Consider the following 81382-nt stretch of genomic DNA (forward strand, 5'->3'; position numbering starts at 1 on the left):
AACGTTCGCCAGCACGGCAAAAACAGCCAACGCCACCCCGGCAGCGGCCTAATAAAATGATCAGGAACAGTGTCCAGGACGCACGGGTCACCCCAGGGCGCAGCATCCTATTTTGCGACCTATCTCCTCTTAATCGTTCCTGCCTCGGTCTCAGCGGCCCCCGTCAGAAGATGACGAGCAGGATGCCGACCACGAGGCAGACGCCCAGAAGGTAGAGCGTGTTGCGCGCGGTCGAGCCGAACACCGGTTGCCGCTGCCGCCGCGCGAGAAGTGCCACCGGAACCGCCGCCGCCACCAGCACGATCAGCAGTCCGACCGCTCCGACGATGGTGGCGAAGACCTCTTCACCATCGTTCGAATTGGGATCGCCCGGCCACCAGCCGTTGGCGTCGCCGATCGCCTGGAGCCCCAGGCCGAGAACAAGCACCGGCCAGAAGGCGATGGCGACCGCGATCAGGTCGATCAGGATGACCCCGGTGATGAATAGTCGACGGCTGCGTGTCGCTTGGCTGTCGGCGATCACCAGCTCTGGTCCCGGGGCACGATGACGGCGTTGCTCTGCATGGGCCCAGCTTAGGATTGCCCACCTAGGGGACTGTCGAGTACGTCTGGTCGGCACGAACGCCAGCGCGGCGGCGATCGTGCCGGGGGTCAGGTGGGCTGGGCCATTGGGCTCGGCTGCGGGGTCAGCGGGCCGGGAGGGCCGCCTTGAGGCCGTGCACGGTGACGGCGCCGGCGACGGCCGGGGTGATCGGGGTGGAGGTCACCTCGCCGGTGGCCGGATCCGGCGAGAGGCCGAGCACGGTGCCGAGCACGGAGATCGCGGCGGCGGCGGACCAGGCCTGCGGGCGGCAGGCGGCCGGGTAGGCGCCCGCCGCGGTGACGACGGATGCGGCGTCGCCGGAGTGCAGCTCGGGCATCCGGTAGTCGAAGGATTCGGCGGCCGCGAGCAGGCCGGCGATCAGGGTGCCCGCCTCGGCGCCGAAGCCGTCGCGGCCGAGGCCGTGGATGGCGATGGCGGTGTCGTGGGTCCAGACCGAGCCGCCGTGGTAGCTCACCGGCCAGTAGCCGGCCGAGTCGGTGGACATGGTGCGGAGGCCAAATCCGGAGTTGAGCTCGGGGGAGACCAGCCGGGCGGCGACGAGGGCGGACTCCTCGGCGGAGAGCAGGCCGGTGCCGAGCAGGTGACCGATATTGCTGGTCACGGTGTCCACCGGGCGCTTGAACGCATCCAGCGCCACGGCCGGGTACCGGCCCTCGGCGGAGTCGATCCAGAACGAGGCGCGGAACCGGGTCTTGAGCTCCTCGGCCCAGGCACGCCAGGTGTCGCCGCCGGGCCGGCCGAAGGCGTCGAGCAGGTCGGCGCCACCGATCGCGGCCTGATAGGCGTAAGCCTGCACCTCGCAGAGGGCGATGGGCCCGTCGGCGAGGCTGCCGTCCCGCCACTGGATCGAGTCGCCGGAGTCCTTCCAGCCCTGGTTGGCCAGACCGTGGCCGGTGCTGTCGACGTACTCGAGAAAACCGTCGCCGTCGCTGTCCCCGAAGTCACGCATCCAGGCCAGCGCCGCCTCGAGGTGCGGCAACAGGGCCTCGACTTCGGCGTCGGGCATGCCCCAGCGTCGAGCGTCGGCCAGCAGGCAGATCCACAGCGGAGTGGCGTCGACGGTGCCGTAGTACAGCGGCGGCAGGGAGACGTCTTCGCCGGGGATGGTGAATGCGGCCGGCCGCAGCTCGTGCATGATCTTGCCGGGCTGTTCCGCGGTCTCGGCGTTGTTCTCGGTGCCCTGCAGTTCGGCGAGCAGCCGCAGCGTGGACGCCGCAAGCTCGGTGCCCACCGGCAGCAGGAACCGGGCCGCCCAGAGGGAGTCCCGGCCGAAGAGGGTGAAGAACCAGGGGGCTCCGGCGGCCAGAAAAGGCTCGTCCGGCCGGGCCGTCGTCGCCATCCGCAGCCCGGACAGGTCTTCGAGCGCCTTCTGCACCCAGTGGCCGAGGCGGGCGTCACCGGACTGCACGGTCACGCCGGCCCACTCGGGCAGCCCCGAGGCGGCCTGCACCACGGTGGCCGAGTGCTCGATGTCCACGGTCCACTGCACGGTGACGCTGCCGCGGGCGGGCACGGCCACCGACCAGTCGCCGACGACGTCGGTGACGGCGGTACTGAGCACGCCGTCACCGCTGAGACGCACGAGCGCCGACACTGTGGGCGTGGCCAGACGGATGCCGGTGCCGGTGTCCCGCCCGTCGACGACCGGGGTGTCGGGCAGCCCGGCCGGCCCGAAGACGGCTCGTTCGGCGGCCCCGGCCAGACCGGCCTTGACGATCTGCATGTCGGCGAAGTCGGGTGCCAGGCGCACGGACACCTGTGTCTCGATCGGGTGCGCCAGCCCGGAGACGATGGTGATGCTCTCGGTCAGCTGCCCGGCGGTGACCGTGCGGGTGACCTCCAGCCGCAGCCGGGGGTCGGCGGTGCGGTCGTCGAGGTGACGCAGCAGTGAGCTGAACGTCATCTCGCCGGCGCCCCGTGCGGCCGAGCCGATCGGTTCACCCGCGGCGCCCCCGACCAGCAGGCTCCAGCCGGAGAGGACCCGGGTGTCGGCGTGGTACAGGCCGTGGATCGGCAGGCTCGTGCGCCCGTCGGACCCGGACCACGCCTGGGTGGGGGCCGCCAGAACGATGGCGGAATCATGAAGCAGCGGCTGAACGGGGTGGGAAAGCATGAGGAAGGAACGACTCCAGAGGTGTTGGGTGCGGGACTGAAAAACAGGCGTGTATAAAAGGAGCGGTTACTCCTTGACGGCGCCATCGGTGGTGTTCATGATGCGTTTCTGGAAGATGAAGAACATCACCGCGACCGGGATGGTCATGATCGCCGCGGCGGCGAGCTTGAGCGGGTACTGGGTGCCCTGGCTCAGCTGCCCGGAGGCCAGCGACGCGACACCCTTGGTGAGTGTGGTCAGCTCGGCCGACTGGGTGGCCACGATGAAGTGCGACAGCTCGTTCCAGGAACCCTGGAACGACAGGATGATGATGGTCACCAGCGCCGGCCGGGCCATCGGCAGCACGATCGACCAGAACACCCGGAAGGTGCCGGCCCCGTCGATGCGGGCCTGCTCCTCGACGCTGGCGGGGATCGACTCGAAGAAGTTCTTCATGATGAACACGCCGGCGGCGTCGGTGAGGAGCGGCACGATCATGGCCACGTAGGTGTCGTAGATGCCCAGCTGGTTGATCACCAGGAACTTGGGGATCAGCAGCACCACCCCGGGCACGCTCATCACGGCGATCAGCAGCGCGAAGATCACGTTGCGGCCGCGGAAGTGCAGCCGGGCCAGGGCGTAGCCGGCCAGAGAGTTGAAGAACACCCGGCCGAGGGTGACGAAGATCGTCACGATCGCGGAGTTCTGGAACCAGACCGGGAAGTCCGAGTTGAGGAACAACCTCTCGTACGCGGCCGTGGACCAGGTTTGCGGAATCAGCGACATCGGATTGCTGGCGGCATCGCCATCCGTTTTGAAGGAGGTGGCGACCTGAACCAGGAACGGGGCGATGTAGATGATCGCGAGCACGATCAGGATCGCGTAGAGCAGCGACCGGCCGGCGATCGCCCGGGTGGGCAGTTGCTCCCGGCTGAGGTTGCGCAGCCGCTGGGAGGGGGTGCGGGGGCGCACGCGGGATCTCACGGTGGTGCTCATTTGGTACCTCCGGAGGTGGGGGTCTGCAGGTACGGGCGCATCCGTCGCACGGAGACCTTGCGTTCGGCCAGCAGAGCGCGCTGGAACAGGGTGAAGACCACGATGATCACGAACAGGATGAACGCGATCGCGGCGCCCTGCCCCCAGGCCTGGTTGGTGAAGGCCGTTTGATAGGAGAGATAGGCCGGGGTGAGCGTGGTCTTGCCCGGCCCGCCCTGGGTGCCGGTGTAGATCTGGTCGAAGACCTGCCAGGCCCCGATCAGGCCCAGGGTGAGCACGGTGAACAGGGTCGGTCGCAGCTGGGGAAGGGTGACCCGCCAAAACCGTTGCCAGCCGTTCGCGCCGTCCATCATGGCGGCCTCGACGACATCGCCGCTGAGGTTCTGCAGCGCGGCGATGAACAGCAGCATGAACGTGCCGCTGGTGGTGAACACGGCCATCAGGATGAAGGCGCTCATGGCAACGGATGGGCCGGCGAGCCATTCCCAGAAGGAGATGCCGAGGAACGAGTTGCCGGTGAGGGCCGCCGGGCCGGTCGTGACGCCGAACACGCCGAGGATGTTGTGCAGCACGCCGCTGGGGTCGTTGAACCAGTTCGGCCCGTTCACGCCGACGAAGGCGAGCAGCTTGTTGACGGCGCCGGTGGCGCTGAACAGGAACAGCCACAGCACCGTGATCGCGACCGAGCTGGTGACCGACGGAAAGTAGAACGCGGTGCGGAAGAAGCCGCGGCCGCGCAGGATCTGCCGGTTCACCAGCACCGCCAGGAACAGCGACAGCATGGTCTGGATCGGCACCACCAGCAGGACGTACCAGGCGTTGTTGCGGAGCGCCGTGCCGAAGTCCTGTTCGGCCAGGCCGCCGCCGCCGACCAGGGCGGAGTAGTTGTCGAGGCCCACAAACGACACGGTGCCGGCGAAGGGGCTGCCGCGGCCGTTCCAGTCGGAGAAGCTGACCCAGAGGGCCATCAGCACCGGGATGACGAGGAACATGCCGAGCAGGATGATCATCGGGGCGGTGAAGAGCCACCCCGAGGCGGCCTCGCCGCCCCGGATTCCGGAGCGGCGAGACGTGCGTGCGGGCGTCGACATGGGGGACTACTTCAGCAGAGCTTCGAGGTTCTGCTGCGTGGAGTCGAGGATGACTTGGGCGTCCCCGGTCTTGAGCGACTCGAGCTGTGCGTTCAGGTCGCTCACGACATCCGCGGCTCCCTGCACGTTGGGCACGCCCTTGGCGTAGTCCGCTCCGTTGAGGAAGGCCACCAGGGTGGGGTTGGCGCTCTTCCACTCTTCGGCGGCGGACTGGATCGAGGGCATCGGGCCGAACTCCTCGGAGAAGGTCAGCTGCGCGTCCTTGCTGGTGAGCTGTTCAACGAGCTCGAGCGCGGCGGCCTGGTTGGGGCTGTCGGCGGCGATGCCCCAGCAGTTGGTGAACTGCAGGGTGCCCTTGCCCTCGGGGCCTTCCGGCAACTCGGCGACCGTGTACTTGACGTCGGGGAAGTCGTTCTTCATGGCGCCGGTGATCCAGTTGCCTTCGATGGTCATTGCGGAGAGCTGCTTGCCCAACGCCTCGCCGCCCCAGCCGGCACCGATCTCGCTGGCGTAGCTCATGGATCCGTCGTTGAGCAGGGTCTGCGCGTACTCGAGGCCCGCAACGTTTTCGGCGCTGTTCGCGGTGGCCTCGGTGCTGTCTTCGTTCATCAGGCTGCCGCCGGCCTGGGCCATGAATGCGCCCAGTCGGGCGTATTCACCGCCGAGGGCGAGCCCGACGTGGTCGGGCGTGGTGAGGGTCTTGCTCACTGTCGCGAGCTCGTCCCAGGTGGTGGGGATGTCGGCATCCGTGAGCCCGGCCGCAGCCCACAGATCGGTGTTGATGATCAGCTGCAGGGTGGAGAAGTCCTTCGGGGCACAGTAGAACTCGCCGTCGTAGGTGAAGGAGTTGACCAGGCTCGGGTAGAAGTCGTCCTTGTTGGCCAGCTCGTCGCCGTAGGCGAGCAGGGAACCGTTCGACGCGTAGCCGGCGAGGGCATCCGTGGAGAGGTAGAAGACGTCGGCGGGCTTCTGCGCGGCGAAGCCCTGGGCGAGCTGCTGGTTGAGGTCGCTGGCGACGCTGACCTCGGCGTCGGTGCCGGACTCCTCGGACCAGGCGGCGACGGCGGCGTTGACGGAGGCGGTCTCGGCGTCGCCGCTGGAGCCGATGAGGATGTTCAGGCCCTGGGAGGAGTCGCTGGTGAGTTCGCCGCCGTCGGCTGCGGTGTCGCCGCCGAAGCCGGATCCGGAACCACACGCGCTGAGGGTGAGGGCGCCGGCCACGGTGAGGCCTGCGCCGATCAGCCAGCGGGAGTTGCGTCGTTGCATCTTGGTGCTCCTTCTGTCGCGCTCCAGTGCGCGTTCTTGTGTGTAGTGGTCACAGTAGCGGAATCTATTTGATCGATCAAATGTTTTCTTGGATCGATCAAAAACTGGGGGTTTTGTGGTCCTAAACGCGGTATTCTGTGGGGGATCGGTGTTGGATCGATCCATTCGCGGGCGGGTGCCTGCGTGGGGGAGGAGCGGCTATGGCTGCATTGCCGACGGTGACGGATGTCGCCCTGGCGGCCGGCGTCTCCCGCCAGACCGTCTCGAACGTGATGAACTCGCCCGGCATCGTGCGCGCCGACACCCGGGAGCGGGTCGAGGCCGCCATCGCCCAGCTGGGCTACCGCCCGCACGCCTCGGCGCGCCGGTTGCGCACCCGGCGCAGCTCCACCATCGGCATCCGGTTGGACCCGATGATCGACGGCATCTCCGGGTCGGTGCTGGACCGGTTTCTGCACGCCCTCACCGAGCAGGCCGACAAGCGAGGCCTGCGGGTGCTGCTGTTCACCGCCACCAGCCCCGAAGACGAGATCACACAGCTGCAGCGCCTGAACGACGGCGCCGACGTGGACGGGTTCGTGCTCACCTCCACCTTCGCCGGCGACCCCCGCACGAAGTGGCTGATCGAGAACGGGATCTCCTTCGTGACGTTCGGGCGGCCGTGGGGGAGCAATGACATGGACGACCCGCAGCATCTGTGGGTGGATGTGGACGGCTGGGCCGGGCTGCACCAGGCCACCCTGGCGGCGCAGGAGGCCGGCGCGCGGCGCATCGGCTACATCGGGTGGCCCAGCCCGTCGGGCACCGGCGAGGACCGCCGGCGGGGCTGGCGTGATGCGATGCTCGAGCGGGGTGACGTGTCGGAGGAGGACCTGGCCGCGCTCGAGGTGGTCACGGTCGACGGGGTCGCCGAGGGCACCGCGGCGATGCAACAGCTGCGCCGCCGCGCCGGCACCCTGGACGCGGTGCTCTGCGCGAGCGACTCGCTGGCGCTGGGCGCCATGATCGCCAACCCCTCGCGGATGCCGGTAACCGGCTACGACAACACGCCCATCGCCGCCGCGATCGGGCTCTCCAGCGTCGACCAGTCGGTGGAAGAGGTGGCCGCCGGGGTGCTCGACCTGCTCACGGGCGAGTTCAACGGCCGCGTGCACGACGCACCGGAATCGGTGGAGCCCCGGCACCGGATGGTCACGCCCCGGCTGGTGGTGCGCGAGTTCGCCGCCATCCCGATGGACGAGTCGGCGCCGGCCTGAGCGTGCGGGCGGGATCGTGGTCAGGGGCGGATGCCTAGAGCACGCGCTGGTCGTGGCCGAGCTGGGCGCGCAGCCCTGACTGGATCGTGAGGCAGCAGGGCGGCATGTGGCCCACCACAAGCGCCAGGTTGCGCACGAGGGTGTCGACTTCGTCGACCACCAGCCGGGGCGAGGTGCCCCGCCGGGGCGTGACGCTTATGTGCAACACCGCCTGGTGGCTCACCGTGAACGCTCCGACACTGCTGGCCACAAGATCGGGCCGCTTGTCGAGCGAGTTCTTCAGGGCGTCGGCTGCGAACGAGGTGTCGAGAATGACCTGATCTGCTCCGGTGCCGGCGGCTTGTTTGGTGCTGAGCGCTCGGTAAACCTCCCGGCTGCCGCTGCCGCCGCCGCCAACGCTGGCGATGATCAGGATCATGGCGATGGCGAGGAGGAGAAGCACCGCGAGGGCGGCGAGCATCCACCAGCTGAAGCCGGTGCCGGCTACCTGGCTGGCCTTCAGTTCATCGGTGACGACCTGACGGCCCTGCCGGCCGGCCTGCGCCCACCGGTCGGCCCACCAGGGCCAGAACCGCGGCGCGGATGCGGCGGCTCCGGCAGCGAGCAGGAGGAGGCCGACAAGGAAAATGAACGTGCGATTGAGCGCCCTGTTGGTGTTGTTCATGAGCCCACCGCGCCGGTCGGCTTGATGCGCACGGCCGGTTGCAGCCTGGGCGTGAGCTTGTACGAGGCGATCTCGTCGTCGACCGCGGCTCGAACCGCGCTTTCGTCGATCGGGATGCCCGAGGTGGGCGTGACATCGATGCTGGCCCGGCGATGGGACACGGCCACCACGGCCTGGCCGCGGGGCACCCGGGCAACGGTTTCGACGCGGTGGGCGATGCTCGACGCGAGAACCCCGTTGTCCACGAGCACCGCGAAGTTGTCGTGGAGCATCTGGTGCCGGGCCGTGCGGCCCGGCAGGATCGCGTGCAGCATCAGCAGCAGCCCGATCAGGGCCACCGCGATGCCGCCGGCGGTGATCGCGTCCTGCGGTTGCAGCGTCGGCAGGGCCGCCAGCCACGCCAGTGCGGCGTCGGGGGTGACGAGCAACGGTGGTTGTTCGAGCATCCGCAGCACCAGTTCGAGGCCGGCGTAGACGCAGGCCAGGATGACCAGGCTCGCGAGCACGATGGCGGCCACCGTGCGCGGCGAATGGGTTTCTCGGCGCACGATGCGGGCGTACGGTGCGCCCATCAGCGCACCCTCACATCGTCGCCGATGCGCGCACCGCTCACGCGCACGTCGACCTGGCCGACCTGGTAGCCCGTGAGGCGGGTGGTGCCGGCCCGGATCTGCGCCTGCGCATCCCGCACCCGGTGCAGCACGCTGTCGCCGGCGTCACCGGGTGTGACGGTGTCGAGGTCGGGCACGCTGATCGGGGCGACGACGCTGACGCCGAGCCGGCCACGGTCATCCTGGAGTGTCACGGTCACCTGGGCGGGTGGTACGCCGAGAGCTTCGGCAGACACGGCCCGGGCCACGGTGTTCAACGCCCGCTGCCGAACTGTTATGCGGCCCGGGAAGGTGGCGGGGCCGGCGACGGGAACAGGCGCGCGGCCGGCGCCGGTAGCCTCGGCAGGCATCAGGAGGTTCGTTTTCCGCTCAGTGCGTTGGCGAGGCCACGCAGGTCGAGCTTGCCCTCGATGATGCGGCCCAGGAGCAGCCCCACGGCCATGAACGCGGCCACGAGCAGGAAGCCCCAGAAGCCGAAGATCAGGGCCGCGAACGCGAGAACTGCCCCGACGGCGATGCCGGTGACGGTGGCGCTCATGAGACCCGCGGTTCTTCCGGTTGGCCCTGGTCTTCCGTGGGCAGGTGCACGTCGGTGACCAGGATGTTCACCTCGACGACCTCGAGGCCGACCAACCGGGTGATCGCGGTGGTGACCTGGGAGCGCACGGCGTCAGAGACCTCCTGGATCGGCGCGGGGTACTCCACGACGATGGTGACGTCGACGGCGGCCTGGGTCTCGCCGACCTCGACCTTGACGCCCTGGGTCATGTCATCCTGGCCGACCGCGCCGCGGATGGCGCCGAGCGCACGGGCACCACCGCCGCCGAGCGCGAAGACGCCAGGAACCTCGCGGGCGGCGATGCCGGCGACCTTGGAGACGACGCCGTCGGCGATCGTGGTCTTGCCGTGCACCTCACCGGCGTGGTGGTCGGAGACGAGCTTGGCGGCGCCGTCGACGCGGGCGCCGGGGATGCTGGACGTGGGGTGGATGTCTTCGTGGGCCATGGGATGCCTCCACAACAGTGTGTAGATTCCGGCCGAGCGGGTTCGTTCTGCCGGGGCGAAAGCCGCCGTACCCATGAGATGCCCAAAAACTGTATTTCGTCATGGGCTTGACCTTTTTTCCCCACGGGCTGTCGGATTCGGCCGAGCCACTGGTCGAGCGCTGCACCCGCATAACGCCGCTGGCACGACCTCAGGGCAGTCGCGGCGGCTCAGGTGTCGGTCGTCGGCACCGGCTTTCGCTCCATCTGGCGCCAGGCACCACCGGTGAGCGGGCTCAGCGTGACGAGAGTATAGGCGACGGCGATGATGCCGAAGGATGCCGCGAGGCCGATGGTGTCGGCGGCGATACCGCCGAGCAGGGCGCCGAACGGCACGCCCGCCCAGGCGCCGGCGTTGATCATGCCGAACACCCGGCCGCGCATGTGCGGGGGAACGCGTTCGAGCTCCACCGTGCCCAGGATCGGGTTGATCGCCCCGGCAGCCAGGCCGGACAGCGCGGTCATGGCGACGAGCACGGGCAGGGGAGCGCCCAGGGCGAAGGCGGCGCTCGAGGGCCCGCCGGCCAGGGCAAAGCACGCCGCAAACGTCAGCCGGCGGGGAACGCGGTGGGCGACGAAGCCGAAGGCGACGTTGCCGACCAGGGCGCATCCGCCCATGACCGCGACCAGCAGACCCAGCACGGCCGCGCCGCCCAGACGATCGTTCGCGTAGAGGGGCAGCAGAGTTGCACCGCGGGCCGCGTCGAACAGGTTCGTGATGAGAACCAGGCCCACAATCAGCCGCATCAGCGGGTCGTGGATGACAAACCGGAAGCCCTCGGCGAGGTCGGCCCAGTAGCTGGTTCGGGGCGAGTCGGAGCGGTCGGCGGCCGCGGGCTGGAGGGAGTCGGCGGGCAGAACGGCCACGAACGCCCAGGTGAGCAGTGCCGAGACCGCGAAGGTGGCGGCGTTGACGAACAGGGCTGCCATCGGCCCCACCAGCGCGACGAGCAGTCCGGCGATGGACGCGCCGATCAGCCTCGCGAAGCGCTCCGATCCGTCGAGCAGGCCGACGCTCTGCTCGAGGCGTACTCCTGCCCGAACGGTGAGGCTCGGCAACATCACCCGCCGGGCGGTCTGCCCGGGGGTGTCCAGCAGGCCGCCGGCGAACACCAAGAGAAGGAGTGCCCAGAACGGCAGGCCGACGGTGAGGGCGAGCACCGGAATGGTCAGCACGGTCGCTCCGCTGACCAGGTCGGCGACGATGGCCGCGCGGCGGTGGCCGACCCTGTCGACCACGACCCCGCCGAGCGCGCCGCCGATCACCACCGGCGCGGTGGCGAAGAACGCGGCAACGCCCACCTCGACCCCGGAGCCGCCGAGGCCGAGCACGTAAAAGGGGATGGCGAACGCGGTCACCACGTTGCCCGTCTGGGAGATGGCGTGCGCGGAGAGCAACGCGGTGAGGGAACCGGTGGCGCGGCGGTCGCGCGGGCGCGCCTCCGTGGTGGGTGTGGTCATCGGTGGGCCGGTCAGGGGCGGCGGTAGGCCTGGTAGACCAGCACCACGGGTTCGGCGCCGTCGCTGCCGGCGGGGTCGTGGCCGGCCCCGGTCTCGACCCAGCGGTCGACGAGCGCCTCGAGCTCGGCACGCATGGCGGTGAGCTCCTCCACGGTCAGGCGCAGGCTGCGGTCACCGCTGGCGGCAGCGCCGACCCACTCGCGGGGCAGGGTCGGGGTCGCGTCGATGTAGGCGGTGTACCGGGCGGCGTAGGCCTGGGCGATCGACTTCTGCAGACTCGCCGACGCGGCGAGCTGGTCGGGATCGTCGAGCAGGTCGGCGGGCTCCCAGCTGGTGAGCGCGGTGGTGGCCTGCCACCAGTGTTCGCGCTGGTCACTGCTCTGCGCCTCCGCGGGTTCGATCAACGCGATGGAGGCCAGCTTGCCCAGGTGGTAGCTGATGGTGCCGGGGGCCTCGTCCACGATGTCGCCGAGCTGCGCCGCGGTCTGTGGTCCGAGTTCGCGCAGCAGACCCAGCAGTCGCAGGCGGGTCGGATGCGCGAGCACCCGCATCGAGGCGGCCGACGTGAGCGTGGTTCGGCGGGTATCGCGGGGAGTCATGCCCTCGAGATTATAAGGACAACGACCATTGCGCAACACTCGTTGTGCAGTTTCGGCAGGGCGAGAGGTATCGGTGGAAGCGCTGCGGTGCCGGACGCGCATCCCGAACTCTGCGGGTCGTGCGCCGTTATGCGGGTGGCACGCCACCCGCATAACGGCGTCTGACCCGCATGCCTCGGCTGGCGCAGAACCCTAGCGTGGCCGCGGGGGAGTCACGCCCAAACGGACAGCCGGGGGCGTCTTTTCGCCGCTGAAGGCCGGCCGGACCTGTGGAGAGAGCTGAGGATAACTCTTGACGCGACAGAACTTAACCGGTTTAGTTGACGAATGACGTACAACGATGTTCGATCAAGCTCCTGTTCATCCGCTCACTCACGGCCGGGCCGTTTCGCCCTGGCCGCAACCCTGTCGGTCGCCCTCGTCGGCAGCGGCGCCCTGGCCGCCATGCCCGCGTCGGCGGCTACCGCCACCACTGGCACCACCACAAAAAGCACCCCGGCGGCCCTCCCGGCCGCCGAAGCATCCGCCCCGCTCACCAACCTCAGCCACCTCAACCTCCTGCTCGCCGAGGTGCCCCTGCCGGCGATCGCCGGGCACACCACCTACCAGGCCGCGGAGAATCCGGTGGTGGAGGCCCCCTGGACCTATGCCGACAAGAACGACGACGGCAGTTACAGCCCGATCGGCGGCGGTGACCTCGACCCGGCCACCGGCTACTACAGTCAGGGCGCGTTCAACGCTGACGACACCTCCCGCGCCGCCGTGGTGTACCTGCGGCACTGGCAACAGACCGGCGACACGACGAGCCGGGACCACGCCTTCCAGACCCTGCGCTCACTCACCTACCTGCAGACCACCGAGGGCCCCAACGCCGGCAACTTGGTGCTCTGGCAGCAGGTCGACGGCACCCTGAACCCCAGCGCCGAGCCCGTTGAACTGCCCGACCCGAGCGACTCGGACGAGTCCTACTGGCTCGCCCGCACCGTGTGGGCTCTCGGCGAGGGCTACGCCGCGTTCGCCGATGAAGACCCGGAGTTCGCCGCGTTCCTCGAGGAGCGCCTCAACCTCAGCCTGGCCGCCGTGAACCGCGGGTCGCTCGGCGACTACCCGAGCTTCGACGTCGCCGACGGCGACCCCGTGCCGGCCTGGCTGATCGCCGACGGCGCGGATGCGTCGGCCGAGGCCGTGCTCGGCCTCGCCGCCTACCTGCAGGCCGAACCCGCCGGCCCCACCGTGGCCGTGGCCGAAACCGCGCTCAGCCAGCTGAGCGAGGGCATCGCGGCGATGTCGACGGATGAGGGCGCCAGCGGCGACTGGCCGTTCGGCGCGATCATGCCGTGGACGAAGTCGCCCAGCCTGTGGCACGCCTGGGGCGGGCTGGCCCCAGCGGCCGTGGCGACGGCATCCGGGGTGCTCGACGACCCGACCCTGCTCGCGGCCGCGGTGCAGGACACCGCACAGTTCACCCCGCAGCTGCTCGCCGCGGGCGGACCTGACAATGCCTGGTCGCCGACCCCCGGCGAGGCGCAGATCGCCTACGGCGTCGATTCCCGGCTGCAGAGTCTGGTGGCCACCGCCGAGGCCGCCGATGCCCCCGGGCTGCTGAACCTCGCCGCGATCACCGCCGGCTGGTACTTCGGCGCGAACCCCAGCGGCCTGCCGGCGTACGACCCGGCCACGGGCACCGCTCTCGACGGCATCGAGCCGGACGGCCGGGTGAACCCCAACTCCGGCGCCGAGTCGACCATCCACGCGCTGTTCTCGATGCTCACCCTGGACGCCAACCCCGAGCTCAAGGCCGCGGCCCTGGGCGTCACCGCCACGGTGGCCACCCACGGGCTCAGCGTGGTCGAGGCCGAGTCCGGGACGATCACCGGCGGCACCGTGACCACGCCGGCCTCGGCCTGGACCGGCGAGGCCAACTGGTCCGGCGGCGCCTACGTGGACCTGGCGGCGGGCGGTACCCTGCGCATCACCGTCCCCACCGACGACCAGGCGCGCCGGGTGCACCCGATCGTGAACCAGGTCGTCGACCCCGCTGGGACGACCACGTGGACCGTCGGTAGCAAGCGGCCGGGCAAGGGCAAGGCCCCGCTCTTGGGCAGCACAGCCAACGGCGGCGCCGGCGAGCAAGGCGTCACCGAGGCGCCCGGCCAGCTACTGCCGCTGCCACTGGCCAACACCCTGCCGGGAAAGGCCAGCGAGGTCGTCGGCACGACGGATGCTGCGGCGCAGCTTGACGCGCTGCTGATCCAGCCGCTGATCTCCACGGTCGCGGTGACCGGGCCGGACGGCGACTCGACGCTGTTCGTGAGCGCCGACGTGGCTGACACGAAGCGCCGCATCGACGTGCCGCGCGGGCAGCAGCTGGTGCAGCAGGCCTTCCACGCCACCGGCCAGCCGATCGCCGACGCGCACAAGGGCAAGGGCGACAAGCGCGGCGGCACAGTGTTCATCGCCGCCGGCGGGTTCACCCAGGTGTGGTTCGAAGCCCGATGACCCGCGAATTCGACCCGACGGATGCCGCGGAGCGCCACGGCGGATGCCGCCCACGTGCGCCGACCCACGGTATTCGGAGTTCCGCCTCCGTAGTATCGTCGGAACAATGACAAACATTGCGGAGCCTGATGCAGGCACCCCACAGGACGACCACCGGTTTTTTGGTCAGCCTCGGGCGCTGGCCAGCATTTTCGGTGTCGAGATGTGGGAACGCTTCTCGTTCTACGGGATGCAGGGCATCCTGCTGCTCTACTTGTACTACTCGGCGGCAGAGGGCGGCCTCGATATCCCGCAGGCCACGGCCGCGGGCATCGTCGGGGCGTACGGCGGAGCGGTTTATCTCTCCACCATTCTGGGCGCCTGGATCGCCGACCGGCTGGTCGGCTCCGAACGGGTGCTCTACGTCAGCGCGGTCGTCATCATGGTCGGGCACATCGCTCTGGCCCTGATCCCGGGCGTCGCCGGAGTCATTGTCGGCCTGATCCTGATCGCGCTCGGCAGCGGTGGTCTCAAGGCCAACGCGACCTCCGTGGTCGGCACGCTGTACCGCAAGGACGATCCCCGCCGCGACGCCGGTTTCTCCCTGTTCTACCTCGGCATCAACCTGGGCGCGTTCTTCGGCCCGATCCTCACCGGACTGCTGCAGTCAACCATCGGCTTCCACTACGGATTCGGTCTGGCCGCCGTGGGAATGGCGATCGGTCTGACCCAGTACTCGTTCGGGCGCAAGCGCCTGCCCGACTCCTCCCGCGAGGTGCCCGACCCGCTGCCGCGCAGCAAGTACCTGCCGTACGCGATGATCGCGGCCGCGTTCATCGTGCTCATCGTGGTGCTGGTGCTCATGGGGATCATCACCGCCTCGAACCTGGTGACCATCGTCATCGGCGTGACGATCGTCGCATCCGTGTCGTACTTCGTCGTGATTCTCACCAACCGGAACATCACCACGGTGGAACGGAAGCGCGTGTACGCGTTCATCCCGCTGTTCGTGGCGAGTGTGGCGTTCTGGTCGCTCTACCAGCAGCAGTTCACCGTCGTGACGCTCTACTCGGACCTGCGGCTGGACCGCGTGTTCTTCGGCTGGGAGATGCCGGTGTCGTGGGTGCAGTCGATCAACCCGGTCTTCATCATCGTGCTGTCGGGTGTGTTCGCCGCGCTGTGGACCAAGTGGGGCTCGAAGCAGCCGTCCACGCCGGTCAAATTCGCCTTCGGTACCGCGATCATGGGCGTGGGGTTCCTCTTCTTCCTGCCGTTCGCCGGGGGCGCGGCCAACTCGACCCCGTTGCTGGCAATGGTCGGCATCCTGCTGGTCTTCACCGTCGCTGAACTGCTGCTCTCACCCGTCGGGCTGTCCGTTTCCACCAAGCTCGCGCCCGAACTGTTCAAGACCCAGATGGTCGCCCTGTTCTTCCTGTCGGTCGCCCTCGGCACCGCCATCTCCGGTCTGCTGGCCGAATGGTATGCGGTGGCCCCCGAACACCTGTACTTCGGGGTGCTCGGTGGCATCGCCATCGTGCTGGGGATTATCCTGGCGCTGTTCGCCCGGCCGATCCTGCGGCTGATGGGCGGGGTGCGCTAACCTCGCGCACTCCGGCTGAGACTCGACGCTAGTCGGACAGGGTTCGCTGGGCCCACTCGGCCAGGAGGTCGAACACGGGCGTGGCGAACACCGCGACGGCAAGCAGGTTCAGAAATACTGTTGCCCAGAAGGCCGACCGGAAGCTCGCCTTCTGGGTCTTGTGCCGCAGCGTCTGCTGGGCGACGATGGCGCCCGGCCAGCCGCCGACGACGCCGAGCAGGAGCAGCGTCTTCTCCGACACCCTCCAGCGTCCCTGAGTGGCCGCCGATTTGTCGACCGCGTAAACGCCGAAGCAGATGATGCTGGCTGCGAGGTAGACACCGGCCACCCAGACGGGGACCGGCCAGAGCGTGTTTACGACGAGGTAGCCGGCCACGAAGAACAGGATCGGGAGGTACCGTGCGGCGCGGGATGTGCGCCGGGCGGGGGTGCGACGCGACGAGGACGGCATCCGTTGCCCGGCCGGGCGCACCCTGGCGGACTGCTCAGTTCGGGAACCCATGGCTCGAGCGTAACGGGCGCCGAGCCACCCTGGCTCCGCTCAGCGGTTCACGGTGCGGCGGGCGGATCCGAAGCCACGATCAGTGAGCTCGGTTCGGGCAGGGCGGACATGCCCTCTGGCGTGTCAGCGGAGCGCACGAGCGCTTCGATCCAGCGGGGATTGAGCGTCGGCTTCAGTCGATCGGTGAACCTGTAGAGGATCGGAATATGGGGGTGGATCCAGATCGAACCTCGACCGCCGTCACCATCTCTGTCCTGTCGCCAGGAGAACTGGAAACTCTCGTTCGAGTGCAGCTTCACCGCGAAGGCAACCTGAAGATGGGCGAGCATCCGGTCGTTGAAGTCGATTCGGAGGCTGGAGTCGTAGACCAGATGTCCCATCAGATGACCTCACTCACGGTGTGCTTGGCGAGATCCTATGCCTGGCAGGCCGGGATCGCTGGGGGGTTGCGCACCGGGGGTAGCGTGCCGGTCGGCCCTTGCCGTTTGGTGATGTCTGGGTGTCAATTGGATGCAGCGGTGCGGAAAAGTTGGGACGACGACGTCGGGAGTTGCTCATGTCGGGAAAGCAGGATGCGTCGAAGGGGACGGGCCGGGGCGGCGCGGAACAACGCAAGGCCGCGACGTCGTCGGGCCCGCCGGCAGATCGGCCGGAGAAGATCCGCAACGTCGCCCTGGTCGGTCGGTCCGGCGCCGGTAAGACCCTGCTCGCCGAAGCGCTGCTCGCGGCCACCGGTGCCCTCACCCGGATGGGCACGATCGAGGGCGGCAGCACGGTGAGCGACTCGGACCCGTCCGAGATCCACCAGCAACGATCCGTGGCGCTGTCGGTGCTGCCGCTGACGGTCGGCGAGGTGAAGGTGAACCTGCTCGACACCCCGGGCTACGCCGATTTTGTCGGCGACCTGCGTGCCGGGCTGCGGGCAGCGGATGCGGCGCTGTTCGTGGTCTCGGCCGTTGACGGTGTCGACGCGGCCACCACCGCTCTCTGGGCGGAGTGCGAGCGCATCGGGATGCCGCGGGCGGTGGTGATCAACCGGATCGATCATCCGCGGGCAGCGTACGAGGAGGTGCTGGCGGCGTGCCAGGAGAACTTCGGCGCCGTGTTGCCGCTGGCCGTGCCGATCCGCACCGACGGGAGCATCACCGGGCTGCTGGGGTTGCTCTCCGGCACGGTCTCGGACTCCGGCGCGGGCACCGCCGGGCCCACCCAACGGCCGGCCACCGAGGCCGAACGCGCCGATGCGGAGCAGGCCCGGGCCACCCTGATCGAGGGGATCATCGCCGAGAGCGAAGACGAAACCCTGATGGACCGGTATCTCGGTGGCGCCCAGATCGACCTGGACACCCTCACCGGCGACCTGGAGATCGCCGTGGTGCGCGGCAGCTTCTATCCGGTGCTGGCGACCTCCGCCGAGACCGGGGTGGGTATGACGGAACTGCTGGAGTTGCTGACCGGCGCGTTCCCGTCGCCGATGGAACGGGCGCTGCCGTCGGTGACGTATCTGGACGGTCGACCCGTGGGGCCGCTGACCTGCGATCCGGACGGGCCGTTGGTGGGCGAGGTCGTGCGCACCACCATCGACTCGTTCCTGGGCCGGGTCTGCCTGGTCCGCATCTTCTCCGGCACACTGCGGGAGGACACCATCGTGCACATCGGCGGCCACGGCCTCACCGACCGGGGCCATCAGGACCACGACAGCGACGAACGGGTCACCCACCTGCAGTCCCCGCTGGGCGCCATCCTGCGACCGGTGCCGTATTGCGTGGCGGGAGACATCTGCGCGCTGACCCGGCTGACCGACGCGGAGACCGGGGACACCGTGTCCGACCGGGAGGCGCCGTTGCTGGTCGAGGCGTGGGAGATGCCGGAGCCGCTGATGCCGGTGGCGGTGCACGGCGCGGCGCGCAGCGATGACGATGCGCTGGCCAAGAACCTCGGCAAGATCGTGGCCGTCGACCCGACCCTGCGGGTGGAGCGCAACGCCGAGACCCACCAGCTGGTGCTGTGGTGCATGGGCGAGGCGCACGCCGAGGTCGTGCTGGACCGGCTTCGCAGCCAGGGCGTGAAGCTGGAGACCGTCGACGTGATCACGCCGCTGCGGGAGACCTTCGCCACGCCGGCCGGCGCCCGGGGGAGGTACGTGAAGCAGTCCGGCGGCCACGGCCAATACGCCATCTGCGAGATCGAGGTCGAACCACGGGAGCGCGGGGCGGGGTTCGAGTTCGTGAACAAGATCGTCGGCGGGGTGGTCCCCGGGCACTACATCGGGTCGGTTGAGAAGGGCGTTCGCGCGCAGATGGAGAAGGGCGTCTCGGCCGGATTCCCCGTTGTGGACATCCGGGTGACGCTGGTGGGCGGCAAGACGCACAGCGTCGATTCGTCGGATGCGGCGTTCCAGGCCGCCGGGGCGCTGGCGCTGCGGGAGGCCGCCGCGGCGGCCCGGATCCAGCTGCTCGAACCGGTCTCGGCGGTCACGATCAGCGTGCCCGACGCCTCTGTGGGTGCGGTGATGACCGACCTGTCCACCCGCCGCGGCCACATGACCGGCACCACCTCGGTGGGTGATGAGCGCACCGAGATCAGCGCCGAGATCCCGGATGCCGAGCTGCTGCGGTACGCCATCGAGCTCCGGGCCTTGACGGCGGGGAGCGGTCTCTTCAGCCGCAGCTACCTGAGGCACGACCCGGTGCCGCACAATGTGGTGACGGCGACTGTGAGCGCGTGACCGAACGAACGGAGCGATCGACAATGACGCCAGTGACCTGCGATATCACCGTCTCCACCGACGGCTATGCGGCCGGCCCGAACCAGAGCCTGGAGAATCCGCTCGGTGAAGGGGGAATGCGGCTGCACCGCTGGGCGCTTGAGCAGCCCGCCGAGAACGCCGCCCAAATGGCGGCCATCCTGGAGGCGGGTGCCTACATCATGGGCCGTAACATGTTCGGTCCCGGCCGCGGGGAGTGGGACGACGAGTGGACGGGCTGGTGGGGCGACGAGCCGCCGTACCACGCGCCGGTGTTCGTGTTGACGCACTATCCGCGGGCACCGCTGATCATGGCGGGAGGCACGACGTTCACGTTTGTCACCGACGGCATCGAATCGGCGCTGGAGCAGGCGCGTGCCGCCGCGGGGGAGTTGAGCGTGGCCATCGCCGGCGGCGCGTCCACCGTGCGGCAGTACCTCGCGGCCGGGTTGATCGACGAATTGCGGCTGCACATCGCGCAGGTGGTGCAGGGCACCGGCGAGCCCTTGCTGGAGGGACTAGACGACGTGAGGTTGGAACAGGTGAGTTCGGTGGAGAACGAGCTGGTCACCCACGTCGTCTACAGGGTGGTGCACTGAGTCGTGCAACGCCGTGGCGCGCTCGACCCGTCCGTTGGTTGAGCCTGTCGAACCCGGCGACCAGTCCCGCTCGAGCCGCACTCACTCAGCGAGGCACCGGCGCCGAGCTGTGCGGGCTGTCGTACTCGCCCAGGGCGTAGCGCAGCTGTTGGTTGAGGTCGTTGAGCGCCTGGCGCACGTTGTACCGAGGGTCGGCGCCCTCGCTCAGCGGCGCGGCGATGCCGTCGCTTGCGAGACGGTGCAGAAGGGTCTGCACCGAATGATCGTCGAGGCCGGCCATCCAGACCAGCCCTTCGAGGTTGGCCAGCACGCCGACGAGAGCGGCAGCATCGCGCTTACTGAGGGGGTGAGGGCAGTTGGTGTCATCCACACGGGCAGTTTCATCCGCAATCGTGATGAGTGCAATACCCGTCCTCCCATATGTGGGCGGATGCGTGTGCGCTGTGCGGGGTGGGCGCCGCTATGCGGGTGGCGCGCCACCCGCGTAACGGCGCCTGACCCGCCTACCTCGACGAGCACAGCGACGGCACCCCGACGGCACCGCGGGCCGGCACGGGGTGCGCTACCGTCGAGGTGACTCAACTTTGATCGCCCCCGAGGAGTTGCCATGACAGACACCACCGCACCGTCCGGCGCCGGTCCCGAGCAGGACGACACCGTGCGGCAGGGCAGCCCGGCCGCCGGCAGCCTGGCGGCCGCCATCGCGCTGGCTCGGGCAGCGCACGCCGGGCAGGTCGACAAGCTCGGGGTGGCCTACATCGAGCATCCACTGGGCGTGATGAGCCTGGTCAGCACCGTGCCCGAGAAGACCGTGGCAGTGCTGCACGACGTGGGGGAGGACACCCCCATCACGCTCGACGACCTGCGCGCGCAGGGCTTTGACGAGTCCGTTGTGCGGGCGGTGGATGCGCTGTCTAAACGACCCGGTGAACCGCTCGCCGAGTCGATGGCCCGGGTCGCCGCCGACCCGCTGGCGCTGGTCGTGAAGCACGCCGACCTCGCCCACAACGCGAACCCGGTCCGCCAGGCCGCGCTGCCGCCGGAGATGAGCCGGCGGCTCACGGCCAAGTACACGGAGTCGGCCCGGCTGCTCGGCACCACGCTCGCAGCGGTGCTCGACAGGGGATGACGGCTGCGCTCAGGTAGCGCCCGCGCGGGTCGGCTCCGCGACTACCGGCGCTTGGCGAGCAGGGCACCGAGGCCGGTCACCGCGGCGACGGCGACGGAACCGAGCGTGAGGACCAGGGTGGGATTGCGCTTGTAGGCGTCGGAGAGCTTCTCGAACGTGTCGGTCGCGAACTCCCGTGCCGAGGCGATGGCTGCGGTGGTGTCGATGTCGCGCAGGGCCGCGGTGGCGGTGGCGACGGTGTCGTCGACGGCGTGGCGGGCCTGGTCGGCGAGCTCGCCGGCCTTGGTGACGGTGTCCTCAACGAGGTCGTGGGCCTGCTGTGCGGTGTTGTCGGTCATGAGATTCCTTTCGAAGGGGGTGCTGGCTTAGCGGTGAACGGCCTTGGTGATCTTCTTCGTGTTGCGGCGGGCGAGCTTCTTCGTGCCGGCGCGGGCCTTCTTCACGGTCGGGTCGTTCCACGCCTTCTTGGCGTTGCGGCGGATCTGCTTGTACCGGCCTCGGCCGGCCTTGGCGCCGATGAGGTAGAAGGCGAAGGCGACGGCGGCGGCGAGGAGGAGACGAAGTGCGGTCATGGTGACCTGCTTTCTGGTTGAGGACTGAGGCGATGCGTCCGAACCCGGGCCGGGTACGGCATGCTGGCCGGCCACGGTGCCGAGCGGATGACTCGCCCTACCTATGAGTGGCGTGAAACCGGCAATTCGTCACGGAATCCACCGTTTTCGGCGGCCGGCGGAGCAGAATGGCAGCATCCGACGAAGGGAGCCGCTGTGGCCTCGACATCCGCTTCCGCCTGGACGGACGCATCCAGCAACCTGCTCAAGGTCACCCGCGGGTTCGTCCTCGGCGCCGTCGATCCCGGCTCAACGCCCGGCTTCAGCGGCAACAAGACGGATGCCCAGGCCGCCGGCGCCGCCGCCGCTGAGGCGCTCTCGCACCAGCAGGAGATGCTCTTCGCCAACAGCCGGGAGGGCGACCCGCGCAAGATCCTGCTCATCCTGCAGGGGATGGACACCTCCGGTAAGGGTGGCATCGTGCGCCACGTGGTGGGCGCCGTCGACCCCCAGGGCGTCAGCCACGTGGCGTTCAAGGCGCCCACCCCGGCCGAGCTGCGGCACGACTTTCTCTGGCGCATCCGTCGAGAACTGCCGACCGCCGGCATGATCGGTGTCTTCGACCGGTCGCACTACGAAGACGTGTTGATCGGCCGGGTCAGGCAGCTCGCGCCGCCCGAGGAGATCGAGGAACGCTACGACCTGATCAACGCCTTCGAGCAGGAGCTCGTCGACGATGACACCACCGTGATCAAGGTGATGCTGCACATCAGCGCCGGCGAGCAGAAGAAGCGCCTGCTCGAGCGGCTCGACCGACCCGACAAATACTGGAAATTCAACCCGGGTGACATCGACGAGCGCATGCTCTGGCCCGGCTACCAAGTGGCGTACCAGACCGCGCTCGAGCGCACCTCCACGGCGTTCGCGCCCTGGTACGTCGTGCCCGCCGACCGCAAATGGTTCGCCCGCCTCGCGGTGCGGGAGCTTCTGCTCAAGGCGTTGAACGACATGGTGCTCACCTGGCCGCCCGCCGACTTCGACGTGGCCGCCGAGCGGGCCAGGCTGGCCGCGTCCTGAGGGGTGGGTCCATGGTGGTGTTGAGCGCGGGCATCCTGCTCTATCGGTTCACGGATGCGGCGGAGCCCGAGGTGTGGATCGCGCACATGGGCGGCCCGTTCTGGGCGCGGAAGGATGCCGCGGCCTGGTCGATCCCCAAGGGGGAGTACGGGCTGGGGGAGGACCCGTTCGCGGCGGCGCGGCGGGAGTTCGAGGAGGAGATCGGGGTGCCGGCGCCGGCGGCGGAGTATGTCGAGCTGGGCGAGTTCCGGCAGCCGTCGGGCAAGGTGGTGACGGTGTTCGCGGCGGAAGCCGACCTCGCGGTCGACACCGTGGTGAGCAACACGTTTAAGCTGGAGTGGCCGAAGGGGTCCGGCCGGTTGCGGTCGTTTCCCGAGGTGGATGATGCCCGGTGGGTGGGGCTGGAGCAGGCTCGGGTGCAGCTGGTGCGCGGGCAGGTACCGGTACTGGATGCCCTGGTGGAGGTGCTGAGGGGTCGGGGGCGGCTGGCTCGGTAGCGGTTCGGCCCGTGGGCCTGGTGTCGGCTCGGCCGCAGGAGGGGTGGTTCGGGTGCCGGATGCCTGCTCCGGGGTGCTGCGCGGGCACGGCGCCGTTATGCGGGTGGCGTGCCACCCGCATAACGGCGCCTACCCCGCATAACGCGAATTCCGGTCGGTGGGGCGCGGAGCATCAGGGACCGTGGGGGTTGAGCGGGCCACCAGCCGGGGCCGCCGGGCGGCGACCTCCGCGCGGTCATACCGCAATTCTCTCCCGCCGATCGAGCCATCCGCGGCCACCCTCGCGGCCACCCTCGGGGGCACCAGCGGGGGCGGATCGGGTGCCGGTCGCCCGCAACCGGACCAACTGTTGCCCGTGCGGACAATTGTGCCCGGCGCACCGGGCGCGATTGTCCGGATCGGCAACAGTTGCCGAACATTGGGCAGCGGGGGGGGGGGGGATTGCCCGGCGTCAGCGGAAGCGGTCGTCGTCGAACGGCTGCACGCCATCCGCCAGGCTCCACGCCGCGGCGAACGGCATCAGGGTCTCGATCCGGACCACCCGCACCCCCTCGGCGGTGGGCAGCAACACCCGGATGCCGGGGTGGTGGTCGAAGAGCACCTGGCGGTCCCGCCCGCACGGGCCGACCACGCCGCGACCGTGATTGCCCACGGCAACGATCGTCGTGATTTCCCGCGCACCACCGGCGCGGGCGGTGCCCAGGGCGACGAGCTCGGCGCACGGACCGCCGGTGAAGTGGAACAGGTTCACGCCGGCGAACATGCGGCCGTCGGCGGCCCGGACGGCCGCGCCCATGGTGTGGGCGCCGTCCTCGTCGGGGCCGGCATCCGTGTTGGCGTCGATGGTCGCACGAGCGAGCTCGATGAGTTCGCGGTCATCCGCTGACGGGGTTTCGAGTTCGGGGGTTGCAGGCATGGGCTCATCCTACGGAGGGACGGGTCCGGCCGCCGGTGGAGGAGCGGCCGGCGTGGCCTTCGGGGCGTTAGGCGGGTCAGGCGCCGTTATGCGGGTGGCGCGCCACCCGCATAACGGCGCCTTGCCCGCATACCTCGGCGGCCACGCCCGGGCCGAGGCTTTGTGGCTGCGCGCTGGCTCAGGTGGCGTCGGGCGTGAGCCGCGCGGCATCCTGGAGCAGGGCCCGGAACGCGTCCAGCTCGAGGGCGTCGGTCGACGCGAATGTGATCGCGGCGGAGCTGACCTTGACCTTGCCGAGCCGGCCCTTGTACTGCTGCACGAGGGAACCGTTCTCGTCGGCCGCATTCACGTACACGCTGAGGTGGTTCTTCTGCCTGGCCAGGCCCACCACGAACCACTCCACGGTGGGCTTGCCCGGCCGGGCGATCACGGTGTGGCCGTAGCCGATGATCTGCTGCTCGGTGCCGCCCCAGAAGATGCCCTCCCACAGTTCGCGGGTGACCCCGGCGAGGACCTCGGAGGTGATGGCGTCGAGGGCCCGCATCGAGTCGGCAAAGGGGCCGTCCAGGGTCGCGAGGAACTCGTCGACGTCTCGACCGGTTAGCTCCATGGTGGTCTCCTTCATTGTGGCGAGCGGTGCTGTCTCGATCGTACGGGCGGCGCTGTCGCCGCGTCAGCGTGCACCGCGGCGCCTTCGCGAGTGTGGCACCGATCCGCGGATGCGGGGCCGGGCATCCGACGGATGCGGCAACTCCGCGCAGCTCCCACAAACCCCGGCCGAGCTCCCACATCCACTTGACGCGTCCAACCGCGGCAACCCCCTTGAAGGGGCACAGCCACGCGGATACGGTTCCAGCGTGCACATCTCACGAAGGAGGCCCCATGCCCGCCACCGCCCAGCCCTCCAGCGGCGATAACCCTGACGACGGTGCCGGTGCCGTCAAGATTTGTGACGGCCGCGGCATGGTCGAGATCCATCGGATGTTCCGGGCCGGTTTCGGTGAGGCCCCGGCGCTGGTCGGTGGGGTCCCCGACAGCGACGCCGAGCAGGCCGACCTCGTCGGCGACTACCTTGCGATGCTCTCCACCGGGCTGCACGCGCACCACGAAGGTGAAGACACCATGCTGTGGGGCCGGCTGGAGAGCCGGGCTCCCTCCTGCGCGGCCCACGTGACGCGCATGAAGGAGCAGCACGCGCTGATGCTCGTGCACCTCAACGAGCTCGATGCGGCCCTGCCGGCCTGGCGGGCGAGCGGCCGGGCGGCGGATGCTGCATCCGTGGCCACCGCCCTGGCCGGCATCAACGCGGCGCTCGCCGTGCACCTGCCCGACGAGGAGACCCACATCGTGCCCGTGATGGAGACCGTCATCACGCCGAGGGAGATCGACGCGCTCTCCGAACACGGTCGGAAGGCCACCCCCAAGGGCAAGATGTTCGTTCAGCTCGGCACGATTCTCGCCGCGCAACCGGACGGTGGCGACGACTGGCAACACGAGCACCTGCCCGCTCCCGTGCGGCTGCTCTGGCGGCTCGTGGGCAGATCACGGTACGAGCGGTACCGGGCGGCGCTGGTCAAGTAGGCACCGCCGGGCGCCACCGCCCCGCCACCAGAGGTGCGCTGGTGGCATAACTCCTGCTAATCGGGCTTGTGGCGGGCCTCCGCCCCCGGAATCCCCGGCATCCGCTGCCGCCAGACCAAAAATTGCAGGAGTTATGCATCCGGTGCGGCGGGGACCGCGGAGCTGGGATGGCGGGTGGTTTTGGGTGTCGGTGCATGCTGCTAAACAAGAGGGGTGAGTTCATCGGAGGCGTCACCGTCGTTCAGCGTGTTCAGCCACCTGAACACGCAGAACACCGTGCTCTACCGCCAGGCCCTCACCGTCTTCGTGGCCGCCAAGGAGCGCTTCCAGGTGCACCTCCGGCCCGACGACGTGCTCGCCGAGATCCGCCGCAACGCCGGGACGCACGCGGATGCGACCGTCGACAGCCCCCTCACCGTCGAGAGCCTCACCGGAGTGCTCGACGCGCTCGTCGCCTGGGGCAACCTGCTCGCCTCTCCCGACACCGGCCGGGTGGTGCAGGTGGAGGATTTCTACCGCAAACGGCACCTGTTCCAGCTCAGCCAGGCCGGCGAAGCGGCCGAACGGGCTCTGGAACGCTTCGACGAGACCCTCGGTCGGCGCGGGGCCCTGCAGGCCGTGGCGCTCGAGGACATCACCGTCACTCTTCGGCAGTTCCTCAGCCTCATCCACGCCGACCCGCTCGACCTCGGCATGCTGCACCAGAGCCTCACCGCCCTCACCGCCCGGTTCACCGAACTCGCCGACAATGCCAGCGCGTTCATGGCCTCCCTGCAGCGCACCATCGACCTCACCGACACCGACGAAGACGCTTTCGTGGCCTACAAGTCACGCCTGGTCGACTACCTCGAACGGTTCATCCAGGACCTCACCGTGCGCGGCCCGCAGATCGCCACACTGTTGGTGGATGCCGACGACGAGCGGGTGCAGCACGCCCTGCACGCCCTCGCCGCCCGCGATGCCGACGCCGAGGCCCCCGACCCCGACGACCCCGACGCCCGCGCCGAAACCGTCCGGCACCTGTTCGGCTGGACCAACCGGTGGGCGGGGTTGCGGTCCTGGTTCCTCTCGGAGAACGGCCGGGACAGCCAGGCCAAGCTGCTGCGGATGTCGGCGCTGGCCGCGATCCCCACCCTGCTCGATGCGGTGCGGGCCGTCAACGCCCGGCGCTCCGGCCGCAGCGACCGTGCCACCGACTACCTGCGGCTTGCCCAGTGGTTTCAGGAGGCCCCCTCCGACGACGACAGGCATCGGCTGGCCCGCGCCGCGTTCGGTCTGTACTCCGCGCGGCACCTCACCGTTGACCCGGAAACCTACGCCGGCTGGAGCGAGGATCCGGCCCTGATCGGCGCGCCCTGGGCCGACGCCCCACCGGTCGAGATCTCTCCGCAGCTGCGCCGCACCGGCAGCTACGAACGCAAGGGCCGGCCCAACCAGGTGATCGACCGCACCGCCGCCCGGGCGATGCTCGCCCTGCAGGTGCGGCAGCAGGCCGCGCAGATCGCCGCGGCCCGCCGCCGGCTCGCCACCGACGGCGAGGTTCAGCTGAGCGCCCTCGCGGGCCTGGACAGCACCGCGTTCGGGTTGTTCCTCACCCTGCTGGGCGACGCGCTGGTGGCCCGCCGGCCCGACGGCGGCGCGATTCACACCGCCTCCACCGACGGCACTATGCGCATCGAGATGACCCCGCTGCCCGACGCGGAGTTCGTGGCGTTGCAGACCGAACGCGGCACCCTGTGGGGACCCAACCACCTGGTGCGCATCAGCGACCTCACCGCCGCCGACGCCCGGACCGGGGGAGAGCCCTCGTGAGTGTCTCCGCCGTCGACGACAAGCAGCGGGCCGCGCGGATGCTGCTACGCCAGCCGCTGATCCGGTCCACCGACGAAGACCGCTACCGGCTCGTGCGCCGCCACGCCCCGGACCTGGCCGAGTGGTTCGAGATCAATACCGGCTGGGCCGTGCACGTGGACAGTGAGGTGGTGCGGTTGGACCGCGAGCCGGCCACGGTGGGCGACCCCACGCATCCGTTCGCCGCGAAACGTGGCGCCCTGCCCTTCTCGCGTCGACGCTACGTGCTGCTGATGCTCAGCCTGTCGGTGCTCGAACGCAGCGACAGCCAGATCGCGCTGGGCCGGCTCGCCGAGCTGGTGATCGGTGCCGCCACCGCGCCCGAGCTCGCGGCCGCGGGATTCGGTTTCGATCTGGGCGGCCGCGAAGAGCGCAGCGACCTCGTCGCCGCCGTGCAGCTGCTGCTCGAATGGGGTGTGCTCACCCGGGTGGCCGGCGACGAAGCCGGCTTCGTGCAGAAGACCGGTGACGCCCTCTACGACGTGTCCCGGCGGGTGCTCTCACAGCTGCTCGTCACCCGGCGCGGACCGTCCACCATCGCCGCCGACACCCTCGACCAGCGCCTGGCCGCGATGCGCGACCGCGGCACCGCGCCCACCGTGGAACTGCGCAACCTGCGCCTGCGACACACCCTCACCCGTCGGCTGCTCGACGACCCGGTGCTCTACCTCGACGAACTCGACGACGACGAGACCGGCTACCTGCGCACCCAGCGCGCCGCGCTCTGCCGCCGCATCACCGAGCTCACCGGGCTGGTCGCCGAGATCCGCCGGGAGGGCATCGCCATGGTCGACCTCGACGACGACCTCAGCGACGTGCGGATGCCCGAAAAGGGCACCGACGGGCACGTCACCCTGCTGCTGGCCGAGTTCCTGGCCCGGTCCGGGGCGCCGACGTCCGACGTCGAGGCCCTCGTGGTGCACCTGCGGACGATCGCCCCGGACTACGCCAAGTACTGGCGCGCGGCCGCGCTGGACGCGTCCGCCGCGGCGGACCTCGTGCAGAGCGCACTCGACCGTCTCGCCGCCCTGCGCCTCATCGAGCGGGACGGCGACACCGTGCGGGTGCGACCCGCGCTGGCCCGCTTCGCCCTCGCCGAACCCACCATCCTCGGAGGACCCCGATCGTGACCCTCGACAGCATCAGCACGACGGATGAACCGCGTCTGGCCGCATTCGGCAGCACCGCCCTGCCGGTGCCCACGAGCCTGCGCTGGCAGCCGCTGCGGTTGGGCCTGGTCGACCTCTTCTACTACGACAATGAGGAGTTCGCGTTCGTCGACGGCCGGCTGCTGCTGCGCGGCAACAACGGCGCCGGCAAGTCCAAGGTGCTGGCCCTCACCCTGCCGTTCCTGCTCGACGGCGACCTGTCGCCGCAACGGGTGGAACCCGACGGCGACCGGCAGAAGCGCATGGACTGGAACCTGCTGCTCGGCGACGAACACCCCAACAACGAACGGCTCGGTTACAGCTGGCTCGAGTTCGGCCGGGTCGACGAGGCCGGGCGGGCCCACTTCGTCACCATCGGTGCCGGCCTCAAGGCCGTCCGCAGCCGCGGCATCACCAAGCACTGGTTCTTCACCACCACGCAACGCATCGGCGACACCCTGGCCCTCGTCGACGGCAACCGGCTCGCGCTGGGCCGCGACCGGCTGGCCCAGGCGCTCGATGACACCGGGCACGTGTACGACACCAAGGGCGCCTACCGGCAGGCCGTGGATGCCAGCCTGTTCGGTCTGGGCGAGCGGCGCTACGCCGAGCTGATCGAACTGCTGCTGCAGATTCGGGCCCCGCAGCTGTCGAAGAAGCCCAGCGAAGCCGCCCTGTCGGAGGCGCTCACCCGCGCTCTGACCCCGGTGAGTGACCAGGTGATCAAGTCGGTGGCCGACGGGCTGCGGTCCCTGGACGAGGAACGCGACGAGGTGGAGCAGCTCGCCGGGGCGCAGAAAGCGGTGCTCGGCTTCCTCGAGCACTACCGCGGCTACTCCCGGGTGATGCTCAAGAGGCAGGCCGAGGGGCCGCGCCGCGAACAGTCCGAGCACGACAAGGTGGGCCGGGCGATCATCGAGACCACCGCTGAACTGGAGCGACTGCAGCAGGCCCTCACCGAACTTGCCGAGACCATCGCCGCCCGCCGCGCCGAACAGACCGCACTCGAGGCCGAACGCGAGGCTCTGCGCGACAGCGCACACGCCGAGAGTGAGCGGATGCTCGAACTCGCCGACGACACCGTGCGCACCGCCGTCGAACGGGCCGAGTCCGCCGCGCAGGGCTTCGCCCGGGCCGCGGCCGCCCTGGAGTACAGCCGCGCCGAGACCGTCGGTGACCGGGCCCTGGCCGGCACGGCCCAGGCCCGGGTGCACGATGCCCTGGCGCGAGCGACGGAGGCCGCCAGGGACGCCGGCGTCGCCCAGGATCATGCCGTGCTCGCGGGCGACGACTCCGCCTCGACCGACGCTGAAATCGGGCAGGCCCTCAGCCACGATCGCCGCAGCACGGCCGACCGCATCGCCCGCAGCCGTGACGCCCTGGCCCGAATCACGGCACTGATCGTGGACCTCGACCGGGCCGAGGCCACGCTGGCCGACACCATGCAGCGGGAGGCCGAGACCGAGACCCGGCTCGCCGAGTCCGTCGACGAGCAAACCCGCGCGGATGCCGCGGTCGAGACCGAGATCGACCGGTACCACTCCGAGGTGGAGATCGTGCTCGCCGGGCTCACCGAACTGGCCGTGTCCGACACGTCTTTCGCCGCATTCACCGACTGGACCCGCCTGCGCCGGGGCGAGAACCCGGCCACCAGTGCCCTGCGCGCCGACGCGCAGCGCGTGCAGGCCGACCTGCATGGCCAGCGGGCCGCCGTCACCCGGCAGCAGGACGATCTCGTGATGGCCAGCACGGCTCTCGACGCCGAGATCAGTGCCCTCGACCAGGGCGAGTCCGTGCAACCGTACCTGCCGCACACCCGCGTCGCGGCCCCCGCCGACGCGGTGCCGCTCTGGCGGGCCGTGAGTTTCCGCGAGCACCTCGATGCCGCCCAGCGCGCCGGCCTCGAAGCGGCTCTCGAGGGCAGCGGACTGCTCACCGCGCTCGTGCTGCCCGGCGGTGACCTGCGCCGACCCGACACCGGGCAGCTGGTGCTCCGCCCGACGGATGCGGCCGGCCTCGCCCCTACACTGGCCTCGGTGTTGCGCGCCGAACCACCGGCCGGCTCGGCGGTGTCCGCTGCCGCGATCGACGCGGTGCTCGCCGGCATCGCCCTCAGGGAGTCCGGCCCGGCCGACGACGGCCCTTCGGAGGGTGCCGGCCCGGCAGTGTGGGTGAGCCTCACCGGCCGGTACCGGCTCGGCTCCGCGCACGGCGCCTGGCACAGCGACGCCGCCCGGTTTGTGGGCGAGAGCGCCCGGGCGGCGGCCCGCGAACGTCGCCTGGCCGACGCACGCGCCGAACTCGCCGCAATCCGGCAGCAGCAGGCGCAGCTTGCCGCCGACCTGGAAGCTCTCGCCGACCGGCAGCGGGTGGTGCACCGCGAAGAGACGATCGTGCCGCACCCGGTGGCCCTCGAGGGCGCCGACCGTGACGCCGTCCGGGCCGCCGACAAGGTCGCCCAGAGCGAGCGGGAGCTCGCCGACGCCCGGGCGCGCAGCACCGTCGCCCGTGAGCGGGGCGCGGCGGCCGCATCCGTTCTGGCCGCGGATGCCGCCGCGCTGCACCTGCCGACCGACACCGCGGCGATCCGCGGCTTCGGTGTGGCCGTAACCGATTACGAACAGTGCGCGCGCTCGCTGTGGAGCGAGGTGGAAGCCCGGCTGCACGCGATGCGGGCACTCTCCCGCAGCGAGCGGCGCCTGGCCGAAGCGACCCAGGAACACGAACGGCTCAACGTGGAGCATGACGCGGCCGCCGCCGAGCGCACCCGTAGCCGCAGCTACGCCGACTCGCTGCGCGAGCAACTGGGCGCGGGGGTGCAGGAATACCGTGCCAGGGTCGCCCAGGTGACCGACCGGCTGAAGCGGCTCACCGGCGAACTGGGCCGGTTCTCGCGTCAGGAAAAGGCCGACGGCGAGCACCGAGCGGGGCTCGAGGAACGCCTGCGCGCCAGCCGCGCCGAGCAGGAACGTGCCCATGCCGCTCGGGTGCTGGCCGTCGACGCGCTGCGCCGCACGACCGCGTTGGGCCTGGCCCGGGTGGCCGACCTGCAGATCGACGTGCCCGACGAGGCCGAGGAATGGTCGGTGACCCGGGGGGTGCAGTTCGCCCGCGCCGTCGGCGCTGCCCTGCCCGACCTCGACGCGTCCGATGACCGCTACAACCGGCTGCTCTCGCAGGTGCACACCGAGTTCACCGACCTGCAGCGCTCGCTCGGCCGGCACGGGCACGAGCCCGCCTATATCCCCAACGACGACGGCGTGCGGGTCACCGTCACCTTCCGCGGCCGAGAGATGCTGCTGGTGGAACTCGCCGACCAGTTGGGCGAGCAGATCGAGCAGCACCTGAAGCTGCTCAGCACCAAGGAGCGGGAGATCATCCAGTCGCACCTGGTGACCGAGGTGGGCGCGCAGCTGTCGGAGCTGATCGGTGACGCCGACCGGCAGATCGTGCAGCTCAATCAGGAGCTGCGCAGCCGGCCGACCACCACCGGCATGGTGCTGCGGGTGTTGTGGAAGCCCAAGCCCGACGGCCCGGCCGGGCTGGCGGCGGCGCGGGCACTGCTGGCGACCACCGCGGACATCTGGAACGAGGCCGACCGCACGGCTCTGGGCGCATTCCTGCAGGCCCGCATCGCCGAGGTGCGTGACGCCGACGAGGCCGGCAACTGGTACGACCATCTCGGTGAGGCGCTGGACTACCGCCGTTGGCACCGGTTCTCGGTGGAGCGGCAACAGAACGGGGTGTGGAAGAGTGCGACCGGTCCGGCCTCCGGCGGCGAGCGGGTGCTCGCGGCGAGCATCCCGCTGTTCGCGGCGGCGTCCTCGCATTACCGCACCGCCGCGAACAAACACGCGCCGCGGATGATCATGCTCGACGAGGCCTTCGCCGGCGTCGACGACAACTCCCGGGCCAGCTGCCTGGGCCTGCTCGCCGAGTTCGACCTCGACGTGGTGATGACCAGCGAACGCGAGTGGGGCTGCTACGCGGAGGTGCCCGGGCTGGCGATCGCCCAGCTGACCCGGTTCGAGGGCGCCGACGCGGTGTACGTGCAACGCTGGCGCTGGGACGGCAGGCACCGCACCGAGGTCACCGACCCGGCGCCGACCGGTGCGGGCGGCGACGGTCTGGACAGCCTGTTTTGACGCCCGAACCCGAGCAGGTCCAGCGCATCCGTCGGCTGCTCGACACCCCGGATACCGCCTGGTTGCTGGCGCGGCTGCGTTCCCGACTCGAGCAGAAGGGGACCCTGGTGGGCACGGTGTCGAAGCAAGAGGCCAGCACGGCGGAGCGGGTGGCGGTGGCGCGGCTGCTCGGGCGGAGCGTGCGCAGCGGGTCGTCGGCATCCGTGCCCCTGGACGTGCTCGACGCCCGGATGCGCCAGGACGCCTGGCCGGACGGACTGGCGTCGGCCGTGATCGCCCTCACCGGGCCCGTCGTGGGGCCCGAGGTGCGCCGGGCCAACCGGGACAGCTGGCACGGGGTGGCCGCGACGTTGCGCGGCATCGCCGAGAACCGGATCGACCTGTCACCGTGGGTGGAGAACACCCTGCGGGTCGGCGCTCTCAAACGGGCGACCGCGACGCCGGAGGGGGCCACCGCGTTGGCGCTGCAGCTGACCCTCGTCGCCGGGGCGTCGCCGGTGCAGGGCGAGGTTCTCGGCGTGCTCGCGTCGAGATTGTTCGATGACGCGCACGCGCTCGACCCGAAGACCCCGCTCGGTTCCCTCGCCGTGGGACTGGCCGCGGCGATCGCCGGTGTGCCCGCCGGGACGGGTGCCCGCTGGCGCCGGGAAGCCTGGCAGGGCTGCGGGGTCGTTGTGGACGAGCTGTCGTCCACCGTGCTGGTGCTTGGGCTGCCCGGCGGTGCGACCTCACCGACCGCTCGGGCCCTGGCGGCTCTGGCGTCGGCCGGTCAGCCGGCGGTGCTGACCTATCGTCAGCTGGCCACGGATGACGTTGGCGCGGTTCCGCCGGTGGTGTTCGTCTGCGAGAACCCGGCCGTGATCGCCGCGGCCGCGGACCGTTTCGGAGTGGGGGCTCGCTCCGGCGGTGTGGATGCGGCTGCGGGTGAGGGTGCGGGTGAGCCGGCCTCGGTCGGGTCGGCTCTCGGCGCCCCGATCGTGTGCGTGAATGGTCAGCCGGGTGCGGCGGTCATCCGTTTGCTCACCGAACTTGTCGCCGGGGGCGCAATCCTGCGCTATCACGGCGACTTCGATGGAGGCGGTCTCAGCATCGCCCGCACCCTGTCACGCAGTGTGCCGTGGACGCCGTGGCGCTTCGGCGAGGACGATTACCGGGCCGCGTGCGCGGCGAACCGGTCAACCTCGAGCTTCGCCGGCGCGATTGGGGAGACCCCGTGGGATGCGCCGCTCGCGGGCGCGATGGAGGAGCTGCGCCAGCGGGTCGAAGAGGAGTCGGTGCTGGCAGCGCTGCTCAGCGACCTCGGCCGGCACGGGCGCCCCTGAGCCCGGCTGCATGGTCCACCGAGCCCGGCTGCATGGTCCACCGAGCCCGGCTGGTTGGGCATAACTCCTGCTCGACGTGCTCGGCGCTGCGGGCCGACTCCGGAATTCCGGGCATTCGGCGGTGCCGGCGGAAATCGTGCAGGAGTTATGCACGACGCCGGAGTCCGGCTGACCGGCCGGATGGGGCGGCGCAGGGGTGGTTACCGGCCCGCCAGCACCGGGAACAGCATTCCAGGCAGGTACGGCCAGAACAGTGTGAGGGCCAGAATGACCGGGACCAGGATGATCACCAGGACGCCCAGCGCGAAGGAGTAGCTGAGGACCACGGCCATCAGCTGCAATCCGACAAAAGCGACGGGCTCATCACGCACGTCGTGCACGTCGTCGAAGATCGTCAGCCCGTCCGCCTCCGGCGCGTTCCGCTCTGCGGTGTTGTGCTCTGTCGTGTCCATCTGTACCCCCGGGGGAAGACTACCGGTGCGTGGAGTGGTGCGGACGTTTCTACAGGTGACCCGGGGCCAGGGGATGCGCCGCGGGTTGCGGCTTTCGGGTGGCGTTGTCGGCTACCGCTCCAGGCGGCAACGAAGGTCAGCCGGCCACGGTCGCGGCCGGGTGCGATGTTGCGTTTACGGTACCCCCGGCCGGGGTGAGGTGCAACGGCGCGCGATGCGCCGGGCGGATGGGTGCGCCAGGTGGGGGCGGATGGGCCGAGTGGTGATCCGGGGGGTGGGGCTGGGGGCGTGCGGGTGAGCCGGCGAGATGCGGTATGCGGGTCAGGCGCCGCTATGCGGGTAGCGCGCCACCCGCATAGCGGCGCGTTGCCCGCGCACCTGGCCGCCGGCGGCCGGCTGGCGCGCGTTGCTGGGCGCGTTGCCCGCACACCTCGGCCACCGCATCCTGCCCGCGCACCTCGGCCGACCGCATCCTGCCCGGCAGGCGTAGCGGGCGCCCGCGGCGCAGGCGTAGCGTGGATCGGGAGGCCTGGCGCGGCGCTAGCCGGGCCGAAGCGTGGGCGCGGCGCGGCGTGGGCGCAGCGGGACGGTGGGATGAAACAGAGCCGCCTCGGGCCGGGCGCGGTTGGTGCCGCTCGGGCACCTCTCGCGGGGGCCGGCGCTCGAGGAGGAACTGAGATGGCCGTCAGGGAGGCCTTCACCGCCGAGGAATGGCAGGCCGTGGGGGCCGCGCCGTTTCTCGTGGGACTGTACATGGTGGGGGCGTCGCCCCGGGGGCCGATGGTGGTCGTGACGGAGATGCTGGCCGCGGAGAAGGCCGTGACGCTCGAGGCGCACCACCCGGACGCGCTGCCCATCGTCAAGGAAATCGACGCAGACCTGGTGGCCGAGGTACTCACCCGCGACCTCGGCGTGATCGACGGCGCTGCCGATGACCAGGCCCGGGTGCTGGGCGAGCTGGCCCGGGCACTGGCCCTGGTCGAGGCGCAGGCACCGACGATGGACTCGGCCTTCCGGGCCTGGCTGTTCCGGGTGGCCGAACACGTGGCGCGCACCGCCAGGGAAGGTACCCCGCCGGGTGCCGGGGGCAGGCGGATAAGCGGCGAAGTAGCCGCGGCGTTGGACACGCTGGCGGGGATGCTCGGGGTGCCTCGACGGTGACGCCATCCGCATGATGCCCCGCGTGCTGCCCGAACGCCGGCCGGGCCTGGAGGCTAGACGGTGCCGAGCTCGGTGAGCTTGGCGCGCACGTCGGCGTCGCTGGGCTCGACCATGTGGGTGTCGTCGGAGAACACGATCACGGGGATCTGGGTGCGGCCGCTGATTGCCTTGGCCCGGTCGGCGCCGTCGGCCACGGCCTCAAGGTCGACGTAGTCGTAGGCCACACCGAGGCCGTCGAGCAGCTTCTTCGAGCGACGGCAGTCGCGGCACCACTCGGCGCCGAACATGGTGATGGTGGCGGCGGCGGATGCGGTGGGTGCGGTCATCCGTCGAGTTTAGGCGGGTGTCGGCTGAGCGGATGCCGGGTGCCGGGGTCGCCGAGGCGCCCGCAGGAGTCACCGTGCGAAATAATACGCTGATCAGAGCGAAACTGTGGTTGACTCAGCTTAGGTTCCACCCAAAGGAGTACCCCATGAATCGCCCGAGCGCCGCCGTGATCGGTCTGGTCGTCAGTGCCGCGCTTTGTGTCGGGTTCACCGGGTACCTGATTCATGTGGGCCTCCGACCGGATGCGCTGAGCGGTTTCGCTACGCCGGCCGAGATCTACCTGGGTGGCGGCGGACTGCTTGCCGGCGTGTTGGGTCTGGCGGTGTTCCTCGGCCTGGTACTGCGGCCCGCTGAGCCGATGCGCGACCGGATGCCGGCCGACGACGAGACACCGCCCGCCTAGCCCGGGCCGACGACGAGACACCGCGCGCCGCGCTGGGCCGCGCCGGCCCCGGCGACCCGGCGACCGTTCAGAGTGTGGTCAGGGCGCCGTCGGTGCGGGCGCTGCGGTGAGGTCCGGTTCGTCCGCTGCGGCGGCATCCGCGGACCGGGGGCGTACCCGGGTGGCCAGCACCGGTGCGAAGAACACCACGAGCAGGCCGGCCAGCGGCACGAGGAGCAGCCCGTAGCGCAACTGGGAGAGGTCGGCGATGGCGCCGATGATGGGCGGCGAGAACAGGAAACCCAGGCGCAGCAGCCAGGAGACGATGGTGAGTCCGGTGCCGGCGCGGAAGCCGGGCAGCTCGTCCGCGGCGTGCATCGCGGCCGGGATCAGCGTGGCGACGCCGAAGCCGGCCAGGCCGAAGCCCACGACGGTGCCCGGGATCGACGGAAACGCGAGCGCCGTGCCCATGCCCAGGAACACGATCGCGCCGCCGGTGCGGGCCACGGCACGCTGGCCGAACCTGTCGACGAGGCCGTCGCCGAGCAGCCGGCCGATGAACTGCATGCCCTGCAGAGCGATGAAGCCGAGCCCGGCCACCAGCGCGGATGCGCCGAGAGCGTCGGAGAGATAGATGGCCGACCAGGACGCGCCGGCGTCCTCGACAACGGCGCCGGAGGCGGCGATCACCACGAGCGCGCCGAGCACCAGCCACTTGCCCCAGCGGCCGGCGGAGCGGGTGGGCGTGTCGGCGTGCGGTTCCGGGGCGGTGGCTTCGGGTTCGAGGGGCTCGGGGCCGGCGAGGAGGAACCGGTAGCTGTACAGCGCGAACAGGCTGAAGGTGACGGCGGACACGATGAGGTGCTGGCCGCGCGGAATGTCGAGCTGGGCGGCGGCGGCGCCGAGGAGGCCACCGGTGACCGCGCCGATGCTCCACACGGCGTGGAAGGAGTTGAGGATGGAGCGTTTGTAGAGCCGCTGCACGCGCAGGCCGTGCGAGTTCTGGGCCACGTCGGTGATGGAGTCCATGGCTCCGGCCAGGAAGATTCCGGCGGCCAGGGCAGCCCAGCTGGGGGCGATTCCGGCCAGGATCAGGCCCACCGCGGTGAGCATCGTCGAGACCACGGCGACCCGCGACGACCGGAACCGGCGGATCAGCATGCCCGCGGCGAGCCCGGCGATGAGGGCACCGAGCGGGAACGCCGCGACGGCGAAACCGAATTCGGCGTTGCTGAGTCCGAGCTCTGACTTGATCGCGGGATACCGGGGGATCAGGTTGGCGAACAGGGCGCCGTTCGTGAAGAACAGCATGGCGACGGCGAAGCGAGCGCGGCGCACGGCCACGTCGGGGCGGGCAGCGGTGCGTTCTGCGGAGCGGGCGGGAGGCGTCATTGCGTCAGCGGACTTTCTGGTGGTGGTGAGTGGTCGTGCGGTCCCGTTGGTGAGCGCGAGGCACGGGTTTCAAGCTTGGCACGGATGCCGGTGGCGCCGCACCCGGGCGAGTGTGGCGGCAGGTGTTGTGCTTCGGGGCAGGTGTTGGTCACGGCGGCACAGGTTGGAGCACGTGCCGCGAGAACAAAGGTGTGCCGCGAGGATCAAGGTGTGCCGCGAGGGTGGCCAGCGGCGCCGCCGGGAAGACCCGGCTCAGTCGAGGGGCAGCTCGAAGATGGTTTCCAGGCCGTCCTCGTCGTCCCATTGCTCGCCCACCTCGACGAAGCCGAACTGGGCGATGAGGGCCCGAGACGGCAGGTTGTCGGGACTGATAGTGGCCCGGACCACCGTGACGGCCGGCTCGATGCGGGCGCGTTCCAGCAGCGCGGTGAGTGCGGCGCGGGCGTAGCCCTGCCGCCGGTATGCGGCATCCACGGCGTAGCCCACCTCGACCATGCCGGTGTCGTCCGGCGGGCCGTGGTAGCCGGATTGACCGACGGCGAGCCGCCGGGTGGGGTCGTAGATGACTCGGGTGATCCAGCTGGCGTCGCCCGGCGCTGCGGCGAGCTGCCGGCTGCGGTACCGCCAGGTGTTGGCGCTGGCCGCCTGCACGAAGAAGGGACTCAGCTCCACTGCTGCCTGCTCGTTGGCCAGGTCGAGGTCCTCCTCGGCGAGGGCATCGATGGTGACCTGGCTCAACTGCACGAGGTGCACGGTGGGCGCCACGGTGGATGGCCACGGGTCGTCGAGCGAGGAGGTAGAGATCATGGGTCCTTCGAGGCCGTGCCGGGTGGGACTGCTGGTGGACGGGCCACCTGGAGGTTCGGGTGGCGAACGCGGTATCGACGGCGGCCGTGGCCACTCCGAGCACGCGCACCTGAGGCTACCGCTCAGCGCCGGGGTTTCTCGAGGACTTTCCCGGAGTTCGCTCAAGCGTGCACCGACATCGGCCCCGTGGACGCCTCCGGCCACCCGGACCCACGAAGAGGCGCAACTGTGCAGGCGCATCTGCTTACGCGGCGATTCCCGCGGCACAACCGGCACCCGTCCAGGTGCCCCGGTCGGGCCTTCCCCGAAACGGACCGGCTGCCTATGCTGGCACCGTCGGGGGACCGGCCGCCGGCGACGGTGGCTGCCGCTGGTATCGGGAGGAGCGACCATGATGAGCGAGAAACCGCCTCTTCCGCTGGGCCCGGCGGTGCGGGGCCTGGCCGCCTGCGTGGCGCGCACCGGTCTGCTGCTCGTGCAGCGACGCATCCACTTGCCGCGGGGCAACACCGGCAAGCGCCTGTCGTTCGCCGACGGTAGCCGCGCTGTGGTCTACCGCGAAACCGTGGTGGACCGCCCGGCCGCCCACACCCCGACGGTGTTGGTGGTGGGGTTTCGCCTGCGGCTGCTGCGCGGCCGGGCGCACCGCTGGTTTCGGGTGCAGAGCATCATGAACACCCCGCTGTTCGTCGGCTTTCCCGGCTACGTGTCGAAGCTGTGGCTGAGCCACGACATCAACGGGTTGTACCGGGGCATCTACGAGTGGGACGGCCCGGAGCTCGCCGAAACCTACGCCCGCACCCTGTGGCGGGTGCTCGCGCTGGGCAGCGAACCCGGATCGATCCACTACGCGGTGCTGCCCGGGGTGCACCGGGACGAGTTCCTGCGTGATCCGTACCGGTATTCGGCCGAGGCGGTCGGCGTTGCGGGGGACTGGTGGCGTCCGGCCGAGCCGATGTCGGCCAAGCGCCGGGTGCGCGAACCCGCATGACCGATTTCGACACCGATCTTCTGATTGTGGGTGCCGGCACCACCGGCCTCACCCTGGCGCTGCAGGCCGTCGACCACGGCGCCCGGGTGCGCATCGTCGAACGCCGGCCGGAGGCGTTCCGGCCGTCACGGGCGATGGTGATGCATCCGCGCACCCTCGAACTCTTACGTCCGCTGGGGGTGACGGATGCGCTGCTCGCGCTCGGCGACTCCGCACCGTCGGTGCGGCTGCACCTGCCCTCGCGGGTGGTGTCGGTGTCGATCGAGAAGCTTGATCTTCCGGGCACCGCGTTCCCGCACCCGCTGCTGGTGCGGCAGTCCGACGTGGAGGCCGTGCTGGCCGCCGCGCTCGCCGAACGCGGCGTGCTGGTGCAGCGCGGTGCGGAGGTGGTGCGGCTGGCGCGGCTGCGTCAGGGCGGTGCCCGGGCCGTGCTGCGCACCGCGGACGACGAGCCGGACGAGGACGTGCTGTGCCGCTACCTGGCCGGCTGTGACGGGCCGGCGAGCCTGGTGCGCCGGTCGGTCGGCGGATTCCTCGGCGGCGATTACGACCAGGAGGTGGTGCTCGCGGACGTGGAACTGGGCCCCGCAGGCGCCGGATCGCGGGCGGTGGCGCCGGTGATGCTCGAGACCGGGGTCGCGCATGTGGTCGTCGGGCGGCAGGGGCTGGTATTCCTGTTCAACATCGGTGAACGGGCCACCTGGCGGATGCTCGCCACCCGACGGGCCGGCGACGACCGGCAGCCGTTCGGCCAGCCGGGTCCGCCCGTGCCGCAGGAGCAACTGCAGCGGCTGGTCGACGAGGCCGGGCTGCCCGCGCAGATCACCGAGGTGGCCTGGTCTGCCCAGGTGCGGCTGCAACACCGGATCGCCAGCCGGTTCAGCCGGGGTCCGCTGTTCGTGGCCGGCGATGCCGCCCACGTGCACTCCCCGGCGGGCGCGCAGGGCATGAATGCCGGCATCCACGACGCCGTCAACCTCGGCTGGAAGCTGGCGTTCGCCGCCGCGGCCGGCCGGCGGCTGCCCGAGACGGCGGCCGCCCCGGGTGACACGCGGTCGGCCGGTTCCCTGGCCGCCCGGCCCGGTTCGGCGCTACTGGACTCGTACGCGCTGGAGCGTCGCCCGGCCGACCGGGCCGTGCTGCGGCTGACGCACGCCATGTATTGGGCCGAGGCGAGTCTGCATCCGTTGGCCCAGCTCGGCCGGGCGGTGCTGGTGCCCGTGGCCGGGCCGCTGCTGCCCTGGCTCACCCGGCAACGCCGGCTGACCGCGGTGGGCATCCGCACCCTCTCGCAGTTCCGGTTGCGGTACCGGAACAGTCCGCTGTCGATGGACGTGCGCGCATCACTCACCCCGGTGCGCGGCGGGCTGGCCCGGCGGGTGCTGCGGCCGGGCTCGCGGGTGGCCGACACCCTGGTGCGCTGCGAGGGCCGCCGGGTGCGCCTGCACGCGTTGCTCGCGCGGCCGGGGGTGCACATCCTGATGCAGGCAGACGCGCGACCGGTGCCCGAGCGGATGCTGGGCCCGCTGGTGCACAGTTACCGGCTCGACGACAGGCCAGGCACCGGCATGCTCGTCGTGCGGCCGGACGGCTACGTCGGGCTGCGGGCCCCGGTGCTCGACGAACCGCACCTTGCCGCGTGGCTGCGCCTGGTGGGGCTGCCCGTCCGGTGAGTGGCGGGTCTAGCTACGCACCGGTGCCTCGCAGAGTTCCAGCCTGAAGATCGGATGGTCGACCAGATCCGGTAGCTCGGCCAGGAACGGCCGGGCCCGACGGCCGAGTTTCTCGAGGTAGTCGGCGGCGACCTGGTCGTGTTCGAGGCCCCGCAGCTCGGTGGCCCGATACGGGTGACGGCGCCACCGGATGCGCAGCTCGCAGCGGCCGGCGACCCGGAGGTTGCGCACCCACTGGGTCTCGCCGCGGCCGGCGATGACATACCGGTCGCCCTCGAACCGGAACGGTGCCACCGGGGTGCTGATCTCCCGGCCACTGATGCGACCACGCACGATGAGGGTGGGGGTGCCGCAGGCCCGGGCGACCGGGTTGACGACGTGCCGCATGAAACGGCTGGGCGGCAGATAGCCGCGGCGACGGGTGGGCGTGCTGCTCAAGGTGGGCCTCCTTCAGTGTCCTCGGTGAGGGGCGCATCCGCCTCATGCCCGCCACGGTACTGCCGCCGCCGGGACCGGGGAAGGTGCCCGTGCGGTCCGCCCGCACCCCCAGCGAAACCACCCGATCGGGGGTATAACTCCTGCAGAGCTGTGTCCGCGGACGGGCCGCCCGCTGAAAACCGGGGCACCACCGGCCGGCCGGAAGAAATAGCAGGAGTTGTGCATCCCGCGGCTGATCGGGGGACTGTTTTCTGGCCGGGCAGGTCCTACGGTGAGGTATGGACTGGGTGGGCGACGTGGGGCGCGGCGAGTGGCTGCGCGAGCGGCTGGACGTGCGGTGGCGAAACATGCACTCCGCGGTGCCGCACGGTTTCGAAGCGTACGCGCGGGTGTTCCACCCCGTCACGATCGACCGGCCCGCCGGCACCGGCACCTGGGCGGGCTCCAACCGGGGGTTCGCGTCCGGTATCGACTACCGGAGCGTGCCGTGGGCGCGGGTGGCCGAGGTCGGGGGCACCACCATGCATCCGCTGGCGCAGTTCGGCCGGCTGAACCGCGGGGTGCCCAACGAGTACAACGAACTGGTGGATGCCGACGGCTGGCGATACTCCGAACCCGCCGTTGGCACCCTCGACGTGGCCGCACTCGCCGCCGTGGCCGCGCACCTGGCCGCTCACACCGGCACCCCGGATGCCCGAATCGCGGCCGTGTGGGAGGGCTGGGGTGGACTCGTCAGCGGTACCGGGGTCTCCGTGATCATGGTGAGCGACGATGAGGCGGCCGACCGCGCATCCGATCGAGCATCCGATCATGCATCCGATCGTGAGACTGAGGCCGGCGAGGCGAGGCTTCGGCAGGCGGCGCTCGCCGCGATGGTCGAGACCGACGATGCGAGGGGCCCCGGCCTGTTGCCCGCCGATGTGTCGTCCGGTGCTCGGCTGCGACTGCCCGGGCGGGACTATGTCTTGTTCGACGCGGGCGTCCGCCGGTTCGTCGACCCGGCCTGGCTGACGGATGCGCCGTGGACCGATTCGACGTGGCCGCAGTCGCCGAACCTGATCTGGCCGGACGACCATGCCTGGGTGCTGGTGAGCGAGATCGACTTCGACTCCACGGTGATCGCCGGTTCTCGGGCGCTCGTGGACGCGCTGGTCGCCGATCCCACGATCGAGGTCCTGGAGCTGCGGGAGGGCGCCGACCTCACCTCCGAGGGTGACACGGTCAACCGTCCGCCGCACTGACCGCAGCGCCGACCGCCGGCGGTTGACGGAGCCCGGCGGTCAGGGGTGCGCGGCGGCGAGGGGGCGGGTGGGGCCGATGTCAGGGTCGTTCTCGCCCGGCCCCGGCACGATGGCGATGTCGGCCAACGGCACCACCACGCCGGCGGCGGTGACGAACGCGACCGAGGTGGGCTCGCCGGTGTCGGCGTGCTGGTAGAGCCGGCTGGGGCCGTGTCCGGACGGCCGGTAGTCGTCACCCCACTGGGCGAGAGCGCCGAGCACCGGGAGCAGCGCGTCGCCGGCGGCGGTGAGGTGGTAATCGAAACGTTCACGGGCGCCCGGCTCGCGGTAGCCGCGGCGTTCGAATACCCCGGCGGCCACGAGCGAGCACAGCCGGGAGGTGAGGATGTCGGTGGGGATGCCGAGCACCCGTCGGAAGTCGCTGAACCGGGTGTGTCCGCGGAAACCCTCCCGCACGATCAGGATCGTCCACCGGTCGCCGAGCACCTGCATAGCGCGCGCGATGGAGCAACGCAGGTCGTCGCCGGAGCGTTTCGACGAGACGGGGTGCACACGAGCATCGGAGGGTCCCGTTGTCATGTGCGTATTCTACCTTTGGTTGGATTATCCAACCCAGCCCGTGACGGCACCGGGACCTCCGGTCACCGGGAGTCGGTGCTCTCCGCGAGCCACGCGCGCACGACTTCGACGGCCGCTGCACGTGTGCGCTCCAGATCGGCGAGATCGGTGACGAGCAGGCTCGCCCGGATATCGGAGTGCCAGGTGAGCAGGCCGTTCGGGTCGCCGGTGAAAGTGGATGCGGCATCCGGGTTCTCGGCGGTGGTCGCGCCCCGGTGCAGCACCAGCCGCACCCCATTTTTGCCCTGAGCGCTGATCGTGGCCTGGTCGACCCCGGCGAGCACAAAACTGGGGGAGTTCCACTTGATGTGTTCCTCTGCGGCCGGGTTGGCCTCCAGAACGAGCTGTCGCAGCGCCTGGATCACCGGCAGTCGTTCTGCGGGTTGCGCGGTGAGGTACTCCGCCACCGAGCGATATCGATCGACCATGAACGGAGCGTACCGCGGGAGTGCCGGCGCCGGGGGTCATCCGCGACGGCACAATTGACGCCGGCGCGCCCAGACGGTAGACCTTTGAGAAGGCCCAACCGGCCCGAGTGACCCATCCGCAACGCTGGGAGGACCTAGTGTCCGAAACGTTCATCCAGCGGCCCAGGGCCCGAAGATCCGGAACACCGGCAGGGGCGCCGGCCTCTAGGCGGCTCGGCTTCGCAACGAAGGGAACGCCATGAAATACGTGCGACTGGGCAGCACCGGCCTCGAGGTGTCGGCGATCACGCTGGGCTGTATGAGCTTCGGCAACCCGATGCGCGGCAATCATTCCTGGACGCTGCCGGAGGAGACCAGTCGCCCGCTGATCTGGCAGGCGCTGGAAGCCGGCATCACCACCTTCGACACCGCCAACGTGTACTCCGACGGCAGCAGCGAGGAGATCCTCGGCCGGGCGCTGCGGGACTTCAGCTCGCGGGACCGGTACGTGCTCGCCACGAAGGTGCACGGGCGGATGCGGCCGGGCCCCAACGGTGCCGGACTCTCGCGCCGCGCCATCCTGGCCGAGATCGACCACAGTCTCACCAGGCTGGGCACCGATCACGTCGACCTCTATCAGATCCACCGCTGGGACCCGCTGACCCCGATCGAAGAGACCATGGAGGCGCTGCACGACGTGGTCAGGGCCGGAAAGGCCCGGTACATCGGCGCTTCGTCGATGTACGCGTGGCAGTTCGCCAAGGCTCAGTACACCGCCGATCTCCATGGTTTCACCCGCTTCGTGTCGATGCAGGACCAGTACAACCTGCTCAACCGCGAGGAGGAACGCGAGATGTTGCCGTTCTGTCTCGATCAGGGCGTTGGCGTGCTGCCGTGGAGCCCGCTGGCCCGCGGCAAGCTCACCCGCGACTGGCATGAGACCACCGACCGCTCGGAAACCGACACCTTCGGCCAGACCCTGTACAAGCAGCAGGAGGAGGGCGACCGCGAGATCGCGGGCGCCGTGGCCCAGGTAGCCGCAGAGCGCGGGGTGCCCCGAGCCCAGGTGGCGCTGGCCTGGGTGCGCCAGCAGCCGGCCGTGTCCTCGCCCATTGTGGGCGTCACCCAGGCGCACCACCTCCTGGATGCCGTCGCGTCCGTGGACCTCACCCTCACCGCCGACGAGCTGGCCCGGTTGGCCGCCCCCTACCGGCCGCACACGCCCGAGGGCTTCTAGGCCTACGAGGTCACTAGGCTCGGGGGCGTGACTCGTCTCCTGAAGATCCTGTCCTGGCTCGTTGTCGCCTCCGCGATGGCGATCGGCGTGCCTGTGGCAGCGAACGCCATGGTGCCGGGCCCGGTGGCGGCCGCCGGGGCGACAACGGTCGGTTCGGCGGCGCCGTCCGGCGTTTCGAGTCCCAACGGGAGCGTGCGCGCGGCCGTGCCCGCCGACACCTCGGACTTCACCTTCGCGCTGTACGCGGGGGAGTACTACCTGGGCCGCGACAGTGCCGGGCACTCCACCCTGCGCACTGTCGAGACCTTCGTGGCCGAGTTCCCCGACTTCGACCAGAACCGCGGAATCATCCGCGCCATCCCCAACGACTATGACGGTGTGCCGCTGAACACGACGGTGGAGTCCGTCACCGATGCCCAGGGCGAGCCGGTGTACTTCGAGACCGAGATCAACGGTGGCTTCACGGAGCTCGCCCGCGGCACCGACGAGTTCGTGCGCGGCTCCCAGACCTACGTCATCAGTTACACCCAGCAGAACGTGGTGCGCGCGTTCGCGGACACCAACGACGACGAGTTCTACTGGGACACCAACGGCACCGGTTTCGACCAGCCGTTCGGTACCGTTGCCGCCCGCGTGCACGTCGATCCCGCGATCGCCTCCTTCCTGACCGGCGACAACGCCTGTTACACCGGGGCTCAGGGGGAGAGCGGTGATTGCCAGATCGTGCAGGAGGCAGACCCGGATGCCGCAAACCCGGATGCCGCCGCCCCGGTCGGCCAGATGTTCACCGCCGAGGCCGCCGATCTGGGCCCGGGGGAGAACCTCACCGTGGCCATCGGTTTCACGCCCGGCACCTTCGTGCAGGTGCCCGCCGAGGCGCGGTCCGACGCCGACAACTCGCCCGGCTTCGGTCCCTCGTCCGGCGTCGGCGGGTTCCCGTTCGGGCTGCTGGGCATGGCCATGCTCGGCGGGGTGTTCGTTCTCGCCCGGGCCTTCGCGCGCCCCCGCGACCCGAAGGGCGGCACCATCATCGCCCAGTACAGCGTTCCGGACGGCTACAACCTCCTCGAGGCCGCCGACCTCATCGGTCGGCCGAAGTCGGCCATGGCCGCGCAAATCGTGAGCTTTGCGGTGCGCGGCAATGTGCGCATCCTGGACTACCCGGTCAGCGCCGACGGCGGCGACTACACCCTGCAGCTGCTCCGCACCGACGGCGTCGACGACCAGGAGCTCGCCGTGCTCGCCACCTTCTTCCCCGGGTTGCCGGCTGGAGCGGTGTGCGAACTCGGGGTCACCAACGACCCGCTCGCCCGCGGGCTCAAGGTCGCCACAGCAGATGCGACGGTTCGCAACACCGCCCGTGGCTGGCGCGCTCGACCGCCCCTGACCAGGGTAAGGATCCGTCTGCTCGTCGGTCTGGGTGCACTGGTCGCCCTGGTCGTGGCAGTGCTCGTGATCGGCGACCCGCCCGCGATCTGGTGGTCTCCGTTGCTGCTCCTCGCCGCGTCCGCCGTGATGGTGGGCATCGTCGCGGGGAGTCGGCCGCTGCTGCTCACCGCGGCCGGCCTGGACCGACGCGACTACCTCGCCGGTATGAAGGTGTATCTCGCCCTGGCCGAGGCGGACAGGTTCCGCATGCTGCAGAGCCCGGATGGCGCCCTGCGAGTGACCGTGCCCCGCACCGTGACCGGGATGGAACCCGACGCCGCATCCACCCTCGACACCGTGGAACTGGTGAAACTCTACGAAAAGCTCCTGCCGTTCGCGGTGCTCTGGGGCGTGGAGAAAGAGTGGGCCGCCGAGCTCGAGGTGTACTACGAGCAGGCCACGACGACGCCGGACTGGTTCCTCTCGCAGAACGCGTTCAGCGGCATCCACCTGTCCACGGCCCTCGGCGGCATGGTCAACTCGATGAACACCACTCAGACACCCACGTCCTCGTGGTCGAGCAGCGGTGGCGGCAGCTTCTCCGGCGGATCCGGTGGCGGCGGCTTCTCCGGCGGCGGTGGTGGGGGCGGCGGTGGTGGTGGCCGCTAGAGCGGCTTGACCATCTCGATCTCCATGGCGCTGGAGTCCAGGACGTACTGCACCCGGTGCCCGGTCTCGGTGAACCCCCGGCGCAGGTAGGCGGCGCGGGCGCGGGCATTGTCCTCGTGCACGTGCAGGGTCAGCCGGTCGCCCTCGCCTCGGGCCCATTCCTGGATCGCGACGAGCAGGGCGTCGAAGACCCCGGCATCGCGGCCGCGGTGCTCCGGCGACACATACACGCCCACGAGCAATGCGCCGGTGGTCGCGTCGGGCACGTACCCGCCCATGGTGCCCACCCAGCGACCGGCGGGGTCGATCGCGACCAAAACCGTGCCGTGTTCGGCGGTGCCGCGGGCGGCGCGCATCCGCCATTCGCTGTCGGTGTGGCCGAGGGCGTCCTGCAGGGTCTCGCCGAACGCGATCGGGGTGTCCTGCAACATCTCCAGGCGCAGCGCGCGCACCTCACGCCAGTCGTCCACCCGTGTGGCGCGGATGCTGAACCCCTCGGTAATCATTCGCCGAGCTTACCCAGTCACGCGCGCGGGTCGCAGCGCCGGGGCCTTGCGCACGCCGCGGTCCTGTGGTTCATTAGTTAGGTAACTAACCACGGAGGTAATCGTCGTGATGGATGAGGGTCGACCGATCTTCCAGCAGATCGCTGAGCGGGTCGAGAACGACATCCTGTCCGGCGCGCTCAGCGAAGAGGGCCAGGTGCCCTCGACCAATGAATTCGCGATGTTCTACCGCATCAATCCGGCCACCGCCGGCAAGGGAGTGAACCTGCTCGTCGAGCAGGGCATCCTCTACAAACGCCGGGGGATCGGCATGTTCGTGGCCGCCGGTGCCCGGGAGCGCATCACGGCGCGCCGGCGCGAACTTTTCGTGCTGGAGTACATCGCCCCGATGCTCGCCGAAGCCGCCAGCCTGGGCATCAAGCCCGACCAGATCACCCAGCTCATCGAGAACCAGCTCAGCGAAAGGGAGACACGATGAACAGCCAGACCCCGGTCATCCAGGTGGATGGCCTCAGCCGCAGCTACCGGGACGTCGCGGCGCTGCGGGACGTGACGTTCAGCCTCCAACCCAACATGATCTGCGGGCTGCTCGGCCGCAACGGTGCCGGCAAGACCACCCTGATGCGGATGCTGACCGGCCAGGACTTCCCCAGCGCCGGCAGCGTGCGCCTCTTCGGCGAGAATCCGGTGGAAAACAGCACCGTCCTGCAGCAGATCTGCTTCGTGTCGGAGGCGCAGCGCTACCCCGACGGTTTCCAGGCCCGGCACGTTCTGGCCGGGGCCCCGTGGTTCTTCGCCGACTGGGATGCCGCGTTCGCCGATGACCTGGTCGGCAAGTTCCGGCTGCCGCTCAAGCGAGACGTGAAGAAACTCTCCCGCGGCCAACAGTCCGCTCTCGGCGTCATCGTGGGCCTGGCCAGTCGGGCCAGCATCACGATCTTCGACGAGCCCTACCTCGGCTTGGACGCCGTGGCCCGGCACACCTTTTACGACACCCTGCTCGCGGACTACGCCGAGCGGCCCCGCACGATCCTGCTGTCGACCCACCTGATCGATGAGGTGAGCAACCTCCTCGAGCACGTGCTGGTCCTCGACGAGGGCCGCTTGCTGCTCGACCAGAGCGCCGAGAGCCTGCGCGGCAGCGCCGCCGCGGTAGCGGGACGGGCCGGCGACGTCGACAGCTTCGTCGAGGGCCGCCAGATTCTGCATCGCGATACCCTCGGCGGCCTGGCCACCGTTACCATCGCGGGCCGGCTGACCGCCGCCGACCACCGCGCCGCCACCGCCGCGAACCTCGAGATTGCACCGGTGTCCTTCCAACAACTGATCGTCGACCTGAGCACCCGATCGGCGCCGGCGCCCGCCGTCGCGTCGGTCGTCCACGAGTGAGGAGCACACCATGACCGCCATCAGTACCGCACCTCCGGTGCCCCGCCTGGCAAGCCGGCACCGCCTCGTCAAGGTGATGCGGCTGCACCTGGTCAATCGCCTCACCTATGTGGGCATCCCCTGGATCATCACCGGCGTCGCCCTGTTCATCTCGATCGTGGTGGCGCTGTTGATCTCCGCGGCGGTGCCCGGGGCCGGCCGACAAGACGCCCTGCAGGGCATGAGCTACAGCTGGGCGGTGCTCTCGCCGCTCTGGTACCTCGCCGTGGTGGGCGTTCAGGCCGTGAGCGCGGTCTTCCCCTTCGCGCTGGGCTTCAGCATCACCCGCCGGGAGTACGCCCTGGGCACGCTGCTCACCTATGTCGTGATCGCGGCCTTCAACGCCACCGGCTGGGCCATCCTCACCGAGATCGAGCGGGCGATCAACGAGTCCGGCGTCGTGTTCCACCACTTCACGGCGCTCTGGCTCGGCGAGGTCGGTGCCGGCGCGGTGTGGCTCTCCCTGTTCACCCTGCAGATCCTGATCTTCGCCGTCACGTCGGCGTTCGCCGCCGTCTACGCCCGCTGGCGCTCACTGGGAATGCTGGTGCTCTGGGCGGCTGTGGCTCTGTCGGTGCTGGGACTCATCGCCTTCGCGGTCCTCACCGGCACGGCCCCGTCGATCATCGCCTGGCTGATGGGGATCAGCACCGTCAGCTTCTTCGCCGCGCTCCTGATTCCCGCCGCGCTGGCCTTCGGCCTCGGCTGGGGCGCCCTCCGTCGCGCCCCGCTGCGCGGGTAGACGCGGCGCCGGGAACCGCCGGAGTCAGGCCACCCCGCGGGTGCTGATGGGGCGGGTGCTCGGGTAGCGGAACGAGAGCAGGTCGGGCAGGTCGAGCACCGAGGTGACCCGACGGGTCTCCGGCACCCCGTCGCGCGGGGCGGGCGCCACGAGCACGGCCTCCATGCCGTGCGCCCTCGGGCCGTCGAAGTCGGCATCCCAGGTGTCGCCGACGAAGATCACCCGGGCCGGATCGGCCTCCGCTGTGTCGAGGGCCGCCCGGTAGATCGCCGAATGGGGCTTCCGAAAACCCACCTCGAGCGACGTCACGATGTTGGCGATGAGGTCGGTGGCGCCCATGGCCGCCAGCTGGCGGGGCACGACGGATGCGCTGTGCGTGTTCGAGACGATGGTGAGCGTGAAGCTCTGGCCCAGTTCCCGCAGCGTCTGGGCCATGCCGGGGATCAGCACCACCCCGCGCTCCCAGTCCGCCATGTTGCTCGCCGCCCCGGCGGCGATTTCGGTGGCATCGGGTTCCCGGCCGAGCAGCCGCACGAACGCGCGCCGCGACAGCTCCTCCATGGTGAACTCGCGGTGGTCGACGTCGGACTCGGCGTTGAGCTGGTGGAAGGCATCCAGCCAGGCATCGGCGGTCTCCTGCTCGGTGCCGCGCGCGCCGAAGGCCCGCATGCTCGCGTGCGTGTCGGCGTAGCCCTGGCCCGCGCGGGAGTCCGCGTAGTTGACCAGGGTGCCGAAGAAGTCGAGGAACAGATGCCGCATGTCCTCAGCTTGGCAGGGTGCGGGGCCTCGTCCGGCTAACGACCCGGCGCCGTTCTGCGGGTCACGCGCCGGTATGCGGGTGGCGTGCCACCCGCATACCGGCGCCTGCCCCGCGCAGCTCTGCCGCTGCGGCACAGAACCGCGGATGAGATCGGGAATACGTCATGGCCGGGGAACGCTGCACGAACCATGAAGAAGATCGGGTTCTTGTCCTTCGGCCACTACCAGGCGGTGCCGGGATCGCTCGTGCGGACCGCACCCGATGCCCTGCTGCAGACCGTGGAACTCGCGGTGGCGGCCGAGGAGCTCGGTGTGGACGGAGCGTCGGTGCGGGTGCACCACTTCGCACGGCAGCTCGCCTCGCCGTTCCCGCTGCTGGCCGCGATGGCCGCCCGCACCAGCCGGATCGAGCTGGGCACCGGCGTGATCGACATGCGCTACGAGAACCCGCTCTACATGGCCGAAGAGGCCGCGATCACCGACCTGATCAGCAACGGACGGCTGCAGCTCGGCCTCAGCCGCGGCTCACCCGAGACCGCACTGCGCGGCGCCGAGGCGTTCGGGCATCTGCCCGGCCCCGGCCAGAGCGACGCGGATGACGCCCGCGAGCGCACCGCACAATTCCGCCGCGCCATCGGCGGGGCCGGCATCGCTGCCGCGAACCCGCAGTTCACCGGGCACAGCAACCTGCTCGCCATCGAACCGCAGTCGCCCGGACTCTCCGAGCGCATCTGGTGGGGCTCTGGCAGTCGCGCCACCGCGAAGTGGACCGGCGAACAGGGCATGAATCTGATGAGCTCCACCCTGCTCACCGAAGACACCGGCGCCGACTTTGGCGACCTGCAGGCCGAACAGATCGGGATCTTCCGCCGGGCCTGGGCGGACGCCGGGCACCCCGGTACCCCGCGGGTGTCGGTGAGTCGCAGCATCATGCCGCTGGTCACCGAGCAGGACCGCCGCTTCTTCGGTCTGCGCGCGCAGGCCGACAACCGCGACCAGGTCGGCAACCTCGACGGCGGCCTGGCCCGGTTCGGCAAGAGCTACATCGGCGAACCCGACCTGCTCGTCGAGCAGCTGGCGCAGGATGCCGCGGTGGCGGCCGCCGACACCGTGCTGCTGACCGTGCCCAACCAGTTGGGGGTGGACTACAACGCGCAGCTGCTCGACTCTGTGCTGCGCTTCGTGGCCCCCGGCCTGGGCTGGCGGTGACCGGAGCGCGGCTCCGGTCCACGCACCGCCTCGTGTGCCCACACTCGTGAGAGCGCGACCCGTTGCACTGAAATCACCCGCGAACGGGGGCTCGGGAGAGCGCAGCACAGCCCCGGCGGCCGGTGTGGCGCTGCTAGGTTCGGAGATACGAGCAGTTTGGGGACTGAGCCGTGCAGGCACCTGGCGTACCAACACAGCACTTCCCGCTGAGACGAGCGGGCAGGACGCTCGGCCTGTGTCCAGGCGCCTCCCGGGCCTGTGAGTCGTCATGACGACCTTCGATGACCTGGTGGCCCCGCTCCCGGCCGGTGCCACGGTGCCGTCCGAAGAGCCGGCCTCCGACGCCCTGCTGGCCGCCGTCGACTCGGTGACCGATGGCATCGCCGACCTGAGCCTGGCCGACGGCGGGCGCGACCTGACCCTGCCCGGCGGTTTTGTGGAGCTCGTCGACCTGCCGAACCCGGCCTCCGACGAGGAGCTGCACCAGACGCCGCAGACGGCCGGTCTGCCGGCCTCGCTCGCCCGTCGTTCCACGATCGAGAGGCTGCTCGCCGAGAGCGCCCAGGCCAATCAGGACGGCCAACACCATGCCGGCGCCGCGCAGGCCGAACAGGTGCTCGCCGACCCGTTCATCACCCCCGGCCAGGAGGCCCGCGCCCGACAGCTGCTCTCCGGCCACCGGCTGCGGTTGGGCGAGTTCGAGGCATCCGTGCGGCACGGTCTGCTCGCCCTGGAGTACCTCACCGCCAGCGGTGACCTGCTCGGCCAGTCGATGGTGCACTGCACCCTCGCGCTCGCGTTCCACGAGACCGCCCTGGAGGAACCCGCGCTCGGCCACGTGCTCGGCGCCCTCGAAGCCGCGCGGCTCTGCGGCAGCCGCACGGCGGAGTTCTGGGCGCTGTCGCGGTCGTCGATGGTGCACCAGGCCCTCGGCGACGCCGATCGCAGCATCGAGCTGGGCCGGCAGGCGCTCGCCCTGGCCGACACCCTCGGTGACCCGCAGGCCGAGTTCGCGGCGCGGAACAATCTGGGCGACAGCTACTTGGAGATCGCCAGGGCAAGGCGGGCCAAGGGCGACGACGCGCAGGCGGCCCTGACCGACGGGATCGCCATCATCCGCGCGGCCGTGGCGCGGGCGGTCGAGCAGGGTCACGCGTTCGACGAGACCATCGCCCGTACCAACCTCGTCGGGTTCCTCATGGAGCGCGGCGAATACGCCGAAGCGCGCCGGCAGGCCGGCCGGTCCAAGACCATCGCCGTCACCAACGGCTACCGCAACCTGGCCGTGAACAACGACTCCCAGCTGGCCGAGGTGGCCCAGGCCGAGGGCCGTGTAGACCTGGCCTGCGCCATGATGGACGCCCAGCTCGCGGACCCGTCGGTGGCCGAGGACGCGGCCCTGAACGTGAAGCTGCACAGGTCGCTCTACGAGATGCACCGGAACGCCGGCCGGTTCGAGCAGGCCCTGCACCATCACGAACGGTTGCACGTGCTGATCCTCGGGCTCACCAGGCAGACCGCCGGGTTGCAGTCGCGGATGCTGATCAACTCGCTGGAAATCGAACAGGCCCGCCACGAGGCGCAGCGTTCGCAGCTGGAAGCGGAGATGCAGCGCATCCGCGCCGAGGAGCTTGACCAGCAGGCACACACCGACCCGCTCACCCGGCTGCCCAACCGCCGGGCCCTCGACCGGCAGCTGCCCGAGATGATGCGCCTCGCCCGGGAACGTGCGGAACCACTGTGCGCGGTGATGGTCGACATGGATCACTTCAAGCGGGTCAACGACGAGCACGGCCACGCGGCCGGCGACCGGGTGCTCACCACCATGGCCGAGATCCTCGGCGAGTCCACCCGCGACAGTGATCTCGCGGTGCGGGTCGGCGGCGAAGAGTTCCTGTTGGTGCTCGGCGACACCACCCTCGACCAGGCCGCGCAGATTTGTGAGCGCCTGCTCGGCGAGGTGCGCAACCATCCGTGGGGCGCGGTCACCGCGGGGCTTCGCTGCACCGCCAGCGTGGGGGTGGCCCTGCTCAAACAGGGGGAGAGCGTCTCCCGCTGGCTCGGCCGTGCCGATGCCGCCCTCTACGAGGCCAAGGCCGCCGGCCGCAACCGGGTCGAACTCGCCGCAGCCCGGGCCTGACGAAAAGCCCCACCCGAACACGGCGTCTGGTCAGGGCACCAGCACGATCTTGCCCACGTGGGCGGATGCCTCCAGCCGGCGATGCGCCGCCGCCGCGTCGGCGAACGAGAACCTGCTGTCGATCACCGGTTTCAGTGCGCCGGAGTCCAGCCACGGCCATACCCGGCTGAGCAGGTCGGCCATGATGGCCGCTTTCTCCACGGCGGGCCGGGCGCGCAGCGTGGTGCCCCAGTAGCGGCCGCGCTTCTGCATGAGATGGAACGGGTTGAAGACGGCGTCCTCACCGCTCTGGTTGGCGATCACCATGATGGTGCCGCCCAGGGCGAGTGCCGCCACATTGCGGGCCGCGTACGAGCCGCCCATGATGTCCAGGATCACGTCGGCGCCGTGCCCGCCGGTCGCGGCGAGGACCTCGGCCACGAAGTCCTGCTCGCGGTAGTTGATCAGCACCTCCGCGCCGAGCTGCCCGCACACCGCCAACTTCTCGGCGGAGCCGGCCGTCACCAGGACGCGGGCGCCAGCCAGTCGGGCCAGCTGGATCGCGGTGGTGCCGATTCCGCTGGCGCCGCCGTGCACGAGCAGGGTCTGGCCCGCCGTGAGTCCCGCGCTCATGAAGACGTTCGACCACACGGTGGCCAGCGCCTCCGGCAGCGCGGCGGCGTCGATCAGGTCCACGCCGTCGGGAACCGGCAGGGCCAGGTCCTGATGCACCACGGCCTCGGTGGCGTAGCCGCCGCCGGCCAGGAGGGCGCAAACCCTGTCGCCCACGGCGAAGCGGGTGACGGCGACCCCGATCTCGGTGACGGTGCCGGAGACCTCCAGGCCCGGCCACTGCGGCGCGCCGGCCGGCGACGGGTACAGGCCCATCCGCTGCTGCACATCGGCCCGGTTCACGCCGGCCGCGGCTACCGCGATACGGATGTCGCCGGCGCCGACGACCAGGTCGGGGACGGTATCGAGGGTGAGGGCGTCCGGGCCGCCTGGGGTGTGGACCACGAGTGCACGCATACCGCCATCTTAGAAGCGGCGCCTGCGGGCAGACCTAGCCGGCGAACCAGTCGAGGGTCTGTCCGTGCGCACCGCACCGGGCCAGGGGCCGGCCGTCGAGGGAAACTGTGAAGTCGCCCGGCACCGGCGTCTCGGGCAGCAACGCGTCCACCCGGGGCAGCACCCCGACGCCGTCCAGCGAGATCCAGCGGCCGAAGCCGGTCACGGCATCCGCGAAGGCCGCCCGCTGTTCGGGGGCCAGGTAGACCAGGACCGCGGGACTGACGATGACCAGCGGCACCCCCGCCGGCGCGCGGGCGACCAGCGCCTCGAGGTCGTGGGCGGCGTCCCCGCGCACGAGCAGCGGCGGGTCCCGCCGCACGATCGAGATCGCCGCATCCAGTCGCCGGCGGCGCTCGGCCTGCTCGGGCCAGACGAGCGTCTCGAGCCAGCGCACGTCCTCAGGGTCGTGCACGTCCAACGGGTTCAGATCGAGACCGGCGCGCCAGAGCACCTCGGGCGGATGCTCCAGCAGCGGCACCGGCCCGGTGGTCTCGGCAGGCAGCAGCACCGGGCTGGGTCCGTCGGCCGGATCCACCCGCCGACCAGAGTAGTCGTAGCTGTACCGGTCCGGGTAGAGACAGAGTCCCGCGCTGGCGCCGACCTCGATCAGGGCCACCCGCGGGCCGATCGAGGCGAGGATCGGCATGACCGCGGTGAGGCGGCGGGGCTCGTTGGTCTGGGTGGCGCGCACTAGCGCCTCGGCGGCGACGGCCGGCCAGTGCTCGAGAAGCCAGCGGCGGAACACCGGATAGCCCGCCAGCGGTGCGCCGAGCAGACGTGCGCAGGCGAAGACCAGGTTCGGCTGGCGCTTGGGCCGGGGCAGAGCGATGATCCGCGCCAGAACCTCGGCATCGTCCTCGACCCCGCCTGCCCAGTCGGCGTAGAGCCCGGACTGGCCCGGAGTCTCGAACAGCCGGAAGCGCCGGTACCAGTCGGCGGTCTTCTCCAGGTCGAGGGCGCGCTGCTCGACGGGCGTCCGGGAGAGGTCAGGCACCGGTGCGGATGCGCTCCAGGAGCAGGGCGAACAGCAGGCTGGAGCGCTGCTCATCGTTGATGATGTCGATGAGCTCGAGCACGGCCGCCCGGTCGGGCTCGGGGGAGTTGGCGACGTCGACGTCGTTGATGCTCTCGATGGCCGCGATGAGACGGTCGGCGCTGGTGGGAGCCCCGGTCGGAGCTGCGGAGTGACCGGCGGCGGCCTGCGGAGTGTGATCTGTGGTGGGCATCTTTTTACGCTACCCCACAGGACAATCTGAGCTCACCGCGATGGGTGGTGCTAATAGCCACCTGGCCAGGCATTCTGGCCGCCAGTTGGGCACATTCAGGTGGCAGTGTGGCGCTTGTTCACATGGCTTTGGCAGGAAAAACTGAGGTTCCGTTCAGGGAGTTTAGGCAGGCTAGGCCGCTTGCCCGCGCCGATTCTGCGCGCGTGGGCCCACCCATCAGTGAGCGTGCCCGATGGAGCGCACCCCGACACGACCTGGAAGTCTATGCGCCCCGAAAACACTCAGAACGCCACGCCCGCAATTCCCAGCACCACCAGCACCCGCGCTGAGCGCAAGAACCGCCGCTCGCGCAGCAAGCGCCTCACCCTCCTCGCCGGAGGCCTCGTGCTCGCCGGGGTCGTGACCGGCACCGGTTTCACCGTGCAGTCCGCCGTCGCCGACCAGCAGCAGCAGGCCCAGCAGGAGCGCGACGACCGTGCCGCCGCCAAGGCCGCGGCCATCAGCAAGACCCACCTCGCCGCATCCGTGGCCCTCGTCGACGCCGACACCGCGCTCGAAGCCGCCGCGAACAAGGTGGATGCGTCCGCCCTGTCGGCCACCTCCAGCACGCTGGCCGGCTACTACTCGATGCCGCTGTCCGAGGTGAGCGAGCTCACCACCCAGGCCAAGGAGCAGACCGCGACGGTGCAGGCCGCCGCCGTGGAAGCCGACCGGGTGGCCGTGGAGGCCGCAGCCGCTCAGGCCGCCGCCGACGCGCAGGCTGCCGCCGACGCTCAGGCCGCCGCCGATGCCGTGGCCGCCGGCAACACCCCCGCCGGTGCGAAGGCGACCGCCGCGAGCCTGGCTTCGTCGCGGTACGGCTGGGGCGAATCCCAGTTCTCCTGCCTGGCTCAGCTGTGGCAGAAGGAATCCGAGTGGAAGTACACGGCCTACAACGACAACGGCGGGGCCACCGGCATCCCGCAGGCGCTGCCCGGCAGCAAGATGGCCTCGGCCGGCTCGGACTGGGCCACGAACGCCAGCACCCAGATCGCCTGGGGACTCGAGTACATCAACGGCTCCTACGGCACCCCGTGCGCAGCCTGGTCGCACTCGCAGGCGATGAACTGGTACTGATCAGCCCGCGCCTTGGCGCCGGTCAGGCCCAGTAGTTGTTCTGGTACAGGAAGATGATCACACCCAGTTCCAGGGCCAGCAACAGGTAGCCCACCCACAGCGCCGCGTAGGCGAAGGTGCGCCCGCTGGCCTGGCCGCGCGCGATGCGGGACAGCGTGACATGGCCGAGCACCACCCCGATCACCGGCAGGATCAGCGCCAGAATGAAACTGAGCACGGCCAGGGCGCCCGTCGCATCCGGGTCCGGGTCGACGGCGGCCGCTGCGGCGTTCTGGCGGATGCCGAACCTCAGCAGAAAGACCAGCGCGATCGCGCCGCCCACGATGAGCACGATGGTGAGCGGATAGGTGCCCATGCGCTGCCTCCTCCCTAGCGGGCCGTCAGCTGGCCGAGCACGGTGCCGTCGGCGGCTTGCAGGGTCATCACGCCGGCCTGCACCCGGCCCTGGGCGGCCTGGTTCAGCCACTGATCCACGCCCTCGCAGGCCATCAGCGTGGTAACGCCGCCGGTGAAGAGAATCGCCTCGTCATCGGCCTGCTCCCACGATCCGGTGAGCACGTTGCACCCGTCGTTGCCGGAGTAGGTGCCGTCGGCCTCGATCGACAGGAACGGCGCCGTCGGAGTGTTCGACTCCACCCAATAGCCGATCGGGAGACCCTGCGGGCCGACGGTGCTGTCGGTGGACCGCACCAGGGTGGTCGAGGTCGAGTCGAACGAACTGTGGATGACCAGGGTGTCACCGTCGACCTCCACCCGGGTGCCGCGGGTGACCGCCAGCGGCAGCTGCGCGCCGGGGCAGGCCATCATGGTCTGCGGGCCGGAGGTCGTGGTGAGGGTGCCGTCGGAGTCGACCTCCCAGGTGCCCTGCACCCGGTTGCAGCCGTCGGAGGCGCTCCAGGTGTTGTCCTGCACGAAGGAGATGTACGGCTGCTCGGGGCTGTCGAAGGTCTCCTCGAGAACCCAGGTGCCCACGAGGGCGCCGGCCTGCACGGTGCCCGAGCTGGAGGCCGAGTTCGGCGTTTGGATGCTGCAGCCGGCCAGGACGAGCAGCAGCACGGCAGCGGAGGCCACCAGGAATCGGGTGGGGGGATGGGTTGCCATGCGTGTCACCTCTCGGCCGGACGATTGCTGTGCAGCGTGCGGTGCAGCTGACGATGCGGTGCTCGCCGCACACCGCAATGTAGTGCGTCACGCAGGCTCCGGCAAGCTACGCCCGCCGCCGCCGGCGATGCCGGTGTACGTTCACGACGAGGTCAAGGGAGAACGATGGTGGATTTTCAGCTCGGTGCCTGGCTGCTGGTGGCGCTGCACGCCCTTCTCGTGGTCATCGCCACGGTGTACGTCTCCGCCAACCGACGGCCATCCGCGGCCATCGCCTGGGTGTTGGCGATCATCTTCATCCCGTATCTCGGCGTGCTGATCTTCCTGTTGGTGGGTGTGGGGCGGTTGCCGCGGCGGAGGCGGGAGAAGCAACGCGAGGTGAACGAGCTGATCCTGGCCCGCACCGAGGGCCTGCACCTGGTGAGCCACCGCGACGAGTGGCCGCCCTGGCTCGGCTCGGCCGTGCAGCTGAACCGCAACCTCGGGGCGCTGCCCATGGTGGGCGGCAACCGGGTGGAGCTGCTGCCGGACTACGAGGGCTCGATCGAGCGGATGGTGGAGGCCGTCGACGAGGCCACCGAGTTCGTGCACGTGCAGTTCTACATCCTGGTTCTCGATACCGTCACGCAGCCGTTCTTCGACGCCCTGGCCCGGGCGATCCAGCGCGGCGTGCAGGTCAGGGTGCTCTCCGACTACCTCGCCTGCCTGATGCTGCCCCGTCGCAAGGAGACCCTCGCGGCGTTTGCGTCGATGGGCGCCGAGTGGCATGCGCTGCTGCCGCTGCGGTTCTGGAAGGGCCAGTGGCGCCGGCCCGATATGCGCAACCACCGCAAGCTCCTCGTCGTCGACGGGCGGCTGGGCTTCAGCGGCTCGCAGAACATGATCGACGCCACCTACCTCAAGCCGGGCAACCTCAAGCGCGGACTGCGCTGGCACGAGCTGATGATGCGCATCGAGGGGCCCGCGGTGCGCGAGCTGAACGCTGTGTTCCTCGCCGACTGGTTCAGCGAGACCGACGAGATGCTGCCCTTCGACACGTCGCCCATCGTGCTGGACCCCGCGCCGGATCTGCTCGACGCCCAGGTGCTGCCGAGCGGCCCGAGCTTCGAGAACGACAACAACCTCAAGCTCTACGCGATGCTCATCCAGAAGGCCGAGCGCCGGGTCAGCATCACCAGTCCCTATTTTGTGCCGGAGGAATCGACGATGCTGGCCATCGTCGCGGCGGCATCGCGCGGCGTGGAGGTGGAACTGTTCGCCTCGCACATCGGCGATCAGGCGCTGGTCTACCACGCGCAGCGGTCTTACTACGAGGAACTGCTGCGGGCGGGAGTGTCGATCTACCTCTATGCGGAGCCCACCGTGCTGCACGCCAAACACTTCACCATCGACGACGACGTGTCGGTGGTGGGGTCGAGCAATATGGACATCCGCTCGTTCAGCCTGAACATGGAGGTCTCGGTTCTGGTGCACGGCGCCGAATTCGTGCAGCGGATGCGGGTAGTGCAGGACGGCTACCGGGCCAACAGCAGCAAGGTCGAGCTGGCCGACTGGCTGCACCGGCCGGCCGGCGCCAAGGTGCTCGACAACCTGGCCCGGCTGACCTCGTCACTGCAATAGCTGGAGTAGGGGAGGAGCGCGGGTGAACGAGTGGGGACAGCTGTTGCCGCTGGCGTTGACCATAGCGCTCAGCCCGCTGCCGCTGGCGGGGCTGCTGCTGATCCTGCTCGCCCCCGACGGGTTCAAGGCGGCGGCGGGGTTCAGCATCGGCTGGTTTCTCGGGGTGCTGTTCTCGGCCACCCTGCTGGCGCTGCTGTCATCGCTGCTGCCGCACGACAGGTCGGCCGGCACCCGCACCCTGCAGGTGGCGGTGCCGCTGCTGCTCGGGATCGCCCTGATCGTGCTGGGCCTGGTGCAGTGGCACGACCGGCCGCAGCGCGACGCGGAGGTGCCGCTACCGCGCTGGTTGAGCGCGCTGGACCGGCTGACGCCGGCACGGGCGACCATCATCGGGGTCGGCTACGCCGCGTTCCGGCCGAAGAATCTGGTCATGGCGGCCGCCGCCGGGGTGGTGATCCTGGGCGCCCACAGCGACCCCACCGGCATCGTGGTCTCGGTGGCCCTGTTCACCGCGCTGGCCTCGATCACCATGCTCGGCCCGGTGCTGGCCTACGCGTTCGGTGGCCCCGCGGTGCGGGAGAAGCTGGTGCGCCTACGCGGCTGGTTGGTGCGCAACATGCCGGTGATCACGGTCATCACGGTGTTGCTGCTGGGCGTGTTCCTGGTGCTGGCCGGACTCAGCGAGTATGCCGGCCAACTACTGCGCTGAGCACAACTCCTGCCGGATTCCAGGCGCCGGCCCGGCATCCGCGGAACTCGTGCTGCGGACGTCGGCGGGCGGGGAGAATTACAGGAGTTATGCATCCTCCGCACCCTCGACACCAGGGAGACTTCTGATGAACGCACAGGACCGAAACAGCCGACTTGCCACCCGCCGCACGGCCGCCGGGGAGTTCATCGAACGCCTGGAGCGCCCGGCGCTGGCGATCGAACTTGGTCTGGAACCACATCCGGAGGGCGGCTGGTACCGGCGTACCTGGACGTCGCCGGTGCCGGTGACGCTCACGGATGCCGACGGCTCCGAACGGGTGCGGCCGGCGGCCACGCTCATCCACTTCCTGCTGCCGGCCGGGGAGTTCTCGGCCTGGCACCGGTTGTCCTCCAGCGAAATCTGGATCTGGAACGGTCAGGGTGCCGTGCAACTGGAACTCGGTGGTGACGGCGATGAGCCGGACACCGCGTCGAGCCCGGTCCTGGGCGGCCGGCTGCTGCGCGGCGAACACAGCCAGGTGATCATCCCGGCGGATGTCTGGCAGCGCACCGTGCCCAGCGAGGAGGACGCCCTGGTGAGTTGCCTGGTGTCACCCGGCTTCGACTTCGCCGACTTCTCGATGGAGTAGCTCCCGATGTGGCGTCGGCGCCGGCGTCTCCCCGGTGCGGATGCCGGCCCGCCGGTCGGTGCGCCGACGCACGATCCGCAGCACGATGGCGTCGATGACAACGCCCAGAAGCAGGGCGGCGGCCACGGCCAGCAGTGCGCCCACCAGCGGGTTGTTCCGCAGCCAGGCTCCGGCGATCATCCCGACCAGCACCGAGTAGGTGGCCCAGCAGAGCCCGCCGAGAGCCGCGAACGACACGAACCGGCGCGGCGGAAAGCCCGTGGCGCCCGCGGTCATGTTCACGGCGACCCGGCCGACCGGGATGTACCTGGCCGTGAGCAGCAGCGATGCCGGCCGGCTCAGCAGCGCCGCGCGCGCCCTCTCGGCGATCCGCGCCGCGCCGGGACGGCGCTGCCAGCCGAAACGGGTCAGGCCGATCTGGCGACCGATCAGGTAGGCGATGCCGTCACCGAGCACCGCGCCCGCCATGGCCACGCCGATGAGCCCGACGGGGTGCGGGGTGCCGGTGGACACGGCCAGGGCACCGAGCGCCACGACCACCGTCTCGCTGGGAAGCGGGGGGAAGAAGCCGTCGATGACCACAAAGACGAACACGACGGGGTAGACCCAAGCCGACCCGGCGAGGGTGAGGACCAGGTCGTTGAGGGCATCAAAAACAGGCATGTCCTCACGGTAGGGAGAGCCCGATCCCGCTCGCGTCGGTCGGAGGGACGATTCCCTGCACCGGTGGGATGATCCGGGCCGGCACACCGTTCTGCGGCCTCGTCAGGGCGTCAGTGACCCGATTGGTTCCGGATCGACACCGGATCACCCCCGGATGGCCCTTGATGTGTCACCGAGACCGCCGAAATGACCGTAACTTAGATAGGTAGGCACATGTCCGTCGAACCCGACGTGGTCGAGCCTGCGCACACGAAAGGTTGAGTTGTGAACGAGGAATGCATCCACGGACTGGACGGGGAGCTGTGCGCCCTGTGTTTCCCACCCGCCGCCCCCGTCGCACCGACCGTGCCCGCTGCCCGCGCCCCGCGTGCCAGCCGAGCCCGCACCCCCGAAGCGCCGACGGCGTTGCGTACCATCGTCGCCCCGATCACCACGGGCACCGCTCGCACCAAGCGCCACGACGACAAGGTCGGTGAGCAGCGGATCTACCACCTCACCCACATCCGCAACCTGCCCGGTATTCTCGCCACCGGCCGACTGCTGGCTGACACCAGTGCAGACTGGACCGACCGTCCCGTCGTCGACATCTCGTCGCCGGAAAACCGCAGCGCCCGTCGAGACGTCCGGGTCTCCGGCGCCGACAGCCTCGCCGTAGCCGACCACGTGCCTTTCTTCCTGTCGCCCAACGCCCTGGTCTGGGAAAACATCCGCGCGCAGTCGCTCGACCCGCGCCTGTCCGACGACGCCCACGACGCCGCCGCGTACGACTTCGTGATCCTGGTCTCGACGGTCAAGAAGGTGCTCGACGCGCAGGTCGACGCCGCGGCCGACCCGACCGCCAGCCACTTCGCCGTGACGGACGGCGACGCCGCGTTCACCGCCACCCGCTTCGGTGCCACGGCCGAGTCGGCCGACCGGATGCTGCAGACGCTCCGTGCCGACCTCGACTCCGACGCGATCCTCAAGGCCGAGCTGCTCGTGCCCGGCGAGGTCCCGTTCGGCCTGATCACCCTGATCGGCGTAGCCAACGACCGCGTGCGCGATGCGGTCAAGCCGATCCTGGCCACCCTGAGCCACAAGCCCAAGGTCGCCGTGTACCCGCCGTGGTTCCACCCCACCGAAGAGCTCTAGCCGCACGGGTTTCCCTCGTCAGTTGCCGCAAACCGCGCCTTCGGGAGCGGTGAAGCGGCACTTTCCGGCACCTCGGCGCGGGGGGACCAGCGCTAGACGACGCCCAGGGGAAGGGGCTCGCCGGCCGGCAGCTCCACGCGCAGCTCGTCACCGGCAGCCACGGTGCCGTCGGCGACGACGACGCCCATGATGCCGGCTCTGCGCAGGATCCGGCCCGCGTCATCCGTGTGCTTGAGCGTCTTCTTGAGGCCCGACTGGAACTTGTCGATCATCGAGCAGGGGTCGCGCATGCCGGTGACCTCGACCACGGCGTCGGAGCCGAGGTGCAGCCGGGTGCCCAACGGCAGCGCCAGCAGATCGATGCCGGCGGTGGTGACGTTCTCGCCGAGCTGGCCGGGGGAGACGTCGAACCCCTCGGCGGCGAGCTCGGCGAACAGCTCGGATCGCACCAGGTGCACCTGGGTGAGATTGGGACGCGTCGGGTCGGTGCGGATCAGGTACCGGTGCTGGGTGGTGGCCCCGGCGTGCGAGTCCCCCTCGATGCCGTAGCCGGCCACCAGACGGATGCTGGGCACCACCGGCTTGCTGAACCGGTGCCGGTCATCCCGGCTCACCGCGACAACCGTGCCGGTCTGCTGCTCGCTCGTGCCGCCATCCCGCTGGGCCGTGCCCGCCTGCTCGCTCATGCCGCCATCCTGCCAGATCCGGCCCGGGGACCGCACTAGCGGGTGCCCTCGACGGTGATGCTGCCGTTGGTGGTGCGCGCGGTGATGGAGCGCCGCGAGGTGCTGTCGGTGGGAACGGTGTCGTCGGTCACGGTGCCGTTGGTGGTCTGCGCGGTGACGCGGTAGGTGACACCGCCGACGGGAACCCGCACGATGATCTCCCCGTTTGTGCTGCCGGCCTCGACCGACTCCGGGGCATCCACGAACTGCAGCGAGACCGATCCGTTGGTGGTGGCGGCGGCCACGGACTTGGAGACGGCATCCGTCACCCGGATGTCGCCGTTGGTGCTCTGCAGATCGACCGGCCCCACGGTGCCGTCGGTCTCGATGCCACCGTTGGTCGTGGTCAGCGTGACCCGGCCGGTGAGCCCGGATGCCGCGATGCGGCCGTTCTCACCCGCCGCGGTGACCGGCAGCGCCGTGGGCAGTTGCACGGTCACGGTCACGGAGCACCTGGAGAAGAACTGGGCGCGGCAGCCGCCGCGCACCTCGGTCACGCCGCCGTCGGTACGAGCGGAGAGGGTGGGCTCGGTGCCGAAGTAGGACCCCGTCATGCGCACGTGCACCTCGTCGTCGGTGCTCGGTTCGAGGATGATCACGGCGTTGGGCAACTCCACGCTCAGGCTGGTGCCCGCTGCGAGGTCCGCGCTCTGGTCGACCGGACCGCTGCGGCCCCACAGGGCTGCCACGAATGCCCCGATAAGCAGCAGCGCCCCCACGATCGGGATGAGGATGTACAGCAGGGTGCGCCACCGGGGAGCCGGGCTCTGTCCGGCCGGTGGCGGTGGCGTCGGTGGTGGCGTCGGCGCTGCTGAGGTATCGGTCATGGCAGGCTCCCCGGGTCGACGGCGCCGGGCGCGCCGAACGGCCGCGCGAGGCATCCGTGCTCGGGACGGTAGCAGGGTTGCGGGCGCCTCGATATGGCCGCAGAGTCAGCGCCTGGTGATGTCCCTGCCGCGGTAGCGGAGCACGCGGGCCCGGACCGAGAGGATGCCGCCGAGCACCAGCGCCCCGATCGCCACGGGAAGCAGCGTCGTCAGCATGGTGTTGCCGGTGGCGGCGTTGACGATCATGAGGGCTACAGCGAAACCGCTGCACGCGAACGCGGCGACCGTATAGGTGGTGAACGACCAGGTTTTCATGGGTAAGTCCATTCTGTGGCGGTCGGAGTTTCGGGCGCCGGCCTGACTACACGGTAGCAGCGTGCCCCAGCACGGTCTCTCGATGCGGTATTCGCCGCCGGGCGAAAGTAGGCTGGATGTCTACCACCGATTCAGAGATAGGTCTGACGTGAAGGTCATCAGCTACAACCTGCGCAAGAACAGTGCCAGCGGGGAACTCATCGCCCTGGCCGAAGAGTACGACCCCGACCTGCTGTGTCTGCAGGAGTGCGACACCTTGGCCCTGCCGGCAGAGGTCGGGCTGCTGCACCTGGCGGATTCCACCACCCGCAATCGGCTGGGACTGGCCGTGTATTACCGGCGGGACCGGTTCACCGCCCAGAAGACGCAGACCTTCGCGCTCAAGAAGTCGCTGCACGACCTGGTGCTCACGCCGGCGCACGAACGCCTGATCGGCACGCGCCTGTTCGACATGGCCGCGCAGCGTGAGCTCGTCGTGGCGTCATTCCACGCCGCCCCGCTGACGGCGCTGAACTCGCTGCGGCGCAATCAGATCCGCTCGGCACATGAGGAGCTGGCGGTGCTCGGCCCCAACCTGCCGACCCTGATGGTGGGCGACTACAACTACCCGATCTTCAAGAAGCACCTCAGCAAAGAGGTCAAGGAATCCGGCTACGACCTCACCCTGAGCGACAGCCGAACCTACACGCGGTACAAGTTCTTCCGCGGCCACTTCGACCTGGCCACCTCGGTGGGACTCACCATCGACAACGTGGAGACCCTGCCCCGTGGCACCTCCGACCACATGCCGATCCTGGTCACCTCGTCGTACTCCAACGAACCGACCGAGCGTGCTCAGGAGGCCGCCGCGGCCCCCGTCGACGGCGAGTTCTCGATCTAACCGGCACCCGCCACACCCCGTCCGGTCACCCGCCGGTCCACTGCCGCGCATCCGCGGCGCACTCGACCCTGCCCGCGGGGCTAGAGTCAGGCATACAGATTGCGAAGGAGCCCCATGGCCGGTCCTGGTTTCGCCGTGATCGATTTCGAAACCACCGGCCTCTTTCCCGCTCACCACGACAGGGTCATCGAGCTCGCCGTGGTGCACGTCAGCGACCGGGGCCTCATCGAGGGCCGCTGGGAGACGCTGGTCAATCCGGGCCGGGACCTCGGCCGGCAGGACATCCACGGCATCCGCGCGGCCGACGTGCTCGATGCCCCCTCCTTCGCCGAGATCGCCCCGCGGCTCATCGAGCTGCTGCGCGGTCGCGTGGTCGTGGCGCACAACGCGAGCTTCGACATCCGGTTTCTGCTGGCCGAGCTGAGCCGCGCCGGCAGTGGCGCGCCCGCCGAGATCGTCAGCCTGTGCACCATGCAGTTGGCCCGGGACTTCCTGCCCGGCGCGGGGCGCTCCCTCGCCGATTGCTGTGCGGCCCTCGACATCGATCTGGACGGCGCCCACCGGGCTTCCGTCGATGCCCTCGCCACCGCCCGGCTGCTCGCCGCGTACATCGAGGCGGCGGATGCGCCGGAGTTCTGGTTCGCCCACCTCGCCGCCGCTGCCGCCGCGGCCTGGCCGGCCGGCGCGGTGTCGTCCACGGCGTGGTGCGCCCGCACGGTCTCGTCGCACCCGATGACCGCGGACTCCTTCCTCGAGCGCATCACCACCCGGTTGCCGGATGTGGCCGGCCCGGCCGAATACGTCGACTATCTGGCCCTGCTCGATCGGTGCCTGCTCGACCGGGCGCTGTCGGTGCACGAGGCCCAGTCGCTGGTGCGGCTGGCCGGCGAGCTCGGCCTGAACCGGGCCACCTGCGAGGCGCTGCACCGGCAGTACTTCGCCGCGCTGACCGCGCTCGCCTGGTCGGACGGCATTCTCACCGGCGCCGAGCTCGCCGACCTGGTGAGTGTGGGAATGCTCCTCGCGATTCCCACCGAGACCATCGCCGCTGCGCTCGACGAGACCCGACAGCAGACCCCGGCTCCGGGCGTCGCGGTGCCGGCCGGCGCCGACTTCGTGCTGGTGGCCGGCGATCTGGTCGTGCTGACCGGCGAGATGAGCCGCACCCGCAGCGAGCTGGAGCGGGAGCTGCGCGAGCTCGACCTGGTGCCGTGGCGGGCGGTGACCAAGAAGGTCAAGCTGCTCGTGGCGGCCGACGCCGATTCACTCTCCGGTAAGGCCCGCAAGGCCCGCGACTACGGCATTCCCATCGTCGACGAGGCCACCCTCGCCCGGCTCGCCGGTGCCCGCTTCGCCGGGGCCTGAGCCGCTCGGCTGCGCGCCGGCCGCGCCGGTTTCGGCGGCGCGGGCCGGGTCTCGCGGCACGGTTTGGTCCCGGCGGCACAGGCTAGTTCCGGCGGCACACGGTGTTCACGGCGGCACACGTTGTTCCCGGCGGCACAGGTTAGTCACGGCGGCACAGGTTGTTTCCTGTGCCGCGAGGCACAAGGCGTGCCGCGACGCATAAGGTGTGCCGCGAGACGCACGGATGCGCCTGAAGCGCGGGAGCGCGACGGCGGCAGCGCGGTGACGACGCCGACCAGTCCGCTAGCTGTACGGCCCAGGCAGGTCAGTTAGCCGCGCACTCGCAGCAGGTTCGCCCGCTCCGGATGCTTCGCGAACCACTTGCCCACGTACCAGCAGTCCGGCGACACCGCCCGGGTGCTCGTCGCCTCCACGTCGTCCATCGCGAAGGCCACAACCTGCCCGGCCAGGCCCTGCCCGCGGCGGCGAGGATCGGTGAAGGTGTGGTTGAACGACACGGTGTCGCCCCGCACGAGGTAGTCGGCCAGGGCGGCGAGCTCGCCGTCGATGTAGAGCGCGTAGCGGGAGGCATCCGGTTCGTGCACGAGAACTGTGGTCACCCGATAAGCGTAGACCGGCGGACGCGCTGCGGGGTGCGGGCCGGTGTCGGTGGCCTCCGGTAACCTGACCAGATCCCAGCAGGTGGAGGCGCCCCAGTGTTCTTGCTCGATTCGACGCTCGACAAAACAGTCATCTTCAGTGCGAGCGACCTCGGCGCCGCCGCGGGCTGCGAGTGGGCGCTGATGCGCAAGCTCGACGGCAAACTCGGTCGCATCGACACCGTGCCCGACGAGGGTGACGCCATGCTGCGCCGGGCCGGCGCGCTCGGCGACGCACACGAGCTGCGCTACCTGGAACGCCTGCGGCAGAGCCGCGACGTGGTCGAGTTCGCCCGCCCGTCGATGCGGGAACTGCCGGAGGCTGCCGCCGTCACGGCCGACGCGTTCCGGGCCGGGGCCGACGTGCTCTTCCAGGCCACCTTCTTCGACGGCCGCTTCGTCGGGTTCGCCGACTTCATCATGCGCACGGAAGACGGCGCCTACGAGGTCTACGACACCAAGCTGGCCCGCTCCGCGAAGATCACCGCGCTGCTGCAGGTGGCCGCGTACAGCGACCAGCTGGACAGGCTCGGCATCCGCACCGGCGAGCAGGTGCACCTGCTACTGGGCGACGGACGCACGAGCTCGCACCGGCTCCGCGACATCCTGCCCGTCTACCGCAAGCGCCGCGCCCGGCTCGAACGCCTCATCGACGAACGGATCGCCGACCCGGATCCCACCCCGTGGGGCGACCCGCGCTACACGGCCTGCGGGCGCTGCGCGGCCTGCTCCGTGGAGGTGGACGCGCACCGGGACGTGCTGCAGGTCGCCGGCATGCGGCTCACCCAGCGCCGGCACCTGCTGGAGGCCGGTCTGACCACGATCGAGGCCCTGGCGGCGAGCACCGGCCCGGTCGACGGGCTGGTCGACGCCACCGTGGCGGCCCTGCGCGCCCAGGCCCGGCTGCAGCTGCAGTCCCGCCAGCTCGCCACCGGGCAGCCCGGCCACGCGGACGCCCCCGCGGTCGAGGTCTACAACCCGGTGGCGCTCGGCGCCCTGCCGGAGCCCGACCCCGGCGACATCTTCTTCGACTTCGAGGGTGACCCGCTCTACAGCGAGACCGCCGCGGGCACCGACGGCCCGGACTGGGGCCTGGACTACCTCTTCGGCCTGATCGAGACCGACGGCACCTTCCGTGCGTTCTGGGCGCACGACTATGCCGAGGAACGCCAGGCCCTGATGGACTTCCTGGCCTACGTGACCGAGCGCCGCGCCCAGCACCCGGCCCTGCACATCTACCACTACGCCGCCTACGAACGCACCCACCTGCTGAGCCTGGCCGCCCGGCACGGTGTGGGAGAAGACGCCGTCGACGACCTGCTCCGTGACAACGTGCTCGTGGACCTCTACCCCGTGGTCAAGAAGAGCCTGCGGGTGGGCTCCCGCAGCTACTCGATCAAGAAGCTCGAACCGCTCTACATGGGGGACGACCATCGCGAGGGCGTCGACAACGCCGCCGACTCGATCACCGAATACGCCGACTCCCGCGACCTGTTCCGGGCCGGGCAGACGGATGCCGCCCAGACCAAGCTCGACGCCATCGCCGACTACAACCAATACGACTGTCTCTCCACGCTGCGGCTGCGCGACTGGCTTCTCGCCCGCGCCGACGAGGCCGGCATCCCGCGCGCCGCCGCCCGCGACCTGGAGCTGGCCATCCCGGTGCGCGAGCCCAGCCCCGTCTACCTGGCCCTGGCGGCCGAGGTGGCGGATGCGCCGCCGGGCGACCGCACGGCCGACCAGACCGCGATCGCCCTGGCCTCCGCCGCCATCGACTACCACCGCCGGGAGGGCAAGAAGTTCTGGCAGGAGCACTTCGACAGGCTGCGCAACCCCGTCGACGAGTGGTCGGCCACCCGCGATGTGCTGATCGTGGCGCAGGCCACGGTTGAGCGCGACTGGGCGCTGGTGGGCCGGGATCGCAACCTGTCCCGGGTGCTGCGCATCGAGGGCGAGCCGGCGCCGGGCAGTTCGCTCAAGCTCGGCCAGAAACCGTTCCTGCTCTACGACGCGCCCTACCCGCCGCTCGCACAGACCGGCGAGCCCGGCTCCCGGCTGGCGCACGAGCGCACCGAGATCACCGGGCTGGTCGATGAGGCCACCGGTGAAGAGGTGCTCTACGTCACCGAGAAGCTCGGCCGCGGTATCGACGCCTACGACCAGCTGCCGATGGCGCTGTCCCCGGCCACGCCGCCACCGCCCGGCACGCAAGTGCCGGCGATCGCCGAGTGGGGGCAGCGGGTGCAGGGCGCCCTGCCGGCCATGCTGCCGGATGCGGCGCTGGACATTCTGCGGCGGGAGCCGCCGCGACGGGCGAGCGAGCAGGCTCTGCCGCCGGTGGACGGTGACATCACCACCGCCATCCGCGACAGCCTGCTCAGCATCGACAGGTCCTACCTGGCGGTGCAGGGCCCGCCCGGCACCGGCAAGACCTACACGGGCTCTCGGGTGATCGCCGAGCTCGTGCGGGATCACGGCTGGAAGATCGGCGTGGTCGCCCAGTCCCACGCGACGGTGGAGAACATGCTCAGCGCCGTGCTCAAAGCCGGGCTCGCAGCCGGGCACGTGGGCAAGAAGGCCAAGGCGGGGGAGGAGCCGCGGGAGAACGGCTGGACCGCGCTCGCGCCCACCGGCTTCGCCGAGTTCACCGGTCAGGCCGGCGGCTTCGTGCTCGGTGGCACGGCCTGGGACTTCAGCAACGCCGCCCGCATCGAACCGGGTTCACTCGACCTGCTCGTGATCGACGAGGCCGGCCAGTTCTCGCTGGCCAGCACCATCGCCTCCGCGGTGTCTGCGCGGCGCCTGCTGCTGCTCGGCGACCCTCAGCAGCTGCCGCAGGTGAGCCAGGGTTCGCATCCGGAGCCCGTCGACGTGTCCGCGCTCGGCTGGCTCACCGACGGGCACGATGTGCTGCCGGCCGAGTTCGGCTACTTCCTGGCCAAGAGCTGGCGCATGCACCCCGCTGTGTGTGCGCCGGTCTCCAGGCTCTCCTACGAGGGCAAGCTCGAGTCCCGGGCCGCCGCCCGGCACCTCGACGGCGTCGAGCCCGGCCTGCATCCGCTGCCCGTGCCGCACACCCTCAACTCCACCTCGTCGCCCGAAGAGGCCGACGCCGTGGCCGAGCTGATCGGCTCGCTGCTGGGTCGCCCCTGGACCGTGAACGGTGAGAGCACCCCGCTCGGCCAGCACGACCTCATCGTCGTCGCCCCGTACAACGCGCAGGTCGAGGTGATCCGGCAGCGGCTGGCCCTGGCCGGCTGGCACGAGGTCAGCGTGGGCACCGTCGACAAGTTCCAGGGCCGGGAGGCGGCCGTGGCCATCGTGTCGCTCGCCGCATCCAGCGCAGAGGAGGTGCCGCGCGGGCTCGAATTCCTGCTCCTGGCCAACCGGCTCAACGTGGCCATCTCCCGCGCGCAGTGGGCGGCGTACCTGCTCTATTCGCCCGCGCTCACGGATGCCCTGCCCCACAACGCGGGCACTCTCGCGCAGCTGAGCGCCTTCATCGACCTCGTCGAGGGGCCCGCCGTCTAGCGATCGAGCTCCGCCGCGAACCGCTCCGGCAGCACGACATTGGCGCCGACGCCGGCGAAAAACGGGGCGACCTCGGTGGGTGTGTAGCCGGCGATGCCGCAGCCGATCTCGGTCACCAGAAACCTGAGCTCCGGATGCTCGGCCGCGAACCGAACGAACCCGGTCACCTCGTGCTGCAGGACCGCCAGCCCGCTCATACTGTCGATCGCATACGACTGACCGTGCAGCCCGTGGCCCTGGCCCCAGACCGCGCCGAACCTCTCGTGCGCCAGTGCGGCGGCACCGGCCGCGTGTAGCCCGGTCGCGTTCGACCCGAAGACGAAGACCTCGCCGGGTTCGAGTCGGGTGATCCGCATGGCTCAGACTCCTTTCGGGGCCCCGGGGTTGAGACGGTTGGTGGGGTCGAGCTTCATCAGCAGCTGGTTCGAGATCGCGTCCAGCTGCGCCACCTGCTCGTCGGTGAGCGGGTCGATCACGTTCTCGCGCACCGTGCGCACGTGCCCGGGTGCCGCGGCCTGCACGACGGCCCAGCCCTCCTCGGTGAGACTGGCGTTCGTCGCGCGCCGGTCGCTCGGACACGGCGTGCGCTTGACCAAGCCACGGTCTTCGAGCCGGCGCACCACGTGCGAGAGCCGGGGCAGGCTGGAATTGGTCATCGAGGACAGCCCGGTCATCCGCAGGGTGTGGTCGGGTGCTTCGGAGAGCATCGCGAGTACGTAGTACTCGAAGTGGCTCAGGTCGGAGTCGCGCTGCAATTGGGAGTCGAGCAGCCCGGGCACCAGCTCCACCACCGCGACGAAGCGCAACCAGGCGTGCAGCTGGGCCTGGTTGAGTCCCTGCACGGCGGGCGTTTCGTTCGTGTCCATGGGGATAGCTTATCAAGCCGGTCCCGCTTTAGTTGACGCGACAACTAAAAGCCGATACATTACTTGTATCAACAACTAATCATCCGCCGCAAGGCGAGAGGGAGTATGTCATGACGAGCATCAGCATCATCGGAGCCGGCAACATGGGAACCGCCATTGCGACGATCGCGGCGAAGGGCGGCGCATCGGTTCAGCTGCTGGCTCAGAACGCTGAGAAGACCGCGGCGGCGGCGGCACTGGCCGGCGCATCCGTCACGTCGGGAGTCGCCGGTGATGCTCTCACCGGTGACATCGTCGTTCTGGCCCTGCCGTACCCGGCGGTCGCCGGGGTGCTGGCGCAGTACGCCGGCCAGCTGGACGGCAAGATCCTGGTCGACATCAGCAACCCGCTCGACTTCGCCACCTTCGACTCACTCGTCGTGCCGGCGGATGGCTCGGCCGCGCAGGTCATTGCCGAGACCGTTCCCGGCGCCCGAGTGCTCAAGGCCTTCAACACCACCTTCGCCGCCACCCTGGCTACCAATGGTGTCAACGGCGTCGCCCCCACCACGGTGCTCGTCGCCGGCGACGACGCTTCCGCCAAGGACGCCCTGATCGCCCTGCTCCTCGCCGGTGGTGTGCTCGCCCTCGACGCCGGCGCCCTCAAGCGCGCCCGTGAGCTCGAAGCCCTCGGCTTCCTGCAGCTGACCCTCGCCGCCGGCTCCTCCATCGGCTGGACCGGCGGCTTCGCCCTGGTCAAGTAACCTCGCAGACCCTAGTCGAGTAAGCCCCGGATGTCTTCGGGGGTGAGGGACTGTGCGAAGACCGCGTCGTCGTCGAGGACCGCCTCGACCAGCTTGGCCTTGGACTCCTTGAGCGCCATCACCTTCTCCTCGATGGTGTCGGCGGCCACCAACCGGTAGACCATCACATTGCGGGTCTGGCCGATGCGGTGGGTGCGGTCGATGGCCTGGCTCTCGCTGGCCGGATTCCACCAGGGGTCGAGCAGGAACACGTAGTCGGCCTCGGTGAGGTTCAGGCCGAAGCCGCCGGCCTTGAGGCTGATCAGGAACACCGGTGCATCCCCGGTCTTGAACTGGTCGATGACGCCTGGCCGGTCGGCGGTCGAGCCGTCCAGGTAGCTGTACCGCACCCCGCGGGCGTCCAGACGGGCGGCGGCCAGGGCTAGGTACGAGGTGAACTGGCTGAAGATCAGGGCTCGGTGCCCCTCGGCGATCACCTCGTCGAGCTGCTCGAACAGCGCGTCGAGCTTGCTCGAGGGCACTCCGGCGTACTGGTCGTCGACCAGCGAGGCATCCAGACTCAGCATCCGCAGCAGGGTGATCGAACGGAACACGATGAACCGGTTGGCCTCGAGATCGTCCATCAGTCCCAGCAGCTTCTGCCGCTCGCGCTGCAGGAAGGTGTCGTAGATCTCGCGGTGTTCGGGGTCGAGGTCGATGCGCAGCACCTGTTCCTGCTTGGCCGGCAGGTCCCTGGCCACGACATCCTTGGTGCGCCGCAGCATCAGCGGGCGGATGCGCCGGCGCAGCCGGTCGATCAGCTCGCGCTGGGAGCGCACCTTGCGTTCGGCCGGGCGCAGGTACTCCTCGGTGAAGCGGCGGGCGGAGGGGAACAGGCCCGGCGCCACGATGGCGAACTGCGCCCAGAGTTCGAGCAGGTTGTTCTCCAGGGGTGTGCCGGTGACGGCCAGTTTGAAGGGCACGTTCAGGTCGCGGGCCGCGCGGTGCAGCTGCGAGGTGCGGTTCTTCACGAATTGGGCCTCGTCGAGGATCAGCCCCGCCCAACCGTGCGCCTGGTAGGCGTCGAAGTCGAGGCGGAGCAGCGCGTAGGAGGTGACAAGAACGTCGACGCCCTCGGCCTGGTCGGCCAGGCTGCGGCCGCTGGTGGCCTGGGTGCTGGTCACCGAGCGCACGCGGAGGCCCGGCGTGAATCGGGCCGCTTCGGCGAGCCAGTTGGAGACCACGGAGGTGGGCGCCACGACCAGGAACGGCCGGCGCGGCTCTGCAGTTTCCGCAGGCTCGTCGGCCGGGGTCTGCACGGCGTGGCTGAGCAGCGCCAGCACCTGCAGGGTCTTGCCCAGCCCCATGTCGTCGGCGAGGATGCCGCCCAGGCCGTGCTCCCAGAGGAAGACCAGCCACTCGAATCCGGCCAGCTGGTACGGGCGCAGGGTGGCGGTCAGCCCGGCCGGCAGCGGCGTGGCCCTGGGCAGGGCCGCGGAATCCGAGCCACCTCGGTCGAGGGCAAGCAGCCCGCCCACCGCGGCCCGCCACGACACGGCCTGCTCGGTCTCGTCGGCGAGGTCCTCGAAGTCCGACCACAGGCTGGCCTGGTGCCGGTTGATACGCAGCCCGGTTTCCCATTCCGACAGCGCCCTGGCCTCCTCGATGAGCTCCCGCAGCCTGTCGAACACCGGCTGGGTGAGCGAGAGGTAACTGTTGTCCACCAGGAGTAGCTTTTTGCGCCCCTTCGCGAGCGCCGTGAAGATCGGGTTGAAGGGGATGCTGCGGCCGTCGATCCGCACGATCACGCCGAGGTCGAACCAGTCACGCTTCTCGGTCTCCACCGTCGTCACGATCAGCTGCGGGGCTCCGGTGAGTTCGCGGTAGTCCGGCTTGTCGCCCACCAGCTGCACCCGCACCCCAGCGACCGTCTCGAGCCTGGGCAGGGTTCGGTCGGTGTACTCAGCGGCGGGGAGGCCCTTGAGGGTCACGGCCGGTGCGTCAGGATCGGCCGGAGCCGAGAGGTCGGGCACGGCGGTGGTCACCCGGTCCAGCACCTCGGTCTCGGCCTGCGCGTCCCGGTCGCCCTGCCACTGCCAATCCAGCCGCACCGCCTGCTTCGGCTCGAAGCTCACGGTGTGCACGAGCACCGGCGGGGGCGGTGGCGGGAACTCGATGGAGGCATCCGTGCTGACGATCGGCAGGCTGCGGCGCAGGGTGGGGTAATACTCGCGCAGGAACTCGTCGACCTCGCCGGCCGGCACCACCAGGCCGGGCTGCACCGCGGCCCGGTCTCCGGTGCCGCCGAGGAGCCGGCGCTGTTCGGCGCTGAGCGGCTCGAGGCTCGGGGCCAGCACGATGGCGGCGTCGGCGCCGAGCCTGTACGCGTAGACCCCGTGGTCGCCGAGCGCGCCGGCGTCGCCGATCGGATGCCGGCGCCCGTCGATGCTGAGCACGGGGGAGAGGGTGAGGGCCTCAGGAGTCTGCACGGCATCGAGCAACACACTCGCCGTGGCGGCCACCGTCACGGCGGCGTCCTTGTGGCTGCCGGTCAGGCCGATGCCCAGCCGCTGGGCCTCGGCGAGCAGGTGCCAGAGCAGCGGGCTCTCGAACTCGTCGAGGTAGAGCCACTCGGTGTCCTGGCCGTTGTAGACCGGCCGGTCGACCCTGTGCAGCGGCACGAACTGACAGAACCAGCGGTGCTGCTCGACGTTGAGGTTCTGCCGATTGAGCTGGTAGCCCACGTTGCTCCAGGTGATCGTGGACTTCACCCACTTGCCGGAGTCACTGCGGAGGACCGGGCGCACGCCGAGCCGGATGGCGCCGGTCCGGGCCCGGCCGGCCGAGGCGCGCACGGCGGTGGCGCCGCGCCAGCGGTCGTTGGTGCGCGGGGTCTGTTCGCGCAACTCGAAGAGCAGGCCCATGGCCGTGCGGTCGCCGCCGCCGGGCTCGGCGATGGGCGGCAGAGTCGGCTCCGCCGTGGCCGGGCCGGTCAGCGCCTCAACGGCCGACTTCCAGTCGGCGGCACCGGGTGACGGCGGGGTGGGCGGCATGGCTCAATGGTCTCACGCACCCGCCGACAGCCGGGCCGGGGCATCCGGTCAGGTCAGCGGAAAAACGATCCGGGTCTGCCAGGTCGCGGGGTCGGGATTCGTCTCGGGATCGCTGAGGTATTCCTCCCACATGTCCATGCCGGGGGTGAGGTTCTGCTCCCGCAGCCAGGCGGCGATCTCGTCGTAGGTGCGGGTCATCCCGTCGTACGGGCCCGTGTAGATGCTCGCGATGGCTGATCCGGCCGGCAGCTCGGTCACGACGACATCGGCCGTGCCGTGGGCGGGCCCGGCGATGGGGAAGCCCGCCGTGACGTCGACGGTGTCGGTGGGCATGCCGTGATACAGCGCCAGCGGCGGCCCGGCGGGCGTCAGCCCCTGGGCGGCCAGGGCCGCGGCGGACACCTCGAAGGCCCGCCCGAAGTACTCGGTGAGGTCAGCCATCTTCACGTTCTCGTGTACCCCCAGCAGGGTGCGCGGTTCCAGTTCGACCCTGTCGATCTGCATGGTGTGCTCCTTCGCTCGGGGTCACTCTATTCCCACTCGCGCGCCGGGCACACCCGCAGCGGCCGGCTACCGGATGGCCCGCGTCACGGCAGGCAGCGCCGTGCGAGCGTCGAGCCAGCGTTCCAGTTCCGCCGCCGGAATCGGGCGGGACAGCTGATAGCCCTGGGCCACGTCACAGCCGAAGCGTTCCAGTTGGTGGAGCACCTCCGCGGTCTCCACTCCCTCGGCCACGATGCGCATGCCCAGGCTGTGGCCGAGGTGGATCGAGGACGCGACCAAAGCCGACGCCCTGTCGTCGTCGAGCATCGGGATGACGAAGGACTGGTCGAGCTTGAGTTCGTCGATCGGCAGGTCGCGCAGGTAAGCGAGCGAGCTGTAGCCGGTGCCGAAGTCGTCGACGGCGATCAGCACGCCGGCGTTCCGCAAGCGCAGCAGGATGCTTTTGGCGCGGTCGCGGTCCACCAGCAGGAATTCCTCGGTGACTTCGAGCATGAGGGCCGAGCCGGGCAGCCCCCGGTCGGTGAGCATCGAGGTGACCACCCCGGCGAGGTGGTAGTCCGCCAGCGACCGCGACGACAGGTTCACGGCCACCGTCACCGTGCGCCCCTGGGCCTGCCAGAGCACGGCCTGGTCGAGGGCGAGTTCGAGGACCACCCGGGTGAGGGTGCGCATCAGGCCACCGTTTTCGGCCACGTCCAGGAACGCGGCGGGGTACAACAGTCCCCGGGTCGGGTGGTTCCAGCGCACCAGCGCCTCGACGCCCGGCACGGTGTCGGTGGCCAGGTGCACCTTGGGTTGGTAGTGCAGCACGAGCTGGTTCTCGGCCAGCGCGATGCGCAGTTCGTGCAGGGTGCGCAGGCGGGCCTCGTCGTTGCTGTCGTCGCCGGGGGAGTAGACATGCTGGCCCACCCGGGTGGACTTCGCCGTGTACATGGCCATGTCGGCCTTGCGCATCAGCCCGCTCAGGTCTGAGCCGTGCTCCGGTGCCAGAGCGATGCCGATGCTCAGCCCGACCTCGAGGCTGAGGCCGCCGATGACGATGGGCCGTGCGGTCACCAGGCGCAACCGGCGGGCCATGGCCGTGGCGCGTTTGCGGTCGGCGTGGTGCAGGTGAACGGCGAATTCGTCGCCGCCGAGCCTGGCGAGCAGATCACCGGCCTGGAGGGCGTCGGACAGCCGGGCGCCGATCCGGCCGAGCAGCTGGTCGCCCGCTTCGTGGCCGAGGCTGTCATTCACCTCCTTGAACCTGTCCAGGTCCAACACCAGCAGCGCGCTCGGCCGGGCGTCGACGTCGCGCAGCCGGGCGGCGACATCCACCGCCAGGGCGCGGCGATTGGGCAGGCCGGTCAGGTCGTCGGTGCGCGAGAGCGAGTGCAGCTGGCGCTGCCTGAAGGCCAACGGGATTGCCGCCAGTGCCAGCGTGCCGCCGGCGAGGCCGACGGCCAGCACCGACACGTGGGTCTGGCTGGCCAGCAGAAGCACGGCCAGGCCGGCGGCCGTGGCCGACATCGGGGCCGCCACCGAAGTGGCGGCGTACGCGGTGCCGTCGGCGACGGCGGAGATCGATGAGTGCCCCGGCAGGGTGCCGCGGCGCACCGAGGCGAGCACCCACGCTGTGATGAGAGCGAAGCCGATCGCCCAGACGCCGTTGAGGGCCGATCCGATGACCACCGACTCGACCTGCGCCTGCCGGGCGTAGACGGTGTCGGCCGCCGCGAAGAGCAGCAGACCGGCGGTCAGCAGCAGCCCGGAGCGACCCAACACCCGGCCCGGTATCGCGGCGACGCCGGCGAGGGCCGCGATAAGCAGCAGGTCCAGCACCGGAAACGCCATGCTGAGGAAGACGGTCACCGAAAACGGGCCGCCGGTTTCCAGTGCGGGGGAGAGCAGCACGGCGAGCACCGACGCGGCGCCCAACGCGCCGACGGCGCTGTCAAGGAGCACCGGCCAGGCCTGCGCGCGCAACCCACGGTGGGCGATCACCGCGAGCACGCCCACCATGAAGACGTAGAACATCAAGTAGCAGGTGTCGGCGAGCGAGGGTATGAGTTCGGCACCGGTGTTGTCGGGCAGCAGCCTGTAGGCGGTGTCACCAACGGCCAGTGCCGTCACCGCTGCCGCGGCGAGGAGGATGTCGGGCCGGGTGAGACGCACCCGGTTGACGGCCAGCCAGACCAGAACCACGGCTGCCCAGTTGCTGAAAACGGCCAACCAGCCGTCAACGAGCGGGTTGAATCCGACGCCGTGGAAAACCAGGCCGATGAGGTTGACGAGCAGCACTACTCCGATGCCACCGAACAAGACGCAGTCGGCACGCGACAGCCGCGGTCGAGGACGCGGGATGGCCGACACAGACGTCACTGTCGAGTCCCCCCTCCGAGACCAAGTAGCTTGCGGACACACTGCCGCGACCTGCTCACTTTACTGGGTCATCCACCGTCGCCGACCAGGTTCCCCCCATTCGGCCACCGAGCAGGCTAAGCAGTACCGCCGTCTGCGCCGCTGAGGGAGGCGAATTCGCCCTCACCAGACGGATGCGCCCCGGCCGCGTCGATCAGCCAGGCGTAGTCGAAGGCCCGCTCGCGCCAGCCGGCGTAGCGACCCGAGACGCCGCCGTGGCCGGCCGACATCTCGGTCTTCAGCAGCGCATCCGCCCCCACCTCGCGGAGTCTCGCCACCCACTTGGCCGGCTCCACGTAGAGCACCCGGGTGTCGTTGAGGCTGGTGACGGCGAGGATCCGCGGATAGTGCGTCTGGTGCACGTTCTCCAGCGGTGAGTAGGTCTTCATGTAGGCGTACACCTCGGCGTCGTGCAGCGGGTCGCCCCACTCGTCCCACTCGATCACGGTGAGCGGCAGGCTCGGGTCGAGGATCGAGGTGAGCGGATCGACGAACGGCACCCCGGCGAGGATGCCGGAGAACAGTGACGGCGCCATGTTCGCCACGGCGCCCATCAGCAGTCCGCCGGCGCTGCGGCCCTCGGCGACGAGCTTGTCCGGCGAGGTGTAGCCGCAGTCGATGAGGTGCTCGGCGCAGGCGACGAAGTCGGTGAACGAGTTGCGCTTCTGGTGGGTCTTGCCGTTTTCGTACCAGAGCCGGCCGAGCTCGCCGCCGCCGCGCACGTGGGCGACCGCGAAGATCATGCCGCGGTCGAGCAGGCTGAGCCTGGAGATGCTGAACGACGGGTCGATGCTGATCTCGTAGGAGCCGTAGCCGTAGAGCAGGGTGGGGGCCGGGACGCCGGGCTCGACGAGGTCGGAACGGTAGACGAGGGAGATCGGCACTCGGGTGCCGTCGGCGGCAACGGCCCATTCGCGGCGCTGTTCGAACAGGGTCGGGTCGTAGTGGCCGAGCACCGGCTGCTGCTTGAGCAGGCGCAGCTCGCCGGTGGCGACCACGTAGTCGTACACCGTCGACGGGGTCACAAAGCTCGTGTAGCCCAGACGGATGGTCGGCTGGTTCCATTCCGGATTGCCGCCGGTGCCCACCGAGAAGAGCTCCTCGTCGAAGGTGATCTCGGTGAGGCCGCCGCCGCGTTTGGTCGCGTAGGCCACCCGGGTGAGGCCGTCTTTGCGGTACTCGACCACCACGAAGTCGCGGAACGCGTCGACGCTTTCCAGGCGGATGCGCTCGCTGTGCGGCAGCACCACCCGGCCCGGGTCCTTCGGATCGGCGGCCGGCACGCTGACGAGCTCGAAGTTCACGGCGTTGTGGTTGTGCACGATCAGCAGGCGGTCTTCGCCGTCGATGACGGCGTGCTCCACGTCGTACTCCACGTTGTCGCGCCGCGGCCAGACCACCGTGAACTCGCCGGTGGGGTCCGCGGCGTCAAGAAGGAAGGTCTCGCTGGTGACACTGGAGCCGGCCTCGATCATGAGGTAACGGTTGCTGCGCGAACGGCCGACGCCCACCCAGAAACGCTCGTCTGGCTCGGTGAACACCGTCACGTCGGCCTCGACCGAGGTGCCGACCTCGTGGCGCCAGACCGTATCGGGGCGCCAGGCGTCGTCGACGGTCGTGTAGAACACGTATCGGCCGCTCGGGTCGAAGAGCGCGCCGGCGCTGGTGTTCGGGATTTCGTCGGCCAGGTTCTCGCCGGTGGCGATGGTGCGTATCCGCACCGTGTAGCGCTCGTCGCCCTCGATATCAACGGCGTAGAGCAGGGTGCTGCCGTCATCGCTCACGTCGAAGCTGCCGAGGGAGTAGAAGTCGTGGCCCGCGGCCTCGGCGTTGTCGTCAAGCAGCACCTGTTCGCCGGGCAGGCCGGGGGTGCTGTCGCCCGCGTGTGTGCCGGTCGAGTCGGTGGCGGTCGCGTTGGTGGCGGTCGCCGGTTCGATGACCGGGGGAGTCCAGTCATCCGGACCCGAGATGGGCGCGCGGCAGTGGATGCCGTATTCCTGTCCCTCCACCGAGCGGGTGTAGTGCCACCACTGCCCACGGCGCACCGGAACGCTGAGGTCGGTCTCCTGGGTGCGGTCCTTGATCTCCTCGAAGATCTGTTCCTGCAGCAGCTCAAGATGGCTGGTGCGGGCATCCGTGTATGCGTTCTCGGCAGTGAGGTGCGCGATGACCTCCGGGGCGTCCTTGTCGCGCATCCACTCGTAGTTGTCGACGAACACATCGTTGTGGTGGATGCGCCGCGTGGGCTGCCGGGCGGCGACGGGAGGAAGGTTCATGACCTCAGCGTAGCCATCTCGTCCGACCATGTCCCGTGGAACTCCGCAGCCGCCGCCGCGCGCGCGGGATTCCTGTTCGGGGGGTGCCCTGAACCGCCGTGGACGCGGTGCTGGCCTCGTCGAACCAGCCCCGCAACCCGTCCCCGACAACGCGCCCATCTCCGTCGGTCGAGCTTGTCAGTGATGATGGATGTGGGGTCGGGTTGGTCTGACTCAGAGCTTGTCCGACGCCTTGGCTGTCTTTGTCTCGATGCGTCGACT

78 protein-coding genes are annotated in these 81382 nt (G+C 70.1%); 34 read left to right on the forward strand and 44 right to left on the reverse strand.

Annotated elements, in window-relative coordinates; translation table 11 throughout:
* Positions 1–163: 163 nt before the first annotated feature.
* From RCH12_RS10925 to RCH12_RS10945, 5 genes are all read right to left on the reverse strand, one after another.
* Positions 164–523 (reverse strand): hypothetical protein, encoded by a 360-nt coding sequence (locus RCH12_RS10925; protein WP_327016872.1) that lies wholly within the window; start codon positions 521–523, stop codon positions 164–166.
* A 163-nt stretch (positions 524–686) separates the two neighbouring features.
* Positions 687–2717 (reverse strand): glycogen debranching N-terminal domain-containing protein, encoded by a 2031-nt coding sequence (locus RCH12_RS10930; RefSeq protein ID WP_327016873.1) that lies wholly within the window; start codon positions 2715–2717, stop codon positions 687–689.
* 66 nt (positions 2718–2783) lie between these two features.
* Entirely contained in the window at positions 2784–3692 is a 909-nt protein-coding gene (locus RCH12_RS10935) for a carbohydrate ABC transporter permease (protein ID WP_327016874.1), read from the reverse strand.
* On the reverse strand, positions 3689–4783 hold the full coding sequence (locus tag RCH12_RS10940; RefSeq protein ID WP_327016875.1) for a carbohydrate ABC transporter permease: 1095 nt from the start codon (positions 4781–4783) through the stop codon (positions 3689–3691). The genes RCH12_RS10935 and RCH12_RS10940 overlap by 4 nt, the downstream gene beginning before the upstream one ends.
* Before the next feature lie 6 nt (positions 4784–4789).
* Complete coding sequence (locus RCH12_RS10945; RefSeq protein WP_327016876.1) at positions 4790–6049, reverse strand: sugar ABC transporter substrate-binding protein; 1260 nt, start codon at positions 6047–6049, stop codon at positions 4790–4792.
* Between the two features lie 200 nt (positions 6050–6249).
* On the opposite strand from RCH12_RS10945, the gene RCH12_RS10950 reads away from it, so the two are divergent.
* Positions 6250–7305 (forward strand): LacI family DNA-binding transcriptional regulator, encoded by a 1056-nt coding sequence (locus RCH12_RS10950; RefSeq protein WP_327016877.1) that lies wholly within the window; start codon positions 6250–6252, stop codon positions 7303–7305.
* A gap of 34 nt (positions 7306–7339) precedes the next feature.
* Here the strand turns inward: RCH12_RS10950 and RCH12_RS10955 are convergent, their stop codons facing one another.
* The 7 genes from RCH12_RS10955 to RCH12_RS10985 form a co-directional block, all read right to left on the reverse strand.
* The gene (locus tag RCH12_RS10955) at positions 7340–7969 is read right to left on the reverse strand and encodes a hypothetical protein (protein WP_327016878.1); all 630 of its coding nucleotides are present in this window, start codon (positions 7967–7969) and stop codon (positions 7340–7342) included.
* Complete coding sequence (locus RCH12_RS10960) at positions 7966–8541, reverse strand: DUF6286 domain-containing protein (protein WP_327016879.1); 576 nt, start codon at positions 8539–8541, stop codon at positions 7966–7968. Before RCH12_RS10960 ends, RCH12_RS10955 begins: the two co-directional genes overlap by 4 nt.
* Positions 8541–8930: a hypothetical protein gene (locus RCH12_RS10965; RefSeq protein WP_327016880.1), complete on the reverse strand. Its 390-nt coding sequence runs from the start codon at positions 8928–8930 to the stop codon at positions 8541–8543. Before RCH12_RS10965 ends, RCH12_RS10960 begins: the two co-directional genes overlap by 1 nt.
* Positions 8930–9118: a DUF2273 domain-containing protein gene (locus RCH12_RS10970; protein WP_327016881.1), complete on the reverse strand. Its 189-nt coding sequence runs from the start codon at positions 9116–9118 to the stop codon at positions 8930–8932. Before RCH12_RS10970 ends, RCH12_RS10965 begins: the two co-directional genes overlap by 1 nt.
* On the reverse strand, positions 9115–9585 hold the full coding sequence (locus RCH12_RS10975) for an Asp23/Gls24 family envelope stress response protein (RefSeq protein WP_327016882.1): 471 nt from the start codon (positions 9583–9585) through the stop codon (positions 9115–9117). Before RCH12_RS10975 ends, RCH12_RS10970 begins: the two co-directional genes overlap by 4 nt.
* Before the next feature lie 209 nt (positions 9586–9794).
* Positions 9795–11084 (reverse strand): MFS transporter, encoded by a 1290-nt coding sequence (locus RCH12_RS10980; protein ID WP_327016883.1) that lies wholly within the window; start codon positions 11082–11084, stop codon positions 9795–9797.
* Between the two features lie 11 nt (positions 11085–11095).
* Entirely contained in the window at positions 11096–11683 is a 588-nt protein-coding gene (locus RCH12_RS10985) for a helix-turn-helix domain-containing protein (RefSeq protein ID WP_327016884.1), read from the reverse strand.
* 327 nt (positions 11684–12010) lie between these two features.
* Between RCH12_RS10985 and RCH12_RS10990 the strand changes: the two genes are divergently transcribed.
* On the forward strand, positions 12011–14182 hold the full coding sequence (locus RCH12_RS10990; RefSeq protein ID WP_327016885.1) for a hypothetical protein: 2172 nt from the start codon (positions 12011–12013) through the stop codon (positions 14180–14182).
* A gap of 106 nt (positions 14183–14288) precedes the next feature.
* Positions 14289–15761, forward strand: a complete 1473-nt coding sequence (locus RCH12_RS10995; RefSeq protein ID WP_327016886.1) for a peptide MFS transporter — start codon at positions 14289–14291, stop codon at positions 15759–15761.
* 28 nt (positions 15762–15789) lie between these two features.
* Here the strand turns inward: RCH12_RS10995 and RCH12_RS11000 are convergent, their stop codons facing one another.
* Positions 15790–16263, reverse strand: a complete 474-nt coding sequence (locus RCH12_RS11000; protein WP_327016887.1) for a DUF1294 domain-containing protein — start codon at positions 16261–16263, stop codon at positions 15790–15792.
* Between the two features lie 47 nt (positions 16264–16310).
* The gene (locus RCH12_RS11005) at positions 16311–16643 is read right to left on the reverse strand and encodes a DUF7882 family protein (protein ID WP_327016888.1); all 333 of its coding nucleotides are present in this window, start codon (positions 16641–16643) and stop codon (positions 16311–16313) included.
* Between the two features lie 176 nt (positions 16644–16819).
* Between RCH12_RS11005 and RCH12_RS11010 the strand changes: the two genes are divergently transcribed.
* Together RCH12_RS11010 and RCH12_RS11015 are read left to right on the forward strand one after the other, a co-directional pair.
* The gene (locus RCH12_RS11010) at positions 16820–18991 is read left to right on the forward strand and encodes an elongation factor G-like protein EF-G2 (protein WP_327016889.1); all 2172 of its coding nucleotides are present in this window, start codon (positions 16820–16822) and stop codon (positions 18989–18991) included.
* A 23-nt stretch (positions 18992–19014) separates the two neighbouring features.
* Positions 19015–19608: a dihydrofolate reductase family protein gene (locus RCH12_RS11015; RefSeq protein ID WP_103430074.1), complete on the forward strand. Its 594-nt coding sequence runs from the start codon at positions 19015–19017 to the stop codon at positions 19606–19608.
* An 85-nt stretch (positions 19609–19693) separates the two neighbouring features.
* On the opposite strand, the gene RCH12_RS11020 is transcribed toward RCH12_RS11015, so the two are convergent.
* On the reverse strand, positions 19694–19978 hold the full coding sequence (locus tag RCH12_RS11020; RefSeq protein ID WP_088456858.1) for a hypothetical protein: 285 nt from the start codon (positions 19976–19978) through the stop codon (positions 19694–19696).
* Between the two features lie 237 nt (positions 19979–20215).
* On the opposite strand from RCH12_RS11020, the gene RCH12_RS11025 reads away from it, so the two are divergent.
* The gene (locus RCH12_RS11025) at positions 20216–20737 is read left to right on the forward strand and encodes an HD domain-containing protein (RefSeq protein WP_327016890.1); all 522 of its coding nucleotides are present in this window, start codon (positions 20216–20218) and stop codon (positions 20735–20737) included.
* A 41-nt stretch (positions 20738–20778) separates the two neighbouring features.
* Here RCH12_RS11025 and RCH12_RS11030 read toward each other — a convergent pair whose 3' ends face one another.
* Both RCH12_RS11030 and RCH12_RS11035 read right to left on the reverse strand, forming a co-directional pair.
* The gene (locus tag RCH12_RS11030) at positions 20779–21075 is read right to left on the reverse strand and encodes a hypothetical protein (protein ID WP_327016891.1); all 297 of its coding nucleotides are present in this window, start codon (positions 21073–21075) and stop codon (positions 20779–20781) included.
* 27 nt (positions 21076–21102) lie between these two features.
* On the reverse strand, positions 21103–21309 hold the full coding sequence (locus RCH12_RS11035; RefSeq protein ID WP_103430071.1) for a hypothetical protein: 207 nt from the start codon (positions 21307–21309) through the stop codon (positions 21103–21105).
* Between the two features lie 195 nt (positions 21310–21504).
* Between RCH12_RS11035 and RCH12_RS11040 the strand changes: the two genes are divergently transcribed.
* The gene (locus tag RCH12_RS11040; RefSeq protein WP_327016892.1) at positions 21505–22365 is read left to right on the forward strand and encodes a PPK2 family polyphosphate kinase; all 861 of its coding nucleotides are present in this window, start codon (positions 21505–21507) and stop codon (positions 22363–22365) included.
* Positions 22366–22376: 11 nt separating this feature from the next.
* A complete protein-coding gene (locus RCH12_RS11045; RefSeq protein ID WP_327016893.1) occupies positions 22377–22862 on the forward strand; it encodes an NUDIX domain-containing protein in 486 nt (161 codons plus the stop codon).
* A gap of 451 nt (positions 22863–23313) precedes the next feature.
* On the opposite strand, the gene RCH12_RS11050 is transcribed toward RCH12_RS11045, so the two are convergent.
* Together RCH12_RS11050 and RCH12_RS11055 are read right to left on the reverse strand one after the other, a co-directional pair.
* A complete protein-coding gene (locus RCH12_RS11050) occupies positions 23314–23778 on the reverse strand; it encodes a cytidine deaminase family protein (protein ID WP_327016894.1) in 465 nt (154 codons plus the stop codon).
* A 178-nt stretch (positions 23779–23956) separates the two neighbouring features.
* Entirely contained in the window at positions 23957–24388 is a 432-nt protein-coding gene (locus RCH12_RS11055; RefSeq protein WP_327016895.1) for a DUF1801 domain-containing protein, read from the reverse strand.
* A 272-nt stretch (positions 24389–24660) separates the two neighbouring features.
* Between RCH12_RS11055 and RCH12_RS11060 the strand changes: the two genes are divergently transcribed.
* The 5 genes from RCH12_RS11060 to RCH12_RS11080 all read left to right on the forward strand — a co-directional run bounded on the left by RCH12_RS11060 (position 24661) and on the right by RCH12_RS11080 (position 33825).
* Complete coding sequence (locus RCH12_RS11060; RefSeq protein WP_327016896.1) at positions 24661–25359, forward strand: hemerythrin domain-containing protein; 699 nt, start codon at positions 24661–24663, stop codon at positions 25357–25359.
* A 213-nt stretch (positions 25360–25572) separates the two neighbouring features.
* Positions 25573–27171, forward strand: a complete 1599-nt coding sequence (locus tag RCH12_RS11065) for a TIGR02677 family protein (protein ID WP_327016897.1) — start codon at positions 25573–25575, stop codon at positions 27169–27171.
* On the forward strand, positions 27168–28340 hold the full coding sequence (locus RCH12_RS11070) for a TIGR02678 family protein (RefSeq protein WP_327016898.1): 1173 nt from the start codon (positions 27168–27170) through the stop codon (positions 28338–28340). Before RCH12_RS11065 ends, RCH12_RS11070 begins: the two co-directional genes overlap by 4 nt.
* Positions 28337–32503 carry a TIGR02680 family protein gene (locus RCH12_RS11075; RefSeq protein ID WP_327016899.1) on the forward strand — a complete coding sequence of 1389 codons (4167 nt, stop codon included), beginning with the start codon at positions 28337–28339 and terminating at the stop codon, positions 32501–32503. The genes RCH12_RS11070 and RCH12_RS11075 overlap by 4 nt, the downstream gene beginning before the upstream one ends.
* Positions 32500–33825: a TIGR02679 family protein gene (locus RCH12_RS11080; RefSeq protein WP_327016900.1), complete on the forward strand. Its 1326-nt coding sequence runs from the start codon at positions 32500–32502 to the stop codon at positions 33823–33825. Before RCH12_RS11075 ends, RCH12_RS11080 begins: the two co-directional genes overlap by 4 nt.
* Before the next feature lie 200 nt (positions 33826–34025).
* Here RCH12_RS11080 and RCH12_RS11085 read toward each other — a convergent pair whose 3' ends face one another.
* Positions 34026–34277, reverse strand: coding sequence for a hypothetical protein (locus RCH12_RS11085; RefSeq protein ID WP_327016901.1), 252 nt, complete (start codon positions 34275–34277; stop codon positions 34026–34028).
* A 678-nt stretch (positions 34278–34955) separates the two neighbouring features.
* On the opposite strand from RCH12_RS11085, the gene RCH12_RS11090 reads away from it, so the two are divergent.
* On the forward strand, positions 34956–35438 hold the full coding sequence (locus RCH12_RS11090) for a hypothetical protein (RefSeq protein ID WP_327016902.1): 483 nt from the start codon (positions 34956–34958) through the stop codon (positions 35436–35438).
* Between the two features lie 53 nt (positions 35439–35491).
* Here RCH12_RS11090 and RCH12_RS11095 read toward each other — a convergent pair whose 3' ends face one another.
* Positions 35492–35764: a glutaredoxin family protein gene (locus RCH12_RS11095; RefSeq protein ID WP_103430065.1), complete on the reverse strand. Its 273-nt coding sequence runs from the start codon at positions 35762–35764 to the stop codon at positions 35492–35494.
* Between the two features lie 146 nt (positions 35765–35910).
* On the opposite strand from RCH12_RS11095, the gene RCH12_RS11100 reads away from it, so the two are divergent.
* The gene (locus RCH12_RS11100) at positions 35911–36168 is read left to right on the forward strand and encodes a hypothetical protein (protein ID WP_327016903.1); all 258 of its coding nucleotides are present in this window, start codon (positions 35911–35913) and stop codon (positions 36166–36168) included.
* A gap of 78 nt (positions 36169–36246) precedes the next feature.
* Here RCH12_RS11100 and RCH12_RS11105 read toward each other — a convergent pair whose 3' ends face one another.
* Both RCH12_RS11105 and RCH12_RS11110 read right to left on the reverse strand, forming a co-directional pair.
* Complete coding sequence (locus tag RCH12_RS11105; protein WP_327016904.1) at positions 36247–37539, reverse strand: MFS transporter; 1293 nt, start codon at positions 37537–37539, stop codon at positions 36247–36249.
* Positions 37540–37791: 252 nt separating this feature from the next.
* Positions 37792–38346 carry a GNAT family N-acetyltransferase gene (locus RCH12_RS11110; protein ID WP_327016905.1) on the reverse strand — a complete coding sequence of 185 codons (555 nt, stop codon included), beginning with the start codon at positions 38344–38346 and terminating at the stop codon, positions 37792–37794.
* A 394-nt stretch (positions 38347–38740) separates the two neighbouring features.
* Here RCH12_RS11110 and RCH12_RS11115 point away from each other — a divergent pair, with 394 nt between their 5' ends.
* Positions 38741–39337, forward strand: coding sequence for a hypothetical protein (locus RCH12_RS11115; protein ID WP_327016906.1), 597 nt, complete (start codon positions 38741–38743; stop codon positions 39335–39337).
* On the forward strand, positions 39334–41010 hold the full coding sequence (locus RCH12_RS11120; RefSeq protein ID WP_103430061.1) for an FAD-dependent monooxygenase: 1677 nt from the start codon (positions 39334–39336) through the stop codon (positions 41008–41010). Before RCH12_RS11115 ends, RCH12_RS11120 begins: the two co-directional genes overlap by 4 nt.
* Positions 41011–41019: 9 nt before the next feature.
* Here the strand turns inward: RCH12_RS11120 and RCH12_RS11125 are convergent, their stop codons facing one another.
* A complete protein-coding gene (locus tag RCH12_RS11125) occupies positions 41020–41448 on the reverse strand; it encodes a nitroreductase/quinone reductase family protein (RefSeq protein ID WP_103430060.1) in 429 nt (142 codons plus the stop codon).
* A 278-nt stretch (positions 41449–41726) separates the two neighbouring features.
* On the opposite strand from RCH12_RS11125, the gene RCH12_RS11130 reads away from it, so the two are divergent.
* Positions 41727–42689, forward strand: a complete 963-nt coding sequence (locus RCH12_RS11130) for a hypothetical protein (RefSeq protein ID WP_327016907.1) — start codon at positions 41727–41729, stop codon at positions 42687–42689.
* Between the two features lie 39 nt (positions 42690–42728).
* Here the strand turns inward: RCH12_RS11130 and RCH12_RS11135 are convergent, their stop codons facing one another.
* Both RCH12_RS11135 and RCH12_RS11140 read right to left on the reverse strand, forming a co-directional pair.
* Positions 42729–43268, reverse strand: coding sequence for a winged helix-turn-helix transcriptional regulator (locus tag RCH12_RS11135; RefSeq protein ID WP_327016908.1), 540 nt, complete (start codon positions 43266–43268; stop codon positions 42729–42731).
* A 62-nt stretch (positions 43269–43330) separates the two neighbouring features.
* Positions 43331–43735 (reverse strand): DUF1801 domain-containing protein, encoded by a 405-nt coding sequence (locus RCH12_RS11140; RefSeq protein WP_327016909.1) that lies wholly within the window; start codon positions 43733–43735, stop codon positions 43331–43333.
* A 238-nt stretch (positions 43736–43973) separates the two neighbouring features.
* On the opposite strand from RCH12_RS11140, the gene RCH12_RS11145 reads away from it, so the two are divergent.
* Complete coding sequence (locus RCH12_RS11145) at positions 43974–44951, forward strand: aldo/keto reductase (RefSeq protein ID WP_103430056.1); 978 nt, start codon at positions 43974–43976, stop codon at positions 44949–44951.
* Between the two features lie 27 nt (positions 44952–44978).
* Positions 44979–46988, forward strand: a complete 2010-nt coding sequence (locus RCH12_RS11150) for a DUF2207 domain-containing protein (protein ID WP_327016910.1) — start codon at positions 44979–44981, stop codon at positions 46986–46988.
* On the opposite strand, the gene RCH12_RS11155 is transcribed toward RCH12_RS11150, so the two are convergent.
* Entirely contained in the window at positions 46985–47494 is a 510-nt protein-coding gene (locus RCH12_RS11155) for a GNAT family N-acetyltransferase (protein ID WP_103430054.1), read from the reverse strand. The genes RCH12_RS11150 and RCH12_RS11155 overlap by 4 nt on opposite strands.
* A 109-nt stretch (positions 47495–47603) precedes the next feature.
* Between RCH12_RS11155 and RCH12_RS11160 the strand changes: the two genes are divergently transcribed.
* The 3 genes from RCH12_RS11160 to RCH12_RS11170 are packed head-to-tail and all read left to right on the forward strand — an operon-like array spanning position 47604 to position 49664.
* Positions 47604–47972, forward strand: a complete 369-nt coding sequence (locus RCH12_RS11160; RefSeq protein WP_103430053.1) for a GntR family transcriptional regulator — start codon at positions 47604–47606, stop codon at positions 47970–47972.
* A complete protein-coding gene (locus RCH12_RS11165; RefSeq protein ID WP_327016911.1) occupies positions 47969–48883 on the forward strand; it encodes an ABC transporter ATP-binding protein in 915 nt (304 codons plus the stop codon). The genes RCH12_RS11160 and RCH12_RS11165 overlap by 4 nt, the downstream gene beginning before the upstream one ends.
* A gap of 10 nt (positions 48884–48893) precedes the next feature.
* Positions 48894–49664, forward strand: a complete 771-nt coding sequence (locus RCH12_RS11170; RefSeq protein ID WP_327016912.1) for a hypothetical protein — start codon at positions 48894–48896, stop codon at positions 49662–49664.
* 24 nt (positions 49665–49688) lie between these two features.
* On the opposite strand, the gene RCH12_RS11175 is transcribed toward RCH12_RS11170, so the two are convergent.
* Positions 49689–50423: an HAD family hydrolase gene (locus tag RCH12_RS11175; protein WP_165788980.1), complete on the reverse strand. Its 735-nt coding sequence runs from the start codon at positions 50421–50423 to the stop codon at positions 49689–49691.
* A gap of 189 nt (positions 50424–50612) precedes the next feature.
* On the opposite strand from RCH12_RS11175, the gene RCH12_RS11180 reads away from it, so the two are divergent.
* Together RCH12_RS11180 and RCH12_RS11185 are read left to right on the forward strand one after the other, a co-directional pair.
* On the forward strand, positions 50613–51632 hold the full coding sequence (locus RCH12_RS11180; RefSeq protein WP_327016913.1) for an LLM class flavin-dependent oxidoreductase: 1020 nt from the start codon (positions 50613–50615) through the stop codon (positions 51630–51632).
* 268 nt (positions 51633–51900) lie between these two features.
* Positions 51901–53772, forward strand: coding sequence for a GGDEF domain-containing protein (locus tag RCH12_RS11185; RefSeq protein ID WP_103430048.1), 1872 nt, complete (start codon positions 51901–51903; stop codon positions 53770–53772).
* A 30-nt stretch (positions 53773–53802) separates the two neighbouring features.
* Here the strand turns inward: RCH12_RS11185 and RCH12_RS11190 are convergent, their stop codons facing one another.
* The 3 genes from RCH12_RS11190 to RCH12_RS11200 are packed head-to-tail and all read right to left on the reverse strand — an operon-like array spanning position 53803 to position 56048.
* Entirely contained in the window at positions 53803–54780 is a 978-nt protein-coding gene (locus tag RCH12_RS11190; RefSeq protein ID WP_327016914.1) for an NAD(P)H-quinone oxidoreductase, read from the reverse strand.
* A gap of 34 nt (positions 54781–54814) precedes the next feature.
* The gene (locus RCH12_RS11195; RefSeq protein WP_327016915.1) at positions 54815–55816 is read right to left on the reverse strand and encodes a DUF2332 domain-containing protein; all 1002 of its coding nucleotides are present in this window, start codon (positions 55814–55816) and stop codon (positions 54815–54817) included.
* The gene (locus tag RCH12_RS11200) at positions 55809–56048 is read right to left on the reverse strand and encodes a hypothetical protein (protein WP_103430045.1); all 240 of its coding nucleotides are present in this window, start codon (positions 56046–56048) and stop codon (positions 55809–55811) included. Before RCH12_RS11200 ends, RCH12_RS11195 begins: the two co-directional genes overlap by 8 nt.
* Before the next feature lie 264 nt (positions 56049–56312).
* Between RCH12_RS11200 and RCH12_RS11205 the strand changes: the two genes are divergently transcribed.
* Positions 56313–57164, forward strand: a complete 852-nt coding sequence (locus RCH12_RS11205) for a hypothetical protein (protein WP_103430044.1) — start codon at positions 56313–56315, stop codon at positions 57162–57164.
* 22 nt (positions 57165–57186) lie between these two features.
* On the opposite strand, the gene RCH12_RS11210 is transcribed toward RCH12_RS11205, so the two are convergent.
* Complete coding sequence (locus RCH12_RS11210; RefSeq protein WP_103430043.1) at positions 57187–57519, reverse strand: DUF4190 domain-containing protein; 333 nt, start codon at positions 57517–57519, stop codon at positions 57187–57189.
* Positions 57520–57533: 14 nt separating this feature from the next.
* Positions 57534–58265, reverse strand: coding sequence for an META domain-containing protein (locus RCH12_RS11215; protein WP_327016916.1), 732 nt, complete (start codon positions 58263–58265; stop codon positions 57534–57536).
* A 165-nt stretch (positions 58266–58430) separates the two neighbouring features.
* On the opposite strand from RCH12_RS11215, the gene cls reads away from it, so the two are divergent.
* From cls to RCH12_RS11230, 3 genes are all read left to right on the forward strand, one after another.
* Positions 58431–59885, forward strand: a complete 1455-nt coding sequence (gene cls, locus RCH12_RS11220) for a cardiolipin synthase (RefSeq protein ID WP_327016917.1) — start codon at positions 58431–58433, stop codon at positions 59883–59885.
* A 22-nt stretch (positions 59886–59907) separates the two neighbouring features.
* Complete coding sequence (locus RCH12_RS11225; protein ID WP_103430040.1) at positions 59908–60594, forward strand: GAP family protein; 687 nt, start codon at positions 59908–59910, stop codon at positions 60592–60594.
* A gap of 127 nt (positions 60595–60721) precedes the next feature.
* Complete coding sequence (locus tag RCH12_RS11230) at positions 60722–61225, forward strand: cupin domain-containing protein (protein ID WP_327016918.1); 504 nt, start codon at positions 60722–60724, stop codon at positions 61223–61225.
* On the opposite strand, the gene RCH12_RS11235 is transcribed toward RCH12_RS11230, so the two are convergent.
* On the reverse strand, positions 61187–61888 hold the full coding sequence (locus RCH12_RS11235) for a DedA family protein (protein ID WP_327016919.1): 702 nt from the start codon (positions 61886–61888) through the stop codon (positions 61187–61189). The genes RCH12_RS11230 and RCH12_RS11235 overlap by 39 nt on opposite strands.
* Before the next feature lie 264 nt (positions 61889–62152).
* Here RCH12_RS11235 and RCH12_RS11240 point away from each other — a divergent pair, with 264 nt between their 5' ends.
* Positions 62153–63019, forward strand: a complete 867-nt coding sequence (locus RCH12_RS11240; protein WP_103430037.1) for a DUF4433 domain-containing protein — start codon at positions 62153–62155, stop codon at positions 63017–63019.
* Between the two features lie 92 nt (positions 63020–63111).
* On the opposite strand, the gene RCH12_RS11245 is transcribed toward RCH12_RS11240, so the two are convergent.
* From RCH12_RS11245 to RCH12_RS11255, 3 genes are all read right to left on the reverse strand, one after another.
* Positions 63112–63705, reverse strand: coding sequence for an MOSC domain-containing protein (locus RCH12_RS11245; RefSeq protein WP_133163709.1), 594 nt, complete (start codon positions 63703–63705; stop codon positions 63112–63114).
* Positions 63706–63740: 35 nt separating this feature from the next.
* Positions 63741–64571 carry a DUF4097 family beta strand repeat-containing protein gene (locus RCH12_RS11250; RefSeq protein ID WP_327016920.1) on the reverse strand — a complete coding sequence of 277 codons (831 nt, stop codon included), beginning with the start codon at positions 64569–64571 and terminating at the stop codon, positions 63741–63743.
* Between the two features lie 105 nt (positions 64572–64676).
* Positions 64677–64886 carry a hypothetical protein gene (locus tag RCH12_RS11255; RefSeq protein ID WP_103430035.1) on the reverse strand — a complete coding sequence of 70 codons (210 nt, stop codon included), beginning with the start codon at positions 64884–64886 and terminating at the stop codon, positions 64677–64679.
* Between the two features lie 148 nt (positions 64887–65034).
* Between RCH12_RS11255 and RCH12_RS11260 the strand changes: the two genes are divergently transcribed.
* Together RCH12_RS11260 and RCH12_RS11265 are read left to right on the forward strand one after the other, a co-directional pair.
* Positions 65035–65766 carry an endonuclease/exonuclease/phosphatase family protein gene (locus RCH12_RS11260; protein ID WP_103430034.1) on the forward strand — a complete coding sequence of 244 codons (732 nt, stop codon included), beginning with the start codon at positions 65035–65037 and terminating at the stop codon, positions 65764–65766.
* A 114-nt stretch (positions 65767–65880) separates the two neighbouring features.
* The gene (locus RCH12_RS11265) at positions 65881–67131 is read left to right on the forward strand and encodes an exonuclease domain-containing protein (protein ID WP_327016921.1); all 1251 of its coding nucleotides are present in this window, start codon (positions 65881–65883) and stop codon (positions 67129–67131) included.
* A gap of 308 nt (positions 67132–67439) precedes the next feature.
* Here the strand turns inward: RCH12_RS11265 and RCH12_RS11270 are convergent, their stop codons facing one another.
* A complete protein-coding gene (locus RCH12_RS11270; protein WP_103430032.1) occupies positions 67440–67730 on the reverse strand; it encodes a GNAT family N-acetyltransferase in 291 nt (96 codons plus the stop codon).
* Positions 67731–67826: 96 nt separating this feature from the next.
* On the opposite strand from RCH12_RS11270, the gene RCH12_RS11275 reads away from it, so the two are divergent.
* Positions 67827–71300 carry a TM0106 family RecB-like putative nuclease gene (locus RCH12_RS11275; protein ID WP_327016922.1) on the forward strand — a complete coding sequence of 1158 codons (3474 nt, stop codon included), beginning with the start codon at positions 67827–67829 and terminating at the stop codon, positions 71298–71300.
* On the opposite strand, the gene RCH12_RS11280 is transcribed toward RCH12_RS11275, so the two are convergent.
* Both RCH12_RS11280 and RCH12_RS11285 read right to left on the reverse strand, forming a co-directional pair.
* Entirely contained in the window at positions 71297–71656 is a 360-nt protein-coding gene (locus RCH12_RS11280) for an A1S_2505 family phage non-structural protein (RefSeq protein WP_327016923.1), read from the reverse strand. The two genes, RCH12_RS11275 and RCH12_RS11280, sit on opposite strands and share 4 nt — an antisense overlap.
* Positions 71657–71659: 3 nt before the next feature.
* Positions 71660–72166: a MarR family winged helix-turn-helix transcriptional regulator gene (locus tag RCH12_RS11285; protein ID WP_103461655.1), complete on the reverse strand. Its 507-nt coding sequence runs from the start codon at positions 72164–72166 to the stop codon at positions 71660–71662.
* 110 nt (positions 72167–72276) lie between these two features.
* Here RCH12_RS11285 and RCH12_RS11290 point away from each other — a divergent pair, with 110 nt between their 5' ends.
* Positions 72277–72909, forward strand: coding sequence for an NADPH-dependent F420 reductase (locus RCH12_RS11290; RefSeq protein ID WP_327016924.1), 633 nt, complete (start codon positions 72277–72279; stop codon positions 72907–72909).
* 11 nt (positions 72910–72920) lie between these two features.
* Here RCH12_RS11290 and RCH12_RS11295 read toward each other — a convergent pair whose 3' ends face one another.
* From RCH12_RS11295 to RCH12_RS11310, 4 genes are all read right to left on the reverse strand, one after another.
* Positions 72921–75941, reverse strand: a complete 3021-nt coding sequence (locus RCH12_RS11295) for an SNF2-related protein (RefSeq protein ID WP_327016925.1) — start codon at positions 75939–75941, stop codon at positions 72921–72923.
* A gap of 48 nt (positions 75942–75989) precedes the next feature.
* The gene (locus RCH12_RS11300) at positions 75990–76445 is read right to left on the reverse strand and encodes a GyrI-like domain-containing protein (RefSeq protein ID WP_103430027.1); all 456 of its coding nucleotides are present in this window, start codon (positions 76443–76445) and stop codon (positions 75990–75992) included.
* Between the two features lie 66 nt (positions 76446–76511).
* Entirely contained in the window at positions 76512–78806 is a 2295-nt protein-coding gene (locus tag RCH12_RS11305) for a putative bifunctional diguanylate cyclase/phosphodiesterase (RefSeq protein ID WP_327016926.1), read from the reverse strand.
* Positions 78807–78922: 116 nt separating this feature from the next.
* Positions 78923–81121 (reverse strand): S9 family peptidase, encoded by a 2199-nt coding sequence (locus RCH12_RS11310; RefSeq protein ID WP_327016927.1) that lies wholly within the window; start codon positions 81119–81121, stop codon positions 78923–78925.
* Positions 81122–81382: the final 261 nt, after the last annotated feature.

This window comes from Cryobacterium sp. MP_3.1, from assembly GCF_035984795.1.
Lineage (GTDB): Bacteria > Actinomycetota > Actinomycetes > Actinomycetales > Microbacteriaceae > Cryobacterium > Cryobacterium zongtaii.

Bases quoted from the DNA above. Each gene is read 5' to 3' on its own strand.
- RCH12_RS11055 (WP_327016895.1), bottom strand. From the start codon at position 24,388: ATGGAGCTAACCGGTCGAGACGTCGACGAGTTCCTCGCGACCCTGGAC.
- RCH12_RS11210 (WP_103430043.1), bottom strand. From the start codon at position 57,519: ATGGGCACCTATCCGCTCACCATCGTGCTCATCGTGGGCGGCGCGATC.
- RCH12_RS11170 (WP_327016912.1), top strand. From the start codon at position 48,894: ATGACCGCCATCAGTACCGCACCTCCGGTGCCCCGCCTGGCAAGCCGG.
- RCH12_RS11185 (WP_103430048.1), top strand. From the start codon at position 51,901: ATGACGACCTTCGATGACCTGGTGGCCCCGCTCCCGGCCGGTGCCACG.
- RCH12_RS11090 (WP_327016902.1), top strand. From the start codon at position 34,956: ATGGCCGTCAGGGAGGCCTTCACCGCCGAGGAATGGCAGGCCGTGGGG.
- RCH12_RS11095 (WP_103430065.1), bottom strand. From the start codon at position 35,764: ATGACCGCACCCACCGCATCCGCCGCCGCCACCATCACCATGTTCGGC.
- RCH12_RS11285 (WP_103461655.1), bottom strand. From the start codon at position 72,166: ATGGACACGAACGAAACGCCCGCCGTGCAGGGACTCAACCAGGCCCAG.
- RCH12_RS11120 (WP_103430061.1), top strand. From the start codon at position 39,334: ATGACCGATTTCGACACCGATCTTCTGATTGTGGGTGCCGGCACCACC.
- RCH12_RS11245 (WP_133163709.1), bottom strand. From the start codon at position 63,705: ATGAGCGAGCAGGCGGGCACGGCCCAGCGGGATGGCGGCACGAGCGAG.
- RCH12_RS11190 (WP_327016914.1), bottom strand. From the start codon at position 54,780: ATGCGTGCACTCGTGGTCCACACCCCAGGCGGCCCGGACGCCCTCACC.
- RCH12_RS11155 (WP_103430054.1), bottom strand. From the start codon at position 47,494: ATGATTACCGAGGGGTTCAGCATCCGCGCCACACGGGTGGACGACTGG.
- RCH12_RS10965 (WP_327016880.1), bottom strand. From the start codon at position 8,930: ATGCCTGCCGAGGCTACCGGCGCCGGCCGCGCGCCTGTTCCCGTCGCC.
- RCH12_RS10930 (WP_327016873.1), bottom strand. From the start codon at position 2,717: ATGCTTTCCCACCCCGTTCAGCCGCTGCTTCATGATTCCGCCATCGTT.
- RCH12_RS11160 (WP_103430053.1), top strand. From the start codon at position 47,604: ATGGATGAGGGTCGACCGATCTTCCAGCAGATCGCTGAGCGGGTCGAG.
- RCH12_RS11310 (WP_327016927.1), bottom strand. From the start codon at position 81,121: ATGAACCTTCCTCCCGTCGCCGCCCGGCAGCCCACGCGGCGCATCCAC.
- RCH12_RS10990 (WP_327016885.1), top strand. From the start codon at position 12,011: ATGACGTACAACGATGTTCGATCAAGCTCCTGTTCATCCGCTCACTCA.
- RCH12_RS11050 (WP_327016894.1), bottom strand. From the start codon at position 23,778: ATGCCTGCAACCCCCGAACTCGAAACCCCGTCAGCGGATGACCGCGAA.
- RCH12_RS11300 (WP_103430027.1), bottom strand. From the start codon at position 76,445: ATGCAGATCGACAGGGTCGAACTGGAACCGCGCACCCTGCTGGGGGTA.
- RCH12_RS11035 (WP_103430071.1), bottom strand. From the start codon at position 21,309: ATGACCGCACTTCGTCTCCTCCTCGCCGCCGCCGTCGCCTTCGCCTTC.
- RCH12_RS11165 (WP_327016911.1), top strand. From the start codon at position 47,969: ATGAACAGCCAGACCCCGGTCATCCAGGTGGATGGCCTCAGCCGCAGC.
- RCH12_RS10935 (WP_327016874.1), bottom strand. From the start codon at position 3,692: ATGAGCACCACCGTGAGATCCCGCGTGCGCCCCCGCACCCCCTCCCAG.
- RCH12_RS10945 (WP_327016876.1), bottom strand. From the start codon at position 6,049: ATGCAACGACGCAACTCCCGCTGGCTGATCGGCGCAGGCCTCACCGTG.
- cls (WP_327016917.1), top strand. From the start codon at position 58,431: ATGGTGGATTTTCAGCTCGGTGCCTGGCTGCTGGTGGCGCTGCACGCC.
- RCH12_RS10970 (WP_327016881.1), bottom strand. From the start codon at position 9,118: ATGAGCGCCACCGTCACCGGCATCGCCGTCGGGGCAGTTCTCGCGTTC.
- RCH12_RS10960 (WP_327016879.1), bottom strand. From the start codon at position 8,541: ATGGGCGCACCGTACGCCCGCATCGTGCGCCGAGAAACCCATTCGCCG.
- RCH12_RS11250 (WP_327016920.1), bottom strand. From the start codon at position 64,571: ATGACCGATACCTCAGCAGCGCCGACGCCACCACCGACGCCACCGCCA.
- RCH12_RS11215 (WP_327016916.1), bottom strand. From the start codon at position 58,265: ATGGCAACCCATCCCCCCACCCGATTCCTGGTGGCCTCCGCTGCCGTG.
- RCH12_RS11130 (WP_327016907.1), top strand. From the start codon at position 41,727: ATGGACTGGGTGGGCGACGTGGGGCGCGGCGAGTGGCTGCGCGAGCGG.
- RCH12_RS11010 (WP_327016889.1), top strand. From the start codon at position 16,820: ATGTCGGGAAAGCAGGATGCGTCGAAGGGGACGGGCCGGGGCGGCGCG.
- RCH12_RS11145 (WP_103430056.1), top strand. From the start codon at position 43,974: ATGAAATACGTGCGACTGGGCAGCACCGGCCTCGAGGTGTCGGCGATC.
- RCH12_RS11265 (WP_327016921.1), top strand. From the start codon at position 65,881: ATGGCCGGTCCTGGTTTCGCCGTGATCGATTTCGAAACCACCGGCCTC.
- RCH12_RS11280 (WP_327016923.1), bottom strand. From the start codon at position 71,656: ATGCGGATCACCCGACTCGAACCCGGCGAGGTCTTCGTCTTCGGGTCG.
- RCH12_RS11060 (WP_327016896.1), top strand. From the start codon at position 24,661: ATGCCCGCCACCGCCCAGCCCTCCAGCGGCGATAACCCTGACGACGGT.
- RCH12_RS11205 (WP_103430044.1), top strand. From the start codon at position 56,313: ATGCGCCCCGAAAACACTCAGAACGCCACGCCCGCAATTCCCAGCACC.
- RCH12_RS11005 (WP_327016888.1), bottom strand. From the start codon at position 16,643: ATGGGACATCTGGTCTACGACTCCAGCCTCCGAATCGACTTCAACGAC.
- RCH12_RS10975 (WP_327016882.1), bottom strand. From the start codon at position 9,585: ATGGCCCACGAAGACATCCACCCCACGTCCAGCATCCCCGGCGCCCGC.
- RCH12_RS11105 (WP_327016904.1), bottom strand. From the start codon at position 37,539: ATGACGCCTCCCGCCCGCTCCGCAGAACGCACCGCTGCCCGCCCCGAC.
- RCH12_RS10940 (WP_327016875.1), bottom strand. From the start codon at position 4,783: ATGTCGACGCCCGCACGCACGTCTCGCCGCTCCGGAATCCGGGGCGGC.
- RCH12_RS11025 (WP_327016890.1), top strand. From the start codon at position 20,216: ATGACAGACACCACCGCACCGTCCGGCGCCGGTCCCGAGCAGGACGAC.
- RCH12_RS11255 (WP_103430035.1), bottom strand. From the start codon at position 64,886: ATGAAAACCTGGTCGTTCACCACCTATACGGTCGCCGCGTTCGCGTGC.
- RCH12_RS11175 (WP_165788980.1), bottom strand. From the start codon at position 50,423: ATGCGGCATCTGTTCCTCGACTTCTTCGGCACCCTGGTCAACTACGCG.
- RCH12_RS11030 (WP_327016891.1), bottom strand. From the start codon at position 21,075: ATGACCGACAACACCGCACAGCAGGCCCACGACCTCGTTGAGGACACC.
- RCH12_RS11115 (WP_327016906.1), top strand. From the start codon at position 38,741: ATGAGCGAGAAACCGCCTCTTCCGCTGGGCCCGGCGGTGCGGGGCCTG.
- RCH12_RS11295 (WP_327016925.1), bottom strand. From the start codon at position 75,941: ATGCCGCCCACCCCGCCGTCACCCGGTGCCGCCGACTGGAAGTCGGCC.
- RCH12_RS11015 (WP_103430074.1), top strand. From the start codon at position 19,015: ATGACGCCAGTGACCTGCGATATCACCGTCTCCACCGACGGCTATGCG.
- RCH12_RS11180 (WP_327016913.1), top strand. From the start codon at position 50,613: ATGAAGAAGATCGGGTTCTTGTCCTTCGGCCACTACCAGGCGGTGCCG.
- RCH12_RS11135 (WP_327016908.1), bottom strand. From the start codon at position 43,268: ATGACAACGGGACCCTCCGATGCTCGTGTGCACCCCGTCTCGTCGAAA.
- RCH12_RS10995 (WP_327016886.1), top strand. From the start codon at position 14,289: ATGACAAACATTGCGGAGCCTGATGCAGGCACCCCACAGGACGACCAC.
- RCH12_RS11000 (WP_327016887.1), bottom strand. From the start codon at position 16,263: ATGGGTTCCCGAACTGAGCAGTCCGCCAGGGTGCGCCCGGCCGGGCAA.
- RCH12_RS10950 (WP_327016877.1), top strand. From the start codon at position 6,250: ATGGCTGCATTGCCGACGGTGACGGATGTCGCCCTGGCGGCCGGCGTC.
- RCH12_RS11290 (WP_327016924.1), top strand. From the start codon at position 72,277: ATGACGAGCATCAGCATCATCGGAGCCGGCAACATGGGAACCGCCATT.
- RCH12_RS11140 (WP_327016909.1), bottom strand. From the start codon at position 43,735: ATGGTCGATCGATATCGCTCGGTGGCGGAGTACCTCACCGCGCAACCC.
- RCH12_RS11200 (WP_103430045.1), bottom strand. From the start codon at position 56,048: ATGCCCACCACAGATCACACTCCGCAGGCCGCCGCCGGTCACTCCGCA.
- RCH12_RS11230 (WP_327016918.1), top strand. From the start codon at position 60,722: ATGAACGCACAGGACCGAAACAGCCGACTTGCCACCCGCCGCACGGCC.
- RCH12_RS11045 (WP_327016893.1), top strand. From the start codon at position 22,377: ATGGTGGTGTTGAGCGCGGGCATCCTGCTCTATCGGTTCACGGATGCG.
- RCH12_RS11100 (WP_327016903.1), top strand. From the start codon at position 35,911: ATGAATCGCCCGAGCGCCGCCGTGATCGGTCTGGTCGTCAGTGCCGCG.
- RCH12_RS10985 (WP_327016884.1), bottom strand. From the start codon at position 11,683: ATGACTCCCCGCGATACCCGCCGAACCACGCTCACGTCGGCCGCCTCG.
- RCH12_RS11110 (WP_327016905.1), bottom strand. From the start codon at position 38,346: ATGATCTCTACCTCCTCGCTCGACGACCCGTGGCCATCCACCGTGGCG.
- RCH12_RS10955 (WP_327016878.1), bottom strand. From the start codon at position 7,969: ATGAACAACACCAACAGGGCGCTCAATCGCACGTTCATTTTCCTTGTC.
- RCH12_RS10980 (WP_327016883.1), bottom strand. From the start codon at position 11,084: ATGACCACACCCACCACGGAGGCGCGCCCGCGCGACCGCCGCGCCACC.
- RCH12_RS11085 (WP_327016901.1), bottom strand. From the start codon at position 34,277: ATGGACACGACAGAGCACAACACCGCAGAGCGGAACGCGCCGGAGGCG.
- RCH12_RS11235 (WP_327016919.1), bottom strand. From the start codon at position 61,888: ATGCCTGTTTTTGATGCCCTCAACGACCTGGTCCTCACCCTCGCCGGG.